The organism is Kumtagia sp. (assembly GCF_059502445.1).
In genome coordinates, this window is sequence record NZ_JCACER010000096.1 from 167,496 (window position 1) to 282,838 (window position 115,343).

Genomic DNA, 115,343 nt, shown 5'->3' on the forward strand with positions numbered 1-115,343 from the left:
GGTGACCACGCCGATGCGGGTGATGTGGGAGATCCGCGAAACGATCCGGCCGCCATCGCTGGCGAGGTCGAAGGCGACTCCGGTCGCCCAGACGCGGTCGAAGAATCCCTTCAGCATGGCCGGCAGGCCGTACCACCAGGTCGGATAGACGAACAGCACCGCCTCCGCCCATTTGAGATGCTCGACATACGGCACGAGCGCGGGGTCGGCGGGCGGGCCGTCATTGTAGCCGCGCCGCTCGTCGCAGGTCATTACCGGATCGAATCCCTCGGCGTAGAGGTCGACCAGGCGGAGCTCGTCGCCGCGGCGGCGGAACACCTCCAGCGCCGTGTCGCGCAGGGCGGCGCAAAAACTGTCCGGCACCGGGTGGCAGTAGACGACCAGCATCCGCATCAGAACGCATCCATCCTGGCTGCCACCTTGCGCATGAAGGCCGCGCGCGAGGCCGGCGTGGAGACGTTCATGCCGTAATGCGCGAGGTAGGAGACCGAGGCGCCCGGCCTCACCATGGCGCGCAGCACGCGCGTCACCAGCTTTCGCGGCGGGTCGCCCATCAGGAAGGCATTGAGCCGGCTTCCGCCATAGCTGGTGACGGCGACGACCTTGCGGATGTCGTGCAGCGCCGGCCTTACCACGCCGTCGACCAGCTGGAAGCTGACGCCCGGCAGGAAGACGCGATCGAGAAAGCCTTTCAGGATCGCCGGATAGCCGAAATTCCAGACGGGATAGCACAGCACCAGCCCCTCCGCCGCAAGCAGCCGCTGGGCATAAGGGTGGATCGGCTCGTCCGGACGGCGCGGATCGTGATAGGCGAGACGCTCGGCGGTGCTCAGGCGCGGCTCGAAGTTTTCGGCGTAAAGGTCGCAATCGTCTACGTTATGGCCCTTTGCCCGCAGCCGCTCCACGATCGTCCGGTGCAGGGCGGCGTTGAAGCTCGTCGCGACCGGATGGGCGTGGAGGACGAGGATGGTCATGGACGGTTCTTTCCCTTCCCCTCGAGGGGAAGGTCGATCCGCGAAGCGGATCGGGGTTGGGTCGTTGCCGCCTGTCTCGGCGCTCCTCCGGGTCGAGCGGAAACGGCGGCGAAGGTCTGCCGGCGCAAGGTCTTGCGCACCTTGGCGTAGAGCGCTGCCGCGACGACCCCACCCGGCCGCTTCGCGGCCACCCTCCCCTCGAGGGGGAGGGAGGGCGTTGTGCTCTTCATCGCTCCAGCCCCTTGAATAGAAATGTTTTCCCTGACCGGTAGTCGTAACCCGGATTCTCCCAGGCGATCATTTTTCCCGGGTTGAGCAGGCCCTGTGGGTCGGCCCGGCGCTTGAAGGCGAGTTGGATCTCGTCGGTCTGCTTCATGCCGCCCTCCTCCAGCGTGCAGCGGTGCGGGTTGAAGATCGGGCAGCCATTGTCCTCGTAGAGGCGGACGATCTCGTCCAGCCGCTGCTCGGTGGTGAACTTCACCAGCGGCAGGCCGAAGCAGGTGATGTTGCCGTCGAAGCGCACGAATTCGAGATGCGAGGTGACCTCGGGGAACAGGCCGTCGACCCTCTCCACCAGGTCGAGCTGGTTGGGGAAGGGATAGAGCGACTGCAGGTAGGTGATGGACGGGTCGACGCGCAGCGCCCTCAGCGTCGTGTGGTTCCAGGCGAGCTCGTATGCGGGCGGCAGGCCTTTCCTGTCCGCCACCAGCGAGGCGTCGAAGATCACCTCGCCCCTCTCGCGCCGGGTGAAGGCGCGAAAAGCGTCGAGCGCGTGCGGCGCCACCATGCAGACGACGACGCTCAGGCCTTCGTGCAGGAATTTATGATGGCGCTTGAAATAGAGCCAGGGCGCGGGCGCGGCGACCGGCGTGATCAGCTTGGTCAGGATGCCGTCCTGGCAGGCGAGCGCATTGCCGTAGCGGGCGGCGTCGGAAAACCGGTCGAAGCCGACGATGACGTCGACCCAGTCATAGGCGGCGGCAAGCGGCATCTCCACCTCGGTGATGATGCCGTTGGTGCCGTAGGCGTGAGTGACCTTGTGCAGGTCCTCGCCGCTCAGCTCCAGCGCCTTGGGCTCGGCCTCCATGGTAACGACGCGCAGCCGGATGACGTTGCCGAAATCGCGCAGGCCGCCGAAATTGATCGAGCCGACGCCGCCGGAGCCGCCGGCGATGAAGCCGCCGATGGAAGCGGTGTTATAGGTCGAAGGATGCAGGCGAAGCTCCTGCGCCGAATGGGCTTTCGTCGCCCGGTCGATATCGGCGAGGATGGCGCCCGGCCCGCACACCACCCGGCCGGGCGCGATGGCGCGGACCTCGTTCATCTCGGCCAGCGACAGCACCACGCCGCCAGACAGCGGCATGGCCTGGCCGTAATTGCCGGTGCCGGTGCCGCGCGGCGTCACCGGAACGCCGTGCGAAAAGCAGGCGGCGAGCACGCGGACCACCTCGGCCTCGTCCTTCGGCGAGACGATGAGATCGCCGGTTACATGCTCGAGCTGCCGCTTCAGCACCGGGCTGTACCAGTAGAAGTCGCGGCTCTTCTGCCGGACGATCGCCGGATTGTCCTCGATCCTGATGCCGTCGAGCTCGCGTTTCAGGGCTTCGATGTCCATGCGCTTCCCATCAGCTCGTCGAGTTCGCAATAGTCCGGGATGCTGCGCTCGATCGCCCGCCCGTCGCGCACCACGATGCGGTCGGATTCGGGCCGCGACAACAGTTCCGTCCAGCTCCTGCCCTTGAAGATCACCAGATCGGCTGGAGAGCCGACGGCGAGCCGGCCCGCATCGACGCCCATGATTTCGGCCGGCGTCGCCGCGACCGTCTTCGGCCAGTCGCCGACGGGATGATCGAAATGCAGGATGCGCGTCGCCATGCGGTAGACCTCCAGCATGTCGAGGTCGCCATAGGCGTAGAACGGATCGCGCGTGTTGTCTGAGGCGACGGCGACGGGAATGCCTCGCGCCTTCATCTCGTGCAGCAGCGTCACCCCGCGCCAACGCGGCGTGGTGCCGTCGTGGCGGCGGTCCTGCAGATAGAGGTTGCACATCGGCAGCGACACCACTGCGATGCCTGCGGCGGCGACCTTGTCGAGCGTTTCCAGGACCTCGCCGTGCGGCTGGCGCGCCAGCGCGCAGCAATGGCCGACCAGGATTCTTCCCTCGAAGCGGTGTTTGAGGGCAGCCTCGGCAATCCTGCGCAGCGACACGGCGGCGAGATCGCCGGTCTCGTCGGCGTGGAAATCGAGGTCGAGGCCGAATTCGATCGCGGTGCGGAAGACGCGGTCGAGCAGTGGCTCCAGATCGGGCAGGATGTAGGTGACGGCGCCGAGCACGCCTTTTGCCGCCGCCACGCGCCGCGCCAGCGCCTCGAACCAGGCCGCCTCGCGGACGCCTTCGATGCCGATCAGGCTCGCCGCCTGCAGGTCGATGCGACCACGCCACTCGTCCCGCATTTCTTCGAAGACCGGCCAGGAAATCGTCTCCTGCGGCGCGACCGAGTCGAGATGGGTGCGCAGGGCCTTGGTCCCATGCGCATAGGCGGTGCGCAGCGAGAAATCCATGCGGCGGGCGACGTCGGCGGCGTTCCAGTGGACCAGCCGGTCGGCGCCGACGGCGCCGAGCGCGCCGGCGAACGAGCCGTCCGGATTGGGCATGCGCGGCCAGATATGGCCCTTGTCGATATGGGTGTGGCAGTCGACGAAGCAGGGCAGCACGATGCGGCCGGCGAGGTCGACGCCGCGCGGCGGCGCCGGCCGCCCGCCGCGCGCGGCGATCCCCGTCACCTTGCCGTCGGCGATGGCGATGTCGACGAGCGCGAAACCGTCGCGGTCGAAAGGCCCGTCGAGGCCGGGCGTCAGCGAGGCGTGCAGGCGCGCATTGCCGAGCACGTACCAGCCGGAGGCGGGGATGAGGAGGTCGGTCATGCTGGCTGCCGCAAGGACAGGCCGCGTCCCTTCGCACCCCCCTCTGTCCTGCCGGACATCTCCCCCGCAAGGGGGGAGATTAGCCGGCCGCGTGTGCTTCGCAAATCACCAGCGCGGTAGGAGAAGCGCCCAGAGCGGAACTGCAAATCTCCCCCCTTGCGGGGGAGATGTCCGGCAGGACAGAGGGGGGGGCGACGAAGCGCAGGCCAACAATTGTCCACTCTCACCCTCACCGCTCCGCCGACAGCGCGCTTTCGTGCCAGCGCCGCAGGGCGAGGTGCGACACCAGCGACAGCGCCAGGAAGATCATGATGCCGGTGAGCGAGATCAGGAACAGCGCGGCGAACAGGCGCGGCGCGTTCAGCCGGTAGCCGGCCTCGATGATCCGCGAGGCGAGCCCCGACGACTGGCCGGACGCGCCCGCGACGAACTCCGCCACCACCGCGCCGATCAGCGACAGGCCGCCGGCGATCTTCAGGCCGCCGAGGAAATAGGGCATCGCCGCCGGCAGCTTGAGCAGCCGCAACTGCTGCCAGCGCGAGGCGCCGTTGAGGCGGAACAGGTCGAGCAGGTTGCGATCGACGGAATTCAGGCCGAGCGTCGTGTTGGAGAGGATGGGGAAGAAAGCGACGATCCATGAACAGAGCAGCAGTTTCGCGGTCTGGTTGTCGACATAGATGTTGATCAGCGGAAAGATCGCCACGATCGGCGTCACCTGCAAGACGATGGCGAAGGGAAAGAACGACATTTCCACCCATTTCGACTGGGTGAACAGGATCGCCAGGCCGACCCCGCCGAGCACCGCCAGCAACAGGCTGAGGAAGGTGATGCGCAGCGTCACCAGCAGCGACGAGAACAGCAGCGCCCGGTCGCTGACCAGCGTGGCGGCGACGACGCCCGGGCGCGGCAGGATGTATCGCGGGATCTCGTTCCACACGCAGAGGCGGTCCCACAGCCACACGGCGGCGACCATGATGAGGATGGGCAGCAGCCATCGGCCGACCCTTTCCAGCCGGGCGCCGCGGGCGCGTCGCGCCTCCTCGGGATCGAGCGCCAGGGCAGCGGAGCGCCGTTCTTCAACGCCCCCCATTGCGCGCTCCCGCAGGGGCTTGGTTGATTGCTCCGAGCAACACGTCGGAGGCCTGCCGGCAGAGCGCGGCATAATCCGGCGAGGTGCGGAACGCCTGGCTGCGCGGCTGCGGCGTCTCCACGGCGATCTCCTCGAAGATGCGGCCCGGCCGCGCCGCCATGACGGCGATGCGGCTGGACAGGAACACGCTCTCGAACACGCTGTGGGTGACGAAGACCACGGTGAAGCGTTCCTCCTGCCAGAGGTCGAGCAGGTCGTCGTTGAGGCGGAAGCGGGTGATCTCGTCGAGGGCCGCGAAGGGCTCGTCCATCAGCAGCAGCCGCGGCTTCGTGACCAGCGCCCGCGCGATCGAGACGCGCATCTTCATGCCGCCGGAAAGCTCGCGCGGCATCGCCTTCTCGAATCCTGTGAGCCGCACCCGCTCCAGCAGCGTACCGACCGCCGACGCCGCTTCGGCGCGCGAGCGGCCGCGTAGCCTGAGCGGCAGCCAGACATTGTCGAAAACATCGGCCCAGGGCAGCAGCGTCGGCTCCTGGAAGACGAAGCCGACGCAATCCTCGCCGAGCGCCTTGCGCCAGTCGAGCGTACCCGAGGTCGGCGTCGTCAGGCCGGCGATCAGCCTGAGCACCGTCGACTTGCCGCAACCCGACGGTCCGAGCAGGCTGAGGAAGTCGCCCTGGCGGATGGTCAGGTCGACATCGGCCAGCGCGGCGACGCCGTTCGAGAAGGTCTTGCCGACATTGCGCAGGATCAGCAGCGGCTCGCCTTCGTCGTCCGGCATCGGGCCGTCACGCTTCATTCCGGCCGTCGATACCGTCATCGTGGCATTCTGATCCGCTTCCCGTCGCGATGCAGCGGCCCTACTGCTTGAGATCGAGCCCCACGCCCTTGTTCACGAACTGCAGCGTGTAGGACTTCTTGATGTCGATGCCTTCCGGCAGCACCTTGGCCTTGACCATCTTGTCGTAAAAACTCTGGATGTGCTCGTCGGTCATGGCGCCGATGCCGAGCTTTTCCGCATCGCCGGAATCGACGATGCCGAACTTCTTCATCTGCGCGATCGAGAAGGCGATCTGCTCGTCGGTGATGTCGGGATTGTCCTTCTTGATCATCTCGTTGGCGGCCTTGTTGTCGCCGTAGAGATAGCTGTACCAGCCCTTGGCAGAGCCATCGACGAAGCATTGGACCACCTCGGGGCGCTCGTCGATCGTCTTCTGCATCGCCTCGATCGTCGTCGCATAGGTGTTGTAGCCGTAGTCGGCGAGCAGGAACTGGTTCGGCACGAAGCCGCCCTCCCTCTCGATCGCAAAAGGCTCGGAGGTGACGTAGCCCTGCTGGATCGACTTCTTGTTGGCGAGGAACGGGGCCGGGTTGAAGGTATAGGGCACGCGCCTGGAGACGTCGAAGCCGTATTCGGTCGCCATCCACAGGAGGAAGCTCTGCGCCCCCTCGTCGCCGATGATGTACTGCTCGGCCTTGGGCAGTTCCTCCCACGTATCGAGGCCCTGCCCCGGGTGCGACATGACCACCTGCGGCTCCTTCTGGAAGGAGGCGGCGACGACGCGCAGCGGGATGTTCTGGGCGACCGCGTCGAACGCCTGCTGCAGATTGCCGCCCATGTAGAAGTCGATCTTGCCGGCGAGCAGCAGCGGCCGGCCGCTGACCTGCGGGCCGCCCTGCTGGATGGTGACCTCGAGGCCGCAGGCGGCGTAGGTGCCGTCGGCGACTGCCTGGTAGTAGCCGCCATGCTCGGCCTGGGCGAGCCAGTTGGTCATGAAGGTGACTTTCTCGGCGGCAACAGCGCCATAGGCCGACGCGGCGAGAGCCGCGAGCGCGACCGAGATTTTCGCGAGATTTCCGTTCATCGACACCACCCCTCGTCGGCCGCGCATGCCGCGCGGCACTGCTGCAATCCGTCAATCCGCGATGCAAGCCGCATGCCACTGCCGACCCGCAGACGCCGCCGGCGGCGGACACCGAACAAGCGCTCGTGCCCTGCCCTCGCGCGACGCATCGTGCATAATTTGCGAGCGCCTGTCCACGGTGCCCCGTACCTGTGCAGTCTCCCCTGCCCCTACCCGCCGAGCATCGTTTGCCGGTCTGTCCCGGCCTATTTCTCCGGAAAGTCCGGCAGGCTCTTGAAGGCGTTCTTCAGGGCGTCGGACCAGCCTTCCGACACCGTGCGGTAATACGGATCGTCCTGGCCGATGCGCTTCTGCACGCCGACCTTGTACTTGTTCGCCTCGTAGAACAGCAGGTCGAGCGGCAGGCCGACCGACAGGTTGGAGCGCAAGGTGGAATCGAAGGAGACGATGAGCAGCTTCACCGCCTCGGCGAAGCTCATGGCGCGGTCGTAGGTCCTGACGATGATCGGCTTTCCGTATTTGGTCTCGCCGACCTGGAAGAACGGCGTGTCGTCGGTCGATTCTATGAAGTTGCCTTCGGGATAGATCATGAACAGCCGCGGCTCGGAGCCGCGGATCTGGCCGCCGAGAATGAAGGAGGCGTTGAAGTAGCTGTCCGCCTTCTGGCCGGCCGGGCTCGAATCGTGGATGACCTCCTTCACCGTGTCGCCGATCAGCTTCGCCGTCTGGTACATGGACGGTGTCTCCAGAACGGCGGCTTTGCGCTCCTCCAGCGGCTTGGCACGGCCGTTGAGCAGGCTGATCACGTTCTGCGTGGTGGCGAGATTGCCGGCCGACATCAGCACGACGACGCGCTCGCCCGGCCGCTCCCACACATGCATCTTGCGGAAGGTCGAGATGGAATCGATGCCGGCATTGGTACGGGTGTCCGACATGAAGACGAGCCCGCGTTCGATCTTGAGGCCGACGCAATAGGTCATAAGCGTGATTCCGCGTAACGTTCGCGGGGATTACTGCTCCACCGTGATGTGGACCGCAAGCGCTTCCGCCGCCTGTCCCAGCCGAATGCCGGAAACCGGCATCGCCTCGCGGTAGTCGCGCCCGACCGCCAGGCGCACGTAGCGCTCGTCCGGCGAGATGCGGTTGGCGACGTCGAATGCGACCCAGCCGAGCGCCTCGACATGCGCTTCCGCCCAGGCGTGGCTGGCGACCTGGTCGACCGTGCCGTCGAGCAGCAGGTAGCCGCTGACGTAACGGGCAGGATAGCCGAGCCGGCGAGCGGCGGCGATGAAGACATGCGCCTGATCCTGGCACACGCCCTTGCCCAGCGCTATCGCTTCCTCTGCATTTGTGCCGGCATGGGTGGAGCCGGGCACGTATGCGACCTTATCGGCGACGGCGTCCATCAGCGCGTGCAGCCTGTCGACCTCGCTCGCCGGCGCGACGGCGTCGGCCAGCGCAGCGATGCCGTCCGCCGCCACGGTCAGCGCGGTCTCGCGGGCGAACAGCCAGAGCGGCGCAAACCCCTGATGCGGGCCGACGATGCCGGAGGTGTCGAAGGTCTCGACGATGCCGCCGGCTTCCACCGACACGCCGTGCGGCTCGCCCTCGACGCTGACCAGCCGCGTCTCGTTGCCGAACTGGTCGGCGAAGCGGACCTCTTCGCGCGCGCCTGCGATTTCGAGGGCCCAGGACACCACCGCCTGCGTCGGCCCGCTCTGCGGCACCAGGCGCAGCCGCTGCAGCCCGTACTGGACCGGTACGTCGTAGCTGTATTCCGTGCGATGGGTGATCTTCAGCCGCATCAGTAGAACCGATAGCTGCGGGCGACCTCGTCGCCGAGGCGGTTATTGTCCTGGATGAAGGCGGTGAGGAACTCGTGCAGTCCTGAATCGAATATCTGCTTGATCGTCGCGCCCTTCAGTTTCGCCGTCGTCGCGGCCAGCGTGTCGTGGCAGGCGTGGCGGATGCCGTAGGCTTCCTCGAGATAGCGGAGGCTGTCGGCCAGGTTGCGGTAGCAGAAGGCGAGCGAGCGCGGCATGCGGGCGTCGAGGATCAGGTATTCGGCGATGTTGGTCGGCCGGTAGTCGGCCTCGTACACCCAGCGGTAGGAGCGGTGCGCCGACACCGAGCGCAGGATCGATTCCCACTGGTAGTTGTCGAGCGAGGAGCCGACCCAGTGGATCGACGGCAAAAGCACGTAATATTTGACGTCGAGGATGCGGGCGGTGTTGTCGGCGCGCTCGATGAAGGTGCCGAGCTGGGCGAAATCGAAGATCTCGTTGCGCAGCATGGTGCCGTGGAAGGTGCCGCGGATCTGTGCGGTCTCGCGCTTGATGGTGTCGAGCACGCTCGGCAGGTCGCGCTCGTCGACCGGCCTGGCCAGCACCCGCCTCATCGCCATCCAGGCTTCGTTGATGCTCTCCCAGGTCTCGCGCGTCAGCGCCGTGCGCACCATGCGGGCATTGCCGCGCGCCGTCTCGATCGAGGCCAGCACGCTCGAGGGATTGGTGACGTCGCGCAGCAGGAAGTCGGCGACGGCGGTGGCAGAGACCTCCGGATGACGGTTGCGGAAGGCGACGTCGCAGCCGGCGCTGACGACGACGGAGTTCCACTCCTCGGCCGAACTCGCCGTGCGCGTCAGCGCCATGCGCAGCCCGGCGTCGAGCAGCCGCGCCATGTTCTCCGCCCGCTCGATGTAGCGGTTCATCCAGTAGAGGCCGTTGGCGGTGCGACCGAGGAGCATCAGGGCATCCTGAGCGAATAGCGAATAGGGAATAGCGAATAGAAAAAAAATGTCGTCATGGCCTTTGTTGCAGACTCCTGACCAACGAACGCAGCATTCTTCCGATCTCATCGGCTGCACCGAGCAACCGCGCCATCTCGGCATCGGGCATCAGACCAACTCGTCCGGAGATAACAAGATGCGTCTCCAGTTCCTTGAGCGAGCCTTGTGCTATACGAAGAAACTGGATGAATGCTCCGGTATTTTCCCGTCCGTGCCCTTCGGCGATGTTGGCTGCAATCGACGCGGCGGAGCGCCGGATCTGAGACGTCATTCCATAGGTTTCGCCATTCGGGAATGCCTTTGTCGCCGAGTAGCAAGCTACGGCCAATTCGACGGCAGCCCTCCACACCAGCAGGTCTTTGTAAGAGTTGATCGTGGTTTCCACCCGGCTCTCGCTACTCGCTACTCACTATTCGCTATTCGCTCCTCAATCATCCAACACCCACGTATCCTTCGTCCCCCCGCCCTGCGAGGAATTCACCACCAGCGAGCCCTCCTTCAGCGCCACGCGTGTCAGGCCGCCGGGCACGATCTGGATGCGGTCGGAGACGAGCACGAACGGCCTGAGATCGACATGGCGCGGGGCGAGGCCGGCATCGGTGAGCACCGGGCAGGTCGACAGCGACAGGGTCGGCTGGGCGATGTAGTTGGACGGCCGCGCGGCGAGCTTTTTGGAAAACTCGTCGCGCTCCTTCTTGGTCGCCGCCGGCCCGACCAGCATGCCGTAGCCGCCGGAGCCGTGCACCTCCTTCACCACCAGCTCGGCGAGGTGCTCCTGGACGTATTTCAGGCTGCCCGGCTCCGAGCAGCGCCAGGTCGGGATGTTGCCGAGGATCGCCTTGCGGCCGGTATAGAACTCGACGATGTCGGGCATGTAGGAATAGATCGCCTTGTCGTCCGAAATGCCGGTGCCGGGCGCGTTGGCGATTGTGATGTTGCCGGCGCGGTAGACGTCCATGATGCCGGGCACGCCGAGCGCCGAATCCGGGTTGAAGGTGAGCGGATCGAGGAAGGCGTCGTCGACGCGGCGGTAGAGCACGTCGATCCGCTTGTAGCCTTGGGTCGTGCGCATGGCGACGTGGCCGTCGACCACCCTGAGATCCTGACCCTCGACCAGCTCGACGCCCATCTGGTCGGCGAGGAAGGCGTGCTCGAAATAGGCGGAGTTGTAGAGGCCGGGGGTGAGCACCGCGATGGTCGGCGTGCCCTTGACGCCGTCCGGTCGGACGGCGGCCAGCGACTGGCGCAGCAGCTTCGGATAATCCTCCACCGGCCGCACCTTCACGCGCTGGAACAGCTCGGGAAAGAGCTGCAGCATCGTCTCGCGGTTCTCCAGCATGTAGGAGACGCCCGACGGCGTGCGCGCATTGTCCTCCAGCACGAAGAAGTCGTCCTCGCCGGTCCGCACGATGTCGACGCCGATGATGTGGGTGTAGACGCCGCCGGGCGGCCGCACGCCGATCATCTCGGGCAGGAAGGCGGCGTTGTTGGCGACCAGCTCCTTCGGCACGCGCCCGGCGCGCAAAATCTCCTGGCGGTGGTAGATGTCGTCGAGGAAGGCGTTGAGCGCCTGCACGCGCTGCTCGATGCCCTGCGTCAGGCGCCGCCATTCCTGGCCGGAGATGATGCGCGGCACGATGTCGAAGGGGATCAGCCGTTCCGCGGCTTCCGCCTCGCCATAAACGGCGAAGGTGATGCCGGTCTTGCGAAAGACGCGTTCGGCGTCGCGTGTCTTTTCCGACAGCCTGGCAGTGTCCTGTTCCCTCAGCCAGCTGTCATAGCCGAAATACGGTCTGCGGATGCCGGACTTGTCCGGCGACATCTCATCGAACGCAACCAAGCGCGAACTCCCCTGTGACAGCATTTCAAATGGCCCCGCGCGGAAAAGCAAGCGCAATCGGAGGCTTGCGGCGCTTGCGTGGGCAGTTTCGGCGAAACGCCCAAGAACAAGGCAGTTTGCCTCGCCGCCTGCGGACACTTTCGGCACGCGGACGGAGGAGATTCGCGGCGATCGTGAAACTGCCGGGGCGGATTCGGCGTATACTCGGCAGGGGCCGGCGGAGCTGCCGTCCGCCGTACGGCCGCAAGGGGATTTTCCGCATGCGCAGCATTCCCGCAGCACTGATGAGCCTGCCGTTCATCGCCGGCGCGGCATTCGCCGGCGAGGCCGAGGTCAGGGCGGCACAAGGCACGATCGAGGCACAGATCGGCGCGTTCCGCGGCGGAGACAATGCCGCGGCATACGGGCACGCGGCCCCCTCCATCAAGCGGATATTTCCGACGCTGGAGTCCTTCATGGGAATGGTGACCGGCGCCTACCAGCCGGTCTACAGGCCGCGCAGCTTCGCCTTCGGCAAAGCGCAGGAGGCGGGATCGGCGATCGCCCAGCAGGTGATGATCGTCGGCCCCGACGGCAGGGACTATGAAGCGCTCTACACGCTCGAACTGCAGCCCGACGGCCGCTACCGCATCACCGGCGTCAGCCTCAAGGCCTCCAACGCGCTCAGCATGTAAGAGCCATCAGCGTCGCGAAAGCTCACGCCGCGTTGGAGTGCGCCTCCTTGTCGAGCAGCATGTAGTCGAGCGGCAGCTCGGTCGTGTACTTGATCTGCTCCATGGCGAAGGACGACGACACGTCGCGGATCTCGATCTTGGCGATCAGCCGCTTGTAGAAGGCATCATAGGCGGCGATGTCGGGCACGACCACCCGCAGCAGATAGTCGACGTCGCCGCTCATGCGGTAGAACTCGATGACCTCGGGAAACTCCTGGATAACCTCGGAGAAGCGCCGCAGCCATTCGTGGCTGTGCGAGTTGGTGCGGATCGACACGAACACCGTGACCCGGGCATTGATCTTCTCGGGGTCGAGGACGGCCACCCGCCGCCGGATAACGCCTTCCTCCTCCAGCTTCTGGATGCGCCGCCAGCACGGCGTCGTCGACAGGCCCACCTTTTTGGCGACGTCGGCAACGGCGAGCGTGGAATCTTCCTGCAACAGGCGAAGGATTTTGCGATCGAGGCGGTCCATGGGTCGCTCCGGGAGAAAAATATTCCACGCAACCTATCATTCCGCCACAGCGGCACAAGGAAGATTTTTGCCCGCCAAGGCGTTTCGGGAAACGCACATTGCGCCGGCGTCAGCCAAGTCGCATCGCGATTTGCGTGCGCAGGAAGGGCAGCAGCTCGGCCGCGAACCAGGGATTGCGCTTCATCCAGCCGGTGTTGCGCCATGACGGATGCGGCAGCGGCAGGATTTTCGGCGCGGCCGATGCGTCGAAGATGATGCGCCAATCCTCGACCGTCTCGGTGAGGGAGCGTCGCCGGCTCGCGCCCATGTGCCAGGCCTGCGCATAGAGGCCGATCGCCAGCACCAGCTCCAGTTGCGGCATCAAGGCCATCAGCCGCTGCCGCCATTCGAGGGCGCATTCGCGGCGCGGCGGCAGGTCGGCGCCGCGCGCATCCTGTCCGGGAAAGCAGAAACCCATCGGCACGATGGCGAAATTCCCCGGGTCATAGAAGGCGTCCCGCGGGACGCCGAGCCAGTCGCGCAGCCTGTCGCCGGACGCGTCGTTGAAGGGAATTCCGGTCGCATGCACCTTGGTCCCCGGCGCCTGCCCGGCGATCAGGATGCGCGCCCTGGTGGACGGCACCAGCACCGGGCGCGGCTTGTGCGGAAGCGCACGGCCGGCGGGACGTTCAAGGCAGAGGCGGCAGGCGCGGATGTGTCCGGCGAGGCTGTCGAGATCGGCGTTCGCGTGGATCGGCATTGTCCGTATTTGCAGCTTTCTCTTGCGATTTCCAGCACTCGACCTCTCCCCTGATCCGATCAAGGAACCGAGACAGCCCTGTCGCTTCAACCGGTCTTTCCGGACAGCCAGCCGGAGCGAAAGGCAAGCTCCGCTACAAAGATCACGCCGCCCTGCTCGTCTCGCACACTCACCCGGAAGGTTCTTTCCTCACCATCGGGCAGGTCCTCGCGGGCCATGTCCGGCAGCGCCTCTATGGCCGCTCGCCTCACATGCTCCAAAGTTTCGATATCAAGCCCGACGTCGTCGCGGAAAGGTTCCACGCCGTCATGGGTGTCGAAGTAGTATCGGGACATGGAATGACCTTTTGGCTTGCTGCTCGACCAAAAAGCTTTCCGATGCCGTTGAGTTCCTGTCATGCTCTATGCGCCTGGCCCGGCCGGTCGGTCCCGACAGGACCAAGGTCAAAATCCGACCGGTCTCAAGCTCCCGCGCTCGGGCGTGCCTTCAGTGCCCGATACCAGCGCTGCACGTTCTCGAGTTCTTCCGGAATTGCGATCCGGGCCGGCTTGGTGAAGTCAAGCGCCACCAGGCCGGTGATGTCGGCGATGCTGAAGTCCTCGCCTGCCGCGAACTCGTGCGACGCAAGATGCGTGTCGAGGATCTTCATGAACTCGACCGCCTTCGGACGGTTCATCTCGCCCCATTCAGGAAGTTGCGGCACCTCCCAGTCCTTCATCGCCGGGTGGGTGTGGCGGAAGGCGAAGGAAACCGGCAGATAGAAATTGAGCTCGATGCGCCGCTGCCACATCTCGACCAGCGCCTTGCCGAGCGCGCCCCGGCCGAACAGCGCCGGTTCGGGATGAAGCTCCTCGAAATAGCGGCAGATCGCCACCGATTCGGTGAGCACGGTTCCGTCGCCCAGTTCCAGTACGGGCAGGCGCTGCAGCGGGTTGCGCGCCGTCAGCTCCTCGCCCTTGTGGCCGAGCGCGCCCATGTCGACCGGCACCAGCGGCACCGCGATGCCCTTCTCGGCGAGAAAGATCCTGACCCGGCGCGGATTGGGCGCGCGGCCGCCGTCGAACAGTCTCATCCGGTCTCCTCCGTTTGCAATCCGATCAGCCCTTAAAACAGGACGAGATTGGCCATTCCGCGGCGATCAGCCAAGGTGGAATATTTGCCTGAGCCAGTTCCACAGCGCGCCAAGCCGATCGTGGTCGACCTCGGCCATGCTGCCATGGGTGTCGCGCCAGTGCCGGGGGCGGTCGAACTCGCCCGCCCACAGGCCGCGCCCGGCCCGTCGCGCCGACAACTCCTCGTCCTCGAAATCGCCGAAGGCGACCGCCCAGCCCTCCTCTACCAGGGTTCGGTTGAGCTCGGTCGACCCGGCCGAGCAGGTGCCGAGCAGCCGGCCGAACTTGTCACGCTGCCAGCCTGAGCAGGCGACCGGCTGGTTGCCGATCAGCGTGCGCAGCCGCTGCCGCGCCTGGCGGCCGCAGGGATAGCTCATGCCGTCCCTCATGCAGCTCTGGGTGAATTCGGGGGCGTCGATGCCGCGCAGCCTGATCTTCTCCGTGCCCACCGTGATCGTATCGCCGTCGTTGACGACCACCGCCCCGCTCAGACGGCGCGTCTCGACGCGGTCCAACCGCGCCGCCAGAAGCGCCAGCAGCCCGAGGATCGCCACGGCCAGCAAAAGATCGAAAAACCTGCGCAACAGGCTACGCCGGGCTCGCGGCCGTGGCCTCCTAGCGCGCGCCGGCCATGACCGGCTCATATGGCAAACAGTCCATTAATCATTCGCAACTAGCCTGCCGTCTGGTTTCAGCACGCGAAAAATCCGAATCGGAATGTCGCCGACGCACAGCACCACGGCTGACAAGATCATTGTGGATCGGCGCAAACCGCATCGCAACAGCGAGGTGGCGCAGGCCGTGCGCCGCATGCGCGACCGTCTGGTGCAGCGGCCGGGCAGCATCGGCTTCGACCGGGAACTTTTGAAGCTGCATGCGCGCTCGACGATCTTCTGCGCGACCGCCGTGCCCGTGCTGGTGCTGCTCATCGCCATGGGCGGCCTTGCCGTCGGCATGAGCAGGACGATCGCCGTCTGGGCACTGATCACCGTCGCTTGCTATGCCGGGCTCCTGCTGATCGCACGGCGGGTCGACCGGACGGCGTCCGGCGACATCGATGTCGGGCGGACCAGACGCGCTTTCCTGGCCGCGCATTTCGCCTCGGGGCTCGGCTGGGCCTATCTGATGACGCTCAACTGCGACGAATGCGGCGTCGAGCAGTTTCCGGTGGTCAAGGCGGTGCTGCTGCTGCTTGCCGTCGCTGCCACTGCGCTGATCGCAGCGTCATTGCGCGGCGCTCTGGTCGCCACCTTCGCCCTGCCCGTCTTGCTCTACGTGCTGATCGGCACCCGGCTCTCCCAGCCGGTGGACGCGATCATGGCGGGGCTGCTGGTGCTCGCCCTGCCCTTCTTTTCCTACATCTCCGCCCACATCAACAAATCGTCGCTGATGCTGCTGTCGTTCCGCACCGAGAAGGACGCCCTGATCGCCGAGCTGGAGACGGCCAAGGCGATGTCCGACGAGGCTCGCCACCGCGCCGAGGAGGCCAACCTCGCCAAGTCGCGCTTCCTCGCCTCGATGAGCCATGAACTGCGAACGCCGCTGAACGCCATCCTCGGCTTCTCCGAGGTGATGGGCAGCGAGGTGCTCGGCCCGATGGCTAACCACACCTATCGCGACTACGCCCACGACATTCACTCGTCCGGGCAGCATCTTCTGACGTTGATCAACGAGATCCTCGACCTGTCGCGCATCGAGGCCGGGCGCTACCAGCTCAATGCCGAGCCGCTGTCGCTCGTCCAGACGGTCGAGGACTGCTGCCACATGATGACGCTGAAGGCGCGCGGCAAGGACATCCGCATCGTTGAGGAATTCGAGCCGGGCATGCCGCGCCTCAACGCCGACGAGCGGGCGGTCCGCCAGATCGCGCTCAATCTTCTGTCGAACGCGGTGAAATTCACCGCGACGGGCGGCGAAATCCGCGTCCGGGTCGGCTGGACGGCCGGCGGCGGGCAATATCTGTCGGTGAAAGACAATGGCCCCGGCATCGCCGAGGACGAGCTTCCGGTCGTGCTGTCGGCCTTTGGCCAGGGCGCCATCGCCATCAAGAGCGCCGAACAGGGTACCGGCCTCGGCCTGCCGATCGTGCAAGGTCTGATCGCGCTGCATGGCGGCAGCTTCGACATTTTCTCCAAGCTGCGCGAAGGCACCGAGGTGCTGGTGACCTTCCCGGCCGCCCGGGTGATGGAGAAACTGCCGGCGATGCCCGCGCCGGGCCGGGCCGTCGCGGGGCGGAAACGGTGAACCCGCCGCGGCATGGCAGAATGCGGCCTGCCTGTGCTAAGGCTCGAGCCGAAGAATCGGGAAACCGGCCCATGCGACTGCTGCCGCTCTGCATGACCCTGGCCCTGGCCTTGCTCACGGGCTGCCAGAGCACGCCGCCCGAAAAATTCTTCGTTCCGGCCTGCACGCAGCACCGCTACGACGCGGGCTTCTGCGACACGCCGTCGAATTTCAACCTGTTCGCGACCATCGTGACCGGCCGGGTCCAGTAAAGGCTCAGGACTTTCCGGAACCCTTGGCGGCTTCCGCAAGCGTCGAGGCGACGGCGGCGGCGGCCTTGGCCACACCGGCGGCGAGCGCGCCGGCCGTGCCGTCCCCTGCGGCTATCCGCAGATCGAGCAGCGGCATCAGGCCGAGGCGCTGGACAACCGCCGCGCCGCCAGGCTCCACAGGCTGTTGCGCGACCAGGCAATGGTCGATCGCTCCCGGCTGCAGCGCCTGCAGTACAGCGGCAGCCGCGATCGCCGCGTCACCGTCCAGGATGACCGGGATACGTTCGGTTCGCGCGGCGAGAACGGCGCCGGCGATGGCAGCGAACTCGCGGCCGCCGAGGCGCCGCAGGATTTCGAGCGGATCCTTCAGATGGCCGCGATGCAGCGTCAGCGCACGGTCGACGACCGCCGCCTTGCGGGCCAGCATCGCGCCGTCGGCGCCGGAACCCGGCCCGACCCAGTCCGCCCCGCCGCCGCCGAACAGCGCGGCGAACAGCGCCGCCGCCACGGTGGAGCTGCCGACGCCGAGATGACCGACGACGAGCAGGTCGGTGCCGCCGGCGACCGATTCCATGCCGAAGGCCATGGTGGCGGCGCAACCGCGCTCGTCGAGCGCCGCCTCTTGCGAAATGTCGCCGGTCGGCAGGTGCAGCGCCAGGTCGAATACCTTCAGGCCAAGGTCGTGCGCCAGGCAGACGCCGTTGATGGCGGCGCCGCCGGCGGCCCGGAGCTCGACGGCGCGCGCCGTTTCCTCGGCCGGGCGCGGCGACACGCCGGCGGCGGCGACCCCGTGGGTGCCGGCAAAGACGGCGACAAGCGGTCGCCGCACCGCCGGCGCGCGGCCGCTCCAGCGCGCCAGCCATGCGGCCGTATCCTCCAGCCGGCCGAGCCCGCTGGCAGCGGCGAAGTCCGACCGGACACGGCGCTCGGCCGCCTCGTCGCCCTGCGGCAGCCGCCCGGCCAGGGTGCGAAAATCGTCGAAGGGAAGTCCGGAAGTCATGTCGTATCCGCCTGCAGGCAACGTCGTCGGCAGGCGGCATAGACGCAACTTGGCCGTGGCACAATCGCGACCTTGCATTGCAGCCCTGCCTGTCCCATGTCAGAGGCCCGATGGAAACCGCATGGCCGTGATCGAATCCCCCTGCATCCTCGTCTGTTCGATCGACACGAAGACCGGCTATTGCTTCGGCTGCGGGCGCACACGCGAGGAGATCGGCGCCTGGATCACCATGTCGCCCGACGAGCGGCGCCGCACCATGGCGCTGCTGCCGGCGCGGCTGGAGACGGTGGAGCGGCGGCCGCGACGCGAGACGCGGCGGACGCGCATGGCGCGCGAGCGCGCGGAGTGAGGCGATGAACCGCTTCGCCATCGGCCTGCTCATCCTCGGCGTGGGACTGGTCGTGCTCCTGTGGACGCATGACGACGGCTCCGTGGCCGGACTGAGCAGCGGCGAGTTCGGGCGGCTGGTCTATGCTGGGGCGCTCACGGCGGTGCTCAGCGCCGGCGTCGTGGCACTGTTTCGCGGCAACTCCGGCGGCACGCTGCGCAGCGTGGTGGCCTGGCTCGCCATCATCCTGGCGCTGGTCGCCGGCTATCAGTACCGCTACGAACTGCAGGACGTGCTGAGCCGCGTCTCCGCCGGGCTCGTCCCCGGCAGCCCGCTGTCGGTCACGGACGCGGACGGCCGCGCCACGGTGATGATGGAGAAGCGGCAGAACGGCCATTTCGAGGTGCGCGGCTCGGTCGACGGCTCGGCGGTCGCCTTCCTGGTCGACACCGGCGCCACCAGCACGGTGCTGACGGCGGCGGACGCGCGGCGCGCCGGCTTCGACACCGCGGCGCTGTCCTTCTCCATTCCTGTCGCCACCGCCAACGGCACGGCCCGCGCAGCCGCGGTCCGTGTGCAGGAGGTGACGGTTGGCGCCATCGTGCGCCGCAACCTCACGGTCCTGGTGGCGGCCGATGGCTCGCTCGAGCAAAGCCTGCTCGGCATGAACTTCATCTCGACGCTGTCGGGCTTCGACATGCGCGGCGACCGCCTGATCCTGCGCGACTGAGCGCGGAGCCTCGACGGAGGCCAGGCGGATTTCCGGTCACGCCGCTTCGGCCGCCCGCTCGTCCTCCACCGCCGCGAAGGCGCGACGCAGCACCGCCGAATCGGCACCCGGGCGCGTCGCCTCGGTCGACAGTATCTGGCGGAAGCGGCGGGCGCCCGGTCGGCCGTGGAAGAGCCCGACCATATGGCGCGTGACATGCGCCAGCCGCCCGCCCGCGGCGATATGGGCGTCGGCATAGGCGGCCATCGTCTCCAGCAGTGCGGCGAAATCGACCGGCGCGGGATCGAGATCGATCAGGCCGTCGACGCCGGCAAGAATCGCCGGCGTATGATAGGCAGCGCGGCCGAGCATCACCCCATCGACATGGCCGAGATGCGCCTTCGCCTCGGCGACCGTCTGGATGCCGCCATTGATGCCTATGAACTTTTGCGGCAGGCGCCGCTTCAGCCGGTAGACGCGGTCGTAGTCGAGCGGCGGGATGTCGCGGTTCTCCTTCGGGCTCAGCCCCTGCAGCCAGGCTTTTCGCGCATGCACCCACAGCGCGTCCGCACCCGCGGCGAAAACGGCGTCGGCCAGCGTATCGAGCGCCGGATCCGGATCCTGCTCGTCGACGCCGATGCGGCACTTGACCGTGACCGGCACGTTGACGGCGCGCTTCATCGCCGCGACGCACGCCGCCACCAGCGCCGGCGTCTTCATCAGGCAGGCGCCGAACGTGCCCGACTGCACGCGATCGGAGGGGCAGCCGCAATTGAGGTTGATCTCGTCATAGCCGAATGCCTCGCCGATCCGCGCGGCTTCCGCCAGCTTGTGCGGATCGGAGCCGCCGAGCTGCAGCGCCGCCGGATGCTCGGCCGTATGGAAGCCGAGCAGCCGCTGGCGCTCGCCATGGATCGCCGCATCGGCGACGATCATCTCGGTATAGAGCAGCGCCCGTCGCGTGAGCTGGCGATGGAAGAACCGGCAATGCCGGTCCGTCCAGTCCATCATGGGTGCCACGGCGAAACTGTTCCATACCATATTGATTTGCCAGCCCTTTTTCCGAACCGTCTTACCTGAAAATTGGCCGACCGCGAATTTGACACAAACAACTAGAATCCATCTTGTTTGTTTTCAATGACTTGGGGGATCGGTCGTCTCATTTTGTCGTATTTTGCTCCTCGAAACCGGCACTCCGGTACAGCATTGCAGTACCGCCGAACGCCATACTGTACCGGCTGCCGATGCGTGATCTCACCGCTTCCGCGCTATTGCGTTCGACACATTCGGATCTATCGAGGTTAGAGTCGAGCCGCGCGGCGACAGCATATGAATCCCGGACATATTTTTGTCGGTTCCGTTCCGCGACCGAGATCGATTACAGGAAAAACCCTAGACGCGATCAAAAAATCCCTCGTCTTCTTCCGCAAGATGCCTCCGCGCGCCTTCAGGATCGATGTCGAGGCCAAGCCCTGGGCCGGGCAGCAGTTCGATCATCGAGTTCCGTACAATGTGCTTCGGCAGTCCGACGACGATATCTTCCCAGCACGGATCGGACGCCGTGGGGTATTCGAAGGCGATGAAGTTGGCCGGCAGGGTGGCGCACACGTTGATCAACGCCCCGAGGCCCAGGAGTCCGTTGGCGGTGCCGTGCGGGGCCATCATAATCGAGTGCATGTAGGCGTGCTCCGCGACCCATTTGAGCTCGGCAATGCCACCGATGTCGGCCGGATCAGGCCCTACGATCCGTACGGCCTGCGTCTCGATTAATTCCTTGAAGTTGTGGCGCAGGTAAATCTGCTCACCAGTGTGGATCGGCACCGTCGTCGACTGCGTCAATTCGCGATACGCTTGCGGATTGACCCACGGCACATAGTCGCCGGTCAGCATGTCCTCCAGCCACATGAGATTGTACTTCTCGACCGCATTGGCGAAGCGGATGGCATCGGGCAGGAACCAGCCAGGCCCGCAATCGAGCGCAAGGCTGACCTTGTCCCCTAGCACTTCCTTCATCGCCGCGACGCAGTCTATCGCATGCGCCATGCCGCGTTCGCTGATCTGACCCTGATCCATGGCCCCGTGATAACCGGCCTTCTTCTGCGCGATGCCGTAGTGGAAGCCAGGGACTGTATCCTTCATATTCGAGTGGAACGTGATCCCCTGCTTCACCATGAAGAAGCCCTCGGGCTGCTCCATCATCCATCTGACGTCATCCGCGTAGTCCTCGGGCCTATCCCCCGAACGCTTGCGGCGCCTGTTGCCGTTGTAGCAGCGGACCTGATCGCGCACCTTGCCGCCGAGCAACTTGTAGACGGGGACATTCGCGGCCTTGCCGGCGATGTCCCACAGTGCATGCTCGATCGCGCTGACCGCGGCGCCGTACGGCTTGAATCCGCCACGCTGGCGTATCTTGAGCATGCAGCGCTCGACGTCGGTGGGATCCTCGCCGATGAGTGCATCGCGGAAGTGGAGCACAAAGGGCTTCAGGTAGGGCTTGGTGAACTCCACCTCGCCCAGGCCATGGATGTTCTCGTCGGTCACGATGCGGACGATGGGATGGCGACCGATGATAGCGCAGCGGAGGTCGACGATCTTCATGTTCTCGACTTTCGGCCGTTGAGGGAACAGTACCGGGCGAAACGCTCACGGCATGGTAGTGCGTCGCGGAACTGGCTGAATCACTCGATCTGATTTGCCTCGAGGTAGTCGCGATTCATCTCGACGCCGAGGCCCGGACGCTTCGTCAGCTTCAGGCTGCCATTCGAATTGTCGAGAGGCTCGTCGATGAGCACGTCATATTTGTGCAGGTTCCATTCCGACGTCTCTAGCTTGTAGAAGTTCGGCACAGTCATCATTACCTGCGCGCCGGCGATCACGTTGATCGGACCGGCAGCGTCGTGCGGAGACACGGGAATATAATACGCCTCACAGAGGGCCGAGATTTTCTTGAGCTCGGTGATACCGCCGGTCCACGTTACGTCGGGCATTATGTAGTCGGCCAGCTTGTTCTCGAGAATTGGCACGAAATCCCATTTCGTGTGACCGCGCTCACCCCAAGAGATTGGCGCATTCACCTTGTCGCGCACTTGCTTGAGCGCGTTGAAGCTCTCGGGTGGAACAGGCTCCTCGAACCAGTCGATCTGAGCTGCGTCCTCCAGCGTATGGCAGAGCCGAATAGCGGTCGGCACGTCGAAGCGGCCATGCGCATCAATGAGGATTTCGATTTCCGGGCCGGCTGTCTCGCGGATCAGCGCGGCGAGTTCGGCGGCCTCCCGCTCGTCCTTACGCGTCATCAATCCATCGAGATAACCGTCGCGCTGCTCTCGGGCCAGGCCATCCACGTAGGCGCCCTGTTGCGGGAAGGGGTCGAATTTAAGGGCAGTGTGCCCGGACTTCACGATGTCCTGGATTTCCGCGACCACGGCCTCCTTGCTGGTAAACTTGCGCTGGTCGGGATGCGTGTAGAGCGCGACTTCTTCCCGCACTGGTCCACCCAGCAGCTCATAGACGGGCTTGCCGAGGGCCTTGCCCCGGATGTCCCACAAGGCGATGTCGATCGCGCTCACGCATTCTACAGCGGCCCCCCGGCTGCCCATGTAGGTGAAGCTGCGAAAAAGCTTGTGCCAAAGCTGCTCTATGCGCGCCGGATCTTCGCCGACCAGCATGGAGCCGACCTGCCGCAGCATGGCGGTCAGAGCGCGATTTGCCAATTTTGTTGTGGTTGTAATCTCGCCCCAACCGGTGATCCCCTCGTCGGTGTTCACTTCCACGAACAGGAATTCACCCCAGTACGAGGCGCTCGACTGTATCAGCCATGGCCGGACGCTCGTAATCTTCATTCGCCTCTGCTTTCTCTGGTTATGAATGGGGCTTGCACGAGCCGAACCGGCCAGGACCTATCCGGCCCGGGCCGCGCTTGCTGCGCGCATCTGCTCAAGGATGTGCCGGCCAGAACCTTCAACATGGCGGGCGACCAGCTCGGCGGCCTTTTCCGCCTCACCGGCCTTGATGAGCCCGATCAGTTCGCGATGATCGCGCAGCACCTGCGCACGCCGCGCCAACGTGAAATTGTATCGGCGGCTCACGGCGCGCAGTACCTCGCGATGCTTCCACCAGAGTTCGGCCGCGTGACGGTTGTAGTGGCGCTCGTACATTACGGTGTGGAACGCCGTGTCGAGCTCACTATGCCTGAGCTGATCGGCGAAGTTGTTTTCCTCGATGAGGCGTTGAATACGCTCGAGTTCGACGATGTCCTCCTGCGTCGCCATGCCGACGAACCATCGGGTAAGGGCGGGCTCGATCAAAACGCCGATTTCGTAGATGTCCCGAACGAAATCCTGATCGATCGGCCGGACACGCGCACCGCGGTTGGGGGCGAAGATGACGAAGCCCTCGCCCCTAAGCAGCTGCAGCGCCTCGCGGACCGGGTTGGTGGATGTGCCATGACGCTTGGCTAGGTCAGCGACGACCAAACGTTCGTTCGCCTTCATGCGGCCTTCGATGATGTCGTCGCGGATCAGCTCATAGATGGATGCCCCTTCCTTCGAGGCGCTGATCGGGTCGATTCCCGTCGGCGGCTTGGCCTTAAAATCCGTCATCGTCCGCTGCCCTTAGTAGCCCTTCGTACCTTCTTACATTATCCACGATTTGCGTCAAATAATGTATGATCTGATTGGGTTGACACGCAATCTTAGTTCTGGGACGGTACCTGGCTAGCCGAGGGATACACAAAACAAGCAGCCACCCCACGGTCAAACCAAGAACGCCGCCTGTCGTCAGGGTGGCGATTGGGAAAAATGTGGAGGATTCTATGACACGCTTGCAATTTGGCGATGCCGTCCTGCGCGGCGCTGTTGCCCCCGTCCTGATCGCGTCGCTGCTGTCGACTTCGGCTGCCGGCGCCCCCGTCGATCTGAGCAAATGGTCGCCGGAATATGTTCGCTCTATTGCGGGCACAGAGGAATTCGACACCGCGGAGGCTTGCGGAAAGGTCACTCCGCTCGACCACAAGGGGCGTCTGACGTTTTGGTATCAGGGGGTGTTCGAAGGCGACCCTGACCTGCTGCGCCAGTACTACAAGGATTTCTTCGAGTCGTTCCGCAAGACCTATCCAAACATCCAGCTCGAAGAACAGGCTCTCACCTACAACGACCTGCTCGACAAGTTCCGCACTGCGCTCCTCGGCAATGCCGCGCCGATGGCGGTCCGCCTGCAAATCCTGGGCGGGACCGAGTTTGCCTCGAAAGGCTATCTCGAACCGCTCAAGCCCGAGGACGTCGGCTGGTCGACCGAAGATTTCTGGCCTGGCGCCATGAAGGCCGTGACCTGGGATGGCGTAACTTACGGCATTCCGACCAACAACGAGACGATGGCGCTCATCTGGAACGCCGATATGTTCAAGCGTGCGGGTCTGGATCCGGAGAAGCCGCCTGCAACCTGGGACGATGTGGTCACGTACTCAAAGCAGATCCACGACAAGCTCGGTGTCGCAGGCTACGGCCTTGTTGCCCGCAAAAACGCCGGCAACACTCCCTACCGCTTCATGCCTCAGCTCTGGGGTTACGGCGGCGGCGTATTTGATGAAGCCGATCCGAACCCGAATTATGAGGAGATCCGGCTAAACAGCGATGCAAGCAAGCGTGCGCTGCAGGCTTCGTACGACATGTATGTGCGTGACAAGTCGGTCCCCGTGTCCGCGCTCACAAACCAGCAGGCTGACAACCAGCCGTTGTTCCTCGCCGGTCAACTCGCCATGATGATCTCTCACCCGTCCGACTACAATGTCATGCTCGACCTTCAGAAAAAGGCGACAGGCGCCGATAAGGAGAAGGCACAGACCGTCATAGACAACATGCGGTATGGCCTGATTCCGACCGGTCCGGACGGCAAGCGCGCGGTCGTCTTCGGCGGCTCCAACATCCATATTCTCAAGCCTGAATATGTCGATGGCGGCAAGGTTGACGAGCCGGCGGCGAAGGCCATCATCTGCTTCTGGACGAGCCCGGAATGGTCGCTCAAGATGGCCTATGCGGGCTCCAACCCCGGCAACCTAAACGGCTTCAAGACCAAATGGATGAAAGAACGTCTGGACAGCATCAAGTTCCTCGACGTTACGACCTCGATGCTACCGTATGGCATCCCGTTCCCAGCCCTGCCGCAAGCGCCCGAGATCATGAACATCATCGTCCCGGACATGCTGCAGAACGCATTGACCGGAGCCATGACCGTTGATGAGGCGGCAGACGACGCGGCTGCAAAGGTCAAGGAACTGATGGGCGGGCTCTAAGGCCTGGTCTGTCGCGAATCGGGCCGACAGCTCCCGCGCTGTCGGCCATCACTTCGCACCAAGACAAAGGTTGCCCACGATGACCATAGTGACGGGCGAGGCCAAACAGGTCCGCCGGCAGCGCACGACACGTTCGGACCTGCTCCGGCGGATATGGATCAGTTGGGCTGACTATCTCTACGTGCTGCCCGCCATCGTGGTGATGCTCGTCGTCATCGCCTACCCGATCTACTACACAATCGAACTGTCCTTCTTCAAAACGCCGCCCGGGCTTCAACTGAAGGACAAGAGCTTCGTCGGGCTCGACAACTACACGACCATCCTCACGAGCAGTGTGTTCTGGCGCGTCACGCTCAATACGGTGATCTGGACGCTGGCCTCGACCATGATCGCATTTGCGCTGGGCTTTGCCTTGGCACTGGCGCTGCATCGTGAGTTCTTCGGGCGCGGAATGCTGCGCGCCATCTTCATCATCCCGTGGGTGATCAGCGCAGTCGCCGCCTCCTATATCTGGAAATGGATATACCACTCGGACTTCGGCATCATCGGCGTGGTCCTCCTACAACTGGGGCTCGTTGACAGGCCACCGAACTTCATCGACAGCGTCAGTACGGTCCTGGCCTCGCTGATCGTCGTCAACATCTGGCGTGAGTTTCCATTCGCCATGATCATGATGATGGCGGGACTGCAGACCGTCCCCGAGCAACTCCTGCGCGCCGCGCAGGTCGATGGCGCGTCGGCATGGCAGCGCTTCTGGCACGTCACTTTTCCCCATCTGCGCGGAGTTTCCGCGGTCACGGTTCTTCTGCTCGCGGTGGCGAACTTCAACTCCTTCATCATTCCGTGGATCATGACGGGCGGCGGTCCATCGAACGCCTCTCACATCTGGATCACGCATATCTATGAGCTTGCCTTCGGGCGTCAGCGCTGGGGAGTGGCGTCCGCCTACTCCGTACTCCTGTTCATCATCCTGATGACGTTCGGCTATTTCTACGTGCGCGCGCTCAGTCATGGCGATCAGAGGGAACCCGGGGCATGAACGCGCAGGCTGGAATCTCGAGCAGTCGCCGTAGGCGCGTGGATGGCTGGCGCTGGGCTGGTCGCTCCTTTTTGCTGTTCATGCTGATCTATACGGCGGCCCCGATGGCCTGGATGCTGCTGACTTCGATCAAGTCGGGCTTCGCGGCGATGGCGTTTCCGCCTGAGTGGTGGCCGAGCGAGCCAACGTTGGCAAGCTATCGGAACCTGCTCGATCCCCAGAACAGCGTCGGCCGAGACTTCCTGCGCTTTTTTTGGAACAGCCTGATTGTTTCGACCCTGACCACGATCCTCGCGGTACTGGTTGCGGTGCCGGCTGCCTACGCCTTCTCGCGCTTCAGATTTCCGGGGCGGCGCTTCCTGTTCTTCTCGGTGCTGCTGCGCAACATGTTCCCGGCGGTGATCTTCCTTGTCCCGCTCTTCATCCTGATGCGCTTTCTGGGCCTCGTGAATACCCATGGGTCGCTGGTCCTCACCTACCTGACCTTCGGCCTGCCGCTTGCCATCTGGCTGCTCAAGGGATTTTACGACAACATCCCGGTCCAGCTCGAGCAGGCCGCGCGCATCGACGGCGCGACGCGGTTTCAGGCATTCATCCTAATCGTGATGCCACTTTCAGTACCGGGGATCATCGCGACAGCGATCTATTCGTTCATCGGCGCGTGGAACGAGTACATCTACGCCTACACGTTTATCTCAAGGAACGAACAGCTGACCTTGCCCGTCGGCGTCCAGCGGTTCTTCTCCGAAAACACAACGGATTTCCCGGGATTGATGGCTGCCAGCTTCATGATGAGCGTGCCGGTCGTGGTTCTGTTCCTCCTTCTGCAAAAATACTTCGTGCGCGCGCTCACCGAAGGCGCGGTCAAACACTAGGAAGCAGAGCTCATGGCCCACGTGATCCTCAAAGATCTCGTCAAGACCTATGGCGCAATCTATGCGGTACGAGACGTATCACTGACCGTGAATGACGGAGAGTTCGTCGCGCTAGTCGGACCGTCGGGATGCGGCAAGACGACGACCCTCAACCTTGTCGCCGGCCTCATTCCGATCACTGGCGGAGACATCACGATCGGCGACCGCGTGGTCAACGATCTCGATCCCAAGGATCGGGACATCGCAATGGTGTTCCAGAACTACGCGCTCTATCCGAACAAGACCGTCTACAAGAATCTCGCCTTTCCTTTGCAGATGCGCCGGATGCCGTCGTCCGCGATCGATCAGAAGGTGCGCGACGCGGCGCGCATGCTGGACATCTCCCATCTTCTCGAGCGCCGGCCTCGGGAGCTGTCGGGAGGCCAGCAGCAGCGCGTCGCGCTGGGCCGCGCACTGGTCCGCGATCCCGCCGTCTTCCTCATGGACGAGCCCCTGTCCAACCTCGATGCCAAGCTGCGCGTGCAGATGCGATCCGAGATCAAGCGGTTCCACCAAGATTTCGACGCGACGATCATCTACGTGACTCACGATCAGCTCGAGGCTGTCACGATGGCCGACAAGATGGCCGTCATGAACGGCGGCTACTTGCAACAGTACGACACACCGGCGCAGGTTTTCGCCAATCCGGTGAACCTGTTCGTGGCCAGCTTCATCGGCAGCCCTGCGATGAGCCTGATCCCCCTTGAAGCGACTACGGACGACGGCCTAACCATCCTCACAGGTGCCGAGGGATGGACCCTGACACTTTCGGACCAGAATGCGCGAAAGGTCGGGAAGGCGACCACCAGGAAAGTCGTGCTGGGCGCACGCCACTCGGCGATACGTCTGCACAAGTCGCAGATCGAGACTGGCGTGCCGGCGAAAGTCTACACGGTGGAACCGACCGGCGACGTGACCTTCGTACAGGTGTTCCTGTCGGGAGCGGTCGTGAACATCAGCCTGCCGCCGACGTTCGATGTCGAGCCGGACGAGCAGGTCTGGCTCGAATTCGATCAGAATCGCATGCATCTTTTCGACGGCGAGACCGAACTGGCGCTGCACGGCTGATCATGCTGCCGAAATTCAAGATCACCGCCATAAAGCCCTATCCGGTCTGGGTGGGGACCCGCAACCAATTGATCGTCAAGGTCGAAACCGACCAGGGGGTATATGGCTGGGGCGAGAGCGGTTTGTCTTCGCGCGAGAAGGCGGTGGTTGGCGCCATCGAGCACTATCGCGAGTTCCTTATCGGCCAGGACGCGATGCAGATCGGCCGCATCTGGCAGGAAATGTACCGCAGCCAGTATTTCGAGGGCGGCCGCGTCCTCCAGGCAGCCATCTCGGCAATCGACATCGGCCTGCACGACATAAAGGGCAAGGCGCTTGGAGTCCCGATCTACGAGTTGCTCGGCGGCAAGCAACGCGACCTCGTTCCGACCTTCGCGACTACGCGTTCGGAAGCCTCGAGCACGGACGTGGTCGAGCAGGTGCTTGAGCTCCAGGCTCTAGGATGGCAGGCGATCCGCCTCATCCCGGCGGGCCAGAGGTCGGAAAAGGTCTTTGAGCCGCGCGAAAGCATCGCCGAGACTGTGAAATGGACGATGAAGTGCCGGGAGGCGCTGGCGGACGATGTGGTCCTCGGTATCGACTTTCATCATCGGCTGAGCGTGACTGAGGCCGCCAGCTATTGCCAGAAGATGCCTCGCGGGACACTGGACTTTCTGGAGGAGCCTATTCGCGACGAGACGCCAGGCGCGTACGAAGCATTGCGGAAGTTGACCGATGTTCCTTTCGCGATCGGCGAGGAGTTCTCTTCGAAATGGCAATTCCTGCCGTTTATCGAGAGGGATATCGCACAGTTCAACCGCATCGACATCTGCAATGTCGGCGGCCTGACAGAGGCGATGAAGGTCGCCGGCTGGACCGAGGCCCACTACGTGGACATGATGCCACATAACCCCCTAGGCCCCATCTGCACCGCTGCCACGGTCCATTTCGCGGCGGCCGTTCCAAACTTCGCTTGGCTCGAGACACGGGCTTCGCCGGGAGAGCTCTATCACGGCTTCGACGACCCTGAACTCTTTCCCGGACTGCTCACGCTCGAAGGGGCCTGCTATCGCGTCAGCGACAGGCCGGGGCTCGGGGTCGATGTCAACGAGGCACTGGTTGCCAAACAGAGCTACAGGCAGTGGGAAGCGCCGCATCTCGTCCGCAAGGACGGGTCGGTCACGAACTGGTAGGGAGTCTGTCATGGACATAGCCAAGATCAACCGCCCCTCCCGGGACTTGGTCGAGAGGGCTCGCGAGGTCGGCGCCGCGACCGCAAGCGCGACGCTGGCGCATATGGGCATCCGCAATTGCTTCATGGAAGGCCCGGTCGCGCGCTCGCCCGGCCAGGTGATCGCCGGTCCTTGCGTGACGTTGCAGATGATGCCGAAGCGCGAGGACCTGTTCGATGAAGGCGAATACGCCGACGTTGAAAAGCAACTGCACCGGCATGTGCTCTACCAGGTCGAAGAAGGCGACATCGTCGTCGTCGACGCCCGCGGCGACATGACCTCCGGCATCTTCGGAGACATGATGATGACCTATTTCAAGGGGCTGAAAGGTGCTGGAGTGGTCATCGACGGCTGCGTGCGCGACTGGGCCAAGGTGCAAAAGCTGGGCATCCCGATGTGGCTGAAGGGTGTCACGCCGAACTACCATGCGCAGACGAGCCTTATGCCGCTGGCAGTCAACGTGCCGGTGGCATGCGGCGGCGTGACGGTGATTCCCGGCGACATCATTGTCGCCGACGACGACGGCGCAGTCTGCGTTCCCGTCGCCCTGGCCGAAGCGATGATCGCGAAGGCCCACAAGGATCACGGCTGGGAGGAATTTTCGCGCGGGAAGCTCCTCGCCGGTGAATCGCTCAAGCGTTACTACCCATTGCACAAGGATGCCTGGCCAGAATACGAGGAGTGGCTCGCCGAGCGCGGGTCGAAGGAGTAATGCGAAGTGGCTTCCGTCGCACGCCGACGTGACCACCTTTGCCGCACAATGGCAAGCCGCTCCGACCACTACCGATGCGCCAGGAGCGCCTTCACCCGCACCAGAAGATTTGAGGATAGAAATGTCTATCATCGGCACAATTGAAAACGCAGTGCGCCGCGCGTCCGAGCCGTCGCAGCTGAGGATCACCGACATCCGCGTCGCCACGATCCAGGCGCAAGGCATCCATCCCATCCTGAGGATCGACACCAACCAGGGCGTCCATGGCCTTGGCGAGGTGCGCGACGGTGCTCATCCCGATACCGCCATGCGGCTCAAGCCGCTGCTGATCGGACAGAACCCCTGCAACGTCGAGTACCTGTTCCGCCGGATCAAGCGCTATGGCGGCGAGAGCCGGGAAGCCGGCGGGGTTTGCGCCGTCGAGATCGCCCTCATGGACCTCGTCGGCAAAGTATACCGAGTGCCGTGCTACCAGTTGCTCGGCGGGAAATTCCGCGACAAGGTGCGGATCTACGGCGATACGCCGTCGCCGGACGATCCATCCCCCGAGGCATTCGCCGAGGTGGTCCGTTCACGGCGCGAACTGGGCCTGGACTTCATCAAGTTCGACTTGTCGGCGCGGATGTTCGAGGCGGTTCCGGGCGCAATGGTCGGCTCGGATACCCAGCATGAGTACCCGCAATACCGCCAATTCCATACGCCAGGCCGCGGTGCCGGAGCTCGGATCAGCGAGCAAGGGCTGGATCTGGTCCGCGACCTCTGCCGGGCGGTGCGTGAAGAGGTTGGTCCCGAAGTCTCTCTCTGCACCGATCATTTCGGCGAGGGGTTCGTTACGGTGGACGAGGCGATCCGGATTGGCCATGCCGTCGAGCCGTTCAATCTTGCCTGGGTCGAGGACGTATTGCCCTGGAACGACATAGCCGGCCACAAGCGGGTTGCCGATGCTCTGCTGACACCGGTCGCGGCAGGCGAGGACCTCTATTTGTTCGAAGGCTTCCGCAAGGCGATCGAGGCTCGCGCTTTCGACATCATTCATCCCGACATGCTTTCCTCGGGCGGGCTGACGGAGACCAAAAAGATCGCCGACCATGCGGAGCGTCACGGCATCCCGACGGCACTGCACGCCTGCTGCTCGCCGGTAGCGTTCATGGCCAATCTCCACCTCGGAGCGGCACTCGCAAGCCTTATGGCGGTCGAACATCACGCGTTGGATGTGCCGTGGTGGACCGATATCGTCACCGGCATCGCGCCCAACTACTTGGCTAACGGTTATGTCGCCGTACCCGAAGCTCCGGGTCTGGGCATTGACCTGAATGAGGACGTGATCCGCGAGCACCTGGTTCCGTGGTCTGGCTATTTCGATCCGTCCGACGAGTGGAACGCCGAGCGCGTCGGCTTCCTAGGGCATCTGGTGTGAAGCGAACTTCTTGGCAATGAACCCGGCCGGCAAGTGGACGGGGCGTGACGCGATCGCGGCCTGCCTCTGAAAACCTTGACAACGGATACTTATCCGGAATGATGGAATAAAGAGGTCCTGCGATGGCTGGCATTTCATTGTCCCGGGTCTGGAAGCGCTTCGGCTCGGTGGACGTTATTCGCGACGTGAGCCTAGACATTGAGCCGGGCGAGTTCGTCGTATTTCTCGGTCCATCCGGTTCTGGCAAGACGACGCTGCTCAGGATGATCGCGGGCCTGGAAAGCATCGACAACGGAACCCTTGTGATCGGCGGCGTGCGCTCCGAAAACCTCGCACCGGGCAAGCGCCAGGTCGCGATGGTCTTCCAGAACTATGCGCTCTACCCCCACATGACCGTCGCCGAGAACATGGCGTTCGGGCTCAGGAACGTTCGGGTCCCCCCGGACATCATACGGCAACGGATCGCCGAAGCTGCGCGCATATTGGAGATACAAACGCTGCTCGATCGGCGGCCGGCGCAGCTCTCCGGCGGGCAACGCCAACGCGTGGCCATCGGGCGCGCGATCGTCAAGGAACCGAAGGCGTTCCTGTTCGACGAACCGCTCTCCAACCTCGATGCGGCGCTTCGTGCCCGCACGCGTGTGGAGCTTGCCGAGTTGCACCAGCGCTTAAGGTCGACGATGATCTACGTCACCCACGACCAAGTGGAAGCGATGACGCTCGCCGACCGCATCGTTGTCCTGAACGACTGCCGGATAGAGCAAGTGGGAAGCCCCGTTGAGGTATATGCTCGGCCCGCGTCGCGATTTGTTGCGACCTTCGTTGGTTCGCCGGCGATGAACATCCTGCAGGTCACGGTTTCAGGGTCGGGCGACCGCCTCAATGCACGTCTCAGCGATGGATCGCTCGTCGAACTCCCCAGCGCGCCAGCCGACATCGATTGGCGCGAACTCGGTGTACGTCCGGAATCGCTGACCGTTGTCGCGGAAGGCGGTGAAGCATCTGCTGCTGCTACCGTTGTCGAGCGGCTGGGGGAGCGTACACTCATTTATGCGCGGCTCGCGGACGGGACACAGGTTACAGCACAGGATCGTGGACTTTCGAGCGTCGAACCGGGGAGCACCGTTCGGCTGAAGTTTGACACGGCCGCATTGCATCTGTTTGCTGCAGACGGGGCCACCTGGCACTCAGGTTAACGCGGCCGATGGCATATTTTGCCACCTGGCGAGTCTATCCCTTGATCCCGGCTGATAGCGTGATCGCCTCGGTCACGCGGCGCTGGAACAGGAGGTAGGCCAAGGCCACCGGAAAGCCAGCCAGCACGGCGGCGGCGAGTTCGCTTGCGTAGTAGACGCCGAAGGCGTCGTTGACCTGTGTGATGCCGACGGTAATGGTCATCATCTCGGTGCGGGTTACTGAGAGGAACGGCCATAGGAAGGAGTTCCACGTCCAAATGAAGCAGACGATCGAAAGCGCGGTCGTCACGCCCCAGTTCATCGGCAGATAGATCTTGAAGAGGATGGCGAATTCGGACGCGTTGTCCATCACCGCGGCCTCGCGGAAATCGCGCGGGACCTGGTCGAAGAACTGCTTGTAGACGATGATGATGACCGGATGGATGAGTTGCGGCAGCATGATGCCGGCCCACGTGTTGAGCAGGCCAAGGTCGGCGACCAGTTCGAAGTAATTGATGATCAGCGCCTGTGTCGGCACCATGAACGACGCGAGGATCAGCCACCACAGGGCCGTTCGCCCGGGAAAGCGAAGCTGGGAGAGTGCATAGCCGCACAGCATCGAGGTGAAGATCGTGACTAACGTCACGCCGACCGCGACAACAACCGAATTGGCGTACCAGGCGCCGATCTGCGTCGTCGTCAAAACATGGATGTAGTTGTCCAGCGTCGGCGTCTCCGGCCACAGCTCGATGTAGGGCCGCACGACCTCGTCGTCGGGCTTGATGGACGAAATAACCGCCCAATAGAGCGGGAACGCCCATATCACGGCCCCGGCGAGCGTCAGCAGCGTGATCAGGCCGCCCCAGTAGTTCCACCGTCGCGCCGCAGCGGCTTTCATCGGCGCCGCCATTCAGCGAACCGCAGAAGCTGGAACTGGATCACCGAGACGACGACCACCAGCACGAAAAGCGCGACCGCGGCCGCGGCCGCGCGGCCGCCGTGGTCCTGCTGGAAGGCCCGGTGGAAGACGTAGTAGACGAGCACCATGTTGTCGTTCGGCCGGCCGCCTATCGAGAACAGATAGACCTGGTCGAAGATCTTGAGCTGCAGGATGAGCTGGATGGTGAATACCAGCGAGGTAATCGGCCACAGCAGTGGCCAGGTGATCCGTCTGAAGGTGGTCCAGCGCGACGAATTGTCGAGCGTAGCCGCTTCATAGATTTCCGCCGGTATGGCGCGTAGCCCGGCGAGGAAAAGGAGAATGGAGAAGCCCGCCGTCCACCAGATCGTCACCCAGGCCACTGCCGGCAAGAACCAGAGGCGAGACTTGAAGACGGGCACGCGCTGGATGCCCAGCCAGTCGAGCACATGCATCGCGATCCCGAATTGGAAGTTCAACGTCCAGTCCCAGATGCGGTACACGACAGACACCGGCAGTATGTAAGGAAGGAAAAAGAGCGCCAGCACCATCGCCTGGAAACGACCATTGAGCCGCGACACACCTAGCGCGATCAAAAGGGCGATGATCGTGCCGGGGACGACTGTCATCAGCACGAAATAGGCGGTGTTCCAGAACGCGCGGCGGAACATCGGGTCGTTGTCAAGCCGCAGGTAGTTGTCCAGACCGACCCATTGACCCTCGCCGATCAGCGGTGCGTCGGTGAAGGAGATGCGGAACATCTGCACCGTCGGATAGACGAACGCCAGAAGGTAGATCGTCAGGAAGGGGGCGACCAGAACTAGCGCGACAAGAAGTTCGGTGCGGGAATTGCGAAGCATGGCTTTCCCTCAAAATCCGGTGGGGACCGCCCAGACAGAGGTCCCAGCCGCTGAGGCTTACATGCTGTTCAGCTCTTCCTTGATGGATTCCACCGCCTCGCCCGGGTCCATTTCTCCGTTGAGGGTCGGCACGAAGTAGTTGGACATGATGTCGAAGATCGGCCCCGCGACACCAGCCTTGGGCGATTTCGGGTCGAAGATCATGTTGGCCGTCAGAGGAGAGTAGGTCGCGTTGGGCTCCATCGCCTTGTATTCTGCCGTCTCGGTGACCGGCTTATATGCGGGAATGTGGCCGGCGGTCGCCCAGAAAAGCGAATTCTTGTCCATCCAGGAAATCACCTCAAGAACGGCAGCGCGCTTCTCCGGGCTCATCTCCTTGCCCTTGTTCTTGGGGATCGCGAACGAGTGACTGTCCGCATAGGTGCACGGGTTGTCGAAGATCACCGGGATTTCCACCGCGCCCCAATCGAACAACTTGCCCTGCTTGGAGAGGTCGGTCATCGTGGGAACTTCCCAGACGCCGTTGATCATCATCGCGGCCTTGCCCGAGGTGAACAGGGCGACCGTTGCTGGATAGTCCGTATAGGTCGACTGTAGCCCGGCCTTAGTCCATCCCTGAAGCAGATCGAGGGCGTTCTTAAGTTTGTCGCCGTTATCGCCGGTCAGGAATTCATCGCCGGTCATCAGTTCGCCGCCCTGCTGGCACATCAGCGAATAGATGGTGCGGAACATGAAGTTGCCGTCCCCGGTAACGCTACCCAGCGGGAACTCGACGCCGGCATCCTTTAACTTCTGCAGCGCGGCTGTGAATTCTTCCTTGTCACCCATGCCTAGGGGACGACCGTCATCGCCAAGCACGCCTGCTTTCTTCAGCAGGTCGCGGTTGTAGTAAAGCACGATTGGATGGGTATCGAGCGGCACCGCGTATTGCTTGCCGTCGACCGTTACAGCGTCCATGGTCACCGGGACGAAGTCGGAAGCCGACAGCCCCATCTTGCTCATGTCGTCGGCGGTGATCTCTTCTAGAATATCCTGGCTCACCGCCAGTGGAATACGGCTTGCGTGATAGGTCATGACGTCTGCCGCCTCGCCGACGGCGGCCGAGGTCTGCACCTTTGCATAGTAGGGTGTGCCCCATTCCAGCGTCGTGGCGTCGATCTTGACCTTGCCTGCATGGGCCGCGTTAAAGTCGGTGATCAGCTGCTTCATGCGCACGCCGTCACCGCCGCTAAGAAAATCCCACCATACGACCGTTTCTTCGGCCTGGGCCGCAGCAGCCCACAAACTTCCGACCGCCACCAGCGCCGTAGCCATCATCCTGCGAAAGTTCATCTCACTCTCCTCCCGAGTACGACGGTTAGATCCGCCTTAGACGTCCTTAATGCTACACCAAACCGTATCGCTTGCAACGGATTCTACGGTATATATCGGATGATCGGATACCAAAATTCAAAGCGTCACGCGCACCATCGAGTAAGAATGCGGCGGCAGCTTAAGCGTCATTCCCTTGCCGTCGAGCGAGGCCCCGTTGCCTTTGCTCGGCGACACGTTGTCCGGCGCGTTCTTCGTGTTGCGGGCCTCCAGATCGTCATGGCGGATGATCGTGTGCTCGACCGATTTCGCGTCGAAACGCTCGAGCGCGACATCGGCCTCGATCGTCTCGGAGCCATGCCGGTTGATGGCAAAGAAGGTGAGCGTGCCGGCATCCGAATCATGTACGCCCGTAATGTCCAGCCAGGGCACCTTGTCGGCCGCTGCCGCGTCATAGGTAGGCACCTCGACCGCGAGCCGCAGCGCCGTGCCGCGACCGTGCCGGGAGGCCAGCATGAAGGGCCAATAGATCGTCTGCCGCCAAGCAGCACCGCCGGGCTCGGTCATGATCGGCGCAATCACATTGACCAGCTGCGCGATGCAGGCGATACGCACGACGTCCGAGCGCCGGATGAAGGTATTGATGATGCAGCCGACTTGCAGTACGTCCTCGAAATTGTAGATGTCTTCCAGAAGCCTCGGCGCCTCCGGCCAGTCCCACGACTTCATGCGCTCGGCGTCCTGCTTGCGCTCGTGGTACCAGACGTTCCATTCGTCGAACGAGATCTTCACGTCACGCTTGGAGCGGCTCTTCGCCTTCACATAGTCAATGACGCCAGACACGGTACCAATATAGCGGTCAAGCTTCATTGGAAGCGCGAGGTACTCGGCTGTGTTCGTCTCGTAGTTTTCGAAATACATGTGCAAAGAAATGTAGTCGATCTGGTCGTAAGCCGCCTCCAGCACCGTGGCCTCCCATTGCGGGTAGCTGGGCATATTCGAATGCGACGATCCGCAAACGACGAGTTCCAGGGTCGGATCGAGCCCGCGCAGGGCCTTTGCGGTCTCATTGGCGAGGTGGCCGTATTCGGCCGCGGACTTGTGGCCGACCTGCCAGGGGCCGTCCATCTCATTGCCGAGACACCAAAGGCGGCAATTCCAAGGTTCCGTGCGACCGTTCCTGGCCCTGAGATCGGACCAGTAGCTACCGCCCTTGTGGTTGACGTATTCCACGAAGGCGCGTGCCTCGTCGAGGCCGCGGGAACCAAGATTGACGGCGAGCATCATCTCGGTGCCGGCTTTTTCGGCCCAGTCGGCGAATTCGTGGATGCCGACCAAATTCGGTTCAGTTGTGCGCCAGGCAAGATCGAGCCGCCGCGGGCGGCTCTCCTTTGGGCCTATGCCGTCTTCCCAGTTGTAAGCGGACACGAAGTTGCCGCCTGGATAGCGGCAGATCGGCGTGTCGAGCGCGCGCACCAGTTCGATCACGTCCTTACGCATCCCCTCGGTGTCCGCTTGCGGATGTCCGGGCTCGTAGATGCCCGTGTAGACCGCTCGGCCAAGATGCTCCAGAAACGAGCCGTAGAGGCGTTTGTCGATATCCGCGACGACATAGACCGCGTTCGCCGTAACTCGCGCCTTCATGTTTCCTCCCACTGCGGACTGTAAATCCGAGTTTCCGGTTTATATCCGGGTCGTGGGTCAGTTAATGGCGCGGTCTGCGTGTCCGTCAAGGGCTAATGCGTGATCAGGCTTTCAGCAGGCGCAGAACGATGTCCTTGCTGTGATTGCCAAAGCCGCTGCCGAAGATGTTGATGCCGCCGGGATGGCGTGCATCCTCCTTCACGCCGATTCTTATCCGGATCGAGCGGTGGCGCTCAAGCTCCAGATCATCCAGCGAGCGCTTGGAAACCTTGGCGCCGTCGCGATAGGTGCCTTTCTTTGTAACGCGCCAGTGCTTCAGGTCGCCGTACTGTGATCCCGCGAGTTTCCACCAGTCCGGCGTATGCTTGCCGCGCTTGTCGCCGTAATCGGCCGGCGCCGTCCACGTATCTATCTCGTGCCCGTTGATGGCGATCGTGATGTCCGAGGGCCAATCCTTAGACGTGCCCGGCACTTCCGACGAAAGCTCCATTGCAAGTTCGAGCCCGCCGACTTTGGCGTGGGCAAGCGTAGCATTGTTGGGGAACTGATACTCGACGAAGCCGCGCGTGAACCACAATAGTCCGGCCCGCATACGGTCAGGGTCGAGGAAGGTGTCGGGCACGTCGAGAAGCCCGATGACACCATCCTTGGAGCACAGGCCGCAGGGCGCGGAAACCTCGCATCGAGTGTAGAGCCCGAGCGGCATGGCCACCTCGATGACACTGAGGTTCTGCGGCGCGCTCCGGTCCTTAAAGGCGACGACCAACTCGGAGAATGTCGAATAGCAAACCTTCTGGCTGCCCTTGCGTGCCTTCTGGGATTTCGTCTGAATCAAGCCGACATCGACAAGAACCTGGATGTTCGCCGAGATCGTCGATTGCGGAAGGCCTAGTTCGTCGGCCACCTGATTGACGTTCCTCGGTCCCTTGCGGTTCAGGAGATCGAGAATCCGGACCCGGACCTCGCTCGCAAGGCTTTTCAGCAAATCGAGCCGCTCCAGCGGATCGACAACGATGATCTCATTCGACATATGACCCCGCGCACCGTCACACGGGGTTATGTATCAGCTAATCAGATACAAATAAAGACGATGGCGTTCGACGTGGACGACCACTGCCACCCCATATGCCTGCACCGTCGGCGAGCGATCCCGGGCTCGACGCCGAACACAGCTTCTCGTGAGGAACGGGCGCGCCGATGGTCAGAAACATGACCCTTGGTTGGCTACCGCGGTGTCGCGTGCAGCGACTGCGTCATGCCGCCGGGGCAAGACGCGGGGCAAGCTTTGGCGGCGCGTTACCGGCTGCCCAGGAAGGCAATGATGGCGCGCCGCTCGTCCGCGTTGTTGAAGCGCTGGACCATCCTGGTGCCGCGTACCATCGCGGTCGGATTGGCGAGATAGGTCTCCAGCGTCTCGGGCGTCCAGGTGATGCCGGAATTGCGCAGGGCGGGCGAGTAGTTGAACCCTTCGACGCTGCCGGCGGCGCGGCCGACCACGCCTTGCAGGTGGGGCCCGGCACCGTTGCGGGTGGTGGCGATCTGGTGGCAGGCGCCGCAGCGCTGCCGGAACAGGCGCTCGCCCGAAGCGGCATCCGTCTCCTGGGCAACGGACGGAGCCGTCGTCCAGGAAGCGGCGATCACCGTGAAGACGGCGAGTACGGCGTTCCTCATCCTTCCATACCTTTCAGGTCGAGCTTCGACAGCGGCAGGCTGCGGATGCGCTGGCCGGTCAGCACGGATGCGGCGTTGACCACCGCCGGCGGCACGCCGGGCAGGCCCGGCTCGCCGATGCCGCCCATCGGCGCGCCGCTTTCGACGATGCGCACATGCACGCGCGGCATGCGGTCGGGCGGCAGGATGGGATAGCCGTCGAAATTGCGCGCCTGCGGCATGCCGTCGACATAGACGACTTCCTCCAGCAGCGCCGACGACAGGCCGAGGGCGACGGCCGAATTGACCTGAGCCTCGATGATGGCCGGATTGACGATGCTGCCGGGATCGATCGCCACCCACACGTCGTGGACGATGACCCCGCCGTCCCGCAGCGACACTTCGGCGATGGTCGCGACCTCGCTGCCGAAAGGCGAGGCCATGGCGACGCCGCGCGCCCGCCGCGTGCCGTCCTCGGCGGCGAAGGGGCCGCGCTTCCATCCGCCGGACAGATCGGCCACGGCCTCGAGCAGGTTTTTATGCCGCTGGCTGTCCGCCAGAAGCCGTAGCCGCAGTTCGTAGGGGTCCTGCCGGCCGGCGTCGGCCATCTCGTCGAAGAATGTCTCGTAGAAGAAGTCGTTCATCGAATGGCCGACCGAACGCCAGAAACCGATGATCGCCGGATCGTCGACATGGATCTGGCCGACGCGCCGGTTGGCGATGGCATAGACTTTCCCGGCAATGCCTTCGACCGCCGAGCTGTCGACCTTGTCGGGCTGGCGTCCGAACCAGCGGCCGGTCGGACCTTCGCCGACCGCGACCGCGTCAAGCGCGACCGGCAGGCCGGCGGCATCCAGTCCGGCGCGGAAGCGCACCGCCCCCATCGGCCGCAGCGTGTCGCGCAGAAACTCCTCCTCGCGGCTCCAGATGAGCTTGACCGGACGGCCCACGGCCTTCGAAAGCAACATTGCCTGCGGATAGGGATTGGCCGTCTGGTAAAGGAAATGCCGGCCGAAGAAGCCGCCGAGCATCGGGGAATGGATGATCACCTTGTCCGGCCCGATGCCCGCGACCTTCGCGGCATCGGCCTGGAACATCTCCGGCGCCTGGTTGGGGATCCAGAGCTCCAGCGTGCCGTCCTCGTTCCAGCGCGCGATCGCCGAAGGCGGCTCGAGCTGGCCGTGGACGAGATAGGGGGCGTCATAGGCCGCCTCGACGACGCGCGCGGCACCTTCGAGCGCCCCTGCCGCGTCGCCGACCGTTTCGAAGGCGACACCTTCACCCGGCGTCGCCTTCAACGTCGCCATATGCGTTTCCGACGAAAAATCCGACGGCATCGCGTGCGGCGTTCCGGCAGCAGGCTCCGTCCAGGTTACCTGCAGGGTCTCGACTGCCCGGCGCGCGCGCCACCAGCTATCGGCGACCACCGCGACGGCGCCGGGCAGCCGGTGAACCGAGTGCACGCCCGGCATGGCCTGAACTTCCGCCTCATTGGCGAGCGTACCCGGCTCGCCGCCGAGGCGCGGGCTGTGCTGGACGGCCGCATGCAGCATGCCGTCGATCTTGAGGTCGATCGCATACTGCGCGCGCCCGGTGGACTTGTCGCGCGCGTCGAGCCGCGGAACGGGCTTGCCGATCCAGCGGAAGTCGGCTTTGGCGCGCAGCGCGACGTCGTCCGGGACCTGCAGCTCGGCGGCAGCGCCGGCGATCTCTCCGTAAGGGATCGCCCGGCCGGTCGCGGCATGCACGACGCGGCCCGGTTCCGTCGACAGTTCCGGCACCGGGACGCCGAGCCGGGCGGCCGCCGCATCCAGCAGCATCCGGCGTGCCGAAGCGCCGAGCCTGCGCATCGTCTCGTAGCTCATGCGCACCGACATGCTGCCGCCGGTGAAGCGGCCGCCGCCGGTCAGCAGATAGTCGGGACCGGGTGGGGCCCCCTCGACCATGAAGTTGGCCGGATCGACGTCCAGTTCCTCGCCGGCGATCTGCGCCATGGCGGTGAAGATGCCTTGCCCACCCTCGATGAAGGCGCTGCGGAACAATACCGTGCTGTCGGGCCGGATTTCCAGAAAGGCAGGAATCCGCGTGCCGGGCACGACGGCTGCCTGCGCCCGGGCGCGTCCGACCGGCACCGTGACGGACAGAACGAGCGCCGCGGCACCGCCGAGGAAGCCGCGCCGCGAGATGTTGAGCGGCCTGTCCTCGCCATGCGTCGGCCGGTGGCGGATGGGGGTCAAGTCGTTCATAGCTCGCTCCTCACGCCTGCGCGGCCTGCCGGACGGCAGCCGAGATCGCGTTGTAGGTGCCGCAGCGGCAGAGGTTCACCATCGCTCCGGCGATGTCGTCCTCGGTGGGCCGCGCCGTCTGCTTGAGCAGCGCCGTGGCGGCCATCACCTGGCCGGACTGGCAGTAGCCGCATTGCGGCACCTGGTTGGCGACCCAGGCCTCCACAACTTTCCTGCCCTCGGGATCCTGATCGATCGCTTCGATGGTGGTGATCGCCACCCCGGCGACGCTGTCGACGGTCGTCACGCAGGAGCGCGTCGCCTGTCCGTCGATCAGCACCGTGCAGGCCCCGCACTGGGCGACGCCGCAGCCATATTTCGTGCCGGTCATGCCGAGCGTGTCGCGCAGCACCCAGAGCAGCGGCGTGTCCGGTTCGACGTCGACCCGATGTGTCGAGCCGTTGACGGTCAGTTCCATGGCCTTCTCCTCATGTTCGCGGAAAGCCAACGTGACTGGCTGTCGGCTCGTCGACCCGAAGAATAGGTGCCTTCGACCACCTCGATTAGGCCGCATAATTCGCTTGCGTCTATCGACCGGAAGCATAAATCTCCATGGGATCGGTGGATGCGACATGGCCAAGGAAGACTTCAACGACCTGTTATGGTTCCTGGCCGTAGCCGAGGAAAAGAGTTTCACGCGCGCCGCGGCGAAGCTCGGCATCACACAGTCCACGCTCAGCCATACGATCAAGCGGCTGGAGACGCGGATGGGTATACGGCTGCTGATGCGCACTACCCGCAGCGTGGCTACGACCGAAGCCGGCGAGCGCCTGCGGCAGTCGCTCGCGCCGCGTTTCGCGGAGATCGAGACGGAGATCGCGGCTCTGATGGAATTCCGCGACAAGCCGGCGGGATCGATCAGGCTGACGCTTTCGGATCACGGATTTGAAAGCATCGTCTGGCCGAAGCTCGGACCGGTGCTCGCCGCCTATCCCGATATCAAGTTGGAACTCAGCATCGACAATGGGCTGCGCAACATCGTCGAGGACGGGTTCGATGCCGGCATCCGCTTGGGGGAAAGCGTCGAGAAGGACATGATCGCGGTCCGCATCGGCCCCGACTGGCGAATGGTCGCCGTCGCCTCGCCCGATTATTTCGCCGCGCATCCCGCGCCCCTGCATCCGCAGGAGCTGATCGGGCACAACTGCATGAACATGCGCCAGACACGCGGCGGCGGGCTCTATGCCTGGGAGTTCGAGAAGGACGGTCAGGAGCTTCGCGTCCGGGTGGACGGGCAGCTCACCTTCAACACCTCTTACGCAATGGTGGATGCCGCCCTGAAGGGATATGGCATCGCTTTCGTCCCCGAGAGCCTTGTGGAGCGGCTGGTGGCGTCCGGCGAACTCGTCCAGGTGCTCGACGACTGGTGCCCGAAATTCCCGGGCTACTACATCTACTATCCAAGCCGCCGGCAGAACCTCCCGGCGTTCAAGGTGATCGTCGACGCCCTGCGCTACGGAGAGGTTTGAGGCGCTGGCGGCCTCGCGCCATGCCATCAGGGATTCGCACGTTTCTCGAAAACCTCGCGCGCGACCGGCGCTGCCGAAAACGCGTTCGGCCAACCGGCGTAATATGCAAGATGGCTGATCACCTCCGAGGCCTCCTCCCGGCTGAGGCCGTTGTCCATGGCACGGTTCAGATGGAACGGGATCTGGGCGACATGGCCGGCGGAAATCAGCGCGCTCACCGTGACCAGGCTGCGGTCGCGCGGCGCAAGGTCCGGACGCAGCCACAGGTCGCGGAACAGAACCTCCGTCGTGTCCCGCACCAGGCCAGGAGAGGCCGGTCCGGTGGTCTGCTCGACGCTGGCGGCGCGCCGCGCTTCCTGTGCCTCGTCGAGCGGAAGCAGCGCCGGGGCGGCCGCTGGGAGCTGGTCGGCGCCGATGCCTCGCTCGGCATAGATCGGCTTAGCCGCGTCGACCGCAGCCATTGCGTTGCCCCAGCCCGCGTAGAACGCCAGATGCGTGATGATCTCCGAGAGCTCGGCGGGCTTGACGCCATTGTCGAGCGCGCGGCGGATCTGAGCGGGCATGAGACCCGCCTGGTTGCGGGCGATGACGGCCGCGACAGTCACGACGCTGCGGTCGCGCGCCGACAGGCCCGGCCGTGCCCAGAACCCCGCGTCGAGGGTCTCCCGTTCATACCGCTGCAGGGCCGGCGCGACCGACGAGACATCATCGTCGGCGCCTGAAGCTGCGCTTGCGCCGACGGGTGCGACGGTCATGGCCAGGGCGAGAGCTGCGAGCGATTTCATGATATTTTCCTTTCGTCGTCAGGTCCGGATCAGCGGTACTGATCGTCGGTGACGGGCTCGAGCCACCCGACGACCTTGCCATCGCGTGCCGGCGTGATCGCGATATGGCTCATCGGGCTTTCGGAGGCCGCGCCATGCCAGTGCTTCACGCCCGGCGGCGTGGTGATGACATCTCCCGGCTTGATGACGATCTTCTCGCCGCCTTCCTCCTGGACCCAGCCCGTGCCGGCCGTGACGATCAGCGTCTGGCCGGCCGGATGCGTGTGCCAGTGCGAGCGAGCGCCCGGCGTGAACTCGACGAGGCCGCCCCCGGCGTTGCTGTGCTCGCCGGGCGCGAACAGCGACGTGACCGTGACGACGCCGGTGAAGGTTTCCGCCGGACCCGGAACGGAGGCCCGCGATCCGTTGGGCGAAACCTGCATAGTCTGGGCCTGGGCAGCGCCGGCGAGCAGCGCCAGCGTTGCGGGTCAGGGACAAAGAGTTCGTCATCGTCTGATATGACTCCATTGATGGGCATGCGAAGGCCGGCGCACAACCGGGCCTAACGGACGTCCTGCGCGGGCTTGCGGCCATGCCGGTGGAAGGCGCTCGGCGACGCCGGGCGCCTGCTCAGACCCGGAGCAGCACCTTGATGGCCCGCCGCTCGTCCATGGCGCGGTAGCCTTCCGCGACCTCCGCCAACGGCAGTTGGAGGTCGAAGACCTTGCCGGGCTTGATCCTGCCCGTCAGCACGCGGTCCATGAGATCCGGCAGGAAGCGGCGCACCGGCGCCGGGCCGCCGAGCATGCGCTTCTGGCCGAAGAAAAGCTGCTGGCCGTCGAATTTGACGTCGTGCGGCACGCCGACATAGCCAATCGTGCCGCCCGGGCGCGAGCAGGCCAGCGCCTGATCGAACGACCCCGCCGTGCCGACGCATTCCAGCACCGAATCCGCGCCGACGCCCCCGGTGAGTTCCTTGATGCGCGCCACCCCTTCGTCGCCGCGCTCGGCCACGATGTCGGTCGCGCCGAATTCACGGGCGAGCTTCTGGCGGCTCTCGTGGCGGCTCATGGCGATGACGCGCTCCGCGCCCATCTCCCTGGCCGCGAGCACGCCCATCAGGCCGACGGCGCCGTCGCCGACCACGACGACGGTCGAGCCTTCCCGGACCTCGGCCGCATCGGCGGCGTACCAGCCGGTGCCCAGCACGTCCGACGCGGCCAGCAGGTCCGGCACGAGATCGGCGGGCGGAATCTCGGCGGTGGCCACCAGCGTCCCGTCGGCCAGCGGCACGCGGGCGTAAGGCGCCTGTGCTCCGGTCATGAACTCGCGCTGCACGCAGGAGGACTGGAAACCGAAGCGGCAATGCGGACAGGTGTTGTCGGAGATGCAGAACGAGCCGACGACGAACTGGCCGGGGCGGATCGTGCGCACCTCGTCGCCGACCTCGACCACGACGCCGCAATATTCGTGGCCCATGTGCATGGGACGGTCCACCGGCTGCAGCCCGCGGAACGGCCACAGATCCGACCCGCAGATGCAGCTGGCGGCCAGTTTTATGATGGCATCCGTGGGCTGAAGGATTTTTGGGTCGGCGACCACCTCGCAGCGGACGTCGCCCGGCTTGTGGAGAATGGTTGCGAGCATGGACTTGCTCCTTTCTGGCTTGCGTCAGGCAATGGCCTCGATGCGCAGCGGGAATTCGCCACGCACATGCAGGGCCTCGTATCCCTCGTCGAAGCGGCCGAGCCGGATCAGGCCGGGATGACGGTAGTCGGCATAGAACATCGCCAGATTGCCCCAGGGCATGTAGTAGCAGAGGTCGTAGGGCTTCTCGTTACCGAAGGGGCCGCTGCCCTCCTCGGTGAGCTTGCGCGGGAGATGCGCGATCTTCTCATTGTTGCTGAAATCCTCGATCGTCAGGTCGAGCGGCAGCATCGAGAAGAAATCCCGCGCCGACGGATTGTCGTAGAGCGTGGCGGTCATGGTGCGGCCGTCGAAAATCATCCTGATTTGCATATCGCTGGGCTCCTGGCTGGCCGGGTCCCTGCCCTGCTGGCCGTAAGCCAGCCGCGGCAGGACGGTTGTTGCGAATGCCGCGCCGAGCAATATGCGGCGGTTGAGGACGGGCAGATGGATGGTCATGGCAGAGACCTCCGGCTCGCGTGCCATGCGGCGATCGCGAACAGCGATGACGCGCACAGTAGCGCCGCGCCGAATGTGAACGCGCTCCACCAGCCGATTGCATCGAACAGCATACCACCGATCGCCGCCCCGCCGGTGATCGCGAGCTGGATGACGGCGACCTGCAGCCCGCCGCCGGCCTCGGCATCGTCCGGAAGCGTGCGGGCGAGCCAGGTGCCCCAGCCGACCGGCGCGGCGGTGCCGAAGAAGCCCCAGGCGGCGAGTAGTAGCGACACCGGAACGGGCATCGCTCCGAGGCCGACCAGTCCGACGGCGAGACCAGCCATCACGAGCGGGATGGTGATCAGGATGCCGAACAGGCGCTCCCGCAGCAGCCCTCCTATGCACCAGGTGCCGGCGACGCCTGCCAGTCCCATGACCAGGAGCATTGCCGAAAGCGCCGAAATGCCGAGACCCGTCACGGTCTCGAGGAACGGACGCAGATAGGTGAAGAGCGCGAACTGGCCCGTAAAAAGCATCAGGATGGACGCCATGCCGAGTGCCACAGGGCGGCGGCCGAGCAGCGCCAGCACGTTGCCGGTCGCCCGCCTTCCGCGCGGCGGAAGCGCCGGCAAGCTGATCCACTGCCAGACCAGTGCCAGCAGGCCGAGCGGCACGACGAGGAAGAAGGCGCCGCGCCAGCCGACATAGGCGCCGAGGAAGCTGCCCAGCGGCGCGGCGATCGTGGCCGCGATGGCATTGCCGGCATTCAGCATGGCGAGGCCCCTGGGGACGAGGTCTTCGGGCACGAGACGCATGACGATAGCAGTCGACATCGACCAGAAGCCGCCGATCGCGACGCCGAGCAGTGCCCGACCGACCATAAGGAATGCGTAGTTCGGGGCGAAGGTGACAGCGAGCCCGGACACGATCAGGAGCACTGTGAAGCCGATAACGACAAGCTTGCGGTCGATCCGGCGCGTGAGGCTCGCCACCAGCAGGCTGGTCAGCACGGCGAAGGCACCGGAGATCGAGATGGCCTGACCGGTTCGTCCCTCGGTGATGCCGAGGTCGGCCGCGATCGGCGAGAGCAGGCTGACCGGCATGAATTCCGACGCGATCAGAACGGAAACGCACAGCGCCATCGAAAGCACCGCGCCCCATGCGGCGCGGCCGCGGACAAGCCGTGTGTCGTAGGTGGCTTCCATGGCAGGCATCCTGACAGCGCGGCAGCCGGCCGGTTCGTCCTGCCGTCCTACTGCTATGCCCGGGAAAATAGCGTCCCCACGCCGATCGCATTAGGCGGACCAATCCAATTGGACTTATCGATATGCGCCATGAATTGGGACTGCCGGAAGTCACCGAAGGCCACTCGGAAGCAAGCAGGGCAAACCCTCGCGCCCATGCCATAGGGGAGACGGCGAGCCGCACGCACTGTCAGGGCGAGATCGCCGCCATCCGAAATATCCGCCAAGGACAGGAGGGGCATGGAATCCGGCGTCCGGCTTGTGGCATATGCCTGAAGGCACAATGACTCGGCCTCTTCGCACCTCTCCGGAAGAGATCCCGACCGACGAGGGACGACGCGCAGACCATGTCCACCGACACGATCCTCTCCCGTTTCACGCTTCCCGGCCGAGTCGCCGTCGTCACCGGCGGCGGCGCCGGGATCGGCCAGGCCGCCGCGCACCACCTGGCCGCCGCGGGCGCCGCCGTCTGCGTCGTCGATTGCGATGCCGGCAAAGGCGCTGCGGTCGCGCAGGCGATCGGCGAAGCTGGCGGCAAGGCGATCTCCTTCGCCGTCGACGTCAGCGACGAGGCGGCCGTGGCCGCCGCCTTCGACGCGGTCGCGGAAACGTTTGGCGGCATCGACGTCTTGGTCAACAACGCCGGCATGGCGATCCGCTCGCCGGCGCTCGACATGCCGGTCGAGGACTGGAACAAGGTGCTCGCCGTCAACATGACGGGCATGTTCATCGCCGCCCGGCTGGCGGCGCGCAAAATGGCCGGCAAGGGCGGCGCGATCGTCAACACCGCCTCGATCATGGGGCTGTCCGGCGGGCTCTATCCCAATGTCGCCTACCAGTCGACCAAGGGCGGCGTCGTCAACATGACGCGCGCGCTGGCGCTCGAATGGGCGCCGCTCGGCATCCGCGTCAATGCGATCGCCCCGACCTATGTGCGCACCTCGTTCATCCAGCCGCTGCTAGACGATCCCGAGCGCATGGCGACGATCGTCGCGGCGACGCCGATGGGCCGCATCGCGGAACCGGAGGAGGTCGCGGATGCGATCCTGTTCCTGGCCTCGCCGGCGGCCGCGATGATCACCGGCGCCATCCTGCCGGTCGACGGCGGGTTTCTCGCCCGCTGAGCGGCCGTCCGGCCCGCCGCTATCGTGGAAGCCGGGCCGCGATCATCTCGCCGCCGACACCTTGCGAAAACTCGACGGCGACATTCCGGCGAGTTTTCGGAACGATTTGTTGAAGGCGCTGAGTGAGCCGAAGCCGCTCTCCATGGCGACCTCGATGACGTTGACGTCCTCGTTCATCAGCAGCGCCTGGGCGTAGCTCAGCCTGAGCAGGCTGACATATTCGTTGAGCGTCATGCCGGTCGACTTGCGGAACAGGCTCATTGCGTATTTCGGATGGATGCCGGCGGCTGCCGCGATATCGACCGAATCGATGTCGTCGAGAAAGCCGTTGGCGATGAAATCGCACATGCGCCGCACGGCGCGCGACGCCTGCTGATCGGACGGACCGGGGGCGGCTGCCGCGCCGGATGTCCCCGGCACCAGGCGATAGGGCTCGAAGCGGACCCGCTCCAGCCGCAGCAGCAACTCGTCCACTGCGTGCTCGGCGCGGGCGGCGTCGCCGGAGCGCACATAGAGGTTCCAGCGGGCGAAATTCTCATAGTCGGCGGCATCGGTCGCCTGCGAGACCAGCGTCTCGCCGGCCATGAGGCGACGCGGCACATCATCGGGCAGGTGCAGGCGGAAGAAGTGCACCAGCGGCAGATGCGCGCCGGCATAGATGGTGTCCTCGCTGCGCCAGTCCATCTGATGCGGCAGGCCGCCCCAGAACAGGCAAAGGTCGCCGGCCGACAGGATCATTTCATGGTCGGCCATCAGGTAGTGCACGGTGCCGCGCATGATGAAATTGACTTCTACCTGGGCATGCCAGTGCGGCGTCGTCATCAGGGCCGGATGGTTGTGGAACATCTGCAGCGCCATCGGCGCGCTTTCGACCGAGCTGATCCCGGGCTGCCACACCGAACCGCCGATGACCCTACCATTCGCCAAATGGATGTTCCCCTTGGAAGAGACGCGGGAGGGACGGCAGTCTAGCGTCACAATTCCGCGGCGCAAACGAATTGGGAGGAGAACCAATGCCGAGCCTGTCGGTACTGTCCCTGACGTCCAATGGCTACCGGCTCGACGACAGCCCGGCGCGTCTCGGCCGGCTGACCGCCAGCGATCCGGCCGAGCCGCTCGACCGGCTGGCGGCACGCTACGAGGAGCAGGGCTATCTGTGGCTGAAGGGTCTCCTGTCGCGCGACGAGGTGCTGGCGTTCCGCCGCTATTTCTTCGGCCAGTTCGCCACCACCGGCCTGCTTGCGCCCGGCACCGACCCGGGTGACGGCATAGCCAGTTCCGCGCCCGAAGCAGGTGGGAACGCACGGAAAGTGCTGTTCGAGATCGTGCGCTCCGCCGCCTACGAATCGTTCTGCCTGAAGCCGCAGCTCTGGATGTTCCTGGACCGGTTCCTCGGCGGCATGTCCTATCTGCACAAGCGCAAGCTGATCCGCTACACGAAACCCGGCGACGTATCCTCGACGGGCGCCCATTACGACCTGGTCTACCTGCGCGGCGGCACGCGCCGGCTGGTCACCGCGTGGATTCCCGTCGGCGACGTGCCGGTGCGCATGGGCGGCCTCGTCTATCTCGAGGGCTCGCATGGCCTCGGGCGCCGGCTGGAGGACGAGTTCGCCAGCGCCAATGCCGATTTGCCGGCGGACGAGCGGGTCAGCGCCTTCAACAGGAACATGTCGGAAACTGGCTGGATATCGAAGAACCTGCCGGAGATGGCCGAGCGCTTCGACCGGCGCTGGCTGGTCGCCGACTACGAGGCTGGCGACGTGGTCCTGCACAGCCCCTACACGATCCACGCGGCCACGACCAACGCCGATCCCCACGGTGTCATGCGGCTGTCGACGGATATCCGCTACCAGCCCGTCGCCGACGATATCGATGCGCGCTGGTCGAGCCATTGGTCGCCCGACGACGGGCTGTAGGACGCACGATCTTACCATCCGGCAAGTTCATGTTCCATTTGCGGAAGACGGGCGCGGCGGAGGGTCTAGTCTGGGGCGGCTCCGACAGAGAGCTTAGAAATGGGAGGAATTCATGCGTCGTACCGAACTGGCGTGCGCCACGCTTGCGTTTGCGCTGATATCCGGCTCTGCTTTTGCGCAATCCGGTGAGATCACGGCCTGGAGCTGGAACATCGCGGCGTCCTCGCTGAAGGCGACGGTCCCCGGCTTCAACAAGCAGTTTCCCGACGTGAAGGTGACGGTCGAGGACCTCGGCAACCAGCAGACCTTCGACAAGATGCTGGCCGGCTGCGCGGCCGGCGGCGTCGGTCTCCCCGACATCATCTCCGTCGAGAACCATGAATCCGAGATATTCTGGAGCCAGTTCCCCGACTGCTTCGTCGACCTGAAGACGCTCGGCTACACCGACGAGATCGCCGCGAAGTTTCCCGACTTCAAGCGCACCGAGCTGGAGGTGGAGGGCAAGGCCTATGCCATGCCCTGGGATTCCGGCCCCGTCACCATGTTCTACCGCCGCGACTTCTACGAGAAGGCCGGCGTCGACCCGGCATCGCTGAAGACGTGGGACGACTTCATCGCCGCCGGCAAGAAGATCCAGGAGGCCAATCCCGGCGTGTCGATGACGCAGGCCGACATCAACGGCGATTCGGAATTCTTCCGCATGATCGCCAACGAGCAGGGCTGCGGCTATTTCTCGGCCGACGGCCAGTCGATCACCGCCAACCAGCCGGCCTGCGTTACGGCGCTGGAGACGGTGAAGAAGCTGAAGGACAACGGCCTGCTGATCGCCGGCACCTGGGACGAGAAGATCCAGGCCAACAAGGCCGGCACGGTAGCTACGCAGATGTATGGCGGCTGGTACGAGGGCACGATCCGCTCGACCGCCCCAGACCTGTCCGGCAAGTGGGGCGTGTACCAGATGCCGAGCGCCAGCGCCGACGGCCCCCGCGCCGCCAATCTGGGCGGTTCGGCGCTGGCCATCTCGGCGAGCTCGAAGAACAAGGAAGCGGCCTGGGCCTATATCAACTACACACTCGGCACCAATGAGGGCCAGGTGACGATGCTCAAGGAGTTCGGACTGGTGCCTTCGCTGCCGTCGGCGCTGGACGAGCCGTATGTGAAGGAGGACCAGCCCTACTGGGGTGGGCAGAAGGTCTGGGTCGACATCCTGTCGACGCTGCCCAAGGTCAAGCCCAGCCGCGGCACGCCGTTCTTCCAGGACGCCGATAAGATCCTGGTCGCCGCGCAGCTCAAATACCTGAACGGGCAATATGCCGACGCCAAGGCGGCGCTCGACGACGTGGCCAACCAGATCGCCGGCGCGACCGGCCTGCCGGTCGCCGAGTAGCGGCGGCGGGCTGCTGGTTTGTCCCTGGCGCCGCCCCTCACCTGCCTGCCGGCATCCTCTCGCCGTTTACGGGGAGAAGTGCCCGACAGGGCGATGCGGGGCGGCGCCGACCGTCGAAATCCGACTCCCTTGGACTGACAGCCAGGTCACACAATCATGCGGCTGCGAACGCGGACGGCCTACGCCTTCCTGACACCCTATCTGCTGGTCTTCCTGGCCTTCTGGATATGGCCGATCGTCAACTCGTTCTGGCTGTCGTTCCTGAACACCAGGACGGCCAACTGGACGTTCAACCCGCAGGTGACGTGGGGGCGGCTGCTGGTCGACCCCGCCTTCGCCAACGCGCTCAAGAACACGCTGCTCATCCTGGTGATCCAGGTGCCGATCATGATCGCGCTGGCGACGGTGCTCGCCGTGCTGCTCAACTCGCCGGCGCTGAAGGCGAGAGGGCTGTTCCGCTTCGCCTTCTTCGCCCCAGTGGTGGTCGGCGAGGTCGCCTATGCGGCGGTGTTCCGCCTGATGTTCAACGAGTTCGGCATCATCAACAAGCTCGGCATGACGGCCGGACTGCCCGCCGTCGCCTGGCTGTCGGAGCCGACCGCGGCGATGGCGGTGATCATCATCGCGCTCACCTGGCGCTGGGCCGGCTACAACGCCATCATCATCCTAGCCGGCCTGCAGTCGATCCCCGACGACGTCTACGAGGCGGCGACCATCGACGGCGTCTCCAAGTTCAGGCAGTTCCTCTTCATCACGCTGCCGCTCCTGAGGCCAGTCATCATCCTGTGCGTGGTGCTGTCGGTGATCGGCACCATGCAGCTGTTCTCCGAGCCGTTCCTGATCACCAACCGCGGCGGCCCCGGCCAGGCGACCGAGACGCTCGGCCTGTTCCTCTACCGGATGGGCTTCAACACCTTCAACTTCGGCTACGCGTCGGCCATCGCCTACACCATCGCGGCGCTCGCCGTCGCTATCTCGCTTCTCAACCTGTGGATCGGCCGGGAGCGCGAGCAATGAGGAAATCGGTCTCGGAACGCCGGCGCTCGATCGCCCTGCATGCGGCGATGCTGCCGCTCGCCCTGATCTGGCTGTTCCCGCTGTGGGTGATGTTCGTCTACTCGACCATGGACGACAACGGAATCTTCAGCCAGGGCATCGTGCTCGCCCCCTCCGACCAGTTCGCGGCGAACTTCGCAGCACTCGAGCGTGACGTCGGCTTCATCCGTGCCACCGGCATCTCGGTGGTCGTGGCCTTCGTCTACACGCTGCTCTCGGTGGCGCTGACCTCGATGGCGGGCTGGGCGCTCGCCAGCTACCGCTTCGTCGGCAAGGGCGCCGTGCTGGCGACCATACTCGGCACGCTCACCCTGCCCTACTTCGTCGTCGTGATCCCGCAATATGTGATGGTGGCGCGCGACTTCGGCCTGCACAACACCTGGTTCGCGCTGATCGTGCCGCCGCTGTTCAATTCGCTCGGCGTGTTGTTCACCCGCCAGACTTTTCGGATGATGCCGCAGGAACTGTTCGACGCGGCCCGCGTCGAGGGCGTCAGCGAATGGCGCATCTTCCTGTTCGTCGCGCTACCGCTGGCAAGGCCGACGCTCGCCGCGCTGTCGATCATCCTCTTCCTCCACAGCTGGAACAACTATCTGTGGCCGCTGCTCATCAACAGCGACCCATCGATGATGACGGCGCCGGTCGAGCTCGGCAGCCTGATCGGGCTCACCAAGGTTTCCTGGGGCGGCATCATGACCGGCGCGGTCATCCTGACGGCGCCGATGCTCGTGCTGTTCGTGGCGCTGCAGCGCCATTTCATCGCCGGCATCTCGGCCGGCGCGGTCAAGTGAGGGAGAGGTAACGGAGTGGCAGGCGTTTCCCTGAAGAACGTGGTCAAGCGCTTCGGTGCCTACCAGATCATCCACGGCGCCGACCTGGAGGTGGCCGACGGCGAGTTCGTCGTTTTCGTCGGCCCGTCCGGCTGCGGAAAGTCGACGCTGCTTCGGATGATAGCCGGGCTGGAGGAGGTGAGCGGCGGCGAGCTGATGATCGGCGGCCGGCTGGTCAACGACGTCGAGCCGGCCGAGCGCGGCGTGGCGATGGTGTTCCAGTCCTACGCGCTCTATCCGCACATGACCGTCGAGCAGAACCTCAGCTTCGGGCTGAGGATGACCGGCCACGACAAGGCCGACATCGCCCGGCGGGTGACGCGCACCGCCGGCATCCTGCGCATCGCCGAGCTTCTGCGGCGCAAGCCCCGCCAGCTCTCCGGCGGCCAGCGCCAGCGCGTCGCCATCGGCCGCGCCATCATGCGCGAGCCAAATCTGTTCCTGTTCGACGAGCCGCTCTCCAACCTCGACGCGGAGCTGCGCGTGCAGATGCGGGTGGAGCTTGCCCGGCTGCACCGGGAGCTCGGCGTCACCATGATCTACGTGACGCACGACCAGACCGAGGCGATGACGCTGGCCGACCGCATCGTGGTGCTGCGCGACGGCAATATCGAGCAGGCCGGCCGGCCGCTCGACCTCTACGACGACCCGGACAACCAGTTCGTCGCCGGTTTCGTCGGCTCGCCGAAGATGAATTTCATCCCGGCCCGCATCGTCGAGCGCGACGACACGGGCGCGACGGTCGAGCTCGCCGGCGAACGCCCTACCCGGCTCAGGCAGCCGCTGACCGGGCCGGCGCCGGAGGCGGGCAGCAGCGTGGTCGTCGGCGTGCGGCCCGAGCATTTCGGCGAGGCCGGCAAGGGCGACGCCGACCTCGCCGTGACCGTCGACATGGCCGAGCATCTGGGCGGCACGACTTTCGTCTACGCCAGCATGACCGGCAACCGCGAGCTCGTCATCCAGCGCGACGCGGAGCATCGCGCCGATGCCGGCGAAATCACCGTCTCGATCCGCAAATCCTACCTGTTCGACGAAAGCGGAAAACGCCTTCGCTGATCGAACTTGAGCCGGCGCACCAACAAGGCGGCCGGCGGCCAAACGTCCCAGCTCCAAGGAGAATGACATGAATTCCGACAAGATCGTCCGCTGGGGCATCCTGGGGCCAGGGGGTATCGCCAAAGCCTTCGCCGGCGGCGTCGCCGGCTCGCGGACCGGCAGGCTGGTGGCTATCGCCACGCGCGACCCGGGCCGCGCCGGGCTCGCCGAGACTTTTCCGGGCGCGCGCATCCTTGGCGGGTACGAGGCGCTGCTCGCCGATCCGGACGTAGATGCCATCTACATCGCGACGCCGCATCCCTTCCACGCCGAATGGGCGATCAGGGCGGCGGAAGCCGGCAAGCATGTGCTGTGCGAAAAGCCGCTGGCGCTCACTGCCTTCGAGGCCGACGCGATGATGCACGCGGCGCGCAAGGCCGGCACCTTCCTCGGCGAGGCCTTCATGTACCGGCTGCACCCGCAGACGCAAAGGATTGTCGAGCTTGTGAAATCCGGGGCAATCGGCGAGGTCAGGATGATCCGGTCGAGCTTCGGCTTCGCCATGCCTCGCTTCATGCCGGAGCACCGCCTCTACGCCAACGACCTCGCCGGCGGCGGCATTCTGGACGTCGGCGGCTATCCCGTGTCGATGGCGCGGCTGATCGCCGGGGCGGCCGCGGGAAAGCCGTTTGCCGAGCCGGACAAGGTATTCGGCGCCGCGCATCTGGGGGAATCGGGCGTCGACGAATGGGCGTCGGCCGTGCTCGCCTTTCCCGGCGGCATCATCGCCGATGTGTCCTGCTCGATCTCGCTCGACCAGGACAACATGCTGCGCATCTTCGGGACGAAAGGCCGTATCGAGGTGCCCGATTTCTGGTTCGCCGGCGGCGACCGCGACGTCGGCCCGGGTCGTATGGAGGTGCTCCGGAACGGCGGGCGCGAGGTCATCGAACTCGGCGAGACGCGCCACCTCTATTCCTTCGAGGTGGACGCCGCTGGCGAAGCGATCCTGGCGGGCCGGCAGGAACTCGCCTGGCCCGGCATGGACTGGGCCGACAGCCTCGGCACGCTGCGCGTGCTCGACAAATGGCGCGCCGCAAGCGGACTGGAATACGCCATCGAGAAGGCGGACCGGCGCGTCGCCACCATCGCCGGCCGGCCGCTCCGGCGCGACGGCAAGACAATTCCGAAGCGCAGCATTCCCGGCCTCGCCCGCCCGGCTTCCGTGCTTGCGCTCGGCTTCGAGGATTTCCGCACCTTCTCCTCAGGCTCCATCCTGCTCGACGCCTTCTTCGAGGCCGGCGGCAATTTGTTCGACACCGCCTACGTCTATGGCGGCGGCAGCGGCGGCTACACGGAAAAGCTCCTCGGCGAATGGCTGAAGAGCCGCGGCGTGCGCGAAGAGGCGGTCGTCATCGGCAAGGGCGCGCACACGCCGTTCTGCTATCCCGACATGATCGGCAAGCAGCTTGACCAGTCGCTGCAGCGACTCGGGACCGACCACGTCGACGTCTATTTCATGCATCGCGACAATCTCGACGTGCCGGTGGGCGAGTTCGTCGATGCCATGGACCGCGAGGTCAAGGCCGGCCGCATCCGCGGGCCGTTCGGCGGTTCCAACTGGACCATGGCACGCATGGACGAGGCGATCGCCTATGCCGAACGGACAGGCAAGCAGAAGCCCGGCGCGCTTTCCAACCATTTCTCGCTGGCCGAGATGCTGACGCCGATCTGGACCGGCTGCGTCACCGCCTCCAGCGACGACTGGAAGGACTGGCTGGTCGCCCGCCAGATGCCGAACTTCGCCTGGTCGAGCCAGGGGCGCGGCTTCTTCACCGAAAAGGCCGGACGCGACAGGCGCGACAACGAGGAACTGGTGCGGGTCTGGTATTCGGAGCGGAATTTCGGCCGCCGCGACCGCGCCGTCGAACTGGCGGAAAGGCTGGGAAAGAGCCCGATCCACGTCGCGCTCGCCTACGCACTGGCGCAGCCCTTCCCGTCGGTGCCGCTGATCGGCCCGCGCACGCTGGCCGAGCTGGACGACAGCCTCAACGCGCTGGATATCGCCCTCTCGCCGGAGGATGTCGCCTGGCTGGAAGGGAGCCGGACCGGGTCATGAGTCCGCGTGGCTCGACCTGGACGGATCGAGGCGAGAACGAGCGGTTGCCGCACCGCCGCCGATCTTTCATCCGCAGGGCGGCCGCTTGGCCATGAAGACCGAAGTCTCCGGCAGCCCGTCGCCCGCAAGAGCCGAGTAGCCGAGCCGTTCGTAGAAGCGGAGCGCATTGCGGTTGGCGGGGTGGACGTCGAGGAACAGCCCTGGGGATCCGGTCGCCGCCAAGCGCTCCTCCAGAAAGAGAATACATTTTCTGCCGATCCCTCTTCCGCGCGCCTGCGGCAACAGATCGATGTGGCCGTGCGACGGAAAAGCGGCAAGCGGCGGCGGTATGTCGATCTGCGGATGATGGACCATGCGTCGCGCCCAGTCGCTGCCACGCCACAGCGCCGGATCGGGGCCGGGATCGATGATACGAGCCCGTAGCGCCGGATACCATTCCACCGCCAGCCGGGCGTTGAAGGTCCGCGTGTCGCGCGCGCCGAACAGGTAGCCGGCGACGCCCTCGCTACCCTCGACCACGAAGGCGAGCTCCGGCTCGAAAACCTGATACGGCACGGCATAGACGAGGCCCATCAGCTCCGGATCGTCCTCGCGATCGGTCGCATCCTGCCCGGCGGCGCCGGTCTTCAGGCACACCATGCAGAGCGCCGGATGGTCGCCGGCCGTCGCGTGCCGCAGGATAAAGCCGTTTCCGAGATCGAGGACCATGGCTTGCGGTCAAGGCGGCAGGATGCGGAAATCCTTGCCTTCGGGCAGCAACTGGCCGCCGTCGACGACGATCGTGGTGCCGGTGATGTAGTCGGCGTCGTCGGAGGCGAGGAAAAGGAAGGCGTTGGCGACGTCGCGCGGCGTCCCCAGGCGGCCGAGCGGGATCGAGTCCTCCATGCTCCTGATGAATTCGGCGCCGCGATGCATCCGGATGGCTTCCGTCATGATGTTGCCGGGCTCGACGCCGTTCACGGTGATGCCGTAGCCGGAGAATTCGAGGGCGGCCGAGCGGATGAAGCCGCTGATGCCCGCCTTGCTGGCGGAATAATGGCCGTGGCCGGGACTGGTGACGTGCGGCCCGGTGATCGACGAGGTGAACAGCATGCGGCCGGCGCGCTGCCCCTTCATAGGCACGAGCGCGGCGCGCGCGGCGTTGAAGGTGCCGCGCAGGTTAACCGCCATGACGCGGTCCCAGTCGTCCGGGCTGGTGCTCTCGATCAGTTGCCAGGGATAGATGCCGGCGTTCTGAACGACGATGTCGAGCCGGCCATGCCTCTCGACCGCGAGCGCCACCGCCGCCTCGGTTTCGGCCATTTGCGAGACGTCGCAGCGGATGAAGACGGCGCCCAGCTCCGCCGCCGTGCCCTGCCCCGCCTCCGCCTCCGTGTCGGCCAGCACCAGCCTCGCCCCCTCCTCGGCGAAACGCTGGGCGATACCCTTGCCGATGCCGCGCGCCGCGCCGAAGATCAGCGCGACCTTGTCCTGGATCCGTCCGGTCATTTGTTCGTCCTCAGGCGAGTTTCTGGCGGATGGTCTGCTTCAGCGTGTCGAGCAGCACGGCGGCCAGCACCAGCAGGCCGTGGATCACCTGCGTGAAATTGGCCGGCAGCCCCATGAGATTGATCGCGGTGTTGATCGAGGACAGCAGCAGCACGCCGGCATAGACGCCGGGCAGCGAGCCGACGCCGCCCTTCAGGCTGACGCCGCCGATCACCACCGCGGCGAAGGCGTTGAACAGCAGGCCGACGCCCAGATTGGCGGTGGCGCCCGAGGTGCGGACGGCAAGCAGCCAGCCGGCCAGCCCGGCGATCGCGCCGGCCAGCACGAAGGCGATGATCAGGTTGCGGGTGACCCTGATGCCGGCGCGGAAGGTCGCGGTTTCGTTGCCGCCGATCATGACCAGATGCCGCCCGAACGGCGTCTTCGCCATGATCAGCGAAAAGACAACGAAGCAGGCGATCGCGATCCAGGCCGTCAGCGGCAGACCAAGAATCCGCTGGATGCCGAACCAGCGGATCGCCGGCGCCAGATCCTGCGCCGAGCGGCCGCCCGACACAGCCACCACGAGGCCGCGCACCCAGATGTAGGCGGCGAGCGTGATGATGAAGGCGTTCATCCTCACCTTGACGATGAGGACGCCGTTGAGCAGCCCGACCGCGCCGCCGACGGCGACGGCGATCAGGATCGACACCGGCACCATCAGCCATTCCGGCCGGAGTTGGAGGCCCATGCCGATGCCGGCCGAGCAGAACAGTATCCCGACGGCCATGGCGCCGAGCGCGGCGACGGATTCCACCGACAGGTCCATGTGGCCGGTGATGATCACCAGCGCCAGCCCGATCGACATGACGCCGAGTACGCTGGAGGCCTCGATGATGTTGGCGAAGATGCCGAGCTGGAAATAGTTCGGGACGAAGATCGAGAAGATCGCCAGCACGAAAAGCAGCATGAACCAGACGAGATTGTCCAGGACGAACTCGAGGATCTTTCGGGTGCGTGGGGTCATGTATGGGTTAAGGGTTGTGCCAATCGAATCAGGCGCCCCCTCCACCACGCTTCGCGTGGTCCCCCTCCCCCGTAAACGGGGGAGGATCCGCGCCCGTAACGGTCGCGGCCTTGGATCCTCCCCTGCGAGGCGGGAGAGGGGGACCGCCGCAGGCGGTGGAGGGGGCGAGTGAAGGTGCCGATCAAAGTCTGACGTTCACTCCACCGCCTTCACCGTGTCGGAAGGCGGCTTCATGTTGCCCCAGAAGGCCGGGTTGTCGACGTTCGACTTGTCGATCGCCGCACCCGGAAGGCGGATGTTGGGGCCCCAGCTCTCGACGGTGAGCGTACCCTTCAGCCCGATCACGTCATACTCGCCGGCCTTGATCTCCTGCTTGTTCACGACCTTGTCCATGAACATGGCCACCGCCGCGGCCTGCGCGTAGAGCGGCTGCTCGACCTCGACGTTCAGCCAGCCTTTGCGGATCAGGTCGAGACCGACCGGCGCGCCGTTCGAGCTCATCATCATGACGTCGCCGGGCTTCTTGCCGGCGGCCTCGAGCGAAGCGACGGCGGCGACCGACAGATGCGCGGCGTGGTTGAAGATCAGGTCGATGTCGGGGTTTGCGACGAGCTGGTCGGCGACGATCGTGCCGGCGTTGCTGGCCTCCCACTGCATGGCCGGATGCGAGATGATGGTCACCTCCGGGAACGCCTTCATCTTCTCCTCGAACCCCTTCTGGATGTCGAGCGTGTAGGGATCGCCGGGGTCGCCGAGCACCTGCAGGACCTTGCCCTTGACCGAGCCGTGCTTCTCCTTGAGCAGCTTCTCGGCCTGCTCGGCGGCGACGTAGCCGATCTCGACCGTGCCGGCGACGGAGGTGAAGTCGGATGGCGTCGAGGTGATCTGCCGGTCGAACTCGACCACCGGGATGCCGGCGGCGCGCGCCGCCTCGATCGACGGCTTCAGCGCATTGAAGTCGACCGCGGCGAGGATGATCGCCGCCGGCTTCAGCGCGATGACGTCGTTCATCTGGCTCTGCTGGGCATCCGTCTTGTTGTCGGCGTTGAGCGTCTTCACGTCGTAGCCGACCTGCTTCAGGAACATCTCCAGCGCGCCGACGGAGCCCGTCTGGAACTCGTCCAGCAAGGTCGGGACCATGTAGTAGACGGTGCCCTTCGACTGCGCCCAGGCCGGCGTCAGCATGGCGATCGCCAATGCCAGGACGCCGAGGGCGGACATCAATGTTCGTCTCATGTCGTTCTCTCCTCTTGTGCCGGACCCCTCTTCTGCCCCTGTGCTGCCGGACCGGCGCCGGCAAGCACTTCCCCGGTGATCATGGCGACCACCGCATCGGGGCTGGTTTTATCGGTTGGCACGTCGCCGGCCACGACACCCTGGCGGATCACCACGATCCGGTCGGCGACCTGGAAGGCCTGCTGCATGATGTGGGTGATGATGACGACGCCGATGCCCTGGTTGGCGACGGCGCGGATCATTTCGAGGCCGCGGCGGGTCTGCTCGACGCCGAGCGCGGCGAAGGGCTCGTCGAGCAGCACGAGCTTCCCGCCCCAATGCACGAACCGGTTCAGCTCGATGGCCTGGCGCTGGCCGCCCGAGAGGTGCTCGACCTTGGTGCGGAGCGACGGGATTTTCGTGCCGGCGCTGGCCAGCGCCTTGGCGACTACCGCTTCCATCGCTTTCTCGTCGAGCACCTGCATGCCGAGCACGCGCCTGGTCAGCTCGCGACCCATGAAGAAGTTGGCGACGACATCGACATTGGTGGCGAGCGACAGGTCCTGGTAGACCGTCTCGATCCCGGCGGCCTTCGCCTCCGAGGGAGATCTGGCAAGAAAGTCGCGGCCGTCGAAGGTCATGCGGCCGGCGCTGGGCTCGAGCCCGCCGGCGATGATCTTCACCAGCGTCGACTTGCCGGCGCCGTTGTCGCCGAGCAGCGCCACGACCTCGCCTTTGCCGATGGTGAAGCTGATGCCCTTCAGCGCTTCGATGGCGCCATAGTTCTTCTTGATGTCGTCGAGGACGAGCAGCGGAGTGAAACTGGTCATGCGGCAAGTCCCTTGAGCTGGGGGTTCCCGGGGGCGAAGAGCTGGCCGAAGCGGGGCGACAGCACGCCGGCCACCGCCAAAGCCGCAGCGCCGCGCAGTACGGTATGCGGGCCGCCATTGGAGACGATCAGCCGGGGTGCCTTGCGGTCGCGGCGGGCGGCGACCGAGTTGGGCAGGTCATCGGCGACACGGGCGAGCTCCACCGCGAGGGTGGCCGGCGCCAGGCCCCCAAGGATGATGGTCTCGGGATCGAACAGGTTCTCGATGGTGACCAGCGCGGCGCGCAACTGCGACCGGATGGCGTCGGCATAGGCGGCTTCGCCGAGGCCGAGGCGCCCGAAGGCTTCGAGCGACACGTAGCGCTCGAGGCAGCCGGCATTGCCGCAGGGGCAGGGCTCGCCGTCAGGTACCACGGGGATGTGGCCGATCTCGCCGGCATTGCCCCAGGCGCCGCGCAAGGCCGCGCCGTCATGCACCATGACGCCGCCGAGGCCGACGCCGAAGAACAGGTAGTAGAAATCGGCGAACTCGGCGCCGCGGCCGTAGAGCCGTTCGCCATGCGCCGCGGCCGCCATGTCGGCCTCGATGAAGGCGGGCATGCCGCTCACTTCGGCGAGCCGTTCGCGCAACCGCACATTGCCCCAGCCGGCCATGGTGGTGGGGCCGACGAAGCTCATCGACTCCACGTCGAACGGGCCGGGCAGCGCCAGGCCGACGCCAAGCATGCGCACGTCGGGCCTCAACGCGCGGAGCTCGGCGAGCATGGCGCCAATCAACGCGAAGGCGCGGTCGGGAGTGGCGTGGGCGACATCGCGATGGGCGGAGCCGATGACATCGCCGGAAAGGTTGATCAGCGCTGCATCGAGGCCCAACGGAGTGAGGTGGATGCCGATGGCATAGCCGCCGTCGGGATTGAGCCGGAGCGTCGTCGGCGGCAGGCCGCGACCGCGTGGCTCCTCGCGGTTGGAGAGGATGTAGCCCTGTTCCTCGAGCTCACGGATGATGGTGGAGACGGTCTGCACGGTGAGGCCGACCTCCGCCGCGATGCGGCCGCGCGTCGTCGGGCCAGTCGCGCGGATGGCCTCAAGGACGATGCGCCGGTTGTACGGCCGTCCGAATTCCTGGTTCGTCCCCCTCAGGCCCAAGGCGTCCCTCCTAGGCTGGAGGGGAGACTGTGACGGCGGATTTATTAAGTCAAATGGAATTCAGAAATCGCCGCTGAAATGATGGGCAGGGATGCAAAAGCGGCGCTTGCTTGTGCAGCTCGAACGTGCCGATAACACCTGATGCCGGTGCAGGACCTCGCCATTCTGGTGATCGACGAGAACCGCATCCGCGCCTCGATCATCGAGGACGGGTTGCGCGAGGCCGGGCATTTCCGGGTCACGGTGGTCAATGAGATCAACGAGGTGGCGCGGGTCATCGAGCGTGACATGCCCGACGTGGTGGTGATCGACCTCGAGAACCCCAATCGCGACCGGCTGGAGCATTTCTTCACGCTGAGCCGGGCCTTGCGCAAGCCGATCGCCATGTTCGTCGACCGCTCGGACGCCTCGGCCATCGAGGCGGCGGTGGAGGCCGGGGTCTCGGCCTATGTCGTGGATGGGCTGAAGAAGGAACGGGTGAAGCCGATCCTCGACATGGCGGTGAGCCGCTTCAACGCCTTCGCGCGGCTGACGCGCGAGCTGGAGCAGGCTCGCAGCGAACTCGAGGATCGCAAGGTCATCGACCAGGCCAAGGCGATCCTCAACCGAACGCGCGGGCTGAGCGAAGCGGACGCCCACAAACTGCTGCGCAAGACCGCGATGAACCAGAACCGCCGCATCGTCGATATTGCCCAGAGCCTTGTTACGGCCGACAGCCTGCTCGGCCCAGAGGAATAATCATGTCGCTCATTGCTCTCTCCGCCGGTTTCCTGCCCCTGCTCGACAGCGTGTTGCTGGTGTTGGCGCGCGAGAAGGGGTTTGCGGCGGCCGAGGGGCTGGACCTGCATCTGGTGAAGGAGAGTTCATGGGCCAATATCCGCGACCGGGCGGCATTGGGACATTTCGATTTCGCCCAGATGCTGGCGCCCATGCCGATCGCCGCGACGCTTGGGCTGAACCCGCTGTCGGTGCCGATGATCACCCCGATGGTGCTGGGGCTCGGCAATAACGGGGTGACGGTAAGCGCCGGGCTGTGGGCGCGAATGGCCGAGGCCGGGGCGCCGGCGACACTGGCCGCCGGGCCAGTCGGCGCGGCGCTGGCCAAAGTGGTGCGAGCATCGGAACGAAGATTGCGTTTCGGTGTGGTGCATCAGACCTCGTCGCACAATTACGAGCTGCGCTACTGGCTGATGGCCAGCGGCATCGTGCCCGACCGCGATATCGAGATCGTGGTGCTGCCGCCGCCGCTGCTGCCCGAGGCGCTGGGGTCGGGTGGCATCGACGGCTATTGCGTCGGCGAGCCGTGGAACACGGTGGGCGTGAAGACTGTCGGCGCGCATCTCGCCACGGTGAAGGCGGCGATCTGGCGCTCGAGTCCCGACAAGGTGATCGGCATGCGGGCGCATTGGGCCGAGGCCAATAGCGAGATCGTCGCCGGCCTGATCCGGGCGGTGCACCAGGCGGCCATGTGGTGCGGCGAGCCGGCCAACCATCAGGAGATCGCCGGGATCATGGCGGCGCCGCACTATCTGGGGGTGCCGGCCGAGCTGATCCTGCCGGCGCTCGACGGGCAGTTCGACATCGGTGGCGGGGTGAGGGCCAGCGTGCCGGACCATTTCGTGCCCTATGCCGGAGCAGCCAACTTCCCGTGGACCAGCCATGCCGCATGGTTCTACAGCCAGATGGTGCGCTGGGGCGAGCTCGAGCACAGCGTGGCGCGGGCGCGAGCGGCGGCGCTGACCTTCCGGCCGGAGGTGTACCGCTCGGCGCTGGCGCCACTCGGCGTGCCGATGCCCGTGGCGGACAGCAAGGTCGAGGGGTTGTTGGCCGCGCCGGCCGAAGTGGCGGCGACAGCGGGCACGCTGGTTATCGGACCCGACGGGTTCTTCGACGGGGTGCCGTTCGATCCGGCCGAGATCGAGGCGTATATCGAGATGCAGCGCGGGTAAGGGCGACTCTCACAGGGGCCGGTGCGGTCAGCCCGCGCCCGACCTCAGTGCTTATTCTATAATCAATTGACTGTTGTGCCGAATTTTTGTGCACGCATTGACATGACTGAACGCAAATTAGTCAGTTCTGCTGACTGATGGTTTTCGACGGTCTCCGCATAACCATCTGACTCACCTGAAGTTTCCGTCGCGGCGCCAGTTTGGCACGGCGCGTGCATTACTCTCTCCGACACGCGAATTCGCGATCATCCGGCGTCCAACGGTGGGCGCCCCATCACAGGCAAAGCCGCCAACAGGAATGTCGACTGGTCTTCGGGCCAGCGCACAGGACCTGTTGGCGGCTTTTCTGTTTGGGGCCGAGGGGCACTTCGGGGCGCCGGCTTGATCGCATCACCTGGAGAGACTTGATGACCAAGCCGACCACCACCTCCCTCCTCAGCCGCCGGGCGTTCCTCGCCGGCACCACTGCCACCGCCGCAGCCCTGGTCGCGGCCAAGGCCCTGTTCCCCTCGGGCGCTTTCGCGCAAGGGGCGGGGCCGGAAGTTACCGGCGCCAAGCTGGGCTTCATCGCACTGACCGACTCCTCGGCGCTGATCATCGCCAAGGAGAAGGGGCTGTTCGCCAAGCATGGCGTGCCAGATGTCGAGGTGCTGAAGCAGGCCAGCTGGGGCGCGACGCGCGACAACCTGGTGCTGGGCGGCGCCGCCAACGGCATCGACGGGGCGCATATCCTGACGCCGATGCCCTACCTGATTTCGACCGGCAAGGTGACGCAGAACAACGTGCCGCTGCCGATGTCGATCGTGGCGCGGCTCAATCTCGACAGCCAGGCGATCTCGGTGGCCCAGGCCTACAAGGATGTCGGCGTCGGCCTCGACAGCTCGCCGCTCAAGGACGTGTTCGCCAAACGCAAAGCCGAGGGCAAGGAGGTCACCGTGGCGATGACCTTCCCCGGTGGGACGCACGACCTGTGGATCCGCTACTGGCTCGCCGCCGGCGGCATCAACCCCAACACCGAGGTTTCCACCATCACCGTGCCGCCGCCGCAGATGGTGGCCAACATGAAGGTCGGGAACATGGATGCCTTCTGCGTCGGTGAGCCGTGGAACGAGCAACTGGTCAACCAGGGGATCGGCTTCACCGCCGCAACCACCGGCGAGTTGTGGAAGGGGCACCCGGAAAAGGCGCTGGGGTTGCGCAACGACTTCATCGAGAAAAACCCGATCGCCACCCGCGCCATCCTGATGGCGGTGATGGAGGCGGCGCAGTGGGCCGACGACATGGCCAACAAGGAGGAGCTGAGCCAGATCCTCGGCAAGCGCGGCTGGTTCAACGTGCCGCCGGCCGATGTGCTGGGGCGGCTCAAAGGCGACATCAACTACGGCAACGGCCGGGTGATGACCGCCACCGGGCTCGAGATGAAGTTCTGGAAGGACCATGCCTCCTACCCGTTCAAGAGCCACGATGCGTGGTTCCTCACCGAGGACATCCGCTGGGGGTACCTGCCGGCCGAAACCGACGTGAAGGCGTTGGTCGACCAGGTCAATCGCGAGGATCTGTGGCGCGATGCGGCAAAAACTCTGGGCGTGGCGGCGGCCGACATCCCGGCGTCGAGCTCGCGCGGGCCGGAGACCTTCTTCGACGGCAAGGTGTTCGATCCCGAAAACCCGTCCGCTTACCTCGAGAGCCTCGCGATCACTGCGCTGGGCTGATCGGGTCGACGTCCCCTGACTGGCGCCGGGCCCAGCCCCGGCTCGGCGCCGCTTTTTTCCCCCTCATTGAGTACGGACCCCGCGAGCATGAGTGCAGAGGCCCAGTTCGAAACCGTCGTGCAAGCCAAGAAGGCGAAGGTGTTCGCCTTTCCGGCGCAATCCAGCACCCGCAGGGTCGACCTTCGAAAGGTCGCTGCCAACGTGGCGCGCTCCGTCGTGCCGCCGCTGATCGTCGTGCTGCTGGTGCTGCTGGTCTGGCAGATCGCCTGCGCCACCCCCGGCGCCTCGCTGCCGCCGCCATCGCTGGTGTGGGAGCAGGCCGGCGAGCTGATCTGGAACCCGTTCTTCGACTACGGCAATGGCGATATCGGCCTCGCCTGGCGGGTGCTGGCCTCGCTGCAGCGGGTGGCCATCGGCTTCGGCTTCGCCGCCCTGGTGGGCGTCGCGGTCGGCGCGTTCATCGGACAATCGGTCTGGGCGATGCGCGGGCTCGATCCGATCTTCCAGATCCTTCGCACCGTGCCGCCGCTGGCCTGGCTGCCGCTGTCGCTGGCGGCGTTCCGCGACAGCCACCCCTCGGCGATCTTCGTCATCTTCATCACCGCCGTGTGGCCGGTGATCATCAACACGGCAGTGGGCGTCCGCAATATCCCGAACGACTATCGCAACGTCGCGGCGATCCTCCGGCTCAACCCGATCGAGTTCTTCTTCAAGGTGATGGTGCCGGCCGCGGCGCCGTACATCTTCACCGGCCTCAGGATCGGTATCGGGCTCAGCTGGCTCGCCATCGTCGCGGCGGAAATGCTCACCGGCGGCGTCGGCATCGGCTTCTTCATCTGGGATGCGTGGAACTCGTCACGCCTGCCCGACATCATCGTGGCGCTGGTCTATATCGGCGTGGTCGGCTTCATGCTCGACCGCCTGGTTGCCGGCTTCGGCGCCTTCATCACCCGCGGCACGGCCGCGAACTGAGGAGGCAGGAATGGCTGGCTATCTCAAGATCGATCACGTCGACAAAAGCTTCGAGCGGAACGGGGTCACCTCGGAGGTGCTCAAGGATATCTCGCTGGAGATCGAGCAGGGCGAGGTGATCTCGATCATCGGCCACTCGGGTTGCGGCAAGTCGACCTTGCTCAACCTGATCGCCGGACTGACCGAGGTCACTTCGGGCGCCATCTTCCTCGAGGACAAGACCGTATCGGAGCCCGGACCGGAGCGAGCGGTGGTGTTCCAGAACCATTCGCTGCTGCCCTGGCTGACGGTCTACGAGAACGTCAACCTGGCGGTCGGCAAGGTGTTCGGGGCGAAGAAGTCGAAGGCCGAGCGGCATGAGTGGATCATGCACAATCTCGACCTGGTGCAGATGGGGCATGCCCGCGACAAGCGGCCGGCGGAAATCTCGGGCGGCATGAAGCAGCGCGTCGGCATCGCCCGGGCGCTGGCGATGGAGCCGAAAATCCTGCTGCTCGACGAACCGTTCGGGGCGCTCGACGCGCTGACCCGGGCGCACCTGCAGGATGCGGTGATGGAGATCCACGGTCGGCTGAACAACACCATGATCATGATCACCCACGACGTGGATGAGGCGGTGCTGCTTTCCGACCGGATCGTGATGATGACCAATGGCCCGGCGGCGCGGATCGGCGAAGTGCTGGAGGTGCCGCTCGGCCGGCCGCGCCAGCGGCTCGAGCTCGCCGGTGACCGCACTTACCTCAAGTGCCGCGAGGCGGTGCTGAAATTCCTCTACGAGCGGCACCGCTTTGTGGAGGCGGCATGATGGGGGTCGCCGTGAAGCAGTCGCATACCAAAAGCCACCGGCCCCTCAGTGGTCCTCCACCGCGCAGCGGGGGAGGGGGACCAGCGAAGCTGGTGGAGGGGGCGGCCCCACAAACCGGCGCATCCTGCCGCCCCCTCCACCGCCTTCGGCGGTCCCCCTCCCCCGTTTCACGGTGGAGGAGCAACGAGAGGCCGGTGGTTCAACTGGAGACGGTTCAGTGAAAGAAAAACTCGTCATCATCGGCAACGGCATGGCGCCCGGGCGGGCGCTGGAGAAGCTGTTCGAGACCGATCCCGACCGCTACGAGGTGGTGATCTTCAACGCCGAGCCGCGGGTCAATTACGACCGCATCATGCTCAGCCCCGTGCTGTCGGGCGAGAAGAGCTTTGACGACATCGTCATCCATGGCGACGCCTGGTACATCAAGCACGGCATCACCCTCTACAAGGGGTGCAAGGTCGAGAGCATCGACCGGGTGAACAAGACCGTGACCTCGGTCAACGGTATCACCGAGAGCTACGACAAGCTGGTGATCGCCACCGGTTCAGTGCCGTTCATCATCCCGGTGCCGGGCGCGAACCTCGCCGGCGTCGTCACCTATCGCGATCTCGATGACGTCAACACCATGATGCTGGCGGCCAAGTCCAGGGGCAGGGCGGTGGTGATCGGCGGCGGACTGCTCGGGCTCGAGGCGGCGGCCGGGCTCAACGAGCAGGGCATGGACGTCACCGTAGTGCACGTGATGCCGACGCTGATGGAGCGCCAGCTCGATCCGGCGGCCGGTTACCTGCTTGGGGAATCGATGAAGGCGCGTGGCATCAAGGTGATGACCTCGGCCAACACCAGGCAGATCCTCGGCGACAAGCGGGTCACCGGCATCGAGTTCGCCGACGGTTCGGTGATCCCGGCGGACCTGGTGGTGATGGCGGTCGGTATCCGGCCGAACGTGGCGCTCGCCAAGAGCGCCGAACTCGCCGCCAATCGCGGCATCGTGGTCGATGCGCAGATGCGTACTTCCGACCCCTCGATCTATGCGCTCGGCGAATGCGTCGAGGTGAACGGGGCGACCTTCGGGCTCGTGGCGCCGCTCTACGATATGGCCAACGTCCTCGCCGCACAGCTCTGCGGCGACGACAAGGCGACCTTCACGCCGGTCGCCACCGCGACCCGGCTCAAGGTCACCGGCGTCAACCTTTACTCGGCCGGCGATTTCGCCGAAGGCGAGGATCGCGAGGAGATCGTGCTGCGCGACGCCTCGGCCGGCGTCTACAAGCGGCTGATCCTCAAGGACGACAGGATCATCGGCACGGTGCTCTACGGCGATACCGGCGATGGGCCGTGGTTCTACGATATGCTGAAGCGCAACGTCGATACGCGCGAGATGCGCGACACGCTGATCTTCGGCCAGAACTACCAGGGTGGTGCCCCGCTGGACCCTACGGCGGCCGTTGCAGCCTTGCCGGATGAGGCAGAGATCTGCGGCTGCAACGGCGTATGTAAGTCGAAGATCACCGGGACGATCACCAGCAAGGGCCTGACCTCGCTCGACGATGTCCGCGCCCATACCAAAGCCTCGGCGAGCTGTGGCTCGTGCACGGGGCTCGTCGAAAAGCTGCTGCTGCTGACGCTTGGCGACAGTTACAACCCATCGGCCGTGCAGCCGATGTGCAAATGTACCGATCTCGGCCATGACGAAGTGCGCAGGCTCATTGTTGCCAAGGAGTTGCGCTCGATCCCTCAACTTATGCAGGAGCTTGAGTGGAAGACTTCATGCGGCTGCGCCAAGTGCCGGCCGGCATTGAACTATTACATGGTGGCGAGCTGGCCGGGCGAATACGAGGACGACCAGCAATCCCGCTTCATCAACGAACGCGTGCACGCCAATATCCAGAAGGACGGGACCTATTCGGTGGTGCCGCGGATGTGGGGCGGCATGACCACTTCGGGTGAACTGCGCGCCATCGCCGATGTGGTCGACAAGTTCCGTATCCCGGCGGTGAAAGTCACCGGTGGGCAGCGCATCGACATGCTGGGGGTGAAGAAGGAGGACCTGCCGGCCGTATGGGCCGACCTTAACGCCGCCGGCATGGTATCGGGCGCTGCCTATGCCAAGGGCCTGAGGACGGTGAAGACCTGTGTCGGCTCGGACTGGTGCCGGTTCGGCACGCAGGATTCGACCGGGCTGGGCATCAAGCTCGAAAAGTTCATGTGGGGAGCCTGGACCCCGGCCAAGGTGAAGATGGCCGTCTCCGGCTGCCCACGCAACTGCGCCGAAGCCACCTGCAAGGATGTCGGCGTGATCTGCGTCGACAGTGGCTACGACATTGTCTTTGCCGGGGCCGCCGGGCTCGACATCAAGGGCACCGAAGCGCTCTGCCATGCCGACAGCGAGGACGAGGCGATCGAGATCATCGCCGCGCTGACCCAGCTCTATCGCGAGCAGGGGCGCTATCTCGAGCGCATGTACAAGTGGCTGAAGCGGGTGGGGATGGAGTCGATCCAGGCCGCCATCGTCACCGACCGCGAGAAGCGCCGCTTCTACTACGACCGTTTCGTGTTCAGCCAGCAGTTCGCCCAGGTCGATCCGTGGGAAGAACGGGTCAACGGCAAGGATGCGCACGAGTTCGCCGCGCTGGCGGAATTCGGCGTGCCGCAGGCAGCGGAGTGATGGATATGAACGACTGGATCGAGATCGGGCGGATCGAGCAGATCCCGCTGCGCGGCGCGCGCTGCGTGAACACGCCGGCGGGCAAGATCGCGGTGTTCCGCACTGCCGAGAACCATGTCTACGCCATCGAGAACCGCTGCCCGCACAAGGGTGGGCCGCTCAGCGAGGGGATCGTGCACGGCGGGTCGGTGACCTGTCCGCTGCACAACTGGGTGTTCGACCTTGCCACCGGCGAAGCGCAGGGCGCCGACGAAGGGCAGGTCAGGACTTTTGCGGTGAACGTGGTCGACGGCCGCATCTTCATGGCGGCCGAGGTCATGCTGATGGCGGCGGAGTAGGGGGTATCGTGGCTCCGCGACCCCTCGAGCGCAGTTCGGTGCGTGTTGCCCACCCCCACCCAGCTTCGCTACGGCTTCGCCTAGCTGCGCTACCCTCCCCACAAGGGGGAGGGAGGGAGAAGAACCGAAGCCATCAGTCGGGTCTCCCTCCCCTTGATGGGGAGGGCAGCGCAGCTTGCCCGCGTAGCGGGCTTAGCGCAGCTGGGTGGGGTGGAGCCCCGCGCTCTGCGAGCCGAACGGGTAGGGGTTCCAGCCACGATGCCTGATACCATCCGCACCACCTGCCCCTATTGCGGGGTCGGCTGTGGGGTGCTGGCGACACCGCAGCCGGACGGCTCCGTGACGATATCAGGCGACCCCGAGCATCCGGCCAATTTCGGGCGGCTCTGCTCGAAGGGATCGGCGCTGGGCGAAACGCTGTCGCTGGACGGGCGACTGCTCCACCCCGAGATCGATGGCGAGCGCGCCAGCTGGGACCAGGCGCTCGACCTTGTAGCCAATACCTTTGCAGAGACCATCGCCGAGCATGGGCCGGACTCGGTCGCCATCTACGGCTCGGGGCAGTTGCTCACCGAGGATTACTACGTCGCCAACAAGCTGATGAAGGGGTTCATCGGCTCGGGCAATATCGACACCAACTCGCGGCTCTGCATGGCCTCGTCGGTGGCTGGGCACAAGCGGGCCTTCGGCTCGGACACGGTGCCCGGGAACTACGAGGATCTGGAGCTCGCCGACCTGATCATCCTCGTCGGCTCCAACCTCAGCTGGTGCCACCCGGTGCTGTACCAGCGCATCGTCAAGGCCAAGACCGAGCGGCCGGGGATGCGGATTGTGCTGATCGACCCCAGGCGGACCACTACCGCAAACCAGGCGGACCTGCACCTCGCCATCAAGCCGGATGGCGATACGGCCTTGTTCGTGGGGCTGCTCAAGTCTCTCGCCGAGCGGAACGCCGTCGATGCCGAGTTCATCGCCGAGAGCACCAATGGGTTCGGTGCGGCGCTCGACGTGGCACGCGGCTGGAGCCTCGAGCGGGTGGCGGACGCCACCGGGCTCAGCCAGCGCGACATCGCGGCGTTCTACGACTGGTTCGCCGAGACGACGCGGGCAGTGACGGTCTACTCGCAGGGGGTCAACCAGTCGGCGACCGGCACTGACAAGGTCAACGCCATCGTCAACGTGCACCTCGCCACCGGCAGGATCGGCCTGCCGGGGATGGGACCGTTCTCGGTCACCGGGCAACCCAACGCCATGGGTGGACGCGAAGTCGGCGGGCTCGCCAATATGCTGGCCGCGCACATGGATTTCGAACCCCGGAACATCGACCGGGTGAAGCGCTTCTGGCGCTCCGAGCGGGTCGCAGAGAAGCCCGGCCTGAAGGCGGTGGAGCTGTTCGAGGCGATCGCTCAGGGCAAGGTGAAGGCGCTGTGGATCATGGCGACCAATCCGGTGGATTCGATGCCCGAGGCCGACAAGGTGCGGGCGGCGATCCGGGCCTGTCCATTCGTCGTGGTGTCGGACATGAACGCGGGAACCGATACGGCGGTGGAGGCCGATGTGCGGCTGCCGGCGGCGGGTTGGGGCGAAAAGGACGGTACGGTCACCAATTCCGAGCGCCGGATCTCGCGGCAGCGCCCGTTTCTCCCGGCGCCCGGGGAAGCGAGGCCCGACTGGTGGATTGTCGCGCAGGTGGCGCGCCGCATGGGATACGCCGAAGCCTTCGCCTACGAGCGGCCGGGCGAAATCTTTGCAGAGCATACAGCGCTTTCCGGGTTCGAGAATGACGGCAGCCGCGATTTCGACCTCTCGGGGCTGATGCACGCCGATTATGACGGGCTGCAACCGGTGCAGTGGCCGGTGCGGGCGGTTCGCGGCACGGCGCGGATGTTTGCCGATGGGCGGTTCTTCACCCCCGACATGCGGGCGCGCTTCGTCGCGGTGCTGCCACCGCCGCCGCTGGTGCCGCCGCCGGGTATGCTGGTGCTCAATACCGGGCGGGTGCGCGACCACTGGCACACCATGACGCGGACCGGCAAGGCGGCACGGCTCTCGGCGCATATGGCCGAACCCTTCGCCGAGCTCCACCCCGACGACGCGGCTGAAAAGAGCATCCGGCACGCCAGCCTCGTCCGGCTCGAGAACCAGCATGGAAGCGTCTTGGTGCGGGCGCTGGTGACCGAGCGGCAGCAAAAGGGCTCGGTGTTTGTGCCGATGCACTGGACCGACCGGTTCTCGGCGCAAGGCCGGATCGACGTGCTGGTGAGCGGCCAGACCGATCCGCAATCGGGGCAGCCGGCGCTCAAATCGGCGATGGTGGTGGCAGGCCCGGCTTTGGCCCGGCGCTACGGCTTTGCGGTCAGCCGGGTGCGGCCGCAGCTTGTCGGCACTGATTACTGGGCCATCGCCGAGACGGCGGGCGGCTGGCGGGCGGAGCTGGCGTTCATCAGCGAACCCGAGGATTGGGTCGGCTGGGCGCGTGTCGCGTTCGGGGTGGGGGAGAGCGTCGAACTGCTGAGCATTGCCGACAAGGCAAGTGGTCGGCAGAGCCTTGCGCTATTCGAGGCGGGCCGGTTGAGTTTCGCGCTCTACCTGTCGCCCGACCCGGTGCTGGTATCGCGGCAATGGGCGGTGTCGCTGCTGACCGAGACAATCGAGCCGGCCCGGCGGGCGGACATCCTTGCCGGACGGCCCGGCGCCGACCGGCCGGACCCAGGCCCGATCGTCTGCGCCTGCTTCGGGGTCGGCGCCAACCAGATCGCCGAAGCGGCGCGCAGCGGCTGCCACACCGTCGATGCGATCGGGGCGGCGCTGAAAGCAGGGACGAATTGTGGTTCGTGTCGCGCGGAGATTCGCGGGATCATCGAGGTGAACCGGCCGGAGGCGGCGGAGTAGGAGGCTGTTGGCAGCAGTCGGGACTCCCTCTCCCGCTTGCGGGGGAGGGGGGACCAGCCGAAAGGCTGGTGGGAGGGGGGGCCGCAAACACCGAGCCTGACCCCAGCCGCCCACGATCAGTGCGTGCAGCACCCCCCTCCCACCACGCTTTCGCGTGGTCCCCCCCTCCCCCGCAAGCGGGAGAGGGTGCGCCGACTGCCAGTTTCGCGCAGCATCTTACCCCCGTCATTCATTTGTCGTTCAGCCCCATTCATCATAGGGTGGCGGAGTTATTCGATACGATAGGGGTTTGGGAATGCAGCGGCTTTTTCGGTCGATCTGGTGGCTTGTCGTGGCCGGAACCCTTGCCCTCAGTCCTGCGCATGCGGCCGACCGCAACATCACGTTGCTGCCCGGCACCGACCTTCCCGGCTTCGACTATTCGGTGCTGAAGGACGTCGATGTCGACGCCTGTTCGGCGGCCTGTACCGACGACAAGATCTGCCGCGCCTTCACCTATAACGAGAAGGCCAAGTGGTGCTTCCTCAAGGGTGATGTCGGCCCTGAGACGGCGTTCAAGGGCGCCACGTCCGGCCGCGTCGATTTCACCCCGCCGCTGGCCGAGACGGTCGAGGCCCGGCTGAGCGAATTGCCGTTCCCGGCGCAGGACCTGGTCGATTCCGCCCGCTATATGGCGACCAGCCTGCCGCAGACCGATCCGCCGCCGCCCGATGTCAGCTATGAAGACCTGGTGGCCGCCGGCGATGAAGCCTCGGCGCAGTCGAACCCCTCGGCGGCGATGGTCTCCTATCGCCAGGCGCTGGCGATCAACCGGAACGACCCCTCGGTATGGCTGAAGCTCGCCGCCGAGGGCGAGGCGCGCATGGTGATCGAGGCGGCCGCCGGCAACGGCGTCTATGACCTCGCGGTCAACTCGTCCTATGCGGCGATGAATGCACTGATGCTGTCCGAAACTGTGGCCGAGCGCGCCGACGCGCTGGGAGCACTGGCGCTTGCGCTGTCGCGCCGCGAGATGTGGCGCGAAACCATCGCCACCTATCGCGCCAGCCTCGCACTGGTCGACAACGCGACGCGCGAAGCGGCGCTGGAACAGACGGTGGCCGAGCACGGCTTCCGCGTCACCTCCAACCAGGTCGATGCCGAAGCCGCCAACCCGCGCATCTGCGCGGTATTCTCGGATTCGCTGCCCTCCGGCGATACCGACCTTTCGAGCTATGTGGTGGTCGACAACGCGCCGACCGTGGCGGTGGAGACCGAGCAGAGCCAGATCTGCATCACCGGCGTCGAGCATGGCCGGCGCTATCACATCAAGCTGCGTTCGGGCCTGCCCTCGGCCAATGGCGAAGAGCTGCGCTCCGATGTCGAGCTCGACCTCTATGTGCCCGATCGCGCGCCGTTCGTCGGCTTTGCCAACAATGCCTATGTGATGCCCGCCGGGCTCGGCGGCGGCCTGCCGATTACCTCGGTGAACGCCAAGACCGCCGACGTGGTGATCTACCGGATCGGCGATCGCTCGATTGCCACCGCGGTGCGCAACGGGGTGTTCCAGCGCACGCTCGACGGCTATTCGGCCGAAGACGTCGCCAATTCGACCGGCGAGAAGACCTGGGAAGGCCAGGTCGACCTGGCGCAGGGCGCCCCCAACGCCATGACGGTGACCGCCATTCCGGTCGCTGAAATCGTCAAGGAACTGCAGCCGGGCGCCTATGTGGTGACCGCCAAGGTCAATGGCGTGCAGCAGGAGTACTGGAAAGAAGTCGCAACGCAGTGGTTCATCGTCACTGATCTCGGGCTGACCACGGTCACCGGCGACGATGGCGTGCATGCGTTCGTGCGCTCGCTCACCAGTGCGCAGCCGGTGGCCAATGCCAAAGTGCGGCTCGTCGCGGTCAACAACGAGATCCTCGGCGAAGCGGTGACCGATGCCGATGGCCGGGCCGATTTCGCGCCGGGCCTGTCGCGCGGCGAGGGCGGCCGGGCGCCGCAACTGATCACCACCGAGACCGATGGCGGGGACTATGCGTTCCTCGACGTTTCGAAGGCGGCGTTCGATCTCACCGATCGCGGTGTCGAGGGCCGGCCGTCGCCGGGTCCGCTCGACCTGTTCGCCACCACCGAGCGCGGCGTCTATCGTCCGGGCGAGACGGTGTTCCTCACCGCCATCCTGCGTGACGTCAAAGCCAAGGCAGTGACCGACCTGCCGCTGACGCTGGAAGTGCAGCGTCCGGACGGGGTGATCTCGAGCACGGAACTGCTGAGCGATGCCGGTGCCGGCGGCTATTTCAGCGCCATCACGCTCGACCCTGAAGCGATGCGCGGCTCGTGGACCATGCGGCTCTATGCCGACCCCAAGGCCGAGGCGCTGACCAATGTCGGGTTCCTGGTCGAGGATTTCGAGCCGGAACGGCTGGCTTTTGAAATCAGCGCGGCAGACGAGCCGATCAGGACCGGCGAAATGACGCCGGTCGAAGTGACCGCCAAGTATCTCTATGGCGCTACCGCGCCCGACCTCGCGGTCGAGGCCGACGCGGTGCTGCGTCCGGTGACGTCGCTGCCCGCCTATCCTGGCTATACGTTCGGCCGGCTCGACGACACCTTCGAGACTTCCCGCGAGCCGCTCGGCGTCGTCGGCACCACCGATGAGGCCGGCAACGCGACGGCGGAGCTCAACATCAGCGCGCCGCAAGCGACGACGCGGCCGCTCGAGGCGCAGCTGATCCTGCGCCTTGTCGACAGCAATGGCCGCGCCATCGAGCGCAGCCTCACCCGTCCGGTGCTGGCCGACGGCAACCGCATCGGGCTGAAGCCGCAGTTTGCCGATGCCAGCGGGCTGGCCGAAGGCAGCGAGGCGAAGTTCGACGTGATCGCGGTGGCGCCCGATGGCGCGACGGTCGATGAGGCCGGGCTCGAGTGGTCGCTGTCGCGGGTCGAAACCACCTATCAGTGGTACCGCAACAGCGGCACCTGGAAGTGGGAAGACATCACCACGACGCGCGAAGTGGCCAACGGCACCGTCGATGCGCTCGCCTCCGGCCCGGTGGCCGTCGGCGCGGCCGTCAGCTGGGGCCAGTACCGGCTTGAAGTCACGAGCACCGGTGAAGGCGCCACCTCGTCGAGCTACGAGTTCTATGCCGGCTACTATTATCCGGAAGCGGGCTCGGACACGCCGGACACGCTGTCGGTGGCGCTCGACAAGCCTGCTTACCAGAAGGGCGAGACGGCCAACCTGAAGCTCGATCCGCAATTCGCCGGTACCGCGCTGGTGATGGTGGTCGACGATCGCATCATCGACATGAAGGCGGTCGAAGTGCCGGAAGGCGGCACCACCGTGCCGCTCGAAGTCACCGATGACTGGGGCCCGGGCGCCTATGTGACGGCGATGCTCTATCGTCCGGCCAGCGCGGAAGCCAAGCGCATGCCGGCGCGTGCGCTCGGCCTCGCCTTCGCCGATGTCGAGCCAGGCGACCTGAAGCTCGACCTCAGCATCGAGGCGCCCGAGGTGGCATTGCCGCGCCAGGCCTTCACCACCACGGTGAAGCTTGCCAACGTCAAGCCGGGTGACAAGGCCTATGTCGCGGTTGCGGCAGTGGACCTCGGCATCCTCAACCTCACCAAGTTCCAGGTGCCGGATCCGGATGGCTGGTTCTTCGGCCAGCGCCAGCTCGGCGTCGAGGTGCGCGATCTCTATGGCCAGCTGATCGACCCGATGCAGGGCACACCTGGTGCCTTCCGTACCGGCGGTGACGAGGGCGCCTCGCGCTTCGGCACGCCGCCTGCGACCACGGTGCTGGTGGCGCTCCACTCCGGCATCGTCGAAGTGGGTGCCGACGGCACTGCGACGATCAGCTTCGACATGCCGGATTTCAACGGCACGGTGCGGCTGATGGCGATGGCGTGGAGCGCCGGTGCCGTGGGTCATGGTTCGGCCGACGTGATCGTGCGCGATCCGGTGGTGGTGAACCTGAGCCCGCCGCGCTTCCTGCGGCTCGACGACACGTCGCGGCTGCTGGTCGAAGTCAACAATGTCGGCGGCGAGCCGGGCACCTACAAGGTGGCGCTCGAAACCGGCACCGGGCTCTCGACCGATGCGGCCGAGACTTCGGTCGAGTTGCCGACGGGCGAGCGCACCGCGCTCAACCTCAGCCTCACCGGCACGGAGATCGGCGACCAGACGCTCAAGGTGATCGTCACCGCGCCGAACGGCGATACGCAGACCAAGGAGCTGACGCTCGGGGTCCGTGCCGCCAGTGCACCCGTGACCACCAGCCAGTTGATCCCGCTGGAGGTTGGCGCGACGACCACGCTCGACAATAGCCTGTTTGCCGACATGGTGCCGCATACCGGGGAACTGACGCTCGCGGTCGGGCCGATTGCCCGCCTCGATGTGCCGGGCCTGCTGATGCAGCTCGATCGCTACCCCTATGGCTGTGCCGAGCAGACCTCGAGCCGGGCCCTGCCGCTGCTCTATCTCAACGAAGTCGCCTCGATGATCGGTCTGGGCGATGACGAAGCGATCACCCAGCGGGTCAAGGACGCGATCAAGAACCTGCTCGCCAAGCAGACCTCCAGCGGCGGTTTCGGCCTCTGGGGACCCTATGACGGCACCGACCTGTGGCTCGACGCCTACGTCACCGAGTTCCTGCTCCGCGCCAAGGCGGAAGGCTACGACGTGCCGGAGCTGGCGATGACCCGGGCGCTCGACAACCTCGGCAACCAGGTGTCCTACGCCACCGACTTCACCGTCGGCGGAGAGGACGTGGCCTTCGCGCTCTACGACCTGGCGCGCGCCGGCCGGGCCGCCATCGGCGACCTGCGCTACTATCTCGAGGCGCGCCTCAGCGCCTTCGGTTCGCCGCTCGCCAAGGCCCAGCTCGGCGCCGCGCTCGCCCTCTATGGCGACCGGACCCGTGCGGCAGAGGCCTTCCAGGCGGCGGTCGAGGACCTCAAGGCGCGTGAAGATCGGGCGAAGTATCGCAACGACTATGGCAGCCAGCTGCGCGACACGGCCGGGGTGCTTGCCCTCGCCGCCGAGTTCACGCCGTCGGGTGTCGATATCGGGGCGCTGACGACCAAGCTCGCGACGCTGCGCGACCAGGAGCGCTGGACCTCCACCCAGGAGGATGCGTGGACCCTGGTGGCCGCCTCGGCGCTGGCTCGTGAGGCAAGTGATGGTTCGGTGACGATCAATGGCGATCCGCTCACCGGCACCGTCTATCGCCGCTACGACCAGGAGGCGTTCGACAATGAGACCGTCGAGATCGTCAACAACGGCAACCGGCCGACCGAGATGAAGGTGACCGTCACCGCCATCCCGGCGACCCCGCCGGCGGCGAGCTCGAATGGGTTCACCATCCAGCGCGACTACTACCTGCCCAATGGCGAGCCGGCTGATCTCAGCAATGTCCGCCAGAACGACCGGTTCGTGGTGGTGTTGACGACGCAGCCGACCCAGCTCGGTTCGGGCCAGTATGTGGTGGCCGATCCGCTGCCGGCCGGGTTCGAGATCGAGAACCCCGACCTGCTGCAGGGCTCGGGCGTTGCCGACCTCAGCTGGCTCACCGTCGATACGCCGGCGCATGTTGAATCGCGGACCGACCAGTTCGTCGCCGCATTCAAGTTCACCTCCGCGGCCTCGAGCGTCACCACTGCCTACATGGTGCGTGCCGTCTCGCCGGGCAGCTTCGTGATGCCGGGCGCCACGGTCGAGGACATGTACCGGCCGGAACTGCGCGCCAATACCGACGCAGGCCAGATTGAGGTCGGCGTCACCGGGCCATGAGCACGGCCGGACACAAACAACAGCCCCGGCGCTTCCGCGCGCCGGGGCTCTTTACTGCCACGCTGATCGTCCTCGCCGGCGTGGCGCTGGTCGGCAGTCAGTATGGGCTCGCCGTGCTGCGCGATATCCGCGCCACCTTGCCGCCCACTCCGGTGGTGTCGGCGGTGCCGGTATCGACCGCGGTGGTCGACAATGCCGGGCTGCTGCTGAGGCCCTTCACCACGGCCAATGGCCGCTGGCGCCTGCCGGTGACCATCGAAGAGGTCGACCGGCGCTTCATCGACATGCTGCTGGCTTATGAGGACCAGCATTTCAACGAGCATCACGGCATCGACTGGCCCTCGATGCTGCGCGCCGCGGTGCAATATGCCGGGGCCGGGCGGATCGTCTCGGGCGGCTCGACCCTCACCATGCAGGTGGCGCGGCTGATCGGTGGAGAGCCGACCCGCAACATTGCCGGCAAGCTCCGCCAGATGGTGCATGCCGACATGCTGGAGCAGACGCTCAGCAAAGACGAGATCCTGACGCTCTACCTGACGCTTGCCCCCTATGGTGGCAATATCGAGGGGATCCGCGCCGCGAGCCTCGCCTATTTCGGCAAGGAGCCCGGTCGGCTGACCACGGCGGAATGCGCGTTGCTGGTGGCGCTGCCGCAATCGCCCGAGGCGCGACGGCCGGATCGCGATATCGAGGTGGCGCGGAGTGCCCGCAACCTGGTGCTCGACCGCATGGTCGGCGCCAAGGTGATCAGCGCCGACGAGGCGGAGGCAGCCAAGCTCGAGCCGATGCCCAGGGTGCGGCGCGATTTCCCGATGTATGCGGCGCACCTCGCCCAGGCGGCGGTGAAGGCGCACCCCAATGCCCGCCGGATCGAGCTCACCATCGATCGGAAGCTGCAGGCCAAGCTCGAGCGGCTCGGCGCCGATCGGGCGGCGCAACTCGGCTCGAAGCTTTCGGTAGCGATCGTCGTCGCCGACCAGCAGACCGGCAATATCCTTGCCTCGGTCGGCTCGGCCGGCCTCTTCAACGCCGAAAGCGACGGCTATGTCGATATGACCGAGGCGGTGCGCTCGCCCGGCTCGACGCTGAAGCCGCTGATCTACGGGCTGGCCTTCGAGTTGGGGCTTGCCCATCCGGAGAGCCTGATCGAGGACCGGCCGACTGCCTTCAACGGTTATGTGCCGGTCAATTTCGATGGCTTCAACCGCGGCACGGTGTCGATCCGGCAAGCGCTGACCGAGTCGCTGAACATTCCCGCCGTGGTGGTGCTCGACGCGGTCGGGCCGGCCCGGCTGGTGGCGCGGATCAAGCGGGCGCATGCCGCGGCGCGGCTGCCCGCCGATACGGCGCCGAGCCTCGCGGTGGGCCTCGGCGGGGTCGGCGTGACGCTGCGCGACCTGGTTTCGATCTATGCGGCCATCGGCCGGGGCGGCACCCCGGTGGTGCTGCGCGACGGGGTGAAGCCGGTGGTGGAGGAGACCGAGACGCCGGCGCCGGTGCTCGATCCGATTGCTGCCTGGTATGTCGGCAATATCCTCGCCGACGTGCCGCCGCCGCTCAACGGCTCGGCCGGCCGCATCGCCTACAAGACCGGCACCTCCTACGGCTATCGCGACGCCTGGGCCATCGGCTTTGACGGCAAGACCGTGATCGGGGTGTGGGTCGGCCGGCCCGACAATTCGCAGATCCCCGGCATTACCGGCATCGGCGCCGCCGCGCCGATCCTGTTCGAGAGCTTTGACCGGCTGGCCGAGAAGACCGTGCCGCTGCGCGACGCCCCGCCGGGAACGATCTTTGCCTCCAACTCGGAGCTGCCACTGCCGTTGCGCCGCTTCCGTCATCCCGACGAGCAGAAGGTGAAACGCGATGCGGCGCCGCAGATCGCCTATCCGGCCGATGGCGTCGATGTCGATCTCGGGCTGGCCTCAGGCAACGAGGCGCCACTGATCGTCAAGGTGCGCAACGGCGTGCCGCCCTTCACCTTTTTCGCCAACGGCGCGCCGTTCGGGCGTTCTGCCTTCGCCCGGCAGAACAGTTGGCATCCGGATGGCCCAGGCTTCGTCACTCTCTCGGTGGTGGATGCCGAGGGCCGCTCGGACACGGTGAAGGTGTTCCTGGACTAGCGCGGAGCTTTCCGCGCGTCCCGCCCGACCGCCGATCCTCTCCCGGTTGATCCGCATTCGCCGCCAATTAGATAAGACTGCCGGCGATCGGCTTCACCAAAACGGAACGGCGCCGCCGGGATACTGCCCGGGCCTCACTTTGCCGCTCGGCCGACCATCCCGCCGAGCGGCATCATTTCCGCCGTTGCGCGTGATCGCAGGCCGAATCCCGACAGCGTCCATGCTCCGTTTCACCTGGCCACCGCCGGCGTGGTCGGCAGATGCCGCAAACTCTGGCTTTACGCCAGCTCCCCTGTCGAACGGGGTTGCGCAGAAACGGCAAAGTGGACGATGAAGTTGTCCACCTGTTGTCTGACCCGGAATAGTTCGATTGCGTACATTGACGTCAGAAAATTGATTGAAGAGCGTCTTGAAGTGATTCAGGGCAATTGTAACCTTGATTAATACTCGTGCCGTAAGGTGGTTATTGTCGGCGTGCTGAGCTGTGAGGCCTCGGTTACGTGCGATAACGGCCAATGGCACCAGGTTTCCGGTGGTCCCCCGTCGCTGACTCGCGAGCTCCCCCAGGCCACCAAGAACCGACCACCTGTCGGTTGGAAACTGCAGGCGGTCGATTGACCATCCGGGTGGATGCCCTGCCATCCGGATGGTCTGCTCTCTCCTCAGGCGAACGCTTTCAACGTTAGCGAATGGTAAAGCGGCAGTGCCAGGAGATCTGCCCCAAGGTCGACTGCTGCCGGTCAATTCCGGGGAAGCGGGCATTCGTCCGATATTTCGAGCGTCCGAAAACGATACATGAGGGCGTCGCGTAATTCTGTTGGCGGAAGCGTTTCAGGTGCGATTCGAGAGGTGTTTTCCAGTTCCGACGCCGATCGGGCTGCCCGTTGCCTTGATCGGGTGCGGAGCGTGATGTAGCGTCGCTGTGCGTGGATAATATCAATGGCGCTTCGGTGCGGTTTCGTACCGTTCATGGAAAGTATTTCGTAGAGTTACTGGCGTATTGCTCGGAACCGCTCGCGATTATCTTTGAGGCACATCGCCGAGCGACGACTCGTCGCGACGGACCGGCGAGCAAGGAGGCGGCAGAAGCTGCCAGCGCACGAACCGCTGCCTAGCGAGGGCAGTTGCGGCGCGAGAGGGAACCTGCGGGGGGCGCAGTTTCACCTGACATTGGTGTCCTTGGCATGAGCAGTCGCCCATGACCATTTGCGGCGCGTCGCGCCGGCCCTGAGTGGGGAAGCAATTGGCGGGGACTGCGCAAAACGGGAGCGCAGGGCTTGTCATTTCTATCCCCCCGGTTCGAGAACGGCTTGCTGGCGCGCCTCTCGGACCAGGACCTGGCGCTGCTGGGGCCGATGGAGCGCGTGGACCTCGCCCCGCACAACGCGCTCGAAATGGCCAATCGCAGCGTCGAGGCGATCTATTTCATCGAGCGCGGCTTCGCCTCGGTGGTGGCCGATGATGCCGATGGCGGCATAATCGAAGTCGGGCTGATCGGACCGGAAGGCATGACCGGCCTTGCCGTGGTGCACGGGGTCGAGAAGACGCCCTTCAGCACCCTGGTGCAGGGCGGGGGCAGCGCAATGCGGGTCGCCCCCGGGCAGCTTCGGGCGGCGCTGACCGCCAGCCCATCGCTGCGCCAGCTGTTCATGCGCTATGCGCAAGCCTTCGCGGTGCAGGTGGCCTCGACTGCTTCGGCCAATGGCCGGCTGTTGCTCGAGCAGCGGGTGGCGCGCTGGCTGCTGATGGTCGGCGACCGGCTGGGCGAGTCGTTCCAGATCACGCACGAGTTCCTGTCGGTGATGCTGGCGGTGCGCCGCGCCGGGGTGACCCGGGCCCTGCAGGATCTCGAGGCCCGCGGGCTGATCCGCACCATGCGGGGGGTGGTGGCGATCGTCGATCGCACCGGCCTCGCCGAGTTCACCAACGGCGCGTACGGGCTGGCGGAGAAGGAATACGCGGCGCTGCTCGGGCCGGACAGCGAGCCGGAGGTGGCCGAGGTGAAGCAGCCCAAGCACTATCGCAAGGTGAGTTACTAGGGCACTCATAGATGGTGCAGTCGCCGCACCCTCTCCCGCCTGCGGGCAGGGCTATCGCATATGGCCTTGCGCACCGGCCTCTCGGTGCTCCTCCGCCGTGAAACGGGGAGGGGGACCAGCGAAGCTGGTGGAGGGGGCGGCAGGATGCGCCGATGTTGCCCCCTCAGGGGCGTCGCCATCGCACTACAGTTCCAGGTGTCTGCCGAGCAGCCACCAGCCGATAAGCAGCGCGCTGACCAACCAGATGGCAACAATGACGGCCAAGCCCGCCTTGCTGACCGGTCTGTCTCGGCTTACCGCCAGCGCGCGATACTCTGTCATCAGTTCCGCCGGGATCAGCTTTATCGCCAGCAGTACGCCCAGCGGCACGACTAGCAGGTCATCGACATAGCCGAGGACAGGCACGAAGTCCGGGATCAGGTCGATCGGCGACAGGGCATAAGCGGCAACGCCCCCGGCAACCGCCTTTGCGTACCACGGGGTCCGTTGGTCACGGGCCGCGATCCAAAGGGCAACCACATCCCGCTTGAGCGCCCAGGCCCATTGCTTCGCTTGTTGCAGGAGAGGCATCGGCCATTACCCTGGTGGAGCCGGCTTGCATCGGCGGCGTCTCGCCCTTTGCTGTACTCGAATACTCCTTCAATTTAGCTGACGCGGGCCGCTGGTCGACGCCGGTGACAACAGCTCAAACCTCGTTCGGTAGGCACCTGACCTGGATGGCAGGGCCCTGGTTGTCTCCAATGCCGATTGCTGCCGGGCAGATCCGATATTGACAGACGGCCTTGCGTCGCTGTCGATGCGGCATCCCAGCCAGAGACAAACACATGAACGTCGCCGACAAGATCGCCTACCGCGCCAAGCTGGAGCCGGAGTTGCCGGCAATCATCGCCGGCACCAGCGTGGTGACGTTCGGCATGTTGGAGAGCGCGACCCGGTCCGTGGCCGCGCGGGTTGCCGCCTTCGAGTTGGCGCCCGGAGCCATCGTTGGGGTGTCGATCAAGGCACCGGCCAGGCACCTGGCGGTTTCCTTGGCATTGATGCGGATGGGCCTGGTCGCGGCACCGTTCTCGAACGAGGCGGGACTGGCCAACCTGGGCGACGTCGCCATGGCGCTGGCCGACCAACAGTTTCCAATGCCGGCCGGACGCCTGTGCCTGGTTGTCGACGAGGCGTGGTTTGCCCAGGAAGCTCCTGCGCTGCCGGCGCGGCCGACCGCACCTTCTGCACCCTGCCGCATCGTCATGTCGTCAGGCACGACGGGGCGACCAAAGCCGCTGTTGCTGAGCATGGCCGCATTCGAACTGCAGCTCTACGGCGTGGAACTGCAACTCACCGCGTCGGGCCAGTGGTCGCGCGGCCTGGTGATGATGGACCTGAACGCGTCGTGGTCATTCTTCATCACCGTGGCCGCGCTGCTCAACGGCCGGACCATGTGTTTTGCCGCCAATCCAACTGACACGCTGCGCGTGATGTCGGTCTATGGCTGCCAGTACCTGATGGGCTCGGTGTTCCAGATCCGTTCGCTGGTCGATGCGCAGCGCGAGCACTATGTGCCGCTGCCGGCGCTGGCCGGCATCACCATGGGCGGAAGCGTGATCACCACGCAGCTGCTGGCCGATATCCAGGCAATGCTGACCCGGCGCATCGTGATGGCCTACGGTTCGGCGGAGATCGGCAGCGTGGCGGTGGAGATCGTCGGCGGTGACCCCGCGACGGATGGTGCCGCCGGGTATGTGCAGCCCAATGTCGAGCTCGAGGTGATCGGCGAGGACGGCACAGTGCTGCCAGCCGGGCAGTCAGGTCGTATCCGGATGCGCACCGATTTCACCGCGGCGCCTGCGGACGGCAGCCCGCTGGGAGAGGACGGATGGTTCGTGCCCGGAGATGTCGGCCACCTCGATGAAGCGGGCCGACTATACATCACCGGCCGGACTACCGACCTGATCAATGTCGGTGGCGCCAAGATCGCTCCCGACCGGATCGAGCAAGTCATTCTGCAATATCCAGGGATCGTGGATGCCGCCGTGGTGGGCGTGCCGGACGGGCGGGGCGGCGACGCTGTCGTTGCGGCAATCGTGAGCAAGGGCAACCTCGACGTCGAGGCGCTCGGGGCCTTCTGCGCCGATGCGTTCAGGATCGCGCCCATCTCGCGCTTCGTGCCGATCGACAAGGTGCCGCGCGGCCTCACCGGCAAGGTCGTACGTCCGCTGCTGGCGCAGATGCTGGGCAGTTGATGCAACGGCGCTACAAATCGATCGAAACCCAATCTACTGACGACGTTGAACTTTACACTCTCACGAAGCTCGACCATTGTCGCCAAATCCTTGGGGATCGGTGAAATGACAAGATTCGGGTTGCTCGCGTCAGTTGGCCTTGGCGCACTGTTGGTTGCGACGGGCGGAGCCAGTGCGCAATCGGCGTTCGACTGGAACGGCTTCTATGTTGGCGGTTCGATCGGTGCGGGCGGGCTCAGGAACGAGGCGCTGCTCAACGACAACTATTCGTACAGCTATGACGCCGGCTTGCTTACGGCGATGGCGACTGCTGGCTTCAACGTGCAGCAGGACTCGCTGGTCTACGGCATCGAGGCCGATCTCGGCCTTGTCGCCCTTGGAGATATTTCTTCGGACGACGCTGATGCGAGCTTTATCGCGCTGGGCATGAGCCCCGTGGCGACGCTGCGCGGGCGGGTCGGCTTCGCGGTCGACGACCTTCTGATCTACGGCACGGCCGGTCTCGCGGTGGCGCATGTCGATATCGACGACGACTGGGGCGTCGGCTACTCGACTGAAGGCTTCGCTGTAGGTGGAGTTATCGGTGCGGGCGTCGAAATGGCGGTGACCGACAATATGTCGTTGCGTGCTGAGGGTCGCTTGATGGGTTTCAGCATCGACGGCGATAGTGATGGTTACACCAACCAGCTGAATTCGGCCGTCGGCCTCGTCGGTGTGAACTTCCACTTCTGAGACCTTCCCGCTCCGCGTAGTCGGCCTGAGTAGCGCGGGTTCGCGCGCACATGCGAGTTTCCACGATGGGCAGGGGGCCTGCGGCCCGCTCGGTGTCAAAGCAGAAGGGCTCCCAGTGGGAGCCCTTCTTTCATTCGTCGATGTCGTTGCCTACTTCGCGATGGTCATCGCCTCGAGTTTCGCCACATCCGCCGGCAGCTCGGTATCGCCGGCCGCGAGGCCGTTGACCGAGAGGATGTAGGCGACGAGGTCGGCGTAGGTTTGGTCACCCAGCTCGCCCGGCCGCGATGGCGGCATGCGGTCGTGGATGTGGGTGTAGAGCGCGGCCACGGTCTGCCCGATCCATTTGCCGTCGAAATAGGGACCGGCGAGCGGCGGGCCGTAGTTGGCGCTGATCAGGTCGGGGCCGTGGCAGGAGACGCAGTTGGCGTCGTAGGCGGTCTTGCCGCGGGCCGCCTGCTCGGCGGTGAAGCTCGCCGGTGCACCGGCAGCGGCGGTGGTGGTGGTCGCTGCTTCAGCCGCCGGAGCCGCTTCAGTGGTGGTTGCCGCAGCGGCGCCGTCGCCTTCGCCGGTGTAGCTATAGACGAGGATGGCGCCGGGGTTCTTGAGCGTCGTGCCGGCGCCACCATCCATCGTGCCGACGAGGCCGCTGACATCGGTCGCCACGTAGAGGGTCTTCATGTCGGGGCTGAGCGCCATGTCGCGCAGGCGGTTCTCGGATTGGAAGTAGCGTTCGATCGGGCCGGCAACGGTCTTGCCGTCGGGCCCAAGCGGCACGCGGTAGATCGAGCCGCGCTTCAGCGTGGTCACCAGCAGCGAGTTCTCCCAGCCCGGGATGCCCTCGCCCGCTTTGGGGAAGTAAGCCTGCATGGAGGACGTGGCGACGGTGGGCCAGCAGATGAAGTCGATGCCGTTACAGGCCGGGTCGGTGAAATCCCAGTCGCTGGGGACGGTGAACAGCGTCGCGAGCGGGTCGTGCTGCTGGCCGGGCCACTTGGTCTCGTCCTCGACCGGTACCGAGGGATCGATGGTGATGTCGGAGAAAGTCAGCTGCGCACAGGGGGTGGTGGCGAGATCCCAGCGCGCCATCTGGTAGGCCTTGTCGTCCTTGAAGCCAACCACATGCGGCCAGCCGTAATTGTCGCCGCCGACCAGCACATTGACCTCGTCATCGGTCTTGGGGCCCTGCTCGGAGGCGTAGAGCGTGCCGTCGGGGCCGAAATCGATGCCCTGCATGTTGCGGTGGCCATAGGTGAAGACGTGGCTCTTCACGCCGCCGATCTCGGGGTTGTCGTCCGGGATCGAACCGTCGAGGTTGAGCCTGAGCGATTTGCCCTGGTAGGCGATCCAGTTGCTGGCCGAAAGTTCTTCGGTCGTGGGCAGGCGCTGCGCCTCGATCGGGATGCACCAGTTGCCGAGCTGGCCCTTACCGCCGTCGCCGATGGTGTAATAGAGCTTGCCGTCGGGCCCGAACTTCAGCCGGCCGGAATTGTGGTCGTTCTGGCCGGGCATGCCGGAGATGATCACCTGCGGGTCGCTCAGCGTGCCGGTGGCCTGGTCATAGGTGAGGCGGACGATCTTGGCGAACAGGTTGGCATAGGGGCTGAACGGGTCCTTGACCCAGTCATGCTTGGGCAGGGATTTGTCGACATAGGTGTAGGCGGCATAGACGTAGTCGCTGCCGGTGCCCTGCAACAGGCCCGGGTCGAGCGCCAGGCCGAGCAGCCCGTCCTGCCCGCCGGGGGCCGAAACCTCCTCGATGTCGATCGCCACCTGCCTGGTGCCGTCGGCCGGGTTGATGCGGGTGATCTTGCCGCCGACGCGCTCGGTGACCCACAGCCAGTCATCGGGGCCCCAGGTGATCTCCCACGGCCCCTCGAGACCGTTGGTGAGTTCCTTCACCTCGAACTGCTTGGTGCCGGTCACCGCCGTATCCGGCGTTCCCTGCGCCAGGGCAGGGGCGGCGATGAGCGCGGCGAGGGCGAACGTTGCGAACAGTCTCATGGCGTTCCTCCGAGGAAATAATCGGCGGTCCAACCCGCTCGCGAGCGGGTTGGTTCCGGGTCTGTCGGTCGTAGCGAAATCGCCGTCTTGCAGGCGTTAGCCCGCTCCGGCGCTTACGGCTGATCGTGCTTCCAGCCGAGGATGCGCTCGGCCTTGGACGAGTTGAAGAAGGCCTTGCGGCCGCTGAGATCGCCCTTGATCGGGATGCCGGGGAAGAACTTCTCCGCCGCCTCGAGGCTGGGCATGTCGATCGTGGTGTCGGGCGCCACGATGTAGAACACCTCATGGCCCCTGAACTTGCCCTCGAGGCTCAGCAGGCAGGCCCGCGCCGCGGCATCGAAGCGCGTATAGGCAAACAGGTGCTTCTTGGGCGAGGGCGCGTTGGGGGTGAAGTTGCGGGCCGCCAGCTCGCGCTCCGGCACCACCCAATGGAAGCGCATCGAGGCAATAGAGATGTCGTCCCAACGACGGGCAAAGGCATCGGCCTGGGCCTCGCAGATCCACTTCGAGAGGCTGTAGGGCTCCTCGGAATAGTTGGCGTGTTCCTCGTCGATCGGCAGGTAGTCGTAGTGCGGATCGCGGCTGTAGGAGTGGCCGATGGCGTTGACGCTCGAGGCCTGGCAGATGCGCATGATGCCGTTGTCGACCGCGGCCTGCAGCGCGTTGTAGCTGCCCACCACATTGTTGTTGTGGACCACGTGATCAGGGTGCCGGCCCGGCGAGGGGATGGCGGCCATGTGGATCAACGCGTCGCAGCCGGCAAAGGCGGCGACGAGCTTTTCGTATTCATCCATGTCGGCCTGGATGAAATGCAGGTCCCTGGTCTCTTCGGTCTCGGGGGCGGCGACGCGGTCGATGCAGACCAGGTCATGACCCTGCTTGCGCGCCTCGGTGATGATGGCGCGGCCGATGCCGCCGGATGAACCGGTGAGTGCAATCTTCATGGCTTCAGTCTCAGCTCGAATAGACGGCTTCGTGGAGGCCGCGGATGTAGCCGATGGCGTAGAGGCGGCCGAAGGCGGAGTAGCCGGCGTTCTCGTTGCTGTCGCCTTCGACGGTGGGGACATGGTCGGGGCGCAGCACGCCGTCGAAATCGATGTCCTTGTAGGCGCGCATGGTGGCCAGCATGTCGGTCTTGCCGGCGTCGTGCCAGGTCTCATGGAAGCTGGTCGGCACGCCCTCGACGTCGCGGAAGTGGACGAAGCTGATCTTCTTCTTGCCGAAGCCGCGGATCACCTTGGGCAGGTCGTCGGTCATCAGGGTGAAGTTGCCCTGGCAGAGCGTGATGGTGTTGTAGTCGGACGGCAGCATGTCGACGAGGCGCTGGAAGTTCGGCACCGTGCGCATGATGCGCGACACGCCCTTGATCGGGGTGATCGGCGGATCGTCGGGGTGCATGGAGAGCTTGACGCCGGCCTTCTCGGCCACCGGCAGCACGCGGCGCAGGAAGTATTCCAGCGTCTCCCAGAGCTTTTCCTCCGATACCGGCGGGTTCGAGGTGATGCTGTCGGGCACATCCCTGGCGTCGAAGGCCGTCACCACCGAGCCGCCGCGGCTGGGATAGGCCATGTTGGTGCGCACCCAGTTGAAGTCGGTCATCCACTCGTAGCACCACACCGGGATGCCGAGCTTGCCCATGTTGGTGATCAGTTCGCAGACCACGTCGATCTCGGCGTCGCGTCCTTCGAGGCCGCGCTTGGCGAGGTTCAGCGGCGGCCGCGCTTCGATGACGCGGATCTCATAGCCGCCCTTCTCGTACGCGTCCTTCATGCGCGTCAGCGCCGAAAGAGAGGAGACGCGCTCATTGGCCTCGAGGCCATCGAAAGGCAGGCCGGCGACAGCCAGATCGACCCCGCACTGCTTGGCGAGCTTCCAGACAGGGGAATATTTGGGAGGGATGACCTCGGCGATCTCTAGCATGTCGATGCAATCTCAAAAGTTGATGCGGCAAATATCGGGCCGCGGTGGACGTAACTATGCCGGCCGCTGCAAACGGCCGGCGCTGGAGTTGTGCAGCCTGCTCCGCGCGGGAGCGGGCCGGTGAAACGCCTCAGGGCGTCGGTGCGTTGGCGCTGAACTCGGCCTGCGACTCCTTGGAGCGGACCGAGTGCTGGCCCCACTTCTGGTCGAGGTTGGGCCACGGAATCGAGTCGACCAGCAGCCTCGTATAGGCGTGCTGCGGGTTGCGGATCACCGTCTCGACGTCGCCCTTTTCCACCACGTCGCCGCGGTAGAGCACCGTGATGGTGTCGGCCACGTGGTAAGCGGTGGTGAGGTCGTGGGTGATGTAGATGATGGTCACGCCATGGTCGCGATGCAGGTTCTTCAGCGATTCCAGGATATTGGCGCGCAGCGACGCATCGACCATCGATACCGGTTCGTCGGCGATCAGCAGCTTGGGCTTCAGCAGCAACGCGCGGGCCACGTTGATGCGCTGGCGCTGGCCGCCCGAGAGCTGGTGCGGGAAGCGGCCGAGCACATCTTCGGGGCGGAGCCCCACGGCGGTGAGCGCCTCGTCCATCTTGTTGCGCGCGTCCTTGCCGGATTTGGCCAGCTTGAACTGCTTGATCGGCACGGTGAGCAGGTGGTCGACGGTGTAGAACGGGTTGAACACCGCGAACGGATCCTGGAACACCGCCTGGACTTCGCGGCGATAGGCCATGCGCTCGGCGCCACGGAGCGTCGTGATGTTCTTGCCGCGATAGAGGATCTCGCCGGTGGTGGGGGTGATGAAGCCCAGCACCAGCATGGCGAGGGTCGTCTTGCCCGAGCCGGATTCGCCGGCGACGGTGAGGATGGTCGGATCATCCTCCTTCAGCGTCAGGTTGAACTCCTTGAGCGCGATCTTGGCGTGCGAGGAGAGCAGGCCCCGTTGGTAGACCTTGGTGACGTTGCGGATTTCCAGAAGATTGGACATGGGTTCAATTCCCCTGGTCGTAGAGATGGCAGGCGACGAGCTGGCCGCCGGGCAGCACGTTGACCTTGGGCTTTTCGGTGCGCGAACGATCCGAGGCGAACGGGCAGCGCGGATGGAAAGCGCAGCCCGAGGGCAGGCGCAGCAGCGAGGGCGCAAGGCCCGGGATGCCCTTGAACTGGCCCTTGTTGTCGAGCGTCGGCAGGCTCGAGATCAGCGCCTGCGAGTAGGGGTGCTTGGGGCTGGTGAACATCTCGCGCACCGTCGCGAGCTCGACCAGCCGGCCGGCATACATCACCGCCACATGGTCCATGGTCTGGGCCATCAGGCCCATGTCATGGCCGATCAGGATGACGGCCGAGTTGATCTCGTCCTGCACCTTGTCGATGGTTTCCATCACCTGGCGCTGGGTGACGACGTCGAGCGCGCTGGTCGGCTCGTCGGCGATGATCACTTCGGGGCGCAGCAGGATGCCGATGGCGATACAGACGCGCTGTTTCATGCCGCCCGACAATTCGTGCGGGAACATGTGGAAGACGCTCGGATCGAGATCCACCGATTTCAGCGCCCAGACGCAGCGGTCGTTGATGGCGCTGGCGCTCTCGCCGCGCAGGTGCGACTTGATGGCGTCGACCATCTGCGCGCCGACCCGCATCACCGGGTTGAGCGAGTTCATGGCGCCCTGCGGGATGTAGGCGATCTTCGAAAGCCGCGCCTTGCGCATGTCCTCTTCGTTCAGCGCCTGCAGGTCGGTGCCGCCGACCCAGACGCTGCCGCCTTCGATCCGTCCGGGCGGCTTGATCATGCGCATCATGGCGAGGGCGAGGGTGGATTTGCCCGAGCCGGATTCGCCGACCATGCCCATCTTGGTGCCGGCTTCGAGGGTGAAGCTGACATTGTCGAGGGCACGGGCGCGGCCGAGATCGGTATAGTAGCTGACGACCAAGTCGTCGACGCGGAGGACAGGGCCCGAGGTCGTCGGGCCGGTATTGCGCCCGGACGCGGTATCGGTCGATGCGAGGTTCATAGTCATTACTCCGTCCGCCGGACGCGCGGATTGGCCAGTTCGTCGAGGCCCATATTGATGAGGGCGAGCGAGCCAAGGATCAGGATCATCGCGATGGATGGCGCGATCGGCCACCACCACCAGCCGTTGAAGAAGGCGCCCTGCAGCTGCGCCGCCCAGATGATGTTACCCAGCAGCGGCTCGCGCAGTGGCCCGAGACCGAGCACCGCGAGGTAGAACGAGGCGAACACCGCGGAGAACACCTGGCCGACGAAGGATGCCGCGATGAACGGCAACAGGTTGGGCAGGATTTCCTTGAAGATGATGGCGATATCGCTGACGCCCGAGAGTTTGGCGACCGACACGAATTGTCGCTCCTTCATGGTCAGCACCTGGGCGCGGATCACCAGCGTCGGTCCCATCCAGGCGAGCATCACCACGATAAGCGCCATGGTGAAGATGGTGACGTCGCGCTTGTCGAGCGAGCCGGCAACGACCACCTGGATCAGCAGCACCGGGATCGGGGTGAGGATCTGGCAGATGGTGCGGATGGTGGAGTCGATCCAGCCGCCGAAATAGGCCGAGGTGAAGCCGAGGACGACGCCGATCAGGGTGCCAAGCCCGCCGGCGATGACGCCGATGACGGCGGTCTGCCACATGCCCACGACCATCGCCGCCAGCAGGTTTCGGCCGAAGAAGTCGGTGCCGAACGGGTATTTGAGGCTGGGCGGCTGCTTGGTCGCCACCGACAGCGGATAGGCCTGCTTGGGGTTGATGGTCATCAGGCCGATGACGGTGAACAGCACCAGCCCGATCAGGATCAGCAAACCGATGGCGAGGCCCCGGTTGCGGTTGAAGTAGCGCAGCAGGAGGGTCAGTCGTCCGGGCTGCTGGACCGACGCCTCGGGCGCCGAAGTTGCAACGATTGTGGTCAATTGTCCGGTTCCTACTGGTTACGCACGCGCGGGTCGAGCAGCGGGTAGATGAACTCGAGCACGGCCATCAGCACCGCGATGGCAATGGTGATGAACAGCACGATCCCGTAGATGGTCGGGAAGTCGTTGGACCGGATGGCGTTGTTGAGCACCTGGCCCAGCCCCGGCAGGCCGAAGAGCTGTTCGACGACCAGCGCCGAAGTGACCACCGTGCCCAGCGCCAGCGCGAGGCCGGTGACCTGCGGCAGCAGGGTGTTGCGCAGGTAGTAGTCGCGGAAGATGCGGCCGCCGGTCAGGCCCTTGTGCTCGGCGAAGTTCACATAGTCCTCGCCCTGGATGGTGACGCCCATGCCGCGCATCGACAGCACCCAGCCGCCGACCGAGCCGAGGATGAGCGCCAGCGCCGGCAGCATCTGGTGGCGCAGCACGTCGAGGGCGAACTCCCACGACCAGTTCGGCACGATGCCGATGGAGTAGGGGCCACCGAGCGGCAGCAGCTTCAGCCGGAAGCCGATGAAGAACATCAGCAGCACGCCCATGATCACGGGCGGCACGCCGGTCAGCAGCACGAACGGGGTGGCGATGGAACGCAGCCAGCGCGGCGATTTGGGCCAGGCCGAAATGGCACCCAGGAGGTTGCCGATGACGAAGCTGAGAATGGTGGTGAACAGCAGCAGGAACACGGTCCAGGGCAGGGCCTGGCCGATGATGTCGGTGACGGTCGCCGGGTAGCGGTTCAGCGAGTAGCCGAAATCCATGCGGATGACGTTGCCGAGATAGGTCCAGTACTGGTCGAGCAGCGGCTTATCGAGGCCGAACTGCTGGTTCATGTTGGCGATGAGCTTTTCGATATCGCCCGGAGCGAAACCGCCGGAGCGCGCCAGTTCGGCGAAGCGTTCGCGCAGCGCGTTGCGGGGGCTCAGACGGGGGACGAAGAATACGATCGTGGATGCGGCCCAGATGACCAGAACCAGGAAGGAAAGGCGCTTTGCAATCAGCTTGAAGTTCACTCGGTCAACTCCGGCGCGGGAACGTTTGGGGGAGTGCGCGCGGACGCGCACTCCGATGTCGAAGCGGTCGCCTTACTGCGCGCCGGTCGGCTGCAGCGAGGTGATGACCAGGAGGCCGGTGTGAGCCCAGAACGCGCCGTTGGTGCCCATTGCCGGGTTGGCAGCGGTCGGCCAGTTCTTCCAGTAGTGCTGGTTGTAGGCGATGCGGTGCAGCCACTGGATGATCGGGATATCGATCTGGTCGCGCCAGTAGATGCCCAGAGCCTTGGCGGCGCCTTCCTGGAACTTCGGATCGTCCGACGAGAGCGGGGCGATCGAGTCGAGGATTTCGTCGTACTCGGGGTTCTTGTAGCGCGAGAACCGGTTGTTGCCGGCCGAGGTGCCGATGGCTTCGCTGTACTTGCCGTGGAAGAGGTTGAGAGCTTCGAACGGATCGTAGAGCGAGGCGCCGTGGCCGAACATGTAGAGGCCGGCCTTGCCGTCCGCCATGTTCTGGTAGGCGTCAGGACCGAAGTTGATCGCGGCGTCGAAGCCGCCCTGGCGGAGCATTTCGACCAGGATCGGCACGATGTCGGAGTGGATGCCTTCGAAGCCCTGGATGGTGGCGTCGATGGTCTTGCCATCCTTCTCCCACAGGCCGTCGCCGTTCATGGTGTAACCGGCTTCGGTCATCAGCGTCTTGCTCTGCTCGGGGTCGAACAGGCGCGGCTGGTACTGTTCCTCGAGCGCCTTGACGGCGGGCGAGTCAGCAAAAGCCTGCAGGTTCGGGTAGAGCGGGAACGGATAGATCGTCGCGATCGGAGCGCCTTCATACAGGATGTCGTTGATGACATCGCGGTTGATGACGAGGCTCATCGCACGACGGATCTTGGGATCGCTGTACGGCTCGAGCTGGGTGTTCATCCACAGCGAGTTCGGCCACCAGTCGAGGTAACCAAACGGCGATTCCGAACCGGTATGCGTGGTGATTTCCGGGTTCTGGGCAAGGATGTTGCCGATAACCGAGGAGCGCATGTCGAGAGCGGAGTCGAACTCGTTGTTCACGACGCGCTGGGCGACGGTGTCCATCGAGACGCCGGTGATGTTGGCGATGATGACGCGCTTGACTGCCGGCTCGGCGATACGGCCGGCCTTAACGGCCCACCAGTCGGGACGGTAGTCGAAGATCTTCTGGTTGGCGTTCCACGCCTTCAGATCATACGGACCCGAGTGCGGGATATCGATCGAGCCGGGCTCCATGTTCACGTCGGGCTTGGACGACAGGTAGTCGGCCGGGACGATCGGGATACCGGTATCGAACTTTTCGGTCAGCACTTCGAACTTGAAGCGCGGCGCCGGGGTCTTGAAGTTCACTTTCACGGTCAGGTCGTCGACGATGTCGGTCGAAGCGACGAACTGGCTGAAGTGCGCGTTGTAGGGCAGCTTGGAGTTGTTCAGCTGGCCATCGAAGGTGAACTTGACGTCCTTGGAGGTGACGGGGGTGCCGTCAGACCACTTGGCGTCCTTGTTCAGCTTGATCTCGAGCGCCATGAAGGTGTCGTCGGTATACTCCATGCTGTCGGCCAGCCACGGAACATACTCGCCCTTGAAGATGGCGAAGTACATCAGCGGCTCCCACATGAAGGCATTGCCTTCCTGGTGGGTGTAGCCGGGGAGCGCCCACGGGTTGGTGACGCCGATCGGCGAGGACAGGGCAACGCCCCAGCCCAGAACGACGGTCTGGTTGCGCGGCACGTCCGGAAGCGGAGTCGCCGGAGCGATTTCCTTGGGTGCTGTGGCAGCGAGCGGGCTTTGCGCCAGCGCTGCCAGCGGCGATGCCATGACGCCGAGCGCCAGCAGTGCCGCTGTGAGTGTTCTACGTTTGACCATGTGACAGAGTCTCCCTTGACTGTCGACGAAAGCAAAACATCGCCTTGAGGCGACCGATGTTTGAAATTGTGGGTCCCATCGACCCGGCTAAGCCCCCACACCTCCCCAAGATAATCTTGTTATCCTGCGATCGTTCTCTGGGCGGTAAGGGCTCGGCCGGCCGGTGGAAGCAGGCGCCTCGGGGCGCCGGCGATCCACGGTGATGCGCGTCGGGCCTGAATGTTCGGAGTGGGCCATACGAGCCTTTGCGACGGAGCGCCGAGCCCGCGACAGCGGATTTCGGCGCGTAGTGACCCCATCGGCTGCCTGAGGTCAGGTAGCCGTTCCGCCACTCATCGCGTCATGCTGGTACTGCCCCATCGGACAGTCAGTTCTTGCCCTGCGGCATTGGCTTGGCGTCTCCCCCACCAGAGCCGGTAACTCCCTCCAGAGCACCGGCTATTTCTCCCAATATTCCCAAGCGTTAGACGCGCATGGGGGTTGAGTCAACAGCTGGAATGGTAGTTCGGATGGCCCCTGGGGCAGGAATTTCGCTCGACATCTCGAAGCGCTTTGAATGTACGGGGTTTTTTGGGATCGGCGCAAGCTGTGTATCAATCGGCAAAAATAATGTGCGATCGGTAACATCGGCATGCATGGAGCCGAGAATCTCGTCGTTCGCTCGGTGCGAGGAGGGATGCGGCGTCGGATTCCGCCGTCAGACGAAGCTGACGATGAGCCGCTGCTCGGTCCGGCCGGCAACTTCGCAGGCCCATTCGGCGCCATCGGAACGGATCTGCAGCTGGAATGCGTCGGGGATGTCGAGGGTCGAACTCAGGGCCAGCTCGGCGCCGTTCTCCCATAGCGAGCGCACGGTGCACTCGGTGACGGCGTGCCGGTTCATGAAGACGATGCGACCGGCCTTCAGGACGCGCCGGCGTTCGGCCTGGACTGCGGTGCCGGCGGGTTGCCACATGGCGCTGCGGTTGCGGCCGGCGCGTTTGGCGGCATAGAGCGCCTCGTCGGCCTTCTGCAGCAGGCTGTCGATATCGTCGCCCACCGGATCGAGGCTGGCGACGCCGAGGCTGGCGCTGACCGCAATGGGCGGGTGGCTGCCGGGGATCTTCAGGGTGCGGATGGCGAGGCGCAGCTTCTCGGCCGCCTCATAGGCGCGATGCTGGTCGGTATGCGGCAGCAGCACGGCAAATTCCTCGCCGCCGAGGCGGCCGAACAGGTCGGTGCGGCGCAGCTGGCCGGTCACCAGTTCCGACACGGCGGCGAGCACCTGGTCGCCGGCGGCGTGGCCATAGGTGTCGTTGACCGATTTGAAATGGTCGAGATCGAAGGTGATGCAGCTCAGCGCACTGCGGTGCCGGCGGGCGAGGGCGACGAACTTGCCGGCTTCGTCCTTGAAAGCGCGGCGGCTCGACACCCCGGTCAGCGCGTCCGTGGCAGCCAGGCGCCTGAGCTCCAGCTCGTTCATGGCGACATGCGCCAGTTCGGTGAGAATGGCCTTCTCGCGCGGGCCGAAATGGCGGGCGGCGGAATCGATGGCGCAGACCGAGCCGATATGGAAGCCGTCGCTGGTGGTGAGCGGCGCCCCGGCATAAAACCGCACATGCGGGTCGCCCACCACATAGGGGTTGTCGCGGAAGCGCTCGTCGAGCGTAGCGTCGGGGACGACGATCGGCGTGGGGTCGGCCAGCAGGTGCTTGCAGAAGGCGCTCTGCAACGGCACCTCGGTGGTCGAAAAGCCGTCGACCGCCTTGTACCACTGCCGGTGTGCATCCATCAGCGAGACGATGCCGACCTCGACGCCCAAGGTCAGCTTGATCAGCCGGGCGATGCGATCGAAAGCCTCCTCGCGGCCGGTATCGAGCGCGTCGTAGCGGTCGAGCGCGACGAGCCGGTCGCGATCCGCGGCGGGCTCGAACACGTCGTCTTTGAGAAGTGCCTGCCCCATCGCGCAGCGGACCCCGTTGCCTGTGACATCGTTATCGTGAGCAGGGGTTAAGCGGTCGCTAAGGCAAGGGTGCGACCGCGATCACATTATCAAATGAGAGGGGAGCGGTCCGTCGGGCCGCTCCCCTGCGCGCTCGCCGGCGAAGCGAGGTCAGCCCTTGATGCCTGCCGACAGCATGATCGCCTCGGTCACCTTGCGCTGAAAGATCAGATAGACGATCGCCACCGGCAAACCGGCGAGAATGGCGCTGCCGAGATCGCGGGCATACTTCACGCCGAAGGCGTCGGTGACCTGGGTGATGCCGACGGTGACGTTCATCATCTTCTCGTCGGTGACGGCAAGGAAGGGCCAGAGGAACTGGTTCCAGGCGCCGATGAAGGTGATGATCGCCAAGGCGGTGGTGATGCCCCAGTTCATCGGCAGGTAGAGCTTGAAGAACATCTGGAATTCGTTGGCGTTGTCGATCTTGGCCGCTTCGCGCAGCTCCTTGGGCACGCTGTCGAAGAACTGCTTGTAGATGATGACGGTGACCGGTCCATAGACCAGCTGTGGCAGGATCACGCCGAGCCAGGTGTTGAACAGCTTGAACTGGCTGATCAGGACGAAGTGGTTCACGATCAGCGCCGGGATCGGGATCATGAAGCTGGCGAGAATGATCCACCACAGGATGCGGCGGCCGGGGAATTTCAGCTGGCTGATGGCGTAGCCGGCGAGCGCCGACATCATCACCACCAGCACCGTCACCGATACCGCGGTCACCAGCGAGTTGATGTACCAGGTGCCGATCTTGGTGTTGAACAGCACGTGGGTATAGGCATCGAGCGAGAACCGCCGGGGCCACAGTTCGATGCCCGGCTGCACGATGTCGTTCTCGACCTTGAGCGTGGTGATCACCGCCCAATAGAGCGGAAAGGCCCAGAAGATGGCGCCGAGCACCGTGACGATGGTGGCGAGCAGCCCGATGAGGTCGAGCGTCTTGATGATCCGCCGCTTGCGCGGGCTCATGCCCACGACTTCGCCGGCTGCCGGGGTGGTGGCGACGGAACTCATTTCTCACCTCGGGCGCGGAGCATCTGGAACTGCAGGACGGAGAAGACGACGATCACCAGAAACAGCACCACCGCGACGGTGGCGCCGTAGCCGCCGTTGTTCTTCTGGAAGGCGCTGCGATAGATCAGCTGCACCAGACCCATGGTGGCGTCCGAGCGGCCGCCATTGCCGAACAGGTAGACCTGATCGAAGATCTTGAACTGGGCGATCAGCTGGATGGTGAGCACCAGCACGGTCACCGGCCAGATCAGCGGCCAGGTGATGCGGGTGAACTGGCGCCACTTCGAGGTGCCGTCCAGTGCCGCTGCTTCGTAGATCTCGGGCGAGATGTTCCTGAGGCCGGCGATGAACAAGAGGATGTTGAAGCCGATGGTCCACCACACGGTGATGAAGGCGACGGTCGGCATGAACAGCGGCAGGGTGCGGAACACCGGCACATTGTCACCGGCGATCAGCGCGATGACCGGCTGCAGGATGCCGAACTGGCTGTCGAACATCCAGCCCCAGACGCGGTAAACCACCGAGACGGGCAGGATGTAGGGAATGAAGAAGCAGGCGAGGATCAGCGACTGCATCCAGCCCTTGAGCCGATTGACGCCGATAGCGATGGCGAGCGCCGTCAGGGTGGCGGGCACCACAGTGAGCACCACGAAATAGACGGTGTTCCAGAACGCCACGCCGAACAGCCGGTCCTTGAACAGCTTGACGTAGTTGTCGATGCCGATGAACTCGCCCGGACCGATCAGCGGCGCCTTGTGGAAGCTGAGCCAGATCATCTGCACCGTCGGGTAGATGAACAGCACGGCATAGACGACGACAAAGGGCAGAACGAAGATCAGCGCCGCCAGCACCTCGTTGCGGTTGAAGCGTTTCTTCTGTGCCTTCAGCGGCACGTCGGCGGCGGTCTCTGCGGCTGACATCGGTTCTGGCCTCCCCTTCCAGTCAAAAACAGTCCGGCCGGCGCCCGGGTGGGCGCCGGCCGGTCCTGGAGATTACTCCACCTGACCCTGCAGATCGTCGCGCATCTGTTCCATGGCGGACTGCGGATCGATTTCGCCGTTGACGGCGGGCATCAGGTAGTTGCCGGCAGCGTCGTAGACCGGGGAGGCAACGCCGGCGAGCACCGACGAGGGGTCGAACACGGCGGTATCGGCGAGCACCGAGTAGGTGGCGTTCGGCTGCTTGGTCTTGAACTCCTCGCTGTCGCGGACCGGCGAATAGGCCGGGATATGGCCGGCATCGGCCCAGGCGAGGGAGTTCTTGTTCATCCAGGCGATGACCTGCATGACGGCGGCGCGCTTTTCGGCCGACACTTCATTGCCGACGCGGTTCGGGATGGCGAAGGCGTGCGAGTCAGCCCAGGTGGCCGGGTGATCGAAGAAGGTCGGCAGCGCGACCGCACCCCAATCGAACAGTTCGCCCTTGGCCTTGAGGTCGGTCATGGTCGGGACTTCCCACACACCATTGATGTGCATGGCCGCCTTGCCGCCGGTGAACAGCGCGATCGAGGCCGGATACTCGGTGGCCGCCGGGGCAAGCCCGTCCTTCACCCAGTCGGCAACCACGGTGGTCGCCTTGACGGCCTTGTCGAGGTTGTCGCCCGACAGGAAGTTGCCGTCGGCATCGAGGAACTGACCGTCCTGCTGGCCGAGCAGCGAGTAGAAAATGCGCCACTGGCTGTCGCCGGCGGCCGAGTGGATCGACACGCCGTACTCGGCGCCGCCATCCTTGAGCTTCTGCAGCGCTGCCTTGAAGTTGTCGACGCCGTCGAGGCCCTTGGGCAGGCCGTCATCGCCGAGCAGGCCCGCGGCCTTCAGCATGTCCTTGTTGTAGTAGAGGATGATCGAGTGGATATCGAACGGGATGGCGTACTGCTTGCCGTCGACCTGGGCGGCCTTCCAGTTGGAGTCCGCGTAGTCGGAGGCGGCGAGGCCGGCGGCCGAGATCTCGTCGGCAGTGATCTCGCTAAGCGCGCCCGAGGACACGCCGAGCGGCAGGCGCGACAGGTGATAGGTCATCACGTCCGGGCCTTCGCCGATGGCGGCCGAGGTCTGGACCTTGGTGTAGAACGGGGTGCCCCACTCGAGCGTGGTGGCCTGGATTTCGATCTTGCCGGCATTCTCGGCGTTGAACTTCTCGATCAGCGCCTTCATGCGGACGCCGTCGCCGCCGCCGAGGAAGTCCCACCAGGTCACGACTTCCTGGGCATGCACAAGGCCGGTGCTCGACAGCAGGGCTGCCGACATCATGGCCACTTTCAGGAACGACTTCATCACTTCATTTCCTCCCAAAGGATGAGCTCCATGCGTTGGTTCAACTCGACCGGGCACCGCCGGTCTGTCCCGTCGACCACGCATTGAGCAGTGGGTGGTCATTCGGGACATAATCACTGACCTATCACTTGATATGGATCAGGAATTCTGATGCATAAGGGCGTATCTTCCCTCTTGATGGATACGGCTTCAGCCGGCGCTGTAGGCGACGTCCCTCACGTCGAACAGGTGCGCCGAGGCACCGTCGAAATCGAGCTTCACCTGGTCGCCGACATTGAGCCGCGACTGGCCCTCGTCTTCGGCGATCACCACCGAATTGTCCGACAGGCGCACATAGGCGAGGGTCCGCTCACCCAGCCGCTCGACCACATCGGCCTTGCCGGTGACCGCGCCGTTGGCCGACACCTTCACCGACTCCGGACGGATGCCGAAGGTGACCTTGCCGTCACTGGGCAGCCGGGATGAGGCGATGCCGGTGAGGATCTCGGAATTGTCGGGGAGCTTGACCACGGCCTTGCCGTCGCGGTCCGACAGCTGCTGCACCGGCAGGAAATTCATCGACGGCGAGCCGACGAAGGCGGCGACGAAGCGCGAGGCCGGCCGGGTGTAGATCTCCATGGGCGTGCCGATCTGCTCGATCTTGCGATTGTTCATCACCACGATGCGATCGGCCAGCGTCATGGCCTCGATCTGATCATGCGTCACGAAGATCATGGTGGTCTTCATGCGTTGATGCAGTTGCGCAAATTCGATGCGGGTGCGGGCGCGCAGCCCGGCGTCGAGGTTGCTGAGCGGCTCGTCGAACAGGAACGCCTTGGGGTCGCGAACGATGGCGCGGCCGATGGCGACACGCTGGCGCTGGCCGCCCGACAGCTGGCCGGGCTTGCGATCGATCAGGTGTTCGAGCTCGAGCGTCTTGGCGGCGGCGGCGACGCGCCGGGCGATCTCGTCCTTGGGAGTGCGGATATTCTGCAGCCCGAACGACATGTTTTCGCGCACCGTCATGTGCGGGTAGAGCGCGTAGTTCTGGAACACCATGGCGACGCCGCGTTCGGAGGGCGGCAGCTCGTCGACGCGCTTGTCGCCGATATGGATCTCGCCGCCGTCGATATCCTCGAGGCCCGCGATCATCCGCAGCAGCGTGGACTTGCCGCAGCCCGAGGGGCCGAGGAAGACCATGAACTCGCCCGACCCGATGGTCATCGAAACGTTCTCGATGACGCGGACCTGACCGAAGTGCTTGCTGACGTTTACGAGCCTGATATCGGCCAAATCGCGTTCCTCCCGGGTCGTCCCCGGCCCGCGCGTCCCTTGGGGATCTCGCGAGCCGGTGCTGATGCTATTGCGGCTGACAATATTGTCAATCCTGTATCAAAAGAAAGCGGAAAATTCAGCTTAAGTTTCAGATAGTTAGCGCGAAGATGTATCCGCGGATGGGCGGATTTCGGCGTTTTCAACCCGAAAAGCTGATTCAGTTTCGCTTCAGTTGACCTCCAGATTTGCCGCGCTGGTGACAAGGCCATCGAACAGCGCCGCGGCCACCGGATCGGCGCCCGGCGCGTCGTTGGTGAGGCGGAAGGTGGTGACCACCAGGCCGCCCTTGCCGACGCGGCGACGGGCGATGGTGGCGGCCGGCTTGTTGATCCAGCCGATGACCACGCCGGCATCGATCAGCCCCTCGTATTCCCAGGAGCGGAAGCCGGTCAGCACGTGGTGCGGCACCACCCGATCGAACGAAACGTCGAGCAGCGGACCGCCGGGCAGGGCGCCAAAGGCGCCGCTGCGCTTGATCCAGGAGAAGTTGGCAATCCAGTCGCCGCGCCACAGCGTGCCGTCGCGCAGCACCAGCCCGATATTGGGGAGCTGGGTCTCCGAGCCGAGGTGACGGGCTCGCTCCTTGCCGGCCGGCATGGTCGGCGGCTCGGCCCGGGGCGGATCGGTCCGGAGGTTCCGGTGCGTATCCACCGAACCATCGGCCAGCACCAGGTAGCGGGCGCCGTGGCGCATCGCTTCGATGTCGTCGGCGCCGAGCGCATGGGTAAGCACCAGGTCGGCCGAGGCCGCATCGGTGGTCACGGTGTAGCCCAGGCCTTTGGCGTAAGCCGCCAGTTCGGCATCCGCCGCGGCGATGTTCGCCGGGCCAGCCGTGCGCTTCGAATAGACCGAGACCTGGATCTGGTTCTTGGCGAGGAGCTTGCCGCCGGCCTCGAGCTTCAGACCGATGCTGGCGACGCGAGCCTCGCCACCCAAGGTGATGGTGGTGGTGCCGAGGTCGGCGACCGCGAGGCCCTCTGTCGCCGGCACATCGAGCTTGCCGCTCGCGCCCTCGACCGACCAGCTGAGCGTGGCGCCAGCCGGCACCGCCTTGCCACCGGTCGCCACCTTCAGGCGCAACGAGATGCTGTCGCCCGAGGTGACGGCGTGATGGGCCAATTGCGGCACGATCACCGTGTCGTTGTTGATCTCGGCGAAGCGGTCGTGGAAAGCGCGCGGGTTGCGGTTGATATCGAGCAGGCCGTTGGCCTCCCAGTGCACGTCGGTCATCTCGGTGATGACGTAGCCCTGGATCGGCGCGTGGGCGCGCATCGACTCGATCTCGTATTTGAGATTGGCGAACTGGTACCACTGCACATCGGTGATGAAGTCACCGAAACTGCCGAACACCCGGTCGAGATGGTAGGTGGCAAAGCGGTTCTGGATACCGTGCGGATAGGCGGCGCCATCGCCCCAGTTGCCACCGGTCTCGGCCCACCAGGGCTCCTCGCCCTCGGGGGTCTTCACCTGGTCCGGATGGGGCAGGCCCCAGACGCCGAACTCGGAGACCACTAGCGGCTCGTCGCCGCGGCGCTCGCCATCGCCAAAGGGCGTCCAGGTCCAGTCGGCGGCGCCGGCGAACTCTTCGGTCAGCTTCTCCCACTCGGCGCGGCGCTCCGGCACCGAGCGGTAGTAGTGGTAGTCGTTGATGTCGGTCTTGACGTGGAAGTTGGGGATACAAGCCGAGTTGTCGACGACGAGGCGGCGGGGATCCCTAGCCTTCAGCCAGTCATAGGTGTCCTTGAGCCACTGGCGGTGATCGGCATTCTCGATCAGCCTGGTGCCCCAATCCTCGTTGATGATGGTCCAGGCAATGATCGAGGGGTGGTTGCCATCCCGCGCGATGATGCCGGCCATGGTGTCGCGCATGCGCCTGGCTGCAGCCGCGCTGAAATACTGGACGTTGGGGATTTCGGTCCAGATCAGGACGCCGAGCCGGTCGGCGACTTCGTAGTAGCGTGGATCGGGCACCTTGATGTGGACGCGCAGCAGGTTGAGGCCAAGGTGCTTGGCCTTCGTGAGCTGATCCTCGAGGAAGGCGAGGGAGGGCGGGGTGCAGATGCCGTCCGGGTAGTAATCCTGGTCGAGGGCACCGCGCAGGTAGAGCGGCTGGCCGTTGAGGAAGAACTTGCCGTCGCGGGTCTCGATCTTCCTGAAGCCGAAGCTGTGCGTCGTGGTGTCGACGACTTCGCCGCCGGCGATGAGCTCCAGCTTCAGGGCATGGAGGTTCGGTGCCTCGGTCGACCACAGGGCAGGGGAGTTGAGCTTCAGGGTCAGCGCGGTGCCGGTGGTTTCGGCGGAGACGCCGCCCACCGTGGCCCGCACCGTAGCGCCGGCCGCGGCGGCCGACAGGGTCAGCGCCAGCGCCACTTCGCCGTTATCGGGGTTGGCGTCGATCGCCACATGGGCGACGTGCCGCCTGTCGCGCGCGATCAGCTTCACCGACTGCCAGATGCCGCCGAGCGGGCCGTACCAGCTCTGCTTGCCGTGCGGGATCTCGCCGAATGGGTAATCCGGATAGGCTTCGGCATCGCCGCTGGGCAGCGTCACATGCACTTCCAGCGCGCTCTCGGCCGGGGTGCCATCGGGGATCACGAACTCGAAGGGCAGGTAGCCGCCTTCATGCGTGCCGAGCACGCGGCCATTGAGGCGGACTTCGGAGAAGTAATTCACCGCGCCGAAGCGCAGGGCGATCTCGCGACCCTGCCAGGCCGCCGGAATCGACAGCTGGCGGGCATAGACGGCCTTGCCGGTGGCATGACGCAGGTCGGCGAATTCGGCCTGCCAGGGGCCGGGGACCGTCGCGGTGCGCCAGTCGCCATGGCCATCGAGCCGGAAGCGCCACGCGCCGTCGAGCGAGATTTCCCCGCGTGCGTTTGCGCCAGCCTTGGTGGCCGTAGTCTCGCCGATCATGCAGTCCTCCCGTTCAGCTAATATTTATTAGCAGTTTGGCTATGGCTACCGGTTTTCCGGCGGTCTGGCAAGCGTCAGGCTTGCTAATGAGTTTAGCAATCGAGTTGCACACCGGGCTTCAAGCCTGATAATGCTGCGCTTTGAAGACGTTAAACGAACGCTTCGGACGTATGGGGGAAGTGGTGGCAAAGCGGCCGACGATGATCGAGATCGGTGAGCGTGCGGGGGTCTCGCAGGCCACGGTGTCGCTCGTCCTGAACCGGGTGCCGAATGCGCGCGTGGCCGAGGCGACGCGGATCCGGGTGATCGAGGCCGCCGAGGCGCTCGGCTACCGCAAGGGCCCGCAGCACCACGTGCCCGAGAACAAGACGCGGGTGATCGGTCTCTTGCTCGATGAGGTCAGCACCACGCCTTTCGCTACCCCGTTCATCGAAGGGGCCCGCGAGGAAGCGGCGCTGCAGGATGTGGTGGTCGCCACCTTCTCGACCCGCTCCGACCCCAAGCTCGAGAGTCTCGCGCTCGACATGCTGCTCAGCAACCAGATCATCGGCGTGCTCTATGCGAGCCTTGTCACCCGGCCGGTCGAGGTGCCGGAGCGGCTGCGCGATGTGCCCACCGTGCTGCTCAACTGCTACGACAGGAAGCGCTACTACCCCTCGGTGGTGCCGGCAGACGTCACCGGCGGCTATGGGGCGACCGAGGCGCTGCTGAAGGCCGGGCACCGCCGCATTGCCCATCTCGCCGGCGAAAGCTGGATCGAGGCGGCCGACGACCGCGAGCGCGGCTATCGCCAGGCGCTTGCCTCATGGGACGTGCCGGTGGACGAAGAGCTGATCATGCGCGGCGGTTGGACCATCCATGGCGGGCGCGACCTGACCGCCAGGCTGCTCGACATGCCCAATCCGCCGACCGGCATCTTTGCCTTCAACGACCGTATGGCGGTGGGCGCCTACGATGCGTTGCGGGCCCGCGGGCTGCGGGTGCCGCAGGACATGTCGATCGTCGGCTTCGACGACGAGGACACCAGCATGTACCTCGATCCGCCGCTGTCCACCGTGGTGCTGCCGCATGAGGAGATGGCGCGCTGGGCCGTGGGCACGCTGCTCGACGAGCAACTGCCCGCCGCCTCGCCGCGACGGGTGAAGATCGAGTGCCCGCTGATCAGCCGCGGCTCTATCGGGCCGGTGCCGGTGCGGGCTGCGGCCGAGTAGCGCGCCGCAGCGTCTCCCACACCCACCAGCCGACTGACAGCACGACGAGCACGCCGACCGTCACCAGAGCCGCGATCAGCGTGGTGCGCACCGGCTTGCCGATGAAATAGCGGGTGGCGAAGAAGCCGATATTGGAAAGCACCAGGAAGCTCAGCACGTGCCGGCCGGGTGTCAGCAGCAGGCTGGGGATGCCGATCCGCGCCGCGATGAAGCGGCAGAGCGCGAGATAGCCGAGCAGCAGCGCCGCCGGGCCGGCGATCCACAGGATGGTGGGCGGGAAGCGGTTGGGGAACTGCCCGGTCTGGAGCGTTACCCAGTAGAGATAGCCGGTAATGGCCAGCGCCGGGATGAAGTGCCAGGCCCGCACCGGATGGCTGCCGTACCAGATGCCGACGAGGAACCAGGGCAGGTAGGGGAGCAACGGGAAATTGGCGAAGCCGGTATGGCTGACCAGCGTCGGCAGCAGCGGGACGATGGCGCCGGTGGTGTAGAAGGTGGTGGCGAGGCAGGCCGCAGTGGCGACGAGCAGCAGCCACGGGTTGCGGCCGATTGCCAGCAGGGCAGGGCGCGCCACGAGCGTCAGCAGCGACAGGATGAAGAAGGTGGCGAGGAACTCGCTCCAGCCGAACAGCCGCTGCATGGTGAGGACGTCGGTGATCAGCTGCAGATCGAGCTTCTTGCGGTCGACCAGCAGGGCGAAGGCGAAGGACGAGGCGTAGACGGCGAGGAGCAGCAGCAGCGAGGGCCGCAATTGCCGCCAGAGGCTGCGCTGCCGGCCCTCCGGCTTGGGCAGGCCGAGCCCGATGCCGAAGGCGAAGAGGAACCCCGAGAAGCTGACGAGGTTGGCGTACTCGGCGAACATCGCCGCCTCGGGCCTGGCCCGGAAGGTGATGAGCTGGATGACATGCGCGCCGATCATGCCGATGACCAAGAGGGTCTTCATGAGGTCGAGGTCGGCGAGGCGGGGGGAGGTTTTCACGATCGGTTCGGTTCCTTGGCAGGCTAGTGGGGTCGGTCGAAAACCCGATTGCCGGATTTTGCGGCCGTTTACTCCGGCAGCGCATCAAGCTCCGGCCAGCCATCGGCAGTCCATCGGAGCGGCGAGAGCTGGAGTTTCGATACCCCCAGATCATCCCCGTCGTAATAGTGGTAGGCGAGCATTTCGCCCTTTGAGGTGACGATGGCCTCCTGGCCGCCTGGGCCGATGAAGCGGCCGGTCTTGCCGAGCAGCAGCGTGCCGCCGCCCTGCAGCATCGGCTTGCTGTCGCGATCGAGATAGGGGCCGGTCACCTCGTCGGCGCGGCCGACCCGCATGTTGTAGGTGCTGTCGACGCCCTTGCAGCACTGGTCGAACGATACGAACAGGTAGAACTTGCCTGCGTGCTCGAGGATGCTGGTCGCTTCGATGCCGGCGCCCTGGCGCGAGGCGAGATCGTAGGTCGGCGTGTCTAGCGTTAGCAGCATGCCGGTCGCCGGATCGAGTTGCCTGAGCTTGATGCCGTCCCAGAACGAGCCATAGGCAAGAAAGGCGCGGCCATCGCCCAGGTCGATGCGCCAGGGGTCGATGGCGTTCCAGTTGTCCTTGCCGTTGGATTTGAGCACCAGCCCCTGATCCTCCCAGCCTTCGCCGGGCTTGTCAGGATCGAGTGCGGCATTGGTCATCAGCCCGATGGCGCTGGTGTTGATGCCGAACGAGGACACCGAATAGTAGAGGTTCCAGGTGTCACCGTGCCTGCTGACCGAGGGCGCCCAGATGTTGAGCGACTGGTAGCCGAGTTCCTGCCGCTCCCATTTCGGCACGCCCTTGCCGATCGAGCCGGCATCGGTCCAGGCAATGCCGTCGGGCGAGGTCTTGGCGCGGATGGCGCCACGATAGAGCCCGCCCTCCTGCCCGGTCTGGAAGGCGACGAACTTGCCGTCGATTTCGATGACGGTGGGGTCATGGATCTTCACGTCGCCGGTGAGGGTCGGCTGTAGCTCGGCGGCGAGCGCCGGGGCTGCAAGGCCAAGCAGCAGCACGGCCAGCGCAAGGGGTCGGGACATCGCACTCCTCCGACGCGATGAAAGGGCAGCACGCATCCCAGAGATTGGCGGCGAGTGTCAACGCTGTCGGCATTGCTTTGCGCAACTCCAGCGCCCCACCGCACTCCGCTACCCACACCGGCGTCATTCCCGCGCAGGCGGGAACCCAGCGGGATGCCGCACCGCAAGTGGAGGCTGAGAGATCCCACCAGGTTCCCGCCTGCGCGGGAATGACGACGGCGGATTGGGGCACCAAAGTGCACCACCCCGCGCTCCCTTCGGCGCCATCACCCCAACCGATCGCGCGATCGGTCCAGCATCGATCACGCGAATGCGATCACGTGGGTAACGCGATCTTAATTTCGTTGCGGAGAATAGCGACAAACCGTCGGCTATTTGTGCCGGCAGATTGGCCCAGCGTTTTACCCGGGCCTTACCTCTTGTGCAGAGGCATGTTCATGTACCGCGTAAACAAGCCCATCGAATTCTCTGTTTCCCGTCGTAGTTTTGGTATCGGCGCCGCAGCGCTGATCGCTTCTTCGGCATTCACGCCGGCCTTTGCCAGCGTCGGTGGTTTTGTCGACCAGACCTGGCAGCGCGCCAAGGCGCGGGGGGTGTCGAAGCGGGTGTTCGATATCGCCATGGGCGATTTCAAGCCGATCGGCTCGGTGCTCGAGTTGAGCAAGAAGCAGCCCGAATTCGTCTCCACCGCCGCCGACTACGTCAACAAGCGGGTCAGCGACACGCGCATCGGCACCGGCCACGAGATGCGTGGCGAATGGGCCAAGACGCTGAAGGCGGTGAGCGAGCGCTATGGCGTGCAGGGCGAGATCATCCTCGCCATCTGGGGCATCGAGACCAATTTCGGCGGGTTTCTCGGCGGCACCAATACGGTGCATGCGCTGGCAACGCTCGCCTATGGCGGCTATCGCGCCGATTTCTTCGGCGCCGAGCTGATCACCTCGCTCGAAATCCTCGAGGGCGGGCATGTGCGCGCCAAGGACATGGTCGGCTCGTGGGCCGGCGCCATGGGCCTGCCGCAGTTCATGCCCTCGAGCTTCATGAAATACGCTGTCGACTTCAAGGGTGATGGCCACAAGGATATCTGGGGCTCGGTCCCCGACGCGCAGGCCTCGATCGCGAACTACCTGAAGTCGTTCGGCTGGCGGCCAGGGGAAACCTGGGGTTACGAGGTAAAGCTCGCACGCGACTTCAACTACCAGAATGTCTGGCAGGGCATCACGGCGAGCCTGGGCGATTGGAGCGGGGTCGGCGTCAGCCGGGCCAACGGCAAGCCGTTCCCGCGCGCCAGCGATACCGCCCGGCTCTATATGCCGATGGGCGGCAACGGGCCGGTGTTCGCCGTGCTGCCGAATTTCGGAGTGATCAAGCGCTACAATAATTCCGACAGCTATGCGCTGGCGGTGGGGCATCTCGCCGACCGGATCATCGGCGGCAAGGGCTTCATGGTGCCGTGGCCGAACGACACCGCGCTCAACGCCGATGGGCGCAAGCAGGTGCAGGCCAAGCTGTTGAAGAAGGGCTATGAGATCGGCAAGCCGGATGGCGAGATCGGGCCGAAGACCCGCGCCGCGGTGATCGACTGGCAGACCCGCGCCGGGCTGCTGCCGGATGGGCACGTGTCGGGGAATTTGCTAAACGCGCTCAGTTAGCGGTGCTGACTTGATGGCCGACGCGGGCTGACCCCACCCCTGTCCCCTCCCCCTAAGAATGGGGAGGGAGACCCTCACACTGTTATCGAGGCTAACGTCTCCCTCCCCCTGTTTGAGGGGGAGGGGACAGGGGTGGGGGTCGGCTCGCACCGGCCCCGAAGCCACCCTCAAATCACCTCGAGATAGTCGCGTCCCGGCAGCGCTTCGAACGGCGCTGTGGGGAGCGTCTGGTACCAGAAGGCGACCGAGGCGATGTCGTCCTGCAGCGGCAGGTAGCGGCGGGTGTTGCGGTTTTCGGTGCGCCAGCCCAGCGCCTGGATGGTGACCTTGAGATCGCTCTCGAAGCGGATCGGGTCATTGAGGTGCCAGCGATACATGCCGAAGCGGGTCTGGCTGCGATAGGTGCCGTCGGGGCGCAGGACCTGCGGCAGGCCGGCATAGGGCGTCGAGAACTCGCGGTAGCGGCTGTCCATGGTGGCATCGACCACGCCGCCGTCGAAATTGTAGGCGCCGCAGAAATAGTCCTCGGTGCCGGTGCCGCAGATGGTGGGGAACTGTTTGTCCCCATCCATGAAGAACTTGATCTCGCCTTCGCCCCACCAGCCGGAATTGTTCACGCCCCAGGCCATGTAGGTGCCGACATAGTGCCCGCGGCCTTTGATGCCGTCGAGGATGGTGTAGTCGGTGCCATAGGGCAGGGGGTTGGTGCGGCGGAACTTGGCGTGGAAATAGGCCGCGTCCTCCGGCACCTCGGTCAGGGTGTAGTTGATCTGGTAGTAGATGATGCCGAAATCGTCGGGGTCGGTGTTCTCAATCTCGATGCGGGCGGCCTTCCTGAACGGCATTTCCCAGTAGCAGTTGAAGGCGCGGCCGGGGTTGACGCAGACGGCGAGCGAGTTGATCTGAGCGAACTGCCCCCAGCCCATGCAGAAGAAATCGCCGAGCGGCGCTTCGACCGAGGGGTTCTCCTGGTCGTCCCACCACATGCGGATGATCAGGCTGCGCCAGCGCAGGTTCGCCGTGGTCAGCCAGATCTGCTGGATGGCGCCCATGCCCTCGATATCGGCGAGGACGCGGGTCTCGCCCGGCTCGATCCGGATCGAGGGCGATACCTTCCAGCCCTGGCCGTTGCCGTCGGGGCCGAGCCCCTTGGCGTGCACGGCGCCGGTGCCTTCGGTGGCCATGCCACCCTTGCCCTTTTCGCCGGTGAAGTTCTCCGGCGAGATCGAGCGGGTCTTGGCCGGCGACAGCCGGTAGAGGTTATGCAGCCCGACGCCGAGTCCGTTGAAAGGCGTAGTCATGTTCATTGTCCCTGGAATGGATAGCGGAAATGGGGGATGCGCTCGGCGACCGGCGGCAGCGGATCGAACGGCTTATGCGGCTCCTGCTGATACCAGAACGCCACCGATGAGATGTCGTCGGAGCGGCCATTGGCGTGGCCGTGCTCGATGGTGACCCGGATGCGCTGCTTGAAGATCAGCGGATCCTCGATGTGCCAGCGGTAGAGCGTCACTGGTTCGGTCCAGTTCGGGCCGCCGCCGGCGATGATGCCGTGGTAGGGCGCCGAATATTCCTGAGTGGGGCACCAGGCGGTGTTGAAATAATCCTCGGTACCGGTGCCATGCAGCGTCGGCGGCCACTGGTCGTTGGCGCCCGACGCGCTTTCGGGGCGCGGTTCGATCAGCGCCGCCTTGGGGCCGATGCGCGGATCGGGCTTGCGCACCGTGTCGGGCACCGCGAGGCCGGGGGCGCCGTCGATCCAGATCATGTCGTCACCTTCGCCGTACCAGTCCCACTGGCGCGACAGGCGCTGCGACTGCACGGAGAACAGCACGCCCACGTAATGCCCGTGACCCTCGGCATCGAGGATCACATAGTTGCGCTTGCCGTCGACATTCTCGCCGCCGAACAGATGCTGCTCGTTGGTCTTGCCAACCTCGCTGACCCCTTCGGGCCGATCCTGCCGGTACTGGGCGTGGAAGCGCCCCATGCCGTCTTCGAGCCGGTCGTGCAGCTCGAGATCGACATAGTAGTAGAACAGCAGGTCGACGTCGGACTCGTTGGTGATGGTCAGCCGCATCGAGGTGCCGAACGGCATCGGGAAGTAGCAGTTGAAGGCCTTGCCATCCTCAGGGCTCGCCTGCACCGGCAGCGAGGCGAAGTTCTTCGTCCTGGCATGACCCATGCCGAAGAAATCGCCGATCGGGGCTTCGACGCTCGGTTCGGTCTCGCCATCCCAGTAGGCGCGCAGCACGATCTTCCTGAGATAGTGGTCGGCCGAAGAGGCGAGGGTTGCCCAGATATGGGTGATGATGCCGGCGCCCTGGTGCTCGGCGATCACGATGGTCTTGCCCGGTTCGATGTGCAGCCGGTCGTCATTGCCGCCGGTGCGGTCGTAGCTCGAAAAGCGCCGGCTGCGTGCATCGCGCAGCTTGGCTAGTCCCCGTAGCGGTGAGAGGCCCGCATTGGTCATAGAAATCTCCTTGGGACCTATTTGAGGCCGCTGGTCTTTGCATGGTCGGCCTACTTCAGGCCGCTGGTCTTGATGGAGTCCATGATCTGCTTCTGGAAGATCACGAACAGCACCAGCATCGGCACCGCGACGATGGTCGAGGCGGCCATGGTGTAGTTCCAGCTGGCGGCGTACTGGCTCTTGAAGTTGGCGATGGCCACCTGCACCACCCAGAGATTGGGGTCGGAGGCGACGGTGAGCGGCCAGAGGAACGAGTTCCAGTTGGCGAGAAAGAACAGGATGGCCAGCGCCGCGATGATCGGCCGGCTCAACGGCAGGATGACGCTGGTGTAGATGCGCCAGTAGCCGGCGCCGTCGATCACGGCGGCTTCCTCCAGCTCCTTGGGCAGCGACAGGTAATACTGGCGGAGCAGGAAAATGCCGAAGGCGTTGAAGATCGCCGGGATGATCAGGCCCGAATAGGAGTTCAGCATGCCCATCGCGCGGACGAGGATGAACAGCGGCACGATGATCACCGGCAGCGACACGAGGAAGGTCGAGAACATGGCGAGGAACACCGCCTCGCGCCCGGGGAACTTCAGCCGCGCCAGGGCGTAGCCGGCCATGGTGTGGAAGAACAGGGCGACCACCGTCACCACGGCGGAGATGACGAAGGTGTTGATCAGGTAGCGCCAGAACGGCACCTCGGTCAGCACGTAGACGAAGTTGTCGAGCACCGGCTTGGTTGGAATGAGGTTCGACTTGAACACCTCGGTCGGACCCTTGAAGGCGATCGACAGCATGTAGAGCAGCGGGAAGATCGCCATCAGGGCGAGCACCACCGTCACCAGCATCCACACCAGCCGGACGACGTTCGCCTGCGAACGGGAGAGCGTTGCACTACTCATAATCGAACCGTCCGCCGCGGGTGAGCAAGAAGAAGAACACGGTGACCACCATCAGCAGCACGACGAGGAGTGTCGCCAGCGCCGCGGCATAGCCGAAGGCGGAGTACTGGAAGGCCTGCTGGTAGATGTAGCTGATCAGCAGCGCCGTCGAGTTGGCGGGACCGCCCTTGGTCATCACGTAGATCAGGTCGAAAGCCTGCGCGCCGGTGATGGCGGCGACCGCCGAGACCAGCAGTACGAAGAAGCTGGTCGGGCGCAAGAGGGGCAGGGTGATGAACCAGAAGCTCTGGGTGGCGCTGGCGCCATCGATGCGCGCCGCCTCGTAATATTCCTTGGGGATGTCCTGCAGGCCGCCGAGGAAGATCAGCATGTAAAAGCCCATCAGGAACCACACCGCCGCCAGCGTCACGGTGAAGAGCGCGAGGTTGGGGTCGCCGAGGAAGGAGATGCCGCCCAGCCCGATCGAGGCGGCAAAGCGGGTGAGCACGCCCAGCTTGTCGACCACCATCAACTGCCAGACCAGGGCCACGACGACGAGGCTGACCATCTGCGGCGCGAAGAACATCGAGCGCATGACGGTGTTGAACTTGCTGGTGCGCTGCACCAGCAGCGCGAGGCCGAGCCCGGTGACGTAGAGCAGGGGCACCAGCATCAGGGTGAACTGGCCGGTGACGCGCAGCGACGACCAGAACAGCGGGTCGATCCACATCTTGGTGTAGTTGGCGAGCCCGACGAACTTGAAGCCGCCGAAGCCATCGACCTCGAACACCGAGATGCCGAGCGCCAGCAGCATCGGCAGGCCGATGAACAGCATCAGGCCGATGGCGTCGGGCGCGACGAACAGCACGCCGGCGATCGCCTCGCGCTGTCGGGTGGTGAGCCGGATGGCAGCGGGTTTTGCGCCCGCTGCCGTGGTGGTGATGTCAGTCACTGGTCTGTCCTTGGTCCTTCACCGGGCTTGCGGCTCCCCTCCCCCTTGAGGGGAGGGGCTGGGGGTGGGGGTGGTGAGGCGATCTCGGTGGTGACTGCACCACCCCCTCCCTCAATCCCTCCCCTCAAGAGGGAGGGAGGCGGTGTGGGACAATCTGTTCCACACCGCCAACTCCGCCGCACCCGTTACAGGATCGGCGCGCCCGAGTACGACGCGAGGAAGGCGTCGAGCTGCTGGCTGGCGGCAGTGGCCGTCGCCTGCGGGTCGGCGCCGCCGAGCTGGGTCTGCTGGATGGCGTCGGAGATGATCTTGTAGACCTCCGGCGGCACTCGCGGTTCGGCCCGGGTGCCCGGATGGATCTGGGTCCCGAA

100 protein-coding genes (2 of these 100 cut by a window edge) are annotated in these 115,343 nt (G+C 65.1%); 36 read left to right on the forward strand and 64 right to left on the reverse strand.

Features of this window, described 5'->3' with window-relative positions:
* From AC5JDC_RS25020 to AC5JDC_RS25075, 12 genes are all read right to left on the reverse strand, one after another.
* Positions 1-393, reverse strand: partial view of an NAD(P)H-dependent oxidoreductase gene (locus AC5JDC_RS25020; protein WP_495845594.1) — the 5' portion only. Its footprint begins 195 nt before the window's first position; the window shows 393 of its 588 coding nt (coding positions 1-393); the start codon lies at positions 391-393; the stop codon falls past the left edge of the window.
* Positions 393-974 (reverse strand): NAD(P)H-dependent oxidoreductase, encoded by a 582-nt coding sequence (locus AC5JDC_RS25025; RefSeq protein ID WP_495845597.1) that lies wholly within the window; start codon positions 972-974, stop codon positions 393-395. The genes AC5JDC_RS25020 and AC5JDC_RS25025 overlap by 1 nt, the downstream gene beginning before the upstream one ends.
* Positions 975-1,200: 226 nt before the next feature.
* Positions 1,201-2,589: an FAD-binding oxidoreductase gene (locus tag AC5JDC_RS25030; protein WP_495845599.1), complete on the reverse strand. Its 1,389-nt coding sequence runs from the start codon at positions 2,587-2,589 to the stop codon at positions 1,201-1,203.
* Positions 2,571-3,899: a cytosine deaminase gene (locus AC5JDC_RS25035; RefSeq protein WP_495845601.1), complete on the reverse strand. Its 1,329-nt coding sequence runs from the start codon at positions 3,897-3,899 to the stop codon at positions 2,571-2,573. Before AC5JDC_RS25035 ends, AC5JDC_RS25030 begins: the two co-directional genes overlap by 19 nt.
* Positions 3,900-4,128: 229 nt before the next feature.
* The gene (locus AC5JDC_RS25040; protein WP_495845603.1) at positions 4,129-4,989 is read right to left on the reverse strand and encodes an ABC transporter permease; all 861 of its coding nucleotides are present in this window, start codon (positions 4,987-4,989) and stop codon (positions 4,129-4,131) included.
* Complete coding sequence (locus AC5JDC_RS25045; protein WP_495845804.1) at positions 4,976-5,788, reverse strand: ABC transporter ATP-binding protein; 813 nt, start codon at positions 5,786-5,788, stop codon at positions 4,976-4,978. Before AC5JDC_RS25045 ends, AC5JDC_RS25040 begins: the two co-directional genes overlap by 14 nt.
* 61 nt (positions 5,789-5,849) lie before the next feature.
* Entirely contained in the window at positions 5,850-6,854 is a 1,005-nt protein-coding gene (locus AC5JDC_RS25050; RefSeq protein ID WP_106772402.1) for an ABC transporter substrate-binding protein, read from the reverse strand.
* A 245-nt stretch (positions 6,855-7,099) separates the two neighbouring features.
* Positions 7,100-7,834 (reverse strand): proteasome-type protease, encoded by a 735-nt coding sequence (locus tag AC5JDC_RS25055; protein ID WP_106772401.1) that lies wholly within the window; start codon positions 7,832-7,834, stop codon positions 7,100-7,102.
* 30 nt (positions 7,835-7,864) lie between these two features.
* Positions 7,865-8,659, reverse strand: coding sequence for a transglutaminase family protein (locus tag AC5JDC_RS25060; protein ID WP_106772400.1), 795 nt, complete (start codon positions 8,657-8,659; stop codon positions 7,865-7,867).
* On the reverse strand, positions 8,659-9,600 hold the full coding sequence (locus AC5JDC_RS25065; protein ID WP_106772399.1) for an alpha-E domain-containing protein: 942 nt from the start codon (positions 9,598-9,600) through the stop codon (positions 8,659-8,661). Before AC5JDC_RS25065 ends, AC5JDC_RS25060 begins: the two co-directional genes overlap by 1 nt.
* Positions 9,601-9,655: 55 nt before the next feature.
* Entirely contained in the window at positions 9,656-10,027 is a 372-nt protein-coding gene (locus AC5JDC_RS25070; protein ID WP_495845607.1) for a four helix bundle protein, read from the reverse strand.
* 42 nt (positions 10,028-10,069) lie between these two features.
* Complete coding sequence (locus AC5JDC_RS25075) at positions 10,070-11,482, reverse strand: circularly permuted type 2 ATP-grasp protein (protein WP_495845609.1); 1,413 nt, start codon at positions 11,480-11,482, stop codon at positions 10,070-10,072.
* Positions 11,483-11,742: 260 nt separating this feature from the next.
* Between AC5JDC_RS25075 and AC5JDC_RS25080 the strand changes: the two genes are divergently transcribed.
* Positions 11,743-12,156: a DUF4864 domain-containing protein gene (locus tag AC5JDC_RS25080; RefSeq protein ID WP_106772397.1), complete on the forward strand. Its 414-nt coding sequence runs from the start codon at positions 11,743-11,745 to the stop codon at positions 12,154-12,156.
* Between the two features lie 22 nt (positions 12,157-12,178).
* Here the strand turns inward: AC5JDC_RS25080 and AC5JDC_RS25085 are convergent, their stop codons facing one another.
* The 5 genes from AC5JDC_RS25085 to AC5JDC_RS25105 all read right to left on the reverse strand — a co-directional run bounded on the left by AC5JDC_RS25085 (position 12,179) and on the right by AC5JDC_RS25105 (position 15,105).
* Complete coding sequence (locus AC5JDC_RS25085; RefSeq protein ID WP_106772394.1) at positions 12,179-12,670, reverse strand: Lrp/AsnC family transcriptional regulator; 492 nt, start codon at positions 12,668-12,670, stop codon at positions 12,179-12,181.
* 109 nt (positions 12,671-12,779) lie between these two features.
* Positions 12,780-13,409, reverse strand: coding sequence for a uracil-DNA glycosylase family protein (locus tag AC5JDC_RS25090; protein WP_495845611.1), 630 nt, complete (start codon positions 13,407-13,409; stop codon positions 12,780-12,782).
* A gap of 86 nt (positions 13,410-13,495) precedes the next feature.
* On the reverse strand, positions 13,496-13,744 hold the full coding sequence (locus AC5JDC_RS25095; RefSeq protein ID WP_495845613.1) for a DUF6894 family protein: 249 nt from the start codon (positions 13,742-13,744) through the stop codon (positions 13,496-13,498).
* 125 nt (positions 13,745-13,869) lie between these two features.
* Positions 13,870-14,481: a glutathione S-transferase gene (locus tag AC5JDC_RS25100; protein WP_495845615.1), complete on the reverse strand. Its 612-nt coding sequence runs from the start codon at positions 14,479-14,481 to the stop codon at positions 13,870-13,872.
* A 66-nt stretch (positions 14,482-14,547) separates the two neighbouring features.
* On the reverse strand, positions 14,548-15,105 hold the full coding sequence (locus AC5JDC_RS25105; protein ID WP_495845617.1) for a thermonuclease family protein: 558 nt from the start codon (positions 15,103-15,105) through the stop codon (positions 14,548-14,550).
* A 133-nt stretch (positions 15,106-15,238) separates the two neighbouring features.
* Here AC5JDC_RS25105 and AC5JDC_RS25110 point away from each other — a divergent pair, with 133 nt between their 5' ends.
* On the forward strand, positions 15,239-16,765 hold the full coding sequence (locus AC5JDC_RS25110) for a sensor histidine kinase (protein ID WP_495845619.1): 1,527 nt from the start codon (positions 15,239-15,241) through the stop codon (positions 16,763-16,765).
* A 71-nt stretch (positions 16,766-16,836) separates the two neighbouring features.
* A complete protein-coding gene (locus AC5JDC_RS25115) occupies positions 16,837-17,016 on the forward strand; it encodes a hypothetical protein (protein WP_106771009.1) in 180 nt (59 codons plus the stop codon).
* 4 nt (positions 17,017-17,020) lie between these two features.
* Here AC5JDC_RS25115 and AC5JDC_RS25120 read toward each other — a convergent pair whose 3' ends face one another.
* The gene (locus AC5JDC_RS25120; RefSeq protein WP_495845622.1) at positions 17,021-18,016 is read right to left on the reverse strand and encodes a nicotinate-nucleotide--dimethylbenzimidazole phosphoribosyltransferase; all 996 of its coding nucleotides are present in this window, start codon (positions 18,014-18,016) and stop codon (positions 17,021-17,023) included.
* Between the two features lie 121 nt (positions 18,017-18,137).
* On the opposite strand from AC5JDC_RS25120, the gene AC5JDC_RS25125 reads away from it, so the two are divergent.
* Positions 18,138-18,365, forward strand: coding sequence for a DUF1289 domain-containing protein (locus AC5JDC_RS25125; RefSeq protein ID WP_495845624.1), 228 nt, complete (start codon positions 18,138-18,140; stop codon positions 18,363-18,365).
* A gap of 4 nt (positions 18,366-18,369) precedes the next feature.
* A complete protein-coding gene (locus tag AC5JDC_RS25130) occupies positions 18,370-19,074 on the forward strand; it encodes a TIGR02281 family clan AA aspartic protease (RefSeq protein ID WP_495845626.1) in 705 nt (234 codons plus the stop codon).
* Between the two features lie 36 nt (positions 19,075-19,110).
* On the opposite strand, the gene dusA is transcribed toward AC5JDC_RS25130, so the two are convergent.
* The 4 genes from dusA to AC5JDC_RS25150 all read right to left on the reverse strand — a co-directional run bounded on the left by dusA (position 19,111) and on the right by AC5JDC_RS25150 (position 23,651).
* Entirely contained in the window at positions 19,111-20,094 is a 984-nt protein-coding gene (gene dusA / locus AC5JDC_RS25135; protein WP_495845628.1) for a tRNA dihydrouridine(20/20a) synthase DusA, read from the reverse strand.
* Between the two features lie 351 nt (positions 20,095-20,445).
* Positions 20,446-21,651, reverse strand: a complete 1,206-nt coding sequence (locus AC5JDC_RS25140; protein ID WP_495845630.1) for a mandelate racemase/muconate lactonizing enzyme family protein — start codon at positions 21,649-21,651, stop codon at positions 20,446-20,448.
* An 80-nt stretch (positions 21,652-21,731) separates the two neighbouring features.
* Complete coding sequence (locus tag AC5JDC_RS25145) at positions 21,732-22,892, reverse strand: mandelate racemase/muconate lactonizing enzyme family protein (protein WP_495845632.1); 1,161 nt, start codon at positions 22,890-22,892, stop codon at positions 21,732-21,734.
* A gap of 57 nt (positions 22,893-22,949) precedes the next feature.
* Complete coding sequence (locus AC5JDC_RS25150; RefSeq protein WP_495845634.1) at positions 22,950-23,651, reverse strand: GntR family transcriptional regulator; 702 nt, start codon at positions 23,649-23,651, stop codon at positions 22,950-22,952.
* Positions 23,652-23,863: 212 nt separating this feature from the next.
* Here AC5JDC_RS25150 and AC5JDC_RS25155 point away from each other — a divergent pair, with 212 nt between their 5' ends.
* From AC5JDC_RS25155 to AC5JDC_RS25190, 8 genes are all read left to right on the forward strand, one after another.
* Positions 23,864-25,339: an ABC transporter substrate-binding protein gene (locus tag AC5JDC_RS25155; protein WP_495845636.1), complete on the forward strand. Its 1,476-nt coding sequence runs from the start codon at positions 23,864-23,866 to the stop codon at positions 25,337-25,339.
* 79 nt (positions 25,340-25,418) lie between these two features.
* Positions 25,419-26,378, forward strand: coding sequence for a carbohydrate ABC transporter permease (locus tag AC5JDC_RS25160; RefSeq protein WP_495845638.1), 960 nt, complete (start codon positions 25,419-25,421; stop codon positions 26,376-26,378).
* Entirely contained in the window at positions 26,375-27,253 is an 879-nt protein-coding gene (locus AC5JDC_RS25165; protein WP_495845640.1) for a carbohydrate ABC transporter permease, read from the forward strand. Before AC5JDC_RS25160 ends, AC5JDC_RS25165 begins: the two co-directional genes overlap by 4 nt.
* A 12-nt stretch (positions 27,254-27,265) precedes the next feature.
* The gene (locus AC5JDC_RS25170) at positions 27,266-28,360 is read left to right on the forward strand and encodes an ABC transporter ATP-binding protein (protein WP_495845642.1); all 1,095 of its coding nucleotides are present in this window, start codon (positions 27,266-27,268) and stop codon (positions 28,358-28,360) included.
* 2 nt (positions 28,361-28,362) lie between these two features.
* A complete protein-coding gene (locus AC5JDC_RS25175; protein ID WP_495845644.1) occupies positions 28,363-29,532 on the forward strand; it encodes a mandelate racemase/muconate lactonizing enzyme family protein in 1,170 nt (389 codons plus the stop codon).
* 10 nt (positions 29,533-29,542) lie between these two features.
* On the forward strand, positions 29,543-30,283 hold the full coding sequence (locus AC5JDC_RS25180; protein WP_495845646.1) for a ribonuclease activity regulator RraA: 741 nt from the start codon (positions 29,543-29,545) through the stop codon (positions 30,281-30,283).
* Between the two features lie 121 nt (positions 30,284-30,404).
* Entirely contained in the window at positions 30,405-31,700 is a 1,296-nt protein-coding gene (locus AC5JDC_RS25185) for a mandelate racemase/muconate lactonizing enzyme family protein (RefSeq protein WP_495845647.1), read from the forward strand.
* A gap of 122 nt (positions 31,701-31,822) precedes the next feature.
* Positions 31,823-32,896 (forward strand): ABC transporter ATP-binding protein, encoded by a 1,074-nt coding sequence (locus AC5JDC_RS25190; protein ID WP_495845649.1) that lies wholly within the window; start codon positions 31,823-31,825, stop codon positions 32,894-32,896.
* Between the two features lie 34 nt (positions 32,897-32,930).
* On the opposite strand, the gene AC5JDC_RS25195 is transcribed toward AC5JDC_RS25190, so the two are convergent.
* The 8 genes from AC5JDC_RS25195 to AC5JDC_RS25230 all read right to left on the reverse strand — a co-directional run bounded on the left by AC5JDC_RS25195 (position 32,931) and on the right by AC5JDC_RS25230 (position 41,962).
* Positions 32,931-33,773, reverse strand: coding sequence for a carbohydrate ABC transporter permease (locus tag AC5JDC_RS25195; RefSeq protein ID WP_495845806.1), 843 nt, complete (start codon positions 33,771-33,773; stop codon positions 32,931-32,933).
* Positions 33,770-34,654 carry a carbohydrate ABC transporter permease gene (locus AC5JDC_RS25200; RefSeq protein ID WP_495845651.1) on the reverse strand — a complete coding sequence of 295 codons (885 nt, stop codon included), beginning with the start codon at positions 34,652-34,654 and terminating at the stop codon, positions 33,770-33,772. The genes AC5JDC_RS25195 and AC5JDC_RS25200 overlap by 4 nt, the downstream gene beginning before the upstream one ends.
* A gap of 57 nt (positions 34,655-34,711) precedes the next feature.
* Complete coding sequence (locus tag AC5JDC_RS25205) at positions 34,712-35,986, reverse strand: extracellular solute-binding protein (protein WP_495845653.1); 1,275 nt, start codon at positions 35,984-35,986, stop codon at positions 34,712-34,714.
* 117 nt (positions 35,987-36,103) lie between these two features.
* Positions 36,104-37,609 carry an arabinosylfuranosidase ArfA gene (gene arfA / locus AC5JDC_RS25210; protein WP_495845655.1) on the reverse strand — a complete coding sequence of 502 codons (1,506 nt, stop codon included), beginning with the start codon at positions 37,607-37,609 and terminating at the stop codon, positions 36,104-36,106.
* A gap of 103 nt (positions 37,610-37,712) precedes the next feature.
* Entirely contained in the window at positions 37,713-38,639 is a 927-nt protein-coding gene (locus tag AC5JDC_RS25215; RefSeq protein ID WP_495845657.1) for an ArsR/SmtB family transcription factor, read from the reverse strand.
* Between the two features lie 266 nt (positions 38,640-38,905).
* On the reverse strand, positions 38,906-39,280 hold the full coding sequence (locus tag AC5JDC_RS25220) for a c-type cytochrome (RefSeq protein ID WP_495845659.1): 375 nt from the start codon (positions 39,278-39,280) through the stop codon (positions 38,906-38,908).
* The gene (locus tag AC5JDC_RS25225) at positions 39,277-41,505 is read right to left on the reverse strand and encodes a xanthine dehydrogenase family protein molybdopterin-binding subunit (protein ID WP_495845661.1); all 2,229 of its coding nucleotides are present in this window, start codon (positions 41,503-41,505) and stop codon (positions 39,277-39,279) included. Before AC5JDC_RS25225 ends, AC5JDC_RS25220 begins: the two co-directional genes overlap by 4 nt.
* A gap of 10 nt (positions 41,506-41,515) precedes the next feature.
* On the reverse strand, positions 41,516-41,962 hold the full coding sequence (locus AC5JDC_RS25230; RefSeq protein ID WP_495845663.1) for a (2Fe-2S)-binding protein: 447 nt from the start codon (positions 41,960-41,962) through the stop codon (positions 41,516-41,518).
* A 154-nt stretch (positions 41,963-42,116) separates the two neighbouring features.
* On the opposite strand from AC5JDC_RS25230, the gene AC5JDC_RS25235 reads away from it, so the two are divergent.
* Positions 42,117-43,013 carry a LysR family transcriptional regulator gene (locus AC5JDC_RS25235; protein ID WP_495845665.1) on the forward strand — a complete coding sequence of 299 codons (897 nt, stop codon included), beginning with the start codon at positions 42,117-42,119 and terminating at the stop codon, positions 43,011-43,013.
* Between the two features lie 26 nt (positions 43,014-43,039).
* Here the strand turns inward: AC5JDC_RS25235 and AC5JDC_RS25240 are convergent, their stop codons facing one another.
* From AC5JDC_RS25240 to AC5JDC_RS25260, 5 genes are all read right to left on the reverse strand, one after another.
* Positions 43,040-43,798, reverse strand: coding sequence for a carboxymuconolactone decarboxylase family protein (locus AC5JDC_RS25240; protein WP_495845668.1), 759 nt, complete (start codon positions 43,796-43,798; stop codon positions 43,040-43,042).
* A 29-nt stretch (positions 43,799-43,827) separates the two neighbouring features.
* Complete coding sequence (locus AC5JDC_RS25245) at positions 43,828-44,220, reverse strand: (R)-mandelonitrile lyase (RefSeq protein WP_495845670.1); 393 nt, start codon at positions 44,218-44,220, stop codon at positions 43,828-43,830.
* A gap of 187 nt (positions 44,221-44,407) precedes the next feature.
* On the reverse strand, positions 44,408-45,424 hold the full coding sequence (locus AC5JDC_RS25250; RefSeq protein ID WP_495845672.1) for a zinc-dependent alcohol dehydrogenase family protein: 1,017 nt from the start codon (positions 45,422-45,424) through the stop codon (positions 44,408-44,410).
* A gap of 24 nt (positions 45,425-45,448) precedes the next feature.
* On the reverse strand, positions 45,449-45,922 hold the full coding sequence (locus AC5JDC_RS25255) for a cyclophilin-like fold protein (protein ID WP_495845674.1): 474 nt from the start codon (positions 45,920-45,922) through the stop codon (positions 45,449-45,451).
* Positions 45,919-47,109 (reverse strand): MFS transporter, encoded by a 1,191-nt coding sequence (locus AC5JDC_RS25260; RefSeq protein WP_495845676.1) that lies wholly within the window; start codon positions 47,107-47,109, stop codon positions 45,919-45,921. Before AC5JDC_RS25260 ends, AC5JDC_RS25255 begins: the two co-directional genes overlap by 4 nt.
* A gap of 386 nt (positions 47,110-47,495) precedes the next feature.
* Here AC5JDC_RS25260 and AC5JDC_RS25265 point away from each other — a divergent pair, with 386 nt between their 5' ends.
* Entirely contained in the window at positions 47,496-48,272 is a 777-nt protein-coding gene (locus AC5JDC_RS25265; protein WP_495845678.1) for an SDR family NAD(P)-dependent oxidoreductase, read from the forward strand.
* Positions 48,273-48,314: 42 nt separating this feature from the next.
* Here the strand turns inward: AC5JDC_RS25265 and AC5JDC_RS25270 are convergent, their stop codons facing one another.
* Positions 48,315-49,205 (reverse strand): helix-turn-helix domain-containing protein, encoded by an 891-nt coding sequence (locus AC5JDC_RS25270; protein WP_425351301.1) that lies wholly within the window; start codon positions 49,203-49,205, stop codon positions 48,315-48,317.
* Between the two features lie 80 nt (positions 49,206-49,285).
* On the opposite strand from AC5JDC_RS25270, the gene AC5JDC_RS25275 reads away from it, so the two are divergent.
* From AC5JDC_RS25275 to AC5JDC_RS25300, 6 genes are all read left to right on the forward strand, one after another.
* Positions 49,286-50,191 carry a phytanoyl-CoA dioxygenase family protein gene (locus AC5JDC_RS25275; RefSeq protein ID WP_495845680.1) on the forward strand — a complete coding sequence of 302 codons (906 nt, stop codon included), beginning with the start codon at positions 49,286-49,288 and terminating at the stop codon, positions 50,189-50,191.
* A gap of 112 nt (positions 50,192-50,303) precedes the next feature.
* Positions 50,304-51,578, forward strand: a complete 1,275-nt coding sequence (locus tag AC5JDC_RS25280) for an extracellular solute-binding protein (RefSeq protein ID WP_495845682.1) — start codon at positions 50,304-50,306, stop codon at positions 51,576-51,578.
* 156 nt (positions 51,579-51,734) lie between these two features.
* Positions 51,735-52,595: a carbohydrate ABC transporter permease gene (locus AC5JDC_RS25285; RefSeq protein ID WP_495845684.1), complete on the forward strand. Its 861-nt coding sequence runs from the start codon at positions 51,735-51,737 to the stop codon at positions 52,593-52,595.
* On the forward strand, positions 52,592-53,425 hold the full coding sequence (locus tag AC5JDC_RS25290; protein ID WP_495845686.1) for a carbohydrate ABC transporter permease: 834 nt from the start codon (positions 52,592-52,594) through the stop codon (positions 53,423-53,425). The genes AC5JDC_RS25285 and AC5JDC_RS25290 overlap by 4 nt, the downstream gene beginning before the upstream one ends.
* 15 nt (positions 53,426-53,440) lie before the next feature.
* Positions 53,441-54,520: an ABC transporter ATP-binding protein gene (locus AC5JDC_RS25295; protein WP_495845688.1), complete on the forward strand. Its 1,080-nt coding sequence runs from the start codon at positions 53,441-53,443 to the stop codon at positions 54,518-54,520.
* A 67-nt stretch (positions 54,521-54,587) separates the two neighbouring features.
* Positions 54,588-56,618, forward strand: a complete 2,031-nt coding sequence (locus tag AC5JDC_RS25300) for an aldo/keto reductase (RefSeq protein ID WP_495845690.1) — start codon at positions 54,588-54,590, stop codon at positions 56,616-56,618.
* A gap of 66 nt (positions 56,619-56,684) precedes the next feature.
* Here AC5JDC_RS25300 and AC5JDC_RS25305 read toward each other — a convergent pair whose 3' ends face one another.
* The 6 genes from AC5JDC_RS25305 to AC5JDC_RS25330 all read right to left on the reverse strand — a co-directional run bounded on the left by AC5JDC_RS25305 (position 56,685) and on the right by AC5JDC_RS25330 (position 62,302).
* Entirely contained in the window at positions 56,685-57,326 is a 642-nt protein-coding gene (locus AC5JDC_RS25305; RefSeq protein WP_495845692.1) for a GNAT family N-acetyltransferase, read from the reverse strand.
* A gap of 9 nt (positions 57,327-57,335) precedes the next feature.
* Positions 57,336-58,106 (reverse strand): SDR family NAD(P)-dependent oxidoreductase, encoded by a 771-nt coding sequence (locus tag AC5JDC_RS25310; RefSeq protein ID WP_495845694.1) that lies wholly within the window; start codon positions 58,104-58,106, stop codon positions 57,336-57,338.
* Between the two features lie 10 nt (positions 58,107-58,116).
* Positions 58,117-59,112 carry an ABC transporter permease gene (locus tag AC5JDC_RS25315; protein WP_495845696.1) on the reverse strand — a complete coding sequence of 332 codons (996 nt, stop codon included), beginning with the start codon at positions 59,110-59,112 and terminating at the stop codon, positions 58,117-58,119.
* Between the two features lie 195 nt (positions 59,113-59,307).
* Positions 59,308-60,348, reverse strand: a complete 1,041-nt coding sequence (locus AC5JDC_RS25320; protein ID WP_106771031.1) for a sugar ABC transporter substrate-binding protein — start codon at positions 60,346-60,348, stop codon at positions 59,308-59,310.
* A complete protein-coding gene (locus AC5JDC_RS25325; protein ID WP_495845698.1) occupies positions 60,345-61,157 on the reverse strand; it encodes an ATP-binding cassette domain-containing protein in 813 nt (270 codons plus the stop codon). The genes AC5JDC_RS25320 and AC5JDC_RS25325 overlap by 4 nt, the downstream gene beginning before the upstream one ends.
* On the reverse strand, positions 61,154-62,302 hold the full coding sequence (locus AC5JDC_RS25330) for an ROK family transcriptional regulator (protein ID WP_495845700.1): 1,149 nt from the start codon (positions 62,300-62,302) through the stop codon (positions 61,154-61,156). Before AC5JDC_RS25330 ends, AC5JDC_RS25325 begins: the two co-directional genes overlap by 4 nt.
* Before the next feature lie 141 nt (positions 62,303-62,443).
* On the opposite strand from AC5JDC_RS25330, the gene AC5JDC_RS25335 reads away from it, so the two are divergent.
* From AC5JDC_RS25335 to AC5JDC_RS25385, 11 genes are all read left to right on the forward strand, one after another.
* Complete coding sequence (locus AC5JDC_RS25335) at positions 62,444-63,040, forward strand: ANTAR domain-containing response regulator (protein WP_495845702.1); 597 nt, start codon at positions 62,444-62,446, stop codon at positions 63,038-63,040.
* Positions 63,041-63,042: 2 nt separating this feature from the next.
* A complete protein-coding gene (locus tag AC5JDC_RS25340) occupies positions 63,043-64,251 on the forward strand; it encodes a CmpA/NrtA family ABC transporter substrate-binding protein (protein ID WP_495845704.1) in 1,209 nt (402 codons plus the stop codon).
* Positions 64,252-64,658: 407 nt separating this feature from the next.
* Complete coding sequence (locus tag AC5JDC_RS25345; protein ID WP_495845706.1) at positions 64,659-65,963, forward strand: CmpA/NrtA family ABC transporter substrate-binding protein; 1,305 nt, start codon at positions 64,659-64,661, stop codon at positions 65,961-65,963.
* Between the two features lie 87 nt (positions 65,964-66,050).
* Positions 66,051-66,935, forward strand: coding sequence for a nitrate ABC transporter permease (gene ntrB / locus AC5JDC_RS25350; protein ID WP_495845708.1), 885 nt, complete (start codon positions 66,051-66,053; stop codon positions 66,933-66,935).
* Positions 66,936-66,945: 10 nt separating this feature from the next.
* Positions 66,946-67,740: an ABC transporter ATP-binding protein gene (locus AC5JDC_RS25355; RefSeq protein ID WP_495845710.1), complete on the forward strand. Its 795-nt coding sequence runs from the start codon at positions 66,946-66,948 to the stop codon at positions 67,738-67,740.
* 217 nt (positions 67,741-67,957) lie between these two features.
* Complete coding sequence (gene nirB / locus AC5JDC_RS25360) at positions 67,958-70,408, forward strand: nitrite reductase large subunit NirB (RefSeq protein WP_495845712.1); 2,451 nt, start codon at positions 67,958-67,960, stop codon at positions 70,406-70,408.
* A complete protein-coding gene (nirD, locus tag AC5JDC_RS25365; protein WP_495845714.1) occupies positions 70,408-70,746 on the forward strand; it encodes a nitrite reductase small subunit NirD in 339 nt (112 codons plus the stop codon). The genes nirB and nirD overlap by 1 nt, the downstream gene beginning before the upstream one ends.
* 258 nt (positions 70,747-71,004) lie before the next feature.
* Complete coding sequence (locus AC5JDC_RS25370; RefSeq protein ID WP_495845808.1) at positions 71,005-73,638, forward strand: nitrate reductase; 2,634 nt, start codon at positions 71,005-71,007, stop codon at positions 73,636-73,638.
* A 295-nt stretch (positions 73,639-73,933) separates the two neighbouring features.
* The gene (locus AC5JDC_RS25375) at positions 73,934-79,417 is read left to right on the forward strand and encodes an alpha-2-macroglobulin family protein (RefSeq protein WP_495845716.1); all 5,484 of its coding nucleotides are present in this window, start codon (positions 73,934-73,936) and stop codon (positions 79,415-79,417) included.
* Positions 79,414-81,540: a penicillin-binding protein 1C gene (gene pbpC, locus AC5JDC_RS25380; RefSeq protein WP_495845718.1), complete on the forward strand. Its 2,127-nt coding sequence runs from the start codon at positions 79,414-79,416 to the stop codon at positions 81,538-81,540. Before AC5JDC_RS25375 ends, pbpC begins: the two co-directional genes overlap by 4 nt.
* 1,277 nt (positions 81,541-82,817) lie before the next feature.
* Complete coding sequence (locus tag AC5JDC_RS25385) at positions 82,818-83,579, forward strand: Crp/Fnr family transcriptional regulator (RefSeq protein ID WP_495845720.1); 762 nt, start codon at positions 82,818-82,820, stop codon at positions 83,577-83,579.
* 183 nt (positions 83,580-83,762) lie between these two features.
* Here the strand turns inward: AC5JDC_RS25385 and AC5JDC_RS25390 are convergent, their stop codons facing one another.
* Positions 83,763-84,149: a YkvA family protein gene (locus AC5JDC_RS25390; protein WP_495845722.1), complete on the reverse strand. Its 387-nt coding sequence runs from the start codon at positions 84,147-84,149 to the stop codon at positions 83,763-83,765.
* A gap of 254 nt (positions 84,150-84,403) precedes the next feature.
* Between AC5JDC_RS25390 and AC5JDC_RS25395 the strand changes: the two genes are divergently transcribed.
* The gene (locus tag AC5JDC_RS25395) at positions 84,404-85,813 is read left to right on the forward strand and encodes a class I adenylate-forming enzyme family protein (RefSeq protein ID WP_495845724.1); all 1,410 of its coding nucleotides are present in this window, start codon (positions 84,404-84,406) and stop codon (positions 85,811-85,813) included.
* 105 nt (positions 85,814-85,918) lie between these two features.
* On the forward strand, positions 85,919-86,545 hold the full coding sequence (locus AC5JDC_RS25400) for an outer membrane protein (protein ID WP_495845726.1): 627 nt from the start codon (positions 85,919-85,921) through the stop codon (positions 86,543-86,545).
* A gap of 150 nt (positions 86,546-86,695) precedes the next feature.
* Here the strand turns inward: AC5JDC_RS25400 and AC5JDC_RS25405 are convergent, their stop codons facing one another.
* The 14 genes from AC5JDC_RS25405 to AC5JDC_RS25470 form a co-directional block, all read right to left on the reverse strand.
* The gene (locus AC5JDC_RS25405) at positions 86,696-88,549 is read right to left on the reverse strand and encodes a glucose/sorbosone family PQQ-dependent dehydrogenase (RefSeq protein WP_495845728.1); all 1,854 of its coding nucleotides are present in this window, start codon (positions 88,547-88,549) and stop codon (positions 86,696-86,698) included.
* A gap of 113 nt (positions 88,550-88,662) precedes the next feature.
* Positions 88,663-89,493 carry an NAD-dependent epimerase/dehydratase family protein gene (locus AC5JDC_RS25410; protein ID WP_495845730.1) on the reverse strand — a complete coding sequence of 277 codons (831 nt, stop codon included), beginning with the start codon at positions 89,491-89,493 and terminating at the stop codon, positions 88,663-88,665.
* 10 nt (positions 89,494-89,503) lie between these two features.
* A complete protein-coding gene (locus AC5JDC_RS25415; protein WP_495845732.1) occupies positions 89,504-90,469 on the reverse strand; it encodes a mannonate dehydratase in 966 nt (321 codons plus the stop codon).
* Between the two features lie 130 nt (positions 90,470-90,599).
* Complete coding sequence (locus AC5JDC_RS25420; protein ID WP_495845734.1) at positions 90,600-91,466, reverse strand: ABC transporter ATP-binding protein; 867 nt, start codon at positions 91,464-91,466, stop codon at positions 90,600-90,602.
* Positions 91,467-91,470: 4 nt separating this feature from the next.
* Positions 91,471-92,490: an ABC transporter ATP-binding protein gene (locus AC5JDC_RS25425; protein WP_495845736.1), complete on the reverse strand. Its 1,020-nt coding sequence runs from the start codon at positions 92,488-92,490 to the stop codon at positions 91,471-91,473.
* A 5-nt stretch (positions 92,491-92,495) separates the two neighbouring features.
* On the reverse strand, positions 92,496-93,404 hold the full coding sequence (locus AC5JDC_RS25430) for an ABC transporter permease (protein ID WP_495845738.1): 909 nt from the start codon (positions 93,402-93,404) through the stop codon (positions 92,496-92,498).
* Positions 93,405-93,415: 11 nt separating this feature from the next.
* Complete coding sequence (locus tag AC5JDC_RS25435) at positions 93,416-94,414, reverse strand: ABC transporter permease (RefSeq protein ID WP_495845740.1); 999 nt, start codon at positions 94,412-94,414, stop codon at positions 93,416-93,418.
* A gap of 72 nt (positions 94,415-94,486) precedes the next feature.
* The gene (locus AC5JDC_RS25440; RefSeq protein ID WP_495845742.1) at positions 94,487-96,283 is read right to left on the reverse strand and encodes an ABC transporter substrate-binding protein; all 1,797 of its coding nucleotides are present in this window, start codon (positions 96,281-96,283) and stop codon (positions 94,487-94,489) included.
* 697 nt (positions 96,284-96,980) lie between these two features.
* On the reverse strand, positions 96,981-98,225 hold the full coding sequence (locus tag AC5JDC_RS25445; protein ID WP_495845744.1) for a GGDEF domain-containing protein: 1,245 nt from the start codon (positions 98,223-98,225) through the stop codon (positions 96,981-96,983).
* Between the two features lie 150 nt (positions 98,226-98,375).
* Complete coding sequence (locus tag AC5JDC_RS25450) at positions 98,376-99,206, reverse strand: carbohydrate ABC transporter permease (RefSeq protein WP_495845810.1); 831 nt, start codon at positions 99,204-99,206, stop codon at positions 98,376-98,378.
* A 65-nt stretch (positions 99,207-99,271) separates the two neighbouring features.
* The gene (locus AC5JDC_RS25455) at positions 99,272-100,195 is read right to left on the reverse strand and encodes a carbohydrate ABC transporter permease (RefSeq protein ID WP_495845746.1); all 924 of its coding nucleotides are present in this window, start codon (positions 100,193-100,195) and stop codon (positions 99,272-99,274) included.
* Between the two features lie 72 nt (positions 100,196-100,267).
* Positions 100,268-101,548: an ABC transporter substrate-binding protein gene (locus tag AC5JDC_RS25460; protein ID WP_495845748.1), complete on the reverse strand. Its 1,281-nt coding sequence runs from the start codon at positions 101,546-101,548 to the stop codon at positions 100,268-100,270.
* A 189-nt stretch (positions 101,549-101,737) separates the two neighbouring features.
* Positions 101,738-102,820 carry an ABC transporter ATP-binding protein gene (locus AC5JDC_RS25465; protein ID WP_495845750.1) on the reverse strand — a complete coding sequence of 361 codons (1,083 nt, stop codon included), beginning with the start codon at positions 102,818-102,820 and terminating at the stop codon, positions 101,738-101,740.
* Positions 102,821-103,030: 210 nt separating this feature from the next.
* Positions 103,031-105,775, reverse strand: a complete 2,745-nt coding sequence (locus AC5JDC_RS25470) for a glycoside hydrolase family 2 protein (protein WP_495845752.1) — start codon at positions 105,773-105,775, stop codon at positions 103,031-103,033.
* A 182-nt stretch (positions 105,776-105,957) separates the two neighbouring features.
* On the opposite strand from AC5JDC_RS25470, the gene AC5JDC_RS25475 reads away from it, so the two are divergent.
* Entirely contained in the window at positions 105,958-106,986 is a 1,029-nt protein-coding gene (locus AC5JDC_RS25475; protein WP_495845754.1) for a LacI family DNA-binding transcriptional regulator, read from the forward strand.
* Here AC5JDC_RS25475 and AC5JDC_RS25480 read toward each other — a convergent pair.
* Positions 106,949-107,965, reverse strand: a complete 1,017-nt coding sequence (locus AC5JDC_RS25480; RefSeq protein ID WP_495845756.1) for a hypothetical protein — start codon at positions 107,963-107,965, stop codon at positions 106,949-106,951. The genes AC5JDC_RS25475 and AC5JDC_RS25480 overlap by 38 nt on opposite strands.
* Positions 107,966-108,033: 68 nt before the next feature.
* Entirely contained in the window at positions 108,034-109,029 is a 996-nt protein-coding gene (locus AC5JDC_RS25485) for an arabinan endo-1,5-alpha-L-arabinosidase (RefSeq protein ID WP_495845758.1), read from the reverse strand.
* 437 nt (positions 109,030-109,466) lie between these two features.
* On the opposite strand from AC5JDC_RS25485, the gene AC5JDC_RS25490 reads away from it, so the two are divergent.
* Positions 109,467-110,681 carry a lytic murein transglycosylase gene (locus AC5JDC_RS25490; RefSeq protein WP_495845760.1) on the forward strand — a complete coding sequence of 405 codons (1,215 nt, stop codon included), beginning with the start codon at positions 109,467-109,469 and terminating at the stop codon, positions 110,679-110,681.
* A gap of 167 nt (positions 110,682-110,848) precedes the next feature.
* On the opposite strand, the gene AC5JDC_RS25495 is transcribed toward AC5JDC_RS25490, so the two are convergent.
* The 5 genes from AC5JDC_RS25495 to AC5JDC_RS25515 all read right to left on the reverse strand — a co-directional run.
* Positions 110,849-111,982: a glycoside hydrolase family 172 protein gene (locus tag AC5JDC_RS25495; RefSeq protein ID WP_495845762.1), complete on the reverse strand. Its 1,134-nt coding sequence runs from the start codon at positions 111,980-111,982 to the stop codon at positions 110,849-110,851.
* Between the two features lie 2 nt (positions 111,983-111,984).
* Positions 111,985-113,154 carry a glycoside hydrolase family 172 protein gene (locus AC5JDC_RS25500; protein WP_495845764.1) on the reverse strand — a complete coding sequence of 390 codons (1,170 nt, stop codon included), beginning with the start codon at positions 113,152-113,154 and terminating at the stop codon, positions 111,985-111,987.
* Between the two features lie 50 nt (positions 113,155-113,204).
* The gene (locus AC5JDC_RS25505; protein ID WP_495845766.1) at positions 113,205-114,041 is read right to left on the reverse strand and encodes a carbohydrate ABC transporter permease; all 837 of its coding nucleotides are present in this window, start codon (positions 114,039-114,041) and stop codon (positions 113,205-113,207) included.
* Positions 114,034-114,972, reverse strand: a complete 939-nt coding sequence (locus AC5JDC_RS25510) for a carbohydrate ABC transporter permease (RefSeq protein ID WP_495845768.1) — start codon at positions 114,970-114,972, stop codon at positions 114,034-114,036. Before AC5JDC_RS25510 ends, AC5JDC_RS25505 begins: the two co-directional genes overlap by 8 nt.
* Before the next feature lie 185 nt (positions 114,973-115,157).
* Positions 115,158-115,343 carry the end of an ABC transporter substrate-binding protein gene (locus AC5JDC_RS25515; RefSeq protein WP_495845770.1) on the reverse strand. The gene runs 1,155 nt beyond the window's last position, so 186 of the gene's 1,341 nt are visible here — the last part of the coding sequence; its start codon lies beyond the right edge, outside the window — the gene reads right to left on this strand; it ends in the stop codon at positions 115,158-115,160.

Bases quoted from the DNA above. Each gene is read 5' to 3' on its own strand.
- AC5JDC_RS25025 (WP_495845597.1), bottom strand. From the start codon at position 974: ATGACCATCCTCGTCCTCCACGCCCATCCGGTCGCGACGAGCTTCAAC.
- AC5JDC_RS25030 (WP_495845599.1), bottom strand. From the start codon at position 2,589: ATGGACATCGAAGCCCTGAAACGCGAGCTCGACGGCATCAGGATCGAG.
- AC5JDC_RS25035 (WP_495845601.1), bottom strand. From the start codon at position 3,899: ATGACCGACCTCCTCATCCCCGCCTCCGGCTGGTACGTGCTCGGCAAT.
- AC5JDC_RS25040 (WP_495845603.1), bottom strand. From the start codon at position 4,989: ATGGGGGGCGTTGAAGAACGGCGCTCCGCTGCCCTGGCGCTCGATCCC.
- AC5JDC_RS25045 (WP_495845804.1), bottom strand. From the start codon at position 5,788: ATGAAGCGTGACGGCCCGATGCCGGACGACGAAGGCGAGCCGCTGCTG.
- AC5JDC_RS25050 (WP_106772402.1), bottom strand. From the start codon at position 6,854: ATGAACGGAAATCTCGCGAAAATCTCGGTCGCGCTCGCGGCTCTCGCC.
- AC5JDC_RS25055 (WP_106772401.1), bottom strand. From the start codon at position 7,834: ATGACCTATTGCGTCGGCCTCAAGATCGAACGCGGGCTCGTCTTCATG.
- AC5JDC_RS25060 (WP_106772400.1), bottom strand. From the start codon at position 8,659: ATGCGGCTGAAGATCACCCATCGCACGGAATACAGCTACGACGTACCG.
- AC5JDC_RS25065 (WP_106772399.1), bottom strand. From the start codon at position 9,600: ATGCTCCTCGGTCGCACCGCCAACGGCCTCTACTGGATGAACCGCTAC.
- AC5JDC_RS25080 (WP_106772397.1), top strand. From the start codon at position 11,743: ATGCGCAGCATTCCCGCAGCACTGATGAGCCTGCCGTTCATCGCCGGC.
- AC5JDC_RS25085 (WP_106772394.1), bottom strand. From the start codon at position 12,670: ATGGACCGCCTCGATCGCAAAATCCTTCGCCTGTTGCAGGAAGATTCC.
- AC5JDC_RS25090 (WP_495845611.1), bottom strand. From the start codon at position 13,409: ATGCCGATCCACGCGAACGCCGATCTCGACAGCCTCGCCGGACACATC.
- AC5JDC_RS25095 (WP_495845613.1), bottom strand. From the start codon at position 13,744: ATGTCCCGATACTACTTCGACACCCATGACGGCGTGGAACCTTTCCGC.
- AC5JDC_RS25100 (WP_495845615.1), bottom strand. From the start codon at position 14,481: ATGAGACTGTTCGACGGCGGCCGCGCGCCCAATCCGCGCCGGGTCAGG.
- AC5JDC_RS25110 (WP_495845619.1), top strand. From the start codon at position 15,239: ATGTCGCCGACGCACAGCACCACGGCTGACAAGATCATTGTGGATCGG.
- AC5JDC_RS25115 (WP_106771009.1), top strand. From the start codon at position 16,837: ATGCGACTGCTGCCGCTCTGCATGACCCTGGCCCTGGCCTTGCTCACG.
- AC5JDC_RS25120 (WP_495845622.1), bottom strand. From the start codon at position 18,016: ATGACTTCCGGACTTCCCTTCGACGATTTTCGCACCCTGGCCGGGCGG.
- AC5JDC_RS25125 (WP_495845624.1), top strand. From the start codon at position 18,138: ATGGCCGTGATCGAATCCCCCTGCATCCTCGTCTGTTCGATCGACACG.
- AC5JDC_RS25130 (WP_495845626.1), top strand. From the start codon at position 18,370: ATGAACCGCTTCGCCATCGGCCTGCTCATCCTCGGCGTGGGACTGGTC.
- dusA (WP_495845628.1), bottom strand. From the start codon at position 20,094: ATGGTATGGAACAGTTTCGCCGTGGCACCCATGATGGACTGGACGGAC.
- AC5JDC_RS25140 (WP_495845630.1), bottom strand. From the start codon at position 21,651: ATGAAGATCGTCGACCTCCGCTGCGCTATCATCGGTCGCCATCCCATC.
- AC5JDC_RS25145 (WP_495845632.1), bottom strand. From the start codon at position 22,892: ATGAAGATTACGAGCGTCCGGCCATGGCTGATACAGTCGAGCGCCTCG.
- AC5JDC_RS25150 (WP_495845634.1), bottom strand. From the start codon at position 23,651: ATGACGGATTTTAAGGCCAAGCCGCCGACGGGAATCGACCCGATCAGC.
- AC5JDC_RS25155 (WP_495845636.1), top strand. From the start codon at position 23,864: ATGACACGCTTGCAATTTGGCGATGCCGTCCTGCGCGGCGCTGTTGCC.
- AC5JDC_RS25160 (WP_495845638.1), top strand. From the start codon at position 25,419: ATGACCATAGTGACGGGCGAGGCCAAACAGGTCCGCCGGCAGCGCACG.
- AC5JDC_RS25165 (WP_495845640.1), top strand. From the start codon at position 26,375: ATGAACGCGCAGGCTGGAATCTCGAGCAGTCGCCGTAGGCGCGTGGAT.
- AC5JDC_RS25170 (WP_495845642.1), top strand. From the start codon at position 27,266: ATGGCCCACGTGATCCTCAAAGATCTCGTCAAGACCTATGGCGCAATC.
- AC5JDC_RS25175 (WP_495845644.1), top strand. From the start codon at position 28,363: ATGCTGCCGAAATTCAAGATCACCGCCATAAAGCCCTATCCGGTCTGG.
- AC5JDC_RS25180 (WP_495845646.1), top strand. From the start codon at position 29,543: ATGGACATAGCCAAGATCAACCGCCCCTCCCGGGACTTGGTCGAGAGG.
- AC5JDC_RS25185 (WP_495845647.1), top strand. From the start codon at position 30,405: ATGTCTATCATCGGCACAATTGAAAACGCAGTGCGCCGCGCGTCCGAG.
- AC5JDC_RS25190 (WP_495845649.1), top strand. From the start codon at position 31,823: ATGGCTGGCATTTCATTGTCCCGGGTCTGGAAGCGCTTCGGCTCGGTG.
- AC5JDC_RS25195 (WP_495845806.1), bottom strand. From the start codon at position 33,773: ATGAAAGCCGCTGCGGCGCGACGGTGGAACTACTGGGGCGGCCTGATC.
- AC5JDC_RS25200 (WP_495845651.1), bottom strand. From the start codon at position 34,654: ATGCTTCGCAATTCCCGCACCGAACTTCTTGTCGCGCTAGTTCTGGTC.
- AC5JDC_RS25205 (WP_495845653.1), bottom strand. From the start codon at position 35,986: ATGAACTTTCGCAGGATGATGGCTACGGCGCTGGTGGCGGTCGGAAGT.
- arfA (WP_495845655.1), bottom strand. From the start codon at position 37,609: ATGAAGGCGCGAGTTACGGCGAACGCGGTCTATGTCGTCGCGGATATC.
- AC5JDC_RS25215 (WP_495845657.1), bottom strand. From the start codon at position 38,639: ATGTCGAATGAGATCATCGTTGTCGATCCGCTGGAGCGGCTCGATTTG.
- AC5JDC_RS25220 (WP_495845659.1), bottom strand. From the start codon at position 39,280: ATGAGGAACGCCGTACTCGCCGTCTTCACGGTGATCGCCGCTTCCTGG.
- AC5JDC_RS25225 (WP_495845661.1), bottom strand. From the start codon at position 41,505: ATGAACGACTTGACCCCCATCCGCCACCGGCCGACGCATGGCGAGGAC.
- AC5JDC_RS25230 (WP_495845663.1), bottom strand. From the start codon at position 41,962: ATGGAACTGACCGTCAACGGCTCGACACATCGGGTCGACGTCGAACCG.
- AC5JDC_RS25235 (WP_495845665.1), top strand. From the start codon at position 42,117: ATGGCCAAGGAAGACTTCAACGACCTGTTATGGTTCCTGGCCGTAGCC.
- AC5JDC_RS25240 (WP_495845668.1), bottom strand. From the start codon at position 43,798: ATGAAATCGCTCGCAGCTCTCGCCCTGGCCATGACCGTCGCACCCGTC.
- AC5JDC_RS25245 (WP_495845670.1), bottom strand. From the start codon at position 44,220: ATGCAGGTTTCGCCCAACGGATCGCGGGCCTCCGTTCCGGGTCCGGCG.
- AC5JDC_RS25250 (WP_495845672.1), bottom strand. From the start codon at position 45,424: ATGCTCGCAACCATTCTCCACAAGCCGGGCGACGTCCGCTGCGAGGTG.
- AC5JDC_RS25255 (WP_495845674.1), bottom strand. From the start codon at position 45,922: ATGACCATCCATCTGCCCGTCCTCAACCGCCGCATATTGCTCGGCGCG.
- AC5JDC_RS25260 (WP_495845676.1), bottom strand. From the start codon at position 47,109: ATGGAAGCCACCTACGACACACGGCTTGTCCGCGGCCGCGCCGCATGG.
- AC5JDC_RS25265 (WP_495845678.1), top strand. From the start codon at position 47,496: ATGTCCACCGACACGATCCTCTCCCGTTTCACGCTTCCCGGCCGAGTC.
- AC5JDC_RS25275 (WP_495845680.1), top strand. From the start codon at position 49,286: ATGCCGAGCCTGTCGGTACTGTCCCTGACGTCCAATGGCTACCGGCTC.
- AC5JDC_RS25280 (WP_495845682.1), top strand. From the start codon at position 50,304: ATGCGTCGTACCGAACTGGCGTGCGCCACGCTTGCGTTTGCGCTGATA.
- AC5JDC_RS25285 (WP_495845684.1), top strand. From the start codon at position 51,735: ATGCGGCTGCGAACGCGGACGGCCTACGCCTTCCTGACACCCTATCTG.
- AC5JDC_RS25290 (WP_495845686.1), top strand. From the start codon at position 52,592: ATGAGGAAATCGGTCTCGGAACGCCGGCGCTCGATCGCCCTGCATGCG.
- AC5JDC_RS25300 (WP_495845690.1), top strand. From the start codon at position 54,588: ATGAATTCCGACAAGATCGTCCGCTGGGGCATCCTGGGGCCAGGGGGT.
- AC5JDC_RS25305 (WP_495845692.1), bottom strand. From the start codon at position 57,326: ATGGTCCTCGATCTCGGAAACGGCTTTATCCTGCGGCACGCGACGGCC.
- AC5JDC_RS25310 (WP_495845694.1), bottom strand. From the start codon at position 58,106: ATGACCGGACGGATCCAGGACAAGGTCGCGCTGATCTTCGGCGCGGCG.
- AC5JDC_RS25315 (WP_495845696.1), bottom strand. From the start codon at position 59,112: ATGACCCCACGCACCCGAAAGATCCTCGAGTTCGTCCTGGACAATCTC.
- AC5JDC_RS25320 (WP_106771031.1), bottom strand. From the start codon at position 60,348: ATGAGACGAACATTGATGTCCGCCCTCGGCGTCCTGGCATTGGCGATC.
- AC5JDC_RS25325 (WP_495845698.1), bottom strand. From the start codon at position 61,157: ATGACCAGTTTCACTCCGCTGCTCGTCCTCGACGACATCAAGAAGAAC.
- AC5JDC_RS25335 (WP_495845702.1), top strand. From the start codon at position 62,444: ATGCCGGTGCAGGACCTCGCCATTCTGGTGATCGACGAGAACCGCATC.
- AC5JDC_RS25340 (WP_495845704.1), top strand. From the start codon at position 63,043: ATGTCGCTCATTGCTCTCTCCGCCGGTTTCCTGCCCCTGCTCGACAGC.
- AC5JDC_RS25345 (WP_495845706.1), top strand. From the start codon at position 64,659: ATGACCAAGCCGACCACCACCTCCCTCCTCAGCCGCCGGGCGTTCCTC.
- ntrB (WP_495845708.1), top strand. From the start codon at position 66,051: ATGAGTGCAGAGGCCCAGTTCGAAACCGTCGTGCAAGCCAAGAAGGCG.
- AC5JDC_RS25355 (WP_495845710.1), top strand. From the start codon at position 66,946: ATGGCTGGCTATCTCAAGATCGATCACGTCGACAAAAGCTTCGAGCGG.
- nirD (WP_495845714.1), top strand. From the start codon at position 70,408: ATGGATATGAACGACTGGATCGAGATCGGGCGGATCGAGCAGATCCCG.
- AC5JDC_RS25370 (WP_495845808.1), top strand. From the start codon at position 71,005: ATGCCTGATACCATCCGCACCACCTGCCCCTATTGCGGGGTCGGCTGT.
- AC5JDC_RS25375 (WP_495845716.1), top strand. From the start codon at position 73,934: ATGCAGCGGCTTTTTCGGTCGATCTGGTGGCTTGTCGTGGCCGGAACC.
- pbpC (WP_495845718.1), top strand. From the start codon at position 79,414: ATGAGCACGGCCGGACACAAACAACAGCCCCGGCGCTTCCGCGCGCCG.
- AC5JDC_RS25390 (WP_495845722.1), bottom strand. From the start codon at position 84,149: ATGCCTCTCCTGCAACAAGCGAAGCAATGGGCCTGGGCGCTCAAGCGG.
- AC5JDC_RS25395 (WP_495845724.1), top strand. From the start codon at position 84,404: ATGAACGTCGCCGACAAGATCGCCTACCGCGCCAAGCTGGAGCCGGAG.
- AC5JDC_RS25400 (WP_495845726.1), top strand. From the start codon at position 85,919: ATGACAAGATTCGGGTTGCTCGCGTCAGTTGGCCTTGGCGCACTGTTG.
- AC5JDC_RS25405 (WP_495845728.1), bottom strand. From the start codon at position 88,549: ATGAGACTGTTCGCAACGTTCGCCCTCGCCGCGCTCATCGCCGCCCCT.
- AC5JDC_RS25410 (WP_495845730.1), bottom strand. From the start codon at position 89,493: ATGAAGATTGCACTCACCGGTTCATCCGGCGGCATCGGCCGCGCCATC.
- AC5JDC_RS25415 (WP_495845732.1), bottom strand. From the start codon at position 90,469: ATGCTAGAGATCGCCGAGGTCATCCCTCCCAAATATTCCCCTGTCTGG.
- AC5JDC_RS25420 (WP_495845734.1), bottom strand. From the start codon at position 91,466: ATGTCCAATCTTCTGGAAATCCGCAACGTCACCAAGGTCTACCAACGG.
- AC5JDC_RS25425 (WP_495845736.1), bottom strand. From the start codon at position 92,490: ATGAACCTCGCATCGACCGATACCGCGTCCGGGCGCAATACCGGCCCG.
- AC5JDC_RS25440 (WP_495845742.1), bottom strand. From the start codon at position 96,283: ATGGTCAAACGTAGAACACTCACAGCGGCACTGCTGGCGCTCGGCGTC.
- AC5JDC_RS25445 (WP_495845744.1), bottom strand. From the start codon at position 98,225: ATGGGGCAGGCACTTCTCAAAGACGACGTGTTCGAGCCCGCCGCGGAT.
- AC5JDC_RS25455 (WP_495845746.1), bottom strand. From the start codon at position 100,195: ATGTCAGCCGCAGAGACCGCCGCCGACGTGCCGCTGAAGGCACAGAAG.
- AC5JDC_RS25460 (WP_495845748.1), bottom strand. From the start codon at position 101,548: ATGAAGTCGTTCCTGAAAGTGGCCATGATGTCGGCAGCCCTGCTGTCG.
- AC5JDC_RS25470 (WP_495845752.1), bottom strand. From the start codon at position 105,775: ATGATCGGCGAGACTACGGCCACCAAGGCTGGCGCAAACGCACGCGGG.
- AC5JDC_RS25485 (WP_495845758.1), bottom strand. From the start codon at position 109,029: ATGTCCCGACCCCTTGCGCTGGCCGTGCTGCTGCTTGGCCTTGCAGCC.
- AC5JDC_RS25490 (WP_495845760.1), top strand. From the start codon at position 109,467: ATGTACCGCGTAAACAAGCCCATCGAATTCTCTGTTTCCCGTCGTAGT.
- AC5JDC_RS25495 (WP_495845762.1), bottom strand. From the start codon at position 111,982: ATGACTACGCCTTTCAACGGACTCGGCGTCGGGCTGCATAACCTCTAC.
- AC5JDC_RS25500 (WP_495845764.1), bottom strand. From the start codon at position 113,154: ATGACCAATGCGGGCCTCTCACCGCTACGGGGACTAGCCAAGCTGCGC.
- AC5JDC_RS25505 (WP_495845766.1), bottom strand. From the start codon at position 114,041: ATGAGTAGTGCAACGCTCTCCCGTTCGCAGGCGAACGTCGTCCGGCTG.